The organism is Streptomyces glaucus (genome assembly GCF_039533365.1).
Lineage (GTDB): Bacteria > Actinomycetota > Actinomycetes > Streptomycetales > Streptomycetaceae > Streptomyces > Streptomyces glaucus.
The window spans coordinates 56,377-149,155 of sequence record NZ_BAAATK010000014.1 but is presented as its reverse complement, the minus strand read 5'-3'; the positions used below and the strand labels follow the sequence as shown (position 1 = coordinate 149,155).

Sequence of the window (92,779 nt, the reverse complement as noted above, 5' to 3'; positions counted from 1 at the left end):
CCGCCGGTCGCGCCGGGCAGACCGGCGCCGTTGGTGGCACGGCCGGCGCCGGGAACGCGCCGGGCGGTGCCCGGCCCGGTGCCACCAACGGCGCCGGTCTGCCCGGCGCGACCGGCGGACCCGTGGCGCCCGGGCACGGCGGCGGCACCGGCTCCTTCGACGTGACCGAGGCCCTGGCGGCGGGCCCGCTGGGCAACGGCTCCCGCGCGGACTCCGGCGGCGGCACGGGACCGGGCCACGACGACCTGCCGTACTTCGCGGAGGGCGGCCGGAGCGGCCCGGGCGACCGCGACACGCGCAACGGCCAGGGCGGCCACGGCGGCCCGGGCGGCTTCGACGAGCCGGCCCGCCGGCCGGGACCGCAGGCCCCCGCGGGCCCGACCACCGGCCCGGTCACCGGCGACGGGCCGATGGTGCCGCCGATGGGCGGCGGTGCCGACGGCGCCGGCCGGCCCGGCGGCCGGAGCGCTCCCGGCGCCCCCTCCGCGATGCGCGCCCCCGGCCAGAGCGGCACGGTGCCCGGCGGCGTTCCCGGCCCCGGGGGCGCCCCCGGCGTCGGCGGCGCCCCCGGTGTCGGCCGCGTTCCCGGTGGCGGCCTGAGCGACGACACCGCGGTCCTCACCCCGCAGAAGCCGGCCCCCGAACCGGGCGCCCCCGGCTACGGCACCCCCGCGGACAGCGTCTCCGGGAACACCGTCACCAGCGGCGTCCCGGTCGTGCCGCCCGCCGCCCGCACCGCGCCGTTCGGGCCGGGCACGCCCGCCGGCGGGCCGCTGCAGCACACGCCCCCGAAACTTCCCCAGCCGTCCCCGGCGGGCTCCGCGAAGCCGAAGAAGAAGGGGCGCAGCAAGCTGGTGCTGCTCGGCGGCGGCGTGATCGTCCTCGCCGGTGTCGCCTACGGCGCCGGACTGCTGATGAACCACTCCGACGTGCCCAAGGGCACCACCGTGCTCGGCGTCGACATCGGCGGCGGCACCCGCGACGACGCCGTCAAGAAGCTCGACGACGCCTTCGACGACCGGATGGGCAAGCCGCTGAAGCTGACGGTCGGCGGCAACAGCGTCTCCCTCGAACCGGACCAGGCCGGGCTGCAGTTCGACACCGACGCCACGGTCGACGCCGCCGCGAAGAGCGACTACAACCCGGTCTCCGTGATCGGCTCCCTGTTCGGCAACCACCGCGTCGTCGACCCGGTCATGCCCGTCGACGAGGAGAAGCTGCAGGCCGCCCTGGCGAACGTGGCCGGCGGCTCCGGCTCGGTCACCGAGGGCACGATCCGGTTCGAGTCCGGCAAGGCCGTCGCCGTGTACGGCAAGGCGGGCAAGGGCGTCGACGCGGACAAGTCCGCCGACGCGGTCCGGGAGGCGTACCGCACCCAGGTGGAGACCGGCACGTCCTCCCCGGTCAGCATCCCGACGACCACCCGGCAGCCGACCGTCCCGGACGCCGAGGTCGACCGGATGATGAAGGAGTTCGCCGAGCCGGCGATGTCGGGCCTGGTCACCGTCAAGACGGCCGACGGCGCCCACACCGTGGCGTTCAGCCCCGAGAAGTCGCTGTGGAAGTTCCTCGGCGTCAAGGCCCAGAACGGCAAGCTGGTCGAGTACTACGACCAGACCGCGCTGAAGGAGCTCTACGGCGACACCTTCGACGGCGTGCTGATCACCCGCGGCACCGGCCAGAAGACCCCGGTGACGGTCCAGGACGTCATCAGCGCCCTGCGCCCGGCGCTGAAGAGCACGACCGACCGCGTCGGCGTCATCGAGACCGACCCCAGCTGACCCGCGGCCGCACCACGGGGCACCCGGCGACCACCGGGTGCCCCGTGCCGTGTGGGGCCGCCCGGCCTCAGTTCAGCAGGGCCCGGGCGGCCCGGGCCTGCTGCCGCACCCGCTCGGCCGCCGGCGGGTCCACCGCCGCCACCACCTCGGCGTACGCCTCCAGCTCCGCCGCGCCCGCCGTGAACTCGCCCCGCTGCACCAGCAGCTGCGCCCGCTCGTGACGCAGCCGCGCCGGATGCGACGGCAGCAGCAGCGACAGGTCCACCGCCCACAGGGACACGTCCGACCGTTCGGGCCGCGCGGCGGCCCACGCCCGGATGTTGTTCAGGATCCGCGCCACCACGTCCAGCGGATCGGCCGGCGTCAGCATCGACGGACTCAGCGGCGCCCCCGTCGCCCCGGCCACCAGCAGCTCCGCGTCGGTCCCGGTGAGCACCCGGCCCCCGTCGAACGGGTCGGCGAGCACCTGCTCCTCCGGCGGCCCGAACCCGACCACGAAGTGCCCCGGCAGCGCCACCCCGTACACCGGCGCCCCCGCCCTGCGGGCCACCTCCAGCCACACCACCGACAGCAGGATGGGCAGCCCGCGCCGCCGCACCAGCACGTGCTGCAGCAGCGACGACTCCAGGCGCCGGTAGTCCGCCGCGGTGCCGTGGAACCCGTACCGCTCGCCGAGCAGCTCCCGCAGCGCCCCGGCCCAGGCCCGCGGCCCGCCCGGCCGGTACGGCAGCCGCCCGGCGAGCCGGTCCAGCTCGACCTGGGCGGCGTCGATGCCCGCCTCGTCCAGCGTGCCGTCCGCCTGCGCGCCCAGCAGCAGGCACAGCGCCGCCAGGTCGGGCCGCTCGGACCGCGCCTCCTCGGCGAACCGCCGGCGCAGCTCGGCGGACCGTTCGCAGGGCGGGGGGAAGGGGGAAGACGTCACCGGCTCGTGCCCTCTCACACCGACGGGGACGACGGGCCGGACCCGGCGCCCTCCGGCTCGCGGTAGTGGTGGTACGCGTGGTGCGCGGCGAAGCCCATCCCGGCGTACAGCGCCCGCGCGGCCGCGTTGTCCGTCTCCACCTGCAGCCAGGCGGCCGAGGCGCCCTCGTCCAGCGCCCGCCGGGCCAGCGCGGCCAGCACGGCGCCGGCCAGCCCCCGTCGGCGCAGCGCGGGGTCCACCTCGACGGCGGCGAACCCGGCCCACCGCCCGTCCACGACACACCGCCCGATCGCGGCCGGCGCGTCCTGCCCGGGCACGGTCGCGAACCACACCGAGGGCCCGCTGCCCAGCACCTTCAGCGCCACCTCGCCCGCCCCCTCGCGCTGGTAGCGCGCGAGCCACGCCGCGTCCGCCGTCCGCGACAGCACGACCCCCGCCGGATCGGCCCGGTCGGCGACCGCGGCCAGCCCCCCGGTCCACAGCTCGGCGGTCACCTCCCGGACCCAGCCCCGCCGCTCCAGTTCCGCGCAGAGCACCTCCTGCGTGCCCTCGGCCCCGGTCGCGGCCTGGACGTACGCGGGCAGGCCGCGCTCGCCGTACCAGCGCCGCACGGCGGTGAGCGCCTCGTCGAGCGGCACGCCCGGGTCGCCGAGCGGCAGCACCGAGTTGGCCCGCCGGGTGAAGCCCGTCCGCCGCCCGCCGGGCGGCCCCGCCTCGACGGCCGCCCGCAGCTCCCACTCGCCCAGCCGCTCGCTCTCCACCGGCCGCCAGGCCCGCGCGGCGACGCGCGCCAGCTCCTCGTACGAGGCGGCGGGCCCGCGCCGACGCGCCGGTGCGAACGGGACGACCTTGCCCGCGACCAGGGAAGTTTCCGGAATCCGGACGGTCTCGCCGTCCTTGCGTGTGATCAGCAGCACACCGTTGTCCCATGATGTGAGAACGCCCACCGTGTCGGTGAACTTCTCCCGTTCGGCACCGGGTTCGCTCAAGCGTCGTACGGAGACTCGTTTGCCCACGTCAGCAGCGGTGACACGGACCTCGAGGCGCCCGGCGGCAGAGATTTCCACAGGTCGGTTCACCCCTCCTGTTCGGATCATGCCCAAGAACGGAGATACTAGGGGCGGGCATCGACGACGCCGCGCTCCCGCGCGCCAGGCGGCGGAGCCTGTGGGAGGCCCGCCAGCGCCCTATCGAGGAGGAACGACAGCGTGACCTACGTCATCGCGCAGCCTTGTGTCGACGTCAAGGACAAGGCGTGCATCGAGGAGTGCCCGGTCGACTGCATCTACGAGGGCCAGCGGTCCTTGTACATCCACCCGGACGAATGCGTCGACTGCGGGGCCTGCGAACCGGTCTGCCCGGTGGAGGCCATCTTCTACGAGGACGACGTGCCGGAGGAGTGGAAGGACTACTACAAGGCGAATGTCGAGTTCTTCGACGAGCTCGGCTCGCCCGGCGGCGCCAGCAAGCTGGGGCTGATCGAGCGCGACCACCCGTTCGTCGCAGCGCTGCCGCCGCAGGGCGAGTAAGCCCCGGGCGGCCCGCGAGCGGCCCGCACCGTGCCGCCTCGGTCCCGTACGGCCTGATCGCCCCGATCGCGCCGCACGGGACCGAGGCGTTTGCCGTACGAGCCGGCCCCCGGCGGCCCGTACGTACGAGAAAGTGAGCCAGAAAGCCGTGTCCGCAGTTTCCCACCGTCTCCCGACCTTCCCCTGGGACAAGCTGGCGCCCTACAAGGCGACGGCCGCCGCCCACCCCGACGGCATCGTGGACCTGTCCGTCGGCACCCCGGTCGACCCGGTGCCCGAGCCGGTCCAGAAGGCGCTGGCCGCCGCGGCCGACTCGCCGGGCTACCCGACCGTCTGGGGCACCCCCGAACTGCGCGACGCGATCACCGGCTGGGCCGAGCGCCGCCTCGGCGCCCGGGACGTCACCCACCGCCACGTCCTGCCGGTCGTCGGCTCCAAGGAACTGGTCGCCTGGCTCCCCACCCAGCTGGGCCTGGGCCCCGGCGACAAGGTGGCGTACCCGCGCCTGGCCTACCCCACCTACGAGGTCGGCGCGCGCCTGGCCCGCGCCGACCACGAGGCCTACGACGACCCGACCGAGCTGGACCCGGCGAACCTGAGACTGCTGTGGCTGAACTCCCCGTCCAACCCGACGGGCCGGGTCCTGTCCCGGCAGGAGCTCACCCGGATCGTCGCCTGGGCCCGCGAGCACGGCGTGCTGGTCGTCTCCGACGAGTGCTACCTCGAACTGGGCTGGGAGACCGACCCGGTCTCGGTCCTGCACCCGGACGTCAACGGCGGCTCCCACGAGGGCATCGTCGCGGTCCACTCCCTGTCCAAGCGCTCGAACCTCGCGGGCTACCGGGCCGCCTTCCTCGTCGGCGACCCGGCGGTCCTCGGCCCCCTGCTGGAGATCCGCAAGCACGGCGGCATGATGACGTCGGCGCCGACGCAGGCGGCGGTCGTGGCGGCGCTGGGCGACGACGAGCACGTCCGCGTCCAGCGCGAGCGCTACGCGGCCCGGCGCACGGCCCTGCGCGAGGCCCTGCTGGCCCACGGCTTCCGCATCGAGCACAGCGAGGCCGGCCTGTACCTGTGGGCCACCCGCGACGAGTCCTGCTGGGACACCGTGGCCCGCCTCGCGGAGCGCGGCATCCTGGTCGCGCCGGGCGACTTCTACGGCCCGGCGGGCGAGCGGTTCGTGCGGGTCGCCCTGACGGCGACGGACGAGCGGGTACGGGCGGCGGTGGCCCGGCTGGCGTGAGCGCGCCGCACCGCCGGGCGCACACGGCGCGAGGCGGGGCCCGGGAAGCCTCTCCCGGACCCCGCCTCGCGCCGTGCGCCCGTGGGGACCGTCCCGGCGCCACCGGGCCCGGCCCGCGCGTCCGCGGTGTCGTGGTCACGCGCCGGCGCCCCGCGCCGGCTCCCTCCTCCGCCCCGCGGCCGCGGGCACCGGACCAGACCCGGAACGGGCCGGCCGGCGCCGCACCTCCCGGCCGGCCCGGTCCGGGCGGCCGGTCCTAGCCGAGCGGCAGCCCGCCCTTGGCCAGCGAGTCCGTGGGCAGCCCGCTCGCGGTCGCCGACTTCGCGGTCTCGCCCAGGACGCCCCGGGCGGAGCCGGCCGCGTCCCCGGCGGCCCGCTGCACGGTCGGCACGGCCTTCTTGACGGCCTTGCCGCCGGTCTTGCCCGCGTTCTTGACGGCCTTGCCGCCGACGTCGCCCGCGGCCTTGGTGACGCCGCGCGCCGTGCCGTCGACGGTGTTGCCGACGTTCGCCCCGTCCAGGGCGGTCAGCCCGCCGAGGTTCGGGGCGGCGGGCAGCTCGGGGGCCGCGCTGGCGGAGCCGGCCGCACCGACCCCGGCGGCCGCTCCCGCAGCGACGAGCAGCGCGGCACGGGCGATCCGGCGGGTCAGGGGGAGGGACATGATGCTCCTTCGACGGGAGAGGACGATGAGGTGTCCGGCCGCGCCCGGCGGATGACCGGCCGGGCTCGGACGCAGTGACTACCGCTCGAAACCCACGAAGGTTGCGGCGCGTCAACGTAAAGAGTTGGCAATGCGCCGCATCGCCACCGGTGGATCAAAACGGGCGAAAAACGCCCGTCGGGAAAGGCCGCCGAGTCCTCGCGGCCCTTTGTTCCCAAGGATTCCCGCGTATGCGCGCAAGACGGCGCGGAAACCCGCGCGCCCGGGCCCGCGCCCCGCCCGGGTAATCCGCGCGGGTGAGGGGGCGTACTACTGCGCAGTGACGATCCGCACCGCTGCGGCGTCCCGCTCCGCGCCCTGGGCGCCGTCCGGGCCGAGCGGCCGCCACCGGCTGTCGGTGTGCCCGGCGGTCCACTCGCGGCCGGCGTACGTCACCCGCTGGATGTGCAGCTCGGAGGCGTTGGCCACCGCCCAGTGGGCCAGCTGCCAGCCCCGCTGCCGCGGGCTCTGCCCCGTGTCGCCGTCCGGGCCGGCGGTCACCGGCAGCGTCACGGTCCGCCCGTCGCCCGCACCGCTCGCGGACGGCGACGGCGAGGGCGCCGCGTCCCCGCCCACCTCCGCGCCGGCCGGCTCCAGCACATCGCGCCCGAAGTCCCGCACGAGCGCGGAGCGCACCGCCTCCGGGCCCGCCGCCCGGGTCGCCGCCGGGCGGCCCTCGCAGGTCAGCGTGGCCGCGGAGCGGCCGGTGAGGGCGGCGGCGAGCAGCGTGGCGTCCGGCTCGTGCTTGGCGTACGCCTGCGGGTAGCCGCTGCGCTGCACCCGCTGGGCGGCGACGGTCAGGGGCAGCCGCGTGTAGCCCGGCACCTCGACCAGGTGGTCGTAGAACATGCCCGCCGCGTACGTCGGGTCCATGATCTCCTCCGGGGTGCCCCAGCCCTGCGAGGGCCGCTGCTGGAACAGGCCCAGCGAGTCCCGGTCGCCGTGGTCGATGTTGCGCAGGGCCGACTCCTGCAGCGCGGTCGCCAGCGCTATCGTCACGGCCCGCTCGGGCAGTCCGCGCGCGGTGCCCACGGCGGTGATCGTCGCCGCGTTCACCGCCTGCTCGGGGGTGAACTCGTAGACGGCCCCGTCGTCGCCGGCCGAGACGACCTTGCAGCCCGGCGCGCCCGTGCCCCCGGTGACGTACTGCACCGCGAGGTATCCGGCGACCGACAGGAGGACCGTGAAGGCCGCCCCGGTGCGGTAGAGGCGGCCACGGCGTTTGCGAGGGGGGGACGGCTGTAGCACGCGTAACAAGGTACTGGAGGGCGCGGCGGCCGCCGTGCCGGGTGCGGGCCGTGCGCGCGGGCGCGGAGCGTTAGGGTCGGGGCCATGGCCGACACCCCGCTTGACCTCACCCTGGACGCCGCGCGGCTGACCGCGCAGCTCGTCGACATCCCCTCCGTCAGCGGCTCCGAGAAGCCCCTCGCGGACGCGATCGAGAACGCCCTGCGCGCCCTGCCGCACCTGACCGTCGACCGGTACGGCAACAACGTCGTGGCCCGCACCGACCTCGGGCGGGCGGAGCGGGTGATCCTCGCCGGGCACATCGACACGGTCCCGATCGCGGACAACCTCCCCTCGCGGCTGGACGGGGACGGGACGCTGTGGGGCTGCGGCACCTGCGACATGAAGGCCGGGGTGGCGGTCCAGCTGCGCATCGCGGCCACGGTCCCCGCCCCGAACCGCGACCTGACCTTCGTCTTCTACGACAACGAGGAGGTCGCCGCCGACCTCAACGGCCTGCGGCACGTGGCCGAGGCCCACCCGGAGTGGCTGCGGGGCGACTTCGCGGTGCTGCTGGAGCCGTCGGACGGCCAGGTGGAGGGCGGCTGCCAGGGCACGCTGCGGGTGAAGCTGCGCACCAGGGGCGAGCGGGCCCACTCCGCGCGCGGCTGGATGGGCTCCAACGCCGTCCACGCGGCGGCGCCGATCCTGGCCCGGCTGGCGGCGTACGAGCCGCGCCACCCGGTGATCGACGGCCTGGAGTACCGGGAGGGCCTGAACGCGGTGGGCATCTCGGGCGGGGTGGCCGGGAACGTCATCCCGGACGCGTGCGAAGTGACCGTCAACTTCCGGTACGCGCCGGACCGCACCGAGCAGGAGGCGGTCGACCACGTCCGCGAGGTGTTCGCCGACTGCGGGGTGGACGAGTTCGTGGTGGACGACCACAGCCCCGGGGCCCTGCCCGGGCTGTCCCACCCGGCCGCCGCGGCCTTCGTCGAGGCGGTCGGCGGCACCCCGCAGCCCAAGTACGGCTGGACGGACGTCGCGCGCTTCTCGTCGCTCGGCATCCCGGCCGTCAACTACGGCCCCGGCAACCCGCACCTGGCGCACCGGCGGGACGAGCGGGTGGAGACGGCGAAGATCCTGGCGGGGGAGGAGCGCCTGCGGACCTGGCTGACGGCGTGATCCCGTCCGTGTTTACCGCGCTCCACGGCGGACATGCTGAGGTCCCTCGGACGTAACCGGAGCCGATCTACGCTGGGGCGGAACACCCCCTCCCCGAGCCGCAGGCTCCGCCCGGGCAGGGGAGACCCCAACACGGAGGGAGCGCACATGGCTACCGGCAACCCCGCGGGGAAGAAGCAGCCGCCGGAGGAGCAGCGCCTGGGGCCGGTCCTCCGCAGACGGCAGCAGGTCCAGGCGAGCACGACCGACCAGCGGCTGCTGGACGAGCGCGCCCCCACGGACTGGGTGCACACCGACCCCTGGCGCGTGCTGCGCATCCAGTCGGAGTTCATCGAGGGCTTCGGCACGCTCGCCGAACTGCCGCCCGCCATCAGCGTCTTCGGCTCCGCCCGTACGCCGGCGGACTCCCCGGAGTACGAGGCGGGGGTGCGGCTCGGACGGGGCCTGGTGGAGGCGGGGTTCGCGGTGATCACGGGCGGTGGCCCGGGCGCCATGGAGGCCGCCAACAAGGGCGCCTGCGAGGCGAAGGGCATCTCGGTCGGCCTCGGAATCGAGCTTCCGTTCGAGCAGGGGCTGAATCCCTACGTCGACATCGGCCTCAACTTCCGGTACTTCTTCGTCCGGAAGATGATGTTCGTCAAGTACGCGCAGGGCTTCGTGGTCCTGCCCGGCGGCCTCGGCACCCTCGACGAACTCTTCGAGGCGCTGACCCTGGTCCAGACCCAGAAGGTCACCCGCTTCCCCATCGTCCTGTTCGGCACCGGGTACTGGGGCGGCCTCGTCGACTGGCTCAGGAACACCGTGGTCGCCCAGGGCAAGGCGGCGGAGCACGACCTGCTGCTGTTCCACGTCACGGACGACGTGGACGAGGCCGTGGCGATGGTGTCGAAGGAGGCGGGCCGCTAGGCCCGGGCTCCGGGCTCCCGCCGTCCGTCTGCCGCGGGTTCTCGCCGCCGCCGGGACACCGGCCGTGGGGGCCGGTCCCGCCCGGGCCCACGGGGGCGCGGGCCGTCGCGGGTGCGCCGCGGCGGGCGGGTGCGCCGCGGCGGGGGAGAGGGGTCCCTACGCCAGCCCCCGGCGTGCCACCGCGGGCGGCCGGTGACCCGCGATCGACGCCACCATGTCCAGGACCTGCCGGGTCTCGGCGACCTCGTGCACCCGGTACACCTGCGCCCCCAGCCACGCCGACACCGCGGTCGTCGCCAGCGTCCCCAGCACCCGCTCCTTCACGGGCCGGTCCAGCGTCTCCCCCACGAAGTCCTTGTTGGACAGCGACACCAGCACCGGCCACCCGGTCTCCACCATCTCCCCCAGCCGCCGCGTCGCCTCCAGACTGTGCCGCGTGTTCTTCCCGAAGTCGTGCCCCGGATCGATCAGCACCGACTCCCGCGGCACCCCCAGCGACACCGCCCGCTCGGCCAGCCCCACGGTCACGTCGATGATGTCGGCCATGACGTCGTCGTACGCCACCCGGTGCGGCCGCGTCCGCGGCTGCGCGCCCCCGGCGTGCGTGCACACCAGCCCCACCCCGTACCGCCCGGCGACCTCCGCCAGCCGCGGATCGGCCCCGCCCCACGCGTCGTTCAGCAGGTCCGCCCCCGCCTCGCACACCGCTTCCCCGACCTCGGCCCGCCAGGTGTCCACGCTGATCACGACGTCCGGGAACCGCCGCCGCACCTGAGCGACGAACCCGACCGTGCGCCGCGCCTCCTCCTCGGCCGTGACCTCCTCGCCCGGCCCGGCCTTCACCCCGCCGATGTCGATGATCGCGGCCCCCTCGGCCACCGCCTGCTCCACGCGCGCGAGCGCCGGCTCGTCGTGGAAGGTCGCCCCCCGGTCGTAGAAGGAGTCCGGGGTCCGGTTCACGATCGCCATGATCACCGGCTCGTGCGGCTCGAACTCGCGCCTGCCCAGCCTGAGCATCCCCTGTGACCTCTCCTCGTACGTCCTGAGTACGGCCCGTTCTCCGGCCGCCTGCGACCCTAACGGTCGGACTCGCATGGCACGATCGGAGCCTGACACATCCGACTCCGACTCATCCGACCGTGGGGACCCCAAGCGATGGTTATGTTCTTGTTCCTGGTCGTCGCGCTCGCCGTCGTGGTCGCCGCGGTGACCCTCGCCGTGGTGGGCGGCGGCGAGAACAGCCCGCTGCCCGAGGCCGCGCCCGAGCGGCTGCGGGACCTCCTGCCCCCGGACCGCCCGGCGGGCCGCGCCGACGTGGAGTCCCTGCGCCTCCCGCTCGCCGTCCGCGGCTACCGCATGGCCGACGTGGACGACGTCCTCGACCGCCTCGGGGCCGAACTGGCCGAGCGCGACGCCCGCATCGCCGACCTGGAGGCGGCCCTGGCCGGGGCCCGCGCCGCCGCGCACCACGTCTCCACGGACAAGCCCGGCCAGGCGGAGCAGCGGTGACCCCGGGCGCCGCCCTCGCGGGCCCGGACGGCGTGCCGCGCTGCCCCTGGGCGCTGTCCACCGAGGACTACGTGGCCTACCACGACGAGGAGTGGGGCCGCCCGGTCCACGGCGACGACGCCCTGTTCGAACGCCTCAGCCTGGAGGCGTTCCAGTCCGGCCTGTCCTGGATCACCGTCCTGCGCCGCCGCCCCGGCTTCCGCGCCGCCTTCGCCGGCTTCCGGATCGCCGCGGTCGCGGCCTTCACCGACGAGGACCGCGAACGCCTGCTCGCCGACCCCGGCATCATCCGCAACCGGGCCAAGATCGACGCGACCCTCGCCAACGCGCGCGCCCTCGCCGAGTGGTCCCCCGGCGAACTGGACGCCCTGGTCTGGTCCCACGCCCCCGACCCGGCCGGCCGCCCGGTCCCGAAGACCCTGGCCGACGTCCCGGCGGTCACCCCCGAGTCGACGGCCCTGGCCAAGGCCCTGAAGAAGCGGGGCCTGCGGTTCGTGGGACCGACGACGGCGTACGCCCTGATGCAGGCGTGCGGCCTGGTGGACGACCACCTGGCGGACTGCGCGGCCAGAGGCCGCCGGCCGGGGGCCTGACGACGCCCGGGCCGCCCCGGCCCGAGCCGTCTTCGGGCGGGCCGGGGGCGTCGGGGGCCTGCGGCGCGGCCCTCCGGGGACGTGCGCCGCCGCGGCCCGCGGGGCCGGCTCACCGCCCCAGGTACTTCGGCTTCTCCTTGTTCACGAAGGCGCGCACCGCGATGGCGTGATCCTCCGAGGACCCCGCCCGGGTCTGCAGCTCGTCCTCCTTCTCCAGGGTCTCGGCCAGCGAGTGGCCCAGACCGAACGCCACGGACTCCTTGATCGCCGCGTACGCCACCGTCGGTCCCCCGGCCAGCGCCCGCGCCGTCTTCTCGGCCTCCGCGCGCAGCTCGGCCGCCGGCACGACCCGGTTCGCGATGCCCAGCTCGTACGCCTCCTGCGCGCCGATGTTCCGCGGGAACAGCAGCAGGTCCGTGGCGCGCCCGGGCCCGACGACCCGCGGCAGCGTCCAGGAGATCCCCGAGTCGGCGGTCAGCGCCACCCCGGCGAACGACGTGTTGAACGCCGCGGTGTCCGCCACCAGCCGGTAGTCCGCCGCGAGCGCGAACCCGAAGCCCGCCCCGGCCGCCACCCCGTTCACCGCGGCGACCACCGGCTTCGGCGCCTCCGCCAGCGCCCGCACGATCGGGTTGTAGTGCTCCCGCACCGTGCTCATCGTCTGCCCCGAACCCGACTCCCGGTCGGCGGCCAGCAGCCCGATGTGCTCCTTGAGGTCCTGGCCGACGCAGAACGCCCGCTCCCCGGCGGCGGTCAGCAGCACCGCCCGTACGGCGTCGTCCGCCGCCGCGGACCGGACCGCCTCCCGGAGGGCGACCTTGGTCTCGATGTTCAGCGCGTTCATCGCCTCCGGGCGGTTCAGCGTGATCGTCGCGAGCCCGTCGCTCACCTCGTAGAGCACGGTGTCGGCCATGGCGTATCCCCTCCGCGTCGCGGCTGACGGACGTACCGGCCGGTACGTCCGGTGTCTGCGGACAGCATGACGGAGATCACCGCCCGAGGACCGGACGCGATGTGTGACCTGCGTCAAAGAATTCCGCTCCACGTCTGTTCTACGGACATGTGTGCGGCGGCGCGGTATTGCAGTCACATCGCCGGATTGAGTGGTTTTGCTCGCGCGCGTTGCTCAAGCGATGCCCACCGATGTTGGTCATCGGGTCCTGAGATGCGGGATAATGGCCAGGAAGCAATGTGTTCGATGCCGGTGTCGCGTGTCCCACGGACCGCGCATGCCCCTCGGGGGCCGTCGGCTTTGACGCGATGAGCTGGTATCAGGAAGGGGAACGAGCATGGCGGCCATGAAGCCGCGGACGGGCGACGGCCCGCTCGAGGTGACCAAGGAGGGGCGGGGCATCGTCATGCGCGTTCCGCTCGAAGGCGGCGGTCGGCTCGTCGTCGAGCTGACCCCGGACGAGGCCGACGCGCTCGGCGACGCCCTCAAGAAGGTCGTCGGCTGACGCGCAAGCGACCATACCCTTTCAGCCGCCCCGGCGCCGCACGAGGTGCCGGGGCGGCTGTTTTGCCGGACCCGCCGACGGCTGTCCCCGCGCCGCCGGCGGCCGGTCGGAGGCCGGCCGCGGATCGGCGGCCGACCGGGGGGCGGCGGCCGGCGGAGCGGCGGTCGGCCGGGAGCGGTCGGCCGGGTACGGCAGGTGACCGGGGACGGCGGTGGAGCAGGGACGGCGGTCGACCGGGGATCAGCGTTTGACCGCGCACAGCAGCCCGTCGCCCACCGGCAGCAGCGACGGCACCAGCTCCTGGCTCTCGCGCACCGCCCGCAGCAGCTCCCGCAGCCGCAGCACCTCCGTGGGCTGCGGCCCGGAGTCCACCGTCCGGCCGTTGGCGAAGACTCCCTCGAAGACGACGAGCCCGCCGGGCCGCAGCAGACGCAACGATTCGGCGAGGTACTCCATGACCTCCAGGCGGTCGCCGTCGCAGAAGACCAGGTCGTACCCGGCGTCGGCGAGCCGGGGCAGGACGTCCAGGGCGCGGCCCGGGATGAAGCGGGCCCGGTTGCTGGCGAAGCCGCAGGCGCGGAAGGCCTGGCGGGCGAACTGCTGGTGCTCCGGCTCCGGGTCGACCGTGGTGAGCACCCCGTCCGGCCGCATGCCGTGCAGCAGATGGATCCCGGAGACGCCGCAGCCGGTCCCGATCTCCGCGACCGCCTTCGCGTCCACGGCGGCGGCGAGCAACCGCAGGGCCGCGCCCGTGCCGGGCGACACCGAGCGCAGCCCCGCCTCACGGGCCCGGTCGCGGGCCCAGTGCAGCGCTTCGTCCTCGGCGACATAGGCGTCGGCGAACGCCCAGCTCGTCTGCCGGTTGCCGGTAATGACCCTCTCCTGTTCCCGTGGTTGCCTCGGCGTGACTGTATCCGTTGGCGCCGGGAACCCGCAGATGGGACCGGTCGTTTGAAGGGATGACGAAACCGACCGGAGCCGTGACGGGGGCGATGGGTGGACAGGGACGCCGAGCAAGTGCTGACGCAGGCGTACGAGCCGTGCCGGCCCAGATCAAACTCTCGTAAAACCGCTTATCCGGAGCTAACGGGCGAGGTGGCTATGGTAGGGGCTCCACTGGACACCACCAGAGCCGACAGGGGAGGTGCGGCTGCGCCTGTGGATCGGGGAGGAGTGCTACGGCGCTTCCTCGGGCCGGCGGGCAGGCCGAAATCCGTGAACGACACCGCTGCTGACCACAGTCACGCCACCGGTTCCGCCGCAGGCCGTGCCCAGACCGCGACCTTCGCCACCGACGCGGACGGGCAGGCGTGGACTCCGCCCACGTGGGAGGAGATCGTCAGCATGCACAGCGGCCGTGTCTACCGCCTCGCCTACCGCCTCACCGGCAACCAGCACGACGCCGAGGACCTCACCCAGGAGGTCTTCGTCCGGGTCTTCCGGTCCCTGTCGACCTACACGCCGGGCACCTTCGAGGGCTGGCTGCACCGCATCACCACGAACCTCTTCCTGGACATGGTCCGCCGCAAGCAGCGCATCCGTTTCGACGCGCTCGGCGAGGACGCCGCCGAGCGGCTGGCCAGCAAGGAACCCACCCCCCAGCAGGTCTTCAACGACGCCCACTTCGACGCGGACGTCCAGCAGGCCCTCGACACCCTCGCCCCCGAGTTCCGCGCCGCGGTCGTCCTGTGCGACATCGAGGGACTGTCGTACGAGGAGATCGCCGCGACCCTCGGCGTCAAGCTCGGCACGGTCCGGTCCCGGATCCACCGCGGCCGCTCCCAGCTGCGCAAGGCCCTCGCGCACCGCTCCCCTCAGGCCCGGGCCGAGCGCCGCTCCTTCGTGCCCCGTGTTCCCGCACTGGGAGGAGGGGGCGCGAGCGCGTGAACGGGTCACGGCCGAAACCTGCCGAGGGACACCTCGCAGAGGAGCATCTGGGGGACCGGCTCTCCGCCCTGGTGGACGGAGAGCTCGGTCATGACGCGCGGGAGCGCGTGCTGGCGCACGTGGCGACCTGCGCCAAGTGCAAGGCGGAGGTCGACGCGCAGCGCCGGCTGAAGAACGTCTTCGCGGAGGCGGCCCCGCCGCCGCCCTCCGAGAGCTTCCTGGCCCGCCTCCAGGGACTCCCCGCGGGCGGTGACCTGGACGGCGCGGACCCGCCGCCGGACCGGGCCGGCCCCTTCGGGGGACCGTCCGGACGGTTCGGCGCCCTCGGATCCCCCGGCGCCTTCGGCACGAAGCGGGGCGAGCGCTTCGAGTTCGACTACGTCCCCGCGCGGTCGCACGCCCCCGCGCTGCCCTCCTCGGGCAGCAAGGGCTTCCGCATCCACGACGTCGGCCGGCACGAGGCCGAGCGGCCGGCCTCGCGCGGGCTGCGGTTCGCGTTCGCCGCCGCCGGGGCGGTGTCGCTGGCCGCGATCGCGCTGGGCGGCGTCGCGTCCGGCCCGCCCGACGGCACGGCGGCGGCGCGGGGCGGCTCCGGGACCGGCAGCAAGGTGACACCGGCGCGGACGGCCACGGGCTCCGCCGCGGCCCCCGACACCCAGCGCCGCCGCTCGGTCGGCCCGCTGCTCGGACAGGCCCAGGGCGGGCAGCAGTCGCTCGGGGAGAGCCCGGTGGCGTCGGCCGGGGTGTCCGCCCCGCTGCTGCCCGGGCTGCCGGCTCCCCTGGCGGGCCGGGGCCAGCGGGTGGAGCATCCGCTGACCGCGCCGGTGGTGGCCGGTGCCGCAGCCATGTCCCCGCTGATACGTCCGCTCGACGCCACCCCGCCGCCGGCCCTGACGGCATGGCCCGCGGTCCCCGCGGCCCCCGGAGTCACGGCCCCCGGCCTGCTCTCCGCACCCGTGCCCGACGCGTCCCCCTCCCCCTCTCCTTCCTCCCCCGGGCGCACTCCCTGAGGCGTCCTCTGCGCGCCGGCCCGCGAACCTGATTGAATCCGAGGTGGCGCCCCGGCGGGCAGCCGGCCGGGCACGGAGCCGCGGGGGACGCGCCTGCCGAGGCCCGGCACGGGCCGGGGCCCACGGCACCGGCCCCGGCGCACCCGAGGCGCACGGAGCCACCGAGACGACGATCTGCGGCCACCGCCGACGGGCCGTGCCGCGGCCAGCTGTGGGGAGAGCATGAACGAGGGGAAACCCGCGAGGGCGAAGTGGTGGAACCGGCCCCGCCCGCAGGTCCCCTCCGGCCCGACCGGGGGGACCGCACCGGCGTCCGGGGAGGAGACACCGGCCGGGACGGGTACCGGCCGGATGCGCGCGCACCCGGCCGACGGCGACTTCGAGCTGGAGCGGCCCGCCGCGTCCCCGGGCACCGGCGCGGACGGCCGGGACCACGGCCACGAGGGCGACTACGAGCTGGAACGGCCCGCGGCCGGCCCCGGCGCGCCCGCCGGACCCGCCGCCGGCGACACCGCGCAGGCCGCGCTCGCCGCCCCGGCCGCCGAACCGACCAGGCCCCTGCACGACCCCGACCCGTACGGCACCCCGCCGTACGGCGAACCGGGCCCCTGGGCCCCCGCCCCGCCGGTCCAGCACCCGGCGGCAGCACCGGCGCACGGCCCGGCGACCCCGGCGCACGGCACGACGGCGCCGCACGTCCCCGGCCCGGTGACGCCCGCCCCGGCGGCCCCGGCCCCCGGCCCCGGGGCCCCGCCGCCCCCCACCGCCTCCCACACCCGGCCCCCGGCCCCCGGGACCCCCACGCCCTCCACCCCCTGGCAGCGTTACGACCCCTGGGCGGCCCCCGCCCCCCTCGCCCCTCTCCAGCAGAACGGGGCCGCCGTGCCCAGCCGGGAGCAGCGGCAGCGGCGAGGCCGGAGGGCACTGGCCGCCGGAGCCGTGCTGCTCGCCGTCGTGTCCGGCGGCGTCGGCGGCGTCACCGGCGCGTACCTGGAGCGGAACGGCGGCGTGGGGGCCGTGGAGCTGCCGCAGGCCGGGAAGGAGCCGGCCGGCCGGGCTCCGGGCAGCGTGGCCGGGATCGCCGCCCGGGCCCTGCCCAGCGTCGTCACCCTGCACGTGAGCGGCGGCGAGGAGCAGGGCACCGGCACCGGCTTCGTGCTCGACACCCGCGGGCACATCCTCACCAACGACCACGTCGTCGAGCCGGCCGGGGACGACGGCGAGATCTCCGTGACCTTCACCAGCGGCGACACCGCCGAAGCCACCGTCGTCGGCCGGGACAGCGGATACGACCTCGCCGTCGTGAAGGTGACCGGCGTGCGCGGGCTCACCCCCCTGCCCCTGGGCAACTCCGACAACGTCCAGGTGGGCGACCCCGTCGTCGCCATCGGCGCGCCCTTCGAGCTGGACGGCACCGTCACCTCCGGCATCATCAGCGCCAAGGAGCGGCCCATCACCGCGGGCGGCGAGAAGGGCGACGGCAGCGACGTGTCGTACGTCGACGCGTTGCAGACCGACGCGCCCATCAACCCCGGCAACTCGGGCGGCCCCCTCCTGGACTCCCGGGGCCGCGTCATCGGCATCAACTCGGCCATCCGCTCCGCCGGCAGCGACACCGACCCCGACGGCGGCCAGGCCGGTTCGATAGGGCTCGGCTTCGCCATACCCGTCAACCAGGGCAGACGCGTCGCCGAGGAACTGATCAACAACGGCCGGGCGACCCACCCCGTCATCGGCATCACCCTCGACATGAACTACCCGGGCGACGGCGCCCGCGTCGGCACCAAGGGCAGCGACGGCGGCCCCCCGGTCACCGAGGGCGGCCCCGGCGACCGGGCCGGCATCCGGGCGGGCGACCTCATCACCGAGGTCGACGGACAGCGCATCCACTCCGGTGAGGAACTCATCGTCAAGACCCGCGCGCACCGCCCCGGCGAACGCCTGGAGCTGACCCTGGAGCGCGACGGCACGGAACGGACGGTCTCCCTGGTGCTCGGCTCCTCCGACGGCGGCTGAGACGGCACGGCCGAGCAGCCCCGCGGAGATCACGGCGAGAATCACAGCAACCCCGCAGCGGGCCCCGCGTCCCGGTGGCGTTCCGGCCGCGACGAGGCGAACAAGCCGGAAACCCGCCCACGCGGCCGTATTCCGAGCCCTCGGGACGGTACCGGTCGTACGGGATCGCCGGGTACCGTGGATCCGGCCCGGACCACGGAAGACCGCACGGACCACCGAGGGCCGAGGACCGAGGACATCGCTAGGAGCTTCAGGTGTTCAATGACATAGGACCGCTAGAGCTGGTGACGATCGTCGTCCTCGCCGTGCTCGTCTTCGGTCCGGACAAGCTCCCGAAGGTCATCCAGGACGTGATGCGCACGATCCGGAAGATCCGTGAGTTCTCGGAGAGCGCCAAGCAGGACATCCGGCAGGAGCTGGGCCCGGAGTTCAAGGACTTCGAGTTCGAGGACCTCAACCCCAAGACGTTCCTGCGCAAGCAGCTGGAGAACGACGACCTGGGGCTGAAGGAGATCCGCAACGGCTTCGACCTGAAGAAGGAGATGGCGGAGGTCACGGACGCGGTGCACGGCCGCGACCCCGAGCCGGCCTCCGGCGGCGGTGTCGACCTGGTGAAGAAGCCCGGGACCGCCGGCCGCGACGACCGCCCGCCCTTCGACGCCGACGCCACCTGAGCCGTACGCCCGCGCCGCCCCGGCGGTGGACCCGTGCCGCCCGGACCGCCGGGCGGCACCCGCGTCCCGCCGCCCCCCGCCCCCTCGCACGTGACGCGTCTCATACCCGCCACCGGGCGCGCACGGCCCGGACACGGCCTCCGGGCGCCCTGTGCGCCGGGCGTTCTCCCTGCTGCCCGGAGCGGTGTGGCTATGCTGCCAAGTTGTTGTGCGGGCCGTACGCGAACCAGCAACGCCGCCCGATGGGGGGCGGGCCGTTCCGGTCCGACGAGAGCGAGGAGGCGTCCGGGCACATGGAGACGACGAGTCAGGCAGTCGCGCAGGCGCCGGCCGCGGAGGACGGACAGCAGGTCCCCTCCGCCCGGCGTGCGGTCGACGGCTACCTGCGTGCGCCCTTCGCGTGGTACGGCCTCGACGAGGCCTTCACGGGACCACGCTGGCTGATGCAGGTCGGCACGGGGGCCGACGGGACCGTGGAGTACGGCTCGATCGGGCACGGCGACGAACCGTCGCCGCGCACCGAGTACGCGGCCGGGAACGACGAGGCCAAGGAGAAGTTCGCGGTCGTCGTGACCGTCGCCGCCAACCCCGTCCGGCGCAGCCCGGACGGCACGGGGCTGCTGGAGGCCACGTCGGTCTCCTCGGCGGCCTGGCTCGCGGGTGTGGGGCTGCTGTCGTTCGCCCGGCCGGGCCAGCTGGACCACTCCCTGCGGGACGACTGGCTGGAGCAGCAGACCGAGACGGCGTGGGAGCTGGCCGACGACCTCACGGGACCGGCGTGGTCGACGCTGTCCCTGCCGGTGGACGGCGCGCTGACGTCCTTCCACTACCGGGAGTCCGAGTTCGGGTGGGTGCTGGCGGGCTCCACGCAGGCGGGGGTGCACGTGGGGGCCTACGGCAGGGGCATGAGCGCGTACGGGCTCGGCTTCGCCGCGATCCAGGACATCACCGCCTACGCATGACGAAGGGGCGCCGCCGGTGGTGCGGCGCCCCCCGCCACGGGGCCCGGGGTCATCGCGCGGCCGCGCGCCCCTCCGGGCCGGCCGTCAGAACTTGTTCCTCGGGGTGATCCCCAGCGACAGCCCCGCGAGGCCCCGCTGCCGTCCCCCCAGCTTCCCCGCGATCGACCGCAGAGCGGCGCCCGCCGGGGACTCCGGGTCCGTCAGGACCACCGGCCTGCCCTCGTCGCCGCCCTCCCGGAGGCGGACGTCGATCGGGATGCTGCCGAGCACCGGCACCGCCGCCCCCGTCGTACGCGTCAGGCCGTCGGCCACCAGCTGGCCGCCGCCCGTGCCGAACACGTCGACCATCTCGCCGCAGTGCGGGCAGGGCAGGCCGGACATGTTCTCGACCACGCCGACGATCTTCTGGTGGGTCTGGACCGCGATGGCGCCCGCCCGCTCGGCCACCTCGGCCGCCGCCTGCTGGGGCGTGGTCACGACCAGGATCTCGGCGTTCGGGATCAGCTGCGCCACGGAGATGGCGATGTCGCCGGTGCCGGGCGGGAGGTCGAGGAGGAGGACGTCGAGGTCGCCCCAGTAGACGTCCGCCAGGAACTGCTGGAGCGCGCGGTGCAGCATCGGGCCGCGCCAGACGACCGGCGCGTTGCCCGGCGTGAACATGCCGATCGAGATGACCTTCACCCCGTTGGCGGACGGCGGCATGATCATGTTCTCGACCTGGGTCGGACGGCCGTCGGCGCCCAGCATGCGCGGCACGGAGTGGCCGTAGATGTCGGCGTCGACCACGCCCACCTTCAGGCCGTCGGCCGCCATCGCCGCCGCCAGGTTCACCGTCACCGAGGACTTGCCGACGCCGCCCTTGCCGGAGGCGACCGCGTAGACCCGGGTGAGGTTGCCCGGCTTGGCGAAGGGGACCTCGCGCTCGGCCTGGCCGCCGCGCAGCGCGGCCGCCAGCTCGCGGCGCTGCTCGTCGCTCATCACGTCGAGCGTGACGTCGACCCGGGTGACGCCCGCGACGCGGGAGACCGCGTCGGTGACGCGCTGCGTGATGGTGTCCCGCATGGGGCAGCCGGAGACCGTCAGGTACACGGTGACCGCGACCGTCCCGTCCGCGCCGATCTCCACCGACTTGACCATCCCGAGCTCCGTGATGGGCCGGTTGATCTCGGGGTCGTTCACCGTCGCCAGTGCCTCGCGCACCGCGTCTTCCGTAGCCATAAGGACGATGGTACGGCGCTGCGCGGGAACCCCGGAAAGCTTGTCAGCGGTCGTCCGCGTCACGTCCCCGCGTCCGGTCGGCCGGGACCGCCGGGACCGCGGACCGGTCGCGGTGGCCGTCCTGCCGGTCCTCCAGCTCCTTGACCAGGTCCTGCAGCTCCGAGCGGATCCAGTCGCGGGTGGCGACCTCGCCCAGGCCGATGCGCAGGGCGGCGACCTCGCGGGTCAGGTACTCGGTGTCCGCGATCGACCGCTCGTTCTGCCTGCGGTCCTGCTCCAGGTTGACCCGGTCGCGGTCGTCCTGCCGGTTCTGCGCGAGCAGGATCAGCGGGGCCGCGTAGGAGGCCTGCAGGGACAGGGCCAGCGTCAGGAAGATGAACGGGTACTCGTCGAACCTGAGGTGCCGGGGGGCGAACGTGTTCCAGCCGATCCAGACGATGACGATCACCGTCATCCAGACCAGGAACCGCCCGGTGCCGATGAAACGGGCGACCCGCTCCGACAGCCGCCCGAAGGCCTCCGGGTCGTACTCGGGCAGCAGCCTCAGCCGCCGCGGGCGCGGCTGGTCGAGCCGGAAGCGGTGGCGGTTCGCGGCCGTGGCCCCGGCCGGGACGCGCTCGCGGGCCGTCTCGCGCTCAGGAGCCATCGGCCGCCACCTCCTCGCTCTCCGCCGAGCTGAACTCCGTCTCGCGCCAGTCCTGCGGCAGCATGTGGTCCAGGATGTCGTCCACGGTCACCGCGCCCAGCAGCGAGCCGGCCTCGTCCACCACCGGCGCCGCCACCATGTCGTACGTGGCGAAGAACCCGGCGACGGCGGGCAGGTCCGCCTCGGGGTCGAGCGGCTGCAGGTCGGTGTCGAGGATGGAGCTGACCAGGGTGTAGGGGGGCTCGCGCAGCAGGCGCTGGAAGTGGACCGTGCCCAGGTACTTGCCGGTCGGCGTCTCGTCGGGCGGACGGCAGACGTAGACCTGGGCGGCGAGGGCCGGGGAGAGGTCGGGGTTGCGGACACGGGCGAGCGCGTCGGCGACGGTGGCGTCCGGGCGCAGCACGATCGGCTCCGTCGTCATCAGCCCGCCGGCCGTGTGCTCCGCGTACGCCATCAGGCGCCGCATGTCGGCCGCGTCGGACGGCTGCATCAGGCTCAGCAGCCGCTCCTTGTCGGCCTCGGGCAGTTCGCCGAGCAGGTCGGCCGCGTCGTCCGGGTCCATGGCCTCCAGCACGTCGGCGGCGCGTTCCTCCTTCAGCTTGCCGAGGATCTCGATCTGGTCGTCCTCCGGCAGCTCCTCCAGCACGTCGGCGAGGCGGTCGTCGTCGAGGGCGGCGGCGACCTCGGCGCGGCGCTTGGGGGACAGGTGGTGCAGGACGTTGGCCAGGTCGGCGGGGCGCAGCTGCTCGAAGGTGGCGAGCAGGTTCTCGGCGCCCTGCCCGTGCTCCTCCAGGGAGAAGCCCGTCACGGCGGACCACTCGACGGTCAGCGTCTCGCCCCTGCTGCGGCGGAAGGCGCCGCCCTTGCGCCCCTTGCGGACGAAGATCCGGTCGATCTCCCACTCCCGGCGGGCCGGCAGCTGATGCACCGACAGGTCGAGGACGGTGACCTCCTCGCCGGTCTCCACGAGCGTGACGCGCCGGTCCAGCAGCTCGCCGAAGACGAGGCGTTCGGTGGGCCGCTGCTCGAAGCGCCGGACGTTGAGCACGCCGGTGGTGATGACCTGGCCGGCCTGGACGCCGGTCACCCGGGTCATGGGCAGGAAGATGCGGCGGCGGGTGGCGAGCTCCACGACCAGCCCGAGCAGCCTCGGCGGTTTCCGGCCGACGCGGAGCACGACGACCAGATCGCGTACGCGTCCCACCTGGTCGCCGGCCGGGTCGAAGACGGCGACACCGGAGAGGTGCGAGACGAAGATCCGGGGGGCGCCCGAGGCCATGGCCGCGGCTCCTTTTCGTACGGCGGTTGCGTACCGGGGTCGATTCCTGGGTCTCTTTTCCGAATTGCCCGCTCGGGAGGGCTTCAGGCTAGCCCGTACCGATCGGGCACGTCCTGGCGAGGCCCACGGAAGGACTGGCTCCACGGGGTGCCCGGGGACCCCGGTACGCTGCCGTACGCCGTTGTGGGCCTGTGCCGGATCCGTCAGAAAGGCAGCCTCATCCGTGTCTGCGATTCCCCAGGGCCGTACCCGCCGGGCAGCGCTGGCGGGCGCGATGTGCGCGCTGGTCGTGGCCGGGACGGCGCTGACGGGCTGCAACGAGGACCCGGACGCGGGCACCAACGGCGTCGGCAAGCTGTCCCCGGACAAGATCCAGAGCCGGACCCGGTCCGCCGCCGAGTCCGCCGACGCGGTCCGGCTGTCCGGGACCGTGGTCACCAGCGGGCGGACGTACACGCTCGACATGCGGCTGAAGTCCGACGGCGGCACCGGGTCGGTCACCACCGAAGGGCTGTCGTTCGAGCTGCTGCGCCTCGGTGAACAGCTCTTCCTCAAGGCCGACGCCGGTTTCTGGAGCCACGGCGACGCCGACGCGGCCGCCGCCGAGAAGCTGGACGGCAAGTACGTGAAGGTGCCGCAGGGCGACCCCTCGTACCAGAAGTTCAGCGGATTCACGGACAAGGACGTCCTCCTCGACGGTCTGCTGACCCTGCACGGCACCCTGGAGACGAGCGGCCGCCACGAGCAGGCGGGCGTCCGCACCATCCGCATCACCGGCGACCGGGGCTCCGGCGGCACGCTGGACGTCTCCCTGGAGGGCACGCCCTACCCCCTGCGCCTGGTGCGCGGCGGCGACGCGGGCACGCTCCGCTTCTCGGACTGGGGCACGGACTTCGCCCTGGAGGAACCGGCGAAGGACGAGACGGTGGACTACGGGCAGCAACTGCCGACGTCGTGACCGCCGCGGGGCGGACCCGGGGCTACCCCCGCCGCCGCCACCTCTTCAGCAGCAGCCGGGGGACGGCCTCCGGGACCGGCCGGCGCGTCGTGGCCGGGGTCGGCACGGGGGCCTCGGCCAGGGAGCCGTCCGGGAGCGGGCTCGTCACCCCCGTCGGCTCCAGGCGCAGCACCCGGCACTCGCGCGCCCAGCGCCCGGTCATCGCCTCACCGTCGGGCGCGTTCAGCCGCTTGCCCTTCAGCTCGGCGACCGCCGCCTCCCACGCCTCGGACCCGGACGCCAGCTCCACGACCCGCGCCGTCCAGGAGACCAGCCGCCCCCCCTTGTCCTTGCTGCGCACCGTCACCTCGGCCTCGGCGCCGTCGGCCAGCCCCGGCAGCGGCTGCTCGCCGGGTCCGTCGCCGACCACGCACGCCGCGCCCTCGTGCCAGACGTGCCACAGCGCCCGGGCCGCGGCCCCCGGCGCCTTGACCCAGACGAGGCCGGACTTCTTCGTGGCCTCCTCGATGAGAGCCCGGTCGAGCAGCTCGCTTGTCATGCGCCCAGCCTAGGACCTGTCGTCCGGACCGGGCCGACGGGGCGGCGCGGCGTCCTCCGGCCGGCCCGCCGGGGGCCCGCGCCGGACGCCCCGCCGGCCCGGGCGCCGGCCGTGCCGGTCCCGGGCATCCTCACAGCCAGCCGTTGCGCTTGAGGGTGCGGTGGATCCCCAGGCAGATGGCCACCGTGATGCCCATGATCACCGGGTAGCCGTAGCGCCAGTGCAGCTCGGGCATGTGGTCGAAGTTCATGCCGTAGACCCCGCACACCATCGTCGGCACGGCGATGATCGCGGCCCACGAGGTGATCTTCCGCATGTCCTCGTTCTGCGCGACGGACGCCTGCGCGAGGTTGGCCTGGAGGATGGAGTTCAGCAGCTCGTCGAAGCCGAGGACCTGCTCCTGCACCCGGGCCAGGTGGTCGGCGACGTCCCGGAAGTACTTCTGGATGTCCGGGTCGATCAGCCGCATCGGCCGCTCGCTGAGCAGCTGCATGGGCCGCAGCAGCGGCGCCACCGCCCGCTTGAACTCCAGCACCTCGCGCTTGAGTTGGTAGATCCGGCCGGCGTCCGTGCCGCGCGGCGTGCCCTTGCGGCCCGGGGAGAACACCTCCGTCTCCACCTCGTCGATGTCGACCTGCACCGCGTCGGCGACCGCGATGTAGCCGTCGACGACGTGGTCGGCGATGGCGTGCAGCACGGCCGAGGGGCCCTTGGCCAGCAACTCCGGGTCGTCCTGCAGCCGGTGCCGCAGGCCCCGCAGAGAGCCCTGCCCGCCGTGCCGGACGGTGATGAAGAAGTCCCGCCCGGTGAAGCACATGACCTCGCCGGACTCCACGACCTCGCTGTTGGCGTCGAGCTGGTCGTGCTCGACGTAGTGGACGGTCTTGAAGACGGTGAACAGGGAGTCGTCGTAGCGCTCCAGCTTGGGCCGCTGGTGGGCCTGGACGGCGTCCTCCACGGCCAGCGGGTGCAGCCCGAACTCCCGGGCGATCCCGGCGAATTCGGCCTCGGTGGGCTCGTGCAGGCCGATCCACACGAAGCCGCCGTCGCGGCGCACCAGGCGCATCGCCTCGTGCGGGGTGAGGGGCGAGCCGGTCTGGACCCGCCTGCCCTCCCGGTAGACGGCGCAGTCGACGACGGCGGAGGCGGTCGAGGGGTCGCGGGTGGTGTCGTACGTGCCGCCGTCCTTGCGCAGCGAGGGACGGGACGGGCGGACCACGGCGCGCAGGTCGCGGATCATCGACATTGGCAGGCTCCTTCGCGTACGGCAACGAAAGGCGCCGGCGACGGCTGAAACTACCCGGAATGGGGACGTCCTTCGGGACCTTCCGCCCCGCGGGCAGGGGGAGGATGTTTGGCGCGTCCACAAAGCGGGGAGCACCGCACCGTCGCGGTGGCGAGCTTCGCTACTGATTCAGCTGCCGATGCGCACCACCGCACATCGGACATGACAGGCAGATCAGGTAGAACGAGACGAAGTGCTCTTCCGTAGGAAGGCCCGAATGCGAGAGGTGGCAGCCAGCTAGAACCGAGCGGCTACGTCAGCGGCCGGAAGAGCGGGTGGTACTGCACGGTCGACTTCGATCCATGACAGCCCCACCTCCTCCGGCCGGTCCCTCGTGAGGGACGTTCCATACCCCTGTAGGGGTTCCCCGTTGGGGAGATTTCATCAGCGCGTCGGGACCTGATGGCGACGCTTCTGCGTGCTGCCCCGAAACCACCGGGTAAGACTATCAGCCGCCCTCCGTGTCAAGGTGTCGCTTTGCCCGGTGCTGACGAGTTCTATGCTCGCCGCATGGCAGATGTTCTCCCTCTGGTCGAGGCCCGGCTGCGCACCGCCCTGGGCGAACCGGACGCCCGCGCCGCGGTCACCTTCCTCGGCGCGGACCGTATCGAGGTGCTGCGCTTCCACGGCGCCGGCCAGGAGGGGGACGTCGTGCGCTACGCCACCCTCGGCATGTCCGCGCAGCCCATGGCCGACCCCGCGGCGATGCTCGCCGACCCGGTCAGGGGGCCCCGCGCCGAACTGGTCCTCTCCGTGCGGGCCGGCCGCGCCGACACCGACAAGGTGCTCCGCCCGCTCGCCGTGCTCGCCGCGTCCCCGCAGGTCGAGGGCGTGGTCGTGGCCCCCGGCGCCTCGCTGGACGTGGGCGGGCCCCTGTGGCCGGGCGCCCCCTTCACCTCCGTCCTGGTCGCCGAGCCGGGCGGCCTGGTCGAGGACCTGGAACTGGACGCGCCGCTGGACCCCGTGCGGTTCCTGCCGCTGCTGCCGATGACGCCGAACGAGGCGGCCTGGAAGCGGGTGCACGGCGCCCAGGCGCTCCAGGAGCGCTGGCTGACGCACGGGACGGACCTGCGCGATCCCGCCCGCAGATCCGTCCCGCTGGAGTGAGGAATCTCACCAACCCCCGGCCGGGGGCCGTCAGTTGGCGAAGACGCCGACCCCGTCCCGCGTCGCGTGCCGCGGTCCCTGCTGCTGCGCCTCGTGGGTGAGCGCCCGGCGCCGTACGGCCACGACGAGCGCGCCCGCCACCGCGGTGACCGCCGCGACCACGAACGGGATGCGGGCGTCGGTCCACTCCTCGATCTTCGGCGCGAAGTACGGCGCGGCCGCCGCCGCGAACCACCGCACGAAGTTGTAGCCGGCGCTCGCCACCGGGCGCGGCGCGTCGGAGACGCCGAGGGCCAGTTCCGTGTACACGGTGTTGTTCACGCCGATGAAGGCGCCGGACAGGACCGTGCAGACGACGGCGGCGGTGTGGCCGCCGTAGCCGAGGACGAGCACGTCGGCCGCGAGCAGCACCAGCGAGCCGCCGAGCACCCGCAGCGAGCCGAACCGCTTCTGCAGACGGGGCGCCACGACGACCGAGAAGACGGCCAGCAGCACGCCCCAGGCGAAGAAGACCGCGCCGGACCTGTACGGGGTCATGTTCAGCACGAACGGCGTGAAGGCCAGCACCGTGAAGAACGTGTAGTTGTAGAAGAACGCCGACGCGGCCGCCGAGGCGAGGCCGCCGTGGCCCAGCGCCCTGACCGGGTCGAGCAGCGAGGTCCTGCGGGCCGGCTTCGGCTGCTCCTTCAGGAACGCCGTGATGCACAGGAAGCCCACCGCCATCAGGAAGGCGGTGCCGAAGAAGGGGTAGCGCCAGCTGGCGTCGCCGAGCAGCGCGCCCACCAGCGGGCCGCACGCCATGCCGAGGCCGAGGGCGGACTCGTACAGCAGGATCGCCGCCGCGCTGCCGCCCGCCGCGGCGCCGACGATCACCGCCAGGGCCGTCGAGACGAACAGGGCGTTGCCCAGGCCCCAGCCCGCCCGGTAGCCGACGAGCTGGCCGACCGAGCCGGAGGTGCCCGCCAGGCCCGCGAAGACCACGACGAGGGCGAGGCCGAGCAGCAGGGTGCGGCGGCCGCCGATCCGGCTGGAGGCGAAGCCGGTCACCAGCATCGCGACGGCGGTGATGAGGAAGTACGAGGTGAACAGCAGGGAGACCTGGCTGGGCGTGGCGTCCAGGCCCTGGGCGATGGACGGCAGGATCGGGTCGACCAGCCCGATGCCCATGAAGGCGACGACGGACGCGCCGGCGGTCGCCCACACGGCCTTGGGCTGGCGCAGGATGCCGCCGGTCCCCGCGTCGAAGGGGTCCATGCTCGCTCCAATCCCGACAGGGGAGTCGACTGCGGACGACAGGATGGTTGGTATATGCACATAGTAATTTAGGATTGCTAATTAGTGCAAGTTACATCTAGTTTTCGCCGGTCGGCGGTTCCGCCCGGACGGGTGATCGTCCTTGACGTGGCGGGGCGGGGGTAGGACCGTGGGGCCCTATGAAGGGCGAACCCAGTTGCCCGAAGTGTGGTGGCCGGGTCAGGGCTCCCGGTCTCTTCGCCGATTCCTGGCAGTGCGACGTGCACGGCGCCGTGTACCCGGTGCAGCCCGTGGTCCCGCCCAGCGTCGAGGCCCTCGGCGTCGTGGTGGGGCGCACGCAGGTGCCGGTGTGGATGCCGTGGCCGCTGCCGGTCGGCTGGCTGTTCACCGGTGTGGCCTGCGCGGGCGACGACCGCAGCGGCGGCCGCGCCACCGCCGTGGCCTGCTCGGGACCCGGGCCGCTCGGCGGCATGGGGGAGCTGATCCTGGTCGCCGAGGAGCTCGGCGTCGGCCTCGGCGCCCGGTACGCGGGCCTCGACGCCCCGGACCCGGGGCCGTACCTGGACGTCGAGAAGCCGCCCCAGGCCAAGGTCCTGGCCGCGGGCCGCCCCACCCCGCTCTGGCTCGTCGCCGGCACCCCCGACGACCGCGCCGTCTTCGCGGGCGAGGCGCTCGGCATGTGGCTGTGGGCCGTGGTCTGGCCCGAGCAGTCGGGGCTGCTCATGTACGACGAGCTGGTGCTGGCCGACCTGCGGGACGCCGGGGCCGAGGTGGAGCTGGTCCCGTGCGGGGCGCTGTCGCCGCGACTGCTCGAGCCGTAGCGCTCCGCCGGAAACCGGAAACCGGAAACCGGAAGCCGGAGCCGACGGGCGGGTGGTGCGGCGCGGCGCCGCGGACCGGCGGGAGCGGGCGCCCGCGTCACGGGAGGCGCGGCCCCGGGTCCCCGGCGGGGTGTGTAGGGGGCGCAGTGCGGCTGTGGGTGTGACAGAGGGTGGCGAAAATACGGTTATCCTTGAGCCTCGTCGTCCGTTCCGTCATCGCCAGGAGTCCGCGTCGTGCGCATCGACCTGCACACCCACTCCGCCGCCTCCGACGGCACGGACACCCCGGCCGAGCTGGTGCTCAAGGCCGCCGCGGCCGGCCTGGACGTCGTCGCGCTGACCGACCACGACACCACGCGCGGGCACGCCGAGGCCGTCGCCGCGCTGCCCGCGGGGCTCACGCTGGTCACCGGCGCCGAGCTGTCCTGCCGCGTCGACGGCATCAGCATGCACATGCTGGCCTACCTCTTCGACCCCGAGGAGCCGGCGCTGCTCGCCGAGCGGGAGCTGGTGCGCGACGACCGGGTGCCGCGGGCCAAGAGCATGGTCGCCAAGCTCAACGAGCTGGGCGTGCCGGTCACCTGGGAGCAGGTCGCCCGGATCGCCGGGGACGGCTCCGTCGGGCGGCCGCACGTCGCCTCCGCGCTCGTCGAGCTGGGCGTCGTGCCGACCGTCGGCGACGCGTTCACGCAGGACTGGCTGGCCGACGGCGGGCGGGCCTTCGTGGAGAAGCACGAGACCGACCCCTTCGAGGCGATCCGGCTGATCAAGGGCGCGGGCGGGGTGGCGGTGTTCGCGCACCCGGCCGCCGCCAAACGGGGCCGTACGGTGCCGGAGCCGGTGATCGCGGACATGGCCGCCGCCGGGCTCGACGGCATCGAGGTCGACCACATGGACCACGACGCCCGGACCCGGGACCGGCTGCGCGGGCTCGCCCGGGAGCTGGGGCTCCTGGTGACCGGATCCAGTGATTACCACGGCAGCCGCAAGACCTGCGTGCTCGGCGAGTACACGACGGACCCCGAGGTGTACGGGGAGATCACGCGGCGGGCGACCGGGGCGTTCCCCGTGCCGGGGACCGGCGGGGCCTGAGGCCCTCGTCCCCGTCCTGTCCCACGTACCCCGGCGTCGCGGGCCCCGCCCCGCGCGACGACCGCCCACGGCGGCCGGCGGCGCCCTCCTGCAAGGCTCACCATGTTCGACCCCGCCGTCTTCGGCTCCCTCTTCCTCACTCTCTTCGTCATCATGGACCCTCCCGGGGTCACCCCGATCTTCCTCGCGCTGACCGCCGGACGCCCCGGCAGGGCGCAGCGGCGGATGGCCTTCCAGGCCGTCTGCGTGGCCGGCGGCGTGATCGCCGTCTTCGGACTGCTCGGGCACCGGATCCTCGACTACCTGCACGTGTCCGTGCCCGCGCTGATGATCGCGGGTGGGCTGCTGCTCCTGCTGATCGCGCTCGACCTGCTCACCGGCAAGACCGACGAGCCGAAGCAGACCAAGGACGTCAACGTCGCGCTCGTGCCGCTGGGCATGCCGCTGCTGGCCGGGCCGGGTGCGATCGTGTCGGTCATCCTCGCCGTGCAGAAGGCCGACAGCGCCGCCGCGCAGCTGTCGGTGTGGTCGGCGATCCTCGCCATCCACGTCGTGCTGTGGCTGGTGATGCGGTACTCGCTGCTGATCATCCGGGTCATCAAGGACGGCGGCGTGGTCCTGGTGACCCGGCTCGCGGGCATGATGCTCTCCGCGATCGCCGTCCAGCAGATCATCAACGGGGTGACGCAGGTGATCAGGGGAGGCTGAGCGCCGGGCCGACGGGGGGCGGAACGAGCGGAGCCCCCGCCCGGCGTCGACGCCGGGCGGGGGCTCCGAAAGCGTGTGTGGGGCTCCGCGGATTACGAGGCCGGCGTGTCGGCCGGGCGGATCCACAGCCGCTGGCCGATGGCGGCGGCCTGCTGCACGATGTGGCTGACGGAGGCGGCGTCCACGACAGTGGTGTCCACGGGCGTGCCGTCGACGTCGTCGAGGCGCATGATTTCGAAGCGCATTCGCTTCTCCCTTCGTCTGGTCATCCTCCTGAGGAGAACTACTGAATGGTCGGCGCACGGTGCGCGGTGCCCCGTGTTCCGTCTGTAGTCAACGGGCTGCGTGTTACAAACATTCCCTACGCTAAATAAAATTTTCGAACGTCTAATTACTGACCGGTAAGTGATCGGAGATGTCCGGTCGCGGGACGGACCGGTACCAGTTGTGTTCGCAGCGTGACCGCCGGGACAATAGAGGTGATGAACGACAACCTCGCGGCCCTGAACGCCCGCCTCGACCGCACCAACGAGCTGCTGCAGCGCATGCTCGCCGAAGTGGCGAAGACGCCCTCGACCCACGCGATCTTCGTCGACGCCGGATATCTGTACGCGGCCGCGGGACGACTGGTCGCCGGGACCGAGGACCGCCGCGCCTTCGACCTGGACGCCGAAGGCCTGATCGACGCGCTCATCGACAAGGCCCGCACGATCTTCGCGGACAGCCGGCTGCTGCGGGTCTACTGGTACGACGGCGCCCGGCGCCGCATCCACACGGCCGAGCAGCAGTCCATCGCCGAGCTGCCGGACGTGAAGGTGCGGCTGGGCAACCTCAACGCCAACAACCAGCAGAAGGGCGTCGACTCCCTGATCCGCACCGACCTGGAGTCACTGGCCAGACACCGCGCCATCAGCGACGCGGCCCTGCTCGGCGGCGACGAGGACCTGGTCTCCGCGGTGGAGGCGGCCCAGGGCTACGGCGCGCGCGTCCACCTGTGGGGCATCGAGGCGCCCGAGGGCCGCAACCAGGCGGAGCCCCTGCTGTGGGAGGTGGACAGCCAGCGCACCTTCGACCTCGACTTCTTCAAGCCGTACGTCGCCCGGCGCACGACCCTCGCGTACGAGGCGGCGGGGACGGCCCGGCCGACGCGTGAGGACGTCCGCTTCGTGGGCGCGCAGGTCGCCGCGAAATGGCTGGTGGAACGGGGCCGGGAAGCGCTCGTGGAACTGCTGCCCGGCCACCCCTACCTGCCCGGCTCGGTCGACCAGGACCTGCTGGTGGAGGCCGAGGGCCTGCTGCAGTACTCCCTGCGCGGCCAGGCCGACCTGCGCCGGGCGCTGCGGGACGGCTTCTGGGACCACCTGCAGACCCAGTACTAGGACGCTTCCCGGCGGCCTGCGGGGCGGGCGGAGGGAGCGCCGTCCGGCGCGCGTGCCGGACGCCGCGACGCCGCGGAGCCGCCGGCAGGGCCTCAGCCGCCCGGCCGGCCCGCGGCGTCCCAGAAGTCGGCCAGGGCGCGGGCGGTCGGCAGCGGCTGGTCGACGTTCGGCGAGTGCTCGGCGCCGTCGACGAGGGTCCGGTGCGCGCCCAGCCGTACGGCCATGTCGTCGAGGAGGGGCACCGGCCAGGTGTCGTCCCGGACCCCCGACAGGACGTGGAACGGCAGCGGTACGGCGGCGAGCTCGGCGACGCGGTCCGGCTCGGTGCACAGCTGACGGCCGGTGGCGAGGAGCTGGGCGGGCTTGGTGCCCAGCCAGCGGCGGCGCAGCTGGTCCTGGTCGCCGGGGCCGCGGGCGGGGCCGCCGACCTCCTCCGGCGGGCCCATCACCTGGATGGCCGTCCACACCTGGGCCATGGTCATCACGGCGAGCGCGTCCCGCAGCAGCTTCACCCGCTGCTGCTGGGAGACGGAGATCTGGGCCGGGCCCGACGCCATGAGGGTCAGCGAGACGAAGGGGGAGTGGTCCAGGAGCACGGCCGCCCGGGCGATCTGCCCGCCGAGCGAGTGACCGACGAGGTGCACGGGCGTGCCGAGCGCCTCGGCCTGCGCGAGCACGTCCCGCGCCAGCTCCGGCTGGGCGTACGCCGACTCGTCGTCCTCGGGCCCGTCCGACTCGAACTGTCCCCGCCCGTCCACCGCGACGACCCGGTACCCGCGCTCCGCGAGCGGCTCGTGCAGCAGGGTGAAGTCCTCCTTGCTCCCGGTGAACCCCGGCAGCAGCAGCGCGACGCCCTTCGCCTCCGCACCCGCGGCCACGGCCGAGTCGACGACGGCGAACTCGCCCCGGCTGGTGCGCAGACGGTAGGCGCGGGCTCCGGGGGGCGGGGTGAAGGTGGCGTGCCAGGTCACGGAGTGAGGGTAGCGGGTGGGACGAGAGAGCCGACGAGTGGCGTACGGGACGGCTGGTGGCATGCGGCCCCCGCGGATACGCCGACGGCCCGGTCCCACGGGGGTGGGACCGGGCCGTCGGGGGAGATCAGCTCTCCGTGGGCTCCGCGGCGGCCGCGACCTTGCGGGTCCGGCGTGCCCGGGGCTTGGCCTCGGCCGCGTCGTCCGCGGTCCCGGCCGAGGCCGCGGCCTTGCGGGTCCGGCGCGGCTTGGTCTCCGGCTCCTGCGTGGCCTGCGCCGGGATCTCCGCACTGGCGGCGGGCTCGGCGGCCTTGCGGGTGCGGCGGCGGGGCTTGGTCTCCGTCGCCTCGGCCGGGTCGGCGGTGTCCGCCGCCGTGGCGGTGGCCTTGCGGGTGCGGCGGGGCTTGGTCTCCGTCGTCTCCGGGGCGGGTTCCGTCGCCCCCTCGGCCGTTTCCACCGCCGTCTCCGCGGCGGCCGCGGTCTTGCGGGTGCGGCGGCGCGGCTTCGCCGGGACCTCCGCGGCGGGCGCCTCGGGGGCCGGGGCGGTCCCGGCCTCCTCCGCGCTGGCGGCGGGCTCGGCGGCCTTGCGGGTGCGGCGGCGGGGCTTGGTCTCCGTCGCCTCGGCCGGGTCGGCGGTGTCCGCCGCCGTGGCGGTGGCCTTGCGGGTGCGGCGGGGCTTGGTCTCCGTCGTCTCCGGGGCGGGTTCCGTCGCCCCCTCGGCCGTTTCCACCGCCGTCTCCGCGGCGGCCGCGGTCTTGCGGGTGCGGCGGCGCGGCTTCGCCGGGACCTCCGCGGCGGGCGCCTCGGCAGCCGTGTCCACGGCGGCCTCGGCGGTCGTGGCCGCGACGGCTTCCGTGGCCGTACCCACGGCCGTCTGCGCGATCGCGCCCTCCGCCGTCGCCACCGCGGTCTCCGCGGCCTCCGGTGCCGGGGTCCCGGCCGGCGCCGCCGTCTTCGGCTGCTCCGCCGGCACCCCGCCGCGCATACGGCGACGGCGGCGCGGGGTGCGGGCCGTCCCGCCGTCCCCGGTCACGGCCTCCCCGGCCGCCTCGCCGGACGTCTCGGCCCGCGGTTCGCGCGCCCCGGAGGACGGCGCGTCCAGCGGCGCCCCGCCGCGCGTACGCCGGCGGCGGCGCGGGGTGCGGGCCGGGCGCTCGCGGTCGGCGGCGCGGGACTCGTCCCGGCCGCGTCCGCGGCGTCCGCCCGGCTCGCCCAGGTCCTCCAGCTCCTCCGCCGCCAGCCCGGCGCGCGTGCGCTCCGAGCGCGGCAGGACGCCCTTCGTGCCCTCGGGGATACCGAGGTCGGAGAAGAGGTGCGGGGACGTGGAGTACGTCTCCGGCGGGTCGTTGAAGTCCAGGTCCAGCGCCTTGTTGATGAGCTGCCAGCGCGGGACGTCGTCCCAGTCGACCAGCGTGATCGCCGTACCCTTCGCGCCCGCGCGGCCCGTGCGGCCGACCCGGTGCAGGTACGTCTTCTCGTCCTCCGGCGACTGGTAGTTGATGACGTGCGTCACACCCTCGACGTCGATGCCGCGGGCGGCGACGTCGGTGCAGACGAGCACGTCCACCTTGCCGTTGCGGAAGGCGCGCAGCGCCTGCTCGCGCGCCCCCTGGCCGAGGTCGCCGTGGACCGCGCCGGAGGCGAAGCCGCGGCGCTGGAGCTGCTCGGCGATGTCGGCGGCCGTCCGCTTGGTACGGCAGAAGATCATCGCCAGCCCGCGGCCCTCGGCCTGCAGGATGCGGGCGACCATCTCCGGCTTGTCCAGGGAGTGCGCGCGGTAGACGAACTGCTTGATGTTCGCGACCGTCGCGCCCTCGTCGTCCGGCGCGGTGGCGCGGATGTGCGTGGGCTGCGACATGTAACGGCGGGCCAGGCCGATGACCGCGCCCGGCATGGTGGCCGAGAACAACATGGTCTGGCGCTTGGCCGGCAGCATGCCGATGATCTTCTCGACGTCGGGCAGGAAGCCCAGGTCGAGCATCTCGTCGGCCTCGTCGAGGACCAGGCACTTGACGTGCTTCAGGTCCAGCTTCCGCTGCCCGGCCAGGTCGAGCAGCCGGCCCGGGGTGCCGACGACCACGTCGACGCCCTTCTTCAGGGCCTCGACCTGCGGCTCGTAGGCCCGGCCGCCGTAGATCGCGACGACGCGCACGTTGCGCACCTTGCCGGCGGTCAGCAGGTCGTTGGTGACCTGGACGCACAGCTCGCGCGTGGGGACGACGACCAGCGCCTGCGGGGCGTCGGTCAGGTCCTCGGGCCGCGCGCGTCCGGCCTCCACGTCGGCGGGGACGGTGACGCGCTCCAGGAGCGGGAGACCGAAGCCCAGCGTCTTGCCGGTGCCGGTCTTGGCCTGGCCGATGATGTCCGTGCCCGAGAGGGCCACGGGCAGCGTCATCTCCTGGATGGGGAAGGGGGTGGTGATGCCGACGGCTTCCAGGGCCTCGGCCGTCTCGGGGAGGATCCCGAGTTCTCGAAACGTCGTAGTCAGGGTGCTGCCTCTTCTGTGTGCGCGGTGCGAGGCGAGCGCGGGGGTCGTGTCGTGTGACCGTGCCGGGGACGTCGGCCGCCCACGCGGGCGGGCCGTGTGGCACGGGACCACTGCCGACGCTCTAGCGCTCGTACCGCTGAGGGTTCCCTCCGATCGTCGTACGCGCACTGCCGTACGGTCAGGGAGGGCTGTCGGGTCGGAGCCGATCGGGCCACCGACCGGGCATCCTCATACGTGTGGCCTGTCGAATACGTCGGAGTACTCAGCAGGCGCATTACCACCATACCCCGGATTCGCGCACATGCCATGGCCGATTTGGTCACGTAGGCGTCGTCACACCGATCGGCCGGGGCTTCCGCCGCGCGGCCGGCGGGCTATTGTGCGCTGCATGACGAGCTCTGACAAGCCTGACAAGCCCGGCAACGCCTCCGAAGCGCCGGCCGAACGCGGCGGCGTCGCCGCCCGGGACTGGGCAACGGCCTCCGCCGACCCGCAGTACCGCGCCGCGGTCGTCGACCTGCTCGGCGCGCTCGCGTACGGGGAGCTGGCGGCGTTCGAGCGGCTCGCCGAGGACGCCAAGCTGGCGCCGACGCTGGCGGACAAGGCGGAGCTGGCGAAGATGGCGTCGGCCGAGTTCCACCACTTCGAGCGGTTGAGCGACCGGCTCGCCGGGATCGGTGAGGAGCCCACGGCGGCGATGGAGCCGTTCGTGGCGGCCTACGACGGTTTCCACAAGCAGACGGCGCCCTCGGACTGGCTGGAGGGGCTCGTCAAGGCGTACGTCGGCGACTCCATCGCCAGCGACTTCTACCGCGAGGTGGCCGCGCGGCTCGACTCCGACACCCGTGAGCTGGTCCTCGCCGTGCTGGACGACACCGGGCACGCCGACTTCGCGGTGGAGAAGGTGCGCGCGGCGATCGACGCCGACCCGCGGGTGGGCGGGCGGCTCGCGCTGTGGGCGCGGCGGCTGATGGGCGAGGCGCTGTCGCAGTCCCAGCGGGTGGTCGCCGAGCGGGACGCGCTGTCGACGATGCTGGTGGGCGGGGTCGCGGACGGGTTCGACCTCGCCGAGGTCGGCCGGATGTTCTCCCGGATCACCGAGGCGCACACCAAGCGGATGGCGGCGCTGGGCCTGGCGGCCTGAGCCGGTCGCCGGCGGTCCGGCTCCGGTCGCCGGCGGCCCGGCGCCGGTCCGTCGCGGGCGCCGCGACCGGTGGCCGGATCAGGCGGTCGCCGAGCGGCTCCGCAGCCCTCCCGAGGGGCGCAGCAGCAGCGACAGCGAGGCCGCGGAGACGACCGCCGCGCCGAGGAGGATCAGCGGGAGGCCGCCCGCCTCCAGCGCGCTGTGCGTGACGAAGGCCCCGAAGAGCCCTCCGGCCACGCCCGTCGGCAGGACCAGGGCGCGGGCCGGGAGACGGTGCGGCAGGCGGTGGGCGGCCGCCCAGGCCAGAGCGAGGCCGAGGATCGCGGAGCTGAGCGCTTCCAGGAACATGTCGGGGTCCCTCCCACACGGCCGGCCTGCCCGTTACGGTCGTAGCCCGTCCTACCCCCGGCCCGTGGAGGACAATCCTCCCGCGTGGACGACCTGTGCTCCATCCGTGGAGCCCGTCCGCACTCCGCCCCCGGGATCCGCGCGCGGGCTCCACGACACGGGGAAGGGCCCGGCGGCCGAAGCCCGCCGGGCCCTTCCCCGTGCGCCCGCCGCGCGCCTACAGTGCGCCGAAGCCCACCTTGCGCGGGGCCGGCTCACCGATCTCGACGTACGCGAGACGGTCCGCCGGGACCAGGACCTTGCGGCCGTGCTCGTCCACGAGGGTCAGCAGCTGCGACTTCCCGGCCAGTGCCTCGGCCACGGCCCGCTCGACCTCCTCGGCGCTCTGACCGCTCTCCAGAACGATCTCGCGGGGCGCGTGCTGCACGCCGATCTTGACCTCCACGGCTATGTCCCTCCGACGGTCAGTGAAGTGCGCGACCTACCGCGCCGTACCCAGCACACATTAGCCCGGTGAGGGGACGGACACGCTCCGGCGGAGCACGCCGGTAGCGAACAGCCGGCGGGAACGAGCGCCGGCGGCCGACGGGAGCGGGTCCTCGGCGCGCCGCCCCTCAGCGCTGCTGCTGGTCGCTTCCCTGGTACTGGTCCGTGCCGTGCAGCGGGAAGCCCGCGATGCCCCGCCACGCCAGCGAGGTCAGCAGCTGGACCGCCTGGTCACGCGGCACGCTGCGGTCGCTGTGCAGCCAGGAGCGGGCCACCACCTGGGCGAGGCCGCCCAGGCCGGAGGCGAGCAGCATCGACTCCGCGCGCGACAGGCCGGTGTCCTCGGCGATGACGTCGCAGATCGCCTCCGCGCACTCGTTGGTGACCTTGTCGACGCGCTGGCGCACGGCGGGCTCGTTCGTCAGGTCGGACTCGAAGACCAGGCGGAAGGCGCCGCCGTCGTCCTCGACGTACGCGAAGTACGCGTCCATCGTCGCCCGGACCCGCTGCTTGTTGTCGGTCGTCGACGCGAGCGCGTTCCGTACGGCCTGGATGAGCGACTCGCAGTGCTGGTCCAGCAGGGCGAGGTAGAGGTCGAGCTTGCCCGGGAAGTGCTGGTAGAGCACCGGCTTGCTGACGCCGGCGCGCTCGGCGATGTCGTCCATCGCGGCCGCGTGGTAGCCCTGCGCCACGAAGACCTCCTGCGCGGCGCCCAGCAGCTGGTTCCGTCGGGCACGGCGCGGCAGGCGCGTGCCCCGCGGGCGTACCGCCTCTGTCTGCTCGATGGCTGTCACGCCGCCTCCCAAAGTCGTCCATGTGCGGTGTGCGCCGCGCCGCCATCGTACTTTTCGGTAACCGTGGTGTGCGCGGTGCGAGCGCAGAATTTCACGTACCGGACGGTGACGATAAGGGGACGGAAGGTTTCAAACCGGCTCGGGCCGGGCAGAAGTCAACTCCTTCACCGCCCGGGACGCCCTCCGCCGCCGTGTGTCACCGGTAGTCGTCCTCGTCCAGGGAGACGATCCGGGCCTGTTCCGCCAGGTCGGCCTCGCTGGCGCGGTCCGGGTCCACGCTGATCAGCGGGTCGTCGCGGTCCGGCGCGATGTCCGCGTGCTGCTCGGCCGCGTCGACCTCGGGCGCCTCGACGCCGAACTCCTGGTCCTGGGTCGCGTCGTCCTCGAAGGTCTCGGGGTCGGTGGGGTCTACGGCCATGCTGGGCTCCCTTCCTACGAACGTCCCTGACGGATGCAGGGGCCAGATGCGGGTGCCCTCGGTACGAGCCTAGGAGACACCCGATCCCGACGCTATGCGATCCGCCGCCGATCCGTGCCGGGGCGGTACCCGCGAAAACGCTCGCGACACCCGCGGCCCCACCCGCGGATACCCGGATCGGGCCGCGGCAACGGGGGTTGTGACGGCGAACACGCGAACCGCCGTGTGATCGTCTCGTAACATTGCCGCATGTCTTCGACCGAGCTGCCCTTCGTGCCGCCCGCCAACGTCCTTCCCCGGGTGGCCGCCGTCAGGGTCGCGGAGGGCGAGCGGCTCCGGTCGGTCCAACTGCCGGGCGTCACCCTGACGGTGCGGTCCAGGCCACCGGCCCGCGAAGGACTGCCGCCCGCCCTGTACGTCCACGGACTCGGCGGCTCCTCGCAGAACTGGTCCGCGCTGATGCCGCTGCTGACGGACGCCGTCGACAGCGAGGCCGTCGACCTGCCCGGCTTCGGCGACTCCCCGCCGCCGGACGACGGCGACTACTCGATCACCGGGCACGCGCGCGCGATCGTCCGCTACCTCGACGCCGCCGGCCGCGGCCCCGTGCACCTGTTCGGAAACTCGCTCGGCGGCGCGGTCGCGACGCGCGTCGCCGCGGTGCGGCCCGACCTCGTCCGTACGCTGACGCTCGTGTCGCCCGCCCTCCCGGAGATCCGCGTCCAGCGCACCGCCGTGCCGACGGGGCTGCTGGCCCTGCCCGGAGTGGCCTCGCTCTTCACCCGGCTCACCAAGGAGTGGACGGCCGAGCAGCGGGTCCGCGGGGTCATGGCGCTGTGCTACGGCGACCCCGGACGGGTGACCCCGGAGGGGTTCCGCAACGCCGTGGAGGAGATGGAGCGGCGGCTGCAACTGCCGTACTTCTGGGACGCGATGGCGCGCTCCGCGCGCGGGATCGTCAACGCGTACACGGTGGGCGGCCAGCACGGGCTGTGGCGCCAGGCCGAACGGGTCCTCGCGCCGACCCTGCTCATCTACGGCGGCCGGGACCAGCTCGTCGGATTCCGCATGGCCCAGAAGGCGGCCCGCGCCTTCCGGAACTCCCGGCTGCTGACCCTGCCGGAGGCGGGGCACGTGGCGATGATGGAGTACCCGGAGACGGTGGCCGGCGCGTTCCGCGAACTCCTCCGGGACACGGGGCAGCCGGCCGGCGGCGGGCGGGACGCGCGCAGCGCGCGTGGGACGGCCGAGGGAGCCGGCGGCGCGCGGGAGCGCGCCGTCGGGGCGGACGTGACCGGTGACGGCGGCGCCGGCGAGAGCACGGGAGGCTGAGGCGCGACATGGGACGCCACAGCCGACGGGGAGCGGCCCCCAAGGAGAACGCCGCGGACACGAGCACGGGGAGAGACGGCCGGCCGGCACCGGCGCCGGCGGGCGGACGGGGATGGATCCCGGGCACCGCGGTTCCCGGGCCGGGCGGCGGCGTGCCGCCGCTGCCCGACGCCACGCCCGCGTACGGCGTCCCGCAGGTCTTCGGCGACACGCCCGCGCGCGGCGTGCCGCGGCCGCCCGACGCCACGCCCGCCCACGGCGCCCCCGGGGTGCGCGGTGGCCACCCGGAGCTGCGTGAACCCGGAGGCGGCTGGGGCGAGCTGGGGAGCCGTGCCGGCGCCGGGCACGGCGTACCGGCGGACCCGGCCGCGCCCGGGGGACCGGCCGGGGCCGGCCTGCCCATACCGCGGCAGCGGTGGGAGGGGCCGCGGCAGGAGTACCTCGACGCCTTCGACGGGGACGACGGCGTCCTCGCGCCCCCGGCCCCCCACGGCCCCCGCACGGCCGGAACCCCCGCCGCCGGCGGGAACACCGGTCCCGGCACCGGGCGCGGTCCCGGCGGCGCGCCGCCCGCCGGCGCCCCCGTGCCGGGCAGGGGCGGCAGGGGCCGGACCTTCACCGGCATCGCGGCCGCCGCCGTCACCACCGTGCTGGCCGTCGTCGTGGCCGGCCAGGTCGCCGACGAGCGCGGCGACGGCGACGTACGGCCGCAGTCGGCCACCGGCCGGGCGCACGACGCCCGCGGCTCCGCCGCGCCCGCGGACGAGTGGTCCGCGCCCTCCGCGGCCTCCGGAACGGCGACGCCGACGTACGAGCAGAAGATGGACACCAAGTACCCGCTGAGCGCCACGCTCAAGGGCTCGGGGAAGTTCGACGCGGTGCCCGGCATCGCCAAGGCGCCGGGCCGGGGGCAGAAGTTCACCTACCGCGTGGACGTGGAGCAGGGCCTCGGCCTCGACGCCGAACTCTTCGCGCAGGCCGTGCAGAAGACGCTCAACGACGACCGCAGCTGGGCCCACGACGGAGCCCGGACCTTCGAGCGCATCCACTCCGGGCGGCCCGACTTCGTGATCACGCTCGCCAGTCCCGGCACCACCGCCCTCTGGTGCGCCAAGTCCGGCCTGGACACCACCGTGGACAACGTGTCCTGCGACTCCGCCGCCACCGAACGCGTGATGATCAACGCCTACCGGTGGGCGCAGGGTTCGAAGACGTACGGCGACGAGATCCACGCCTACCGGCAGATGCTGATCAACCACGAGGTCGGCCACCGCCTCGGCCACTCCCACGTGACCTGCGACAAGGACGGCGACCTCGCCCCGGTCATGCAGCAGCAGACCAAGTTCCTCGACCACGACGGCATCCACTGCAGGGCCAATCCCTGGCCCTATCCCGGAAGCTGACGGGCGACACCGGCGCCCCTTCGGCAGGCGTCGTCAGTCCGTTCACGTTTCCCGGCGTGTCGTCCCGTCAGGTGCCCGGCCCCGCCACGGACACCGGACGCCCCGACGAGGACGCGACCGTGCGGACGTCCACCCCGAGGAAGGGCCTCGAGTACGAGGGCGGCACCCCGAGGAACTCCTGGCCGCCGTGCCCGTGCTCGATCCCGGGGGCACGGCACGGCGCAGGGCGGCACGACGGCAGCGGGCCGCGGCGTGACGGTGCGTGATCGAGCCGCCCCCTAGCGCGACGGAACGCGATCCGCACGGGAAAGTTACGACCGTTCACCCCTTCCGGTGGCGCGACGGACAACCGTCCGTCGCGCCACCGCCCTGTCCGCATACGTTCGTCCCGCTGCGAGCCGCCGACAACGGCGGCTCCCCAGACGGGAGATCGGGGGTGCACGCATGCGCATCGGACTGCTTACGGAGAGCGGTATTCCGTATGTGGGTGGTGACGCCGGGTCCTGGTGCGACCGGCTCGTGCGCGGGCTCGGGCAGCACGAGTTCGACCTCTACCCGCTCAGCCGCGGCGAACGCCAGGAGGCCGAGGGCCGGCTTCCGCTGCCGTCGCAGGTCACCCGGGTGCGCACCGCGCCCCCGCGGAGTCCGGGGCGCGACGGGGTGGTGTACGGGCGCCGGGCGCGCCGGCGGTTCGCCGAGTGCTACGCGGACCTGGTGGCCGCCCTGTGCGCCCCCGCGTCCGGGGACGTCCCGGCCGAGGGACGCGCGGACGTCCCGGGGGAAGCGTCGACCGGTGAGGCGGACCGTTTCGCCGGCGCCCTGTACGCCCTCGCCGAACTCGCCCGCGACGAGGGCGGCCTGACGGGCGCGCTCCGCTCCGAGACCGCCGTGCACGTCCTGGAGCGCGCCTGCCGCGCGCCCGGCGCCCCGCGCCCGGCGCACGAGGCGCGCGTCCCCGAACTGCTCGCCATGGCCGCACACCTCGAACGCGCCCTGCGCCCCCTCTCGCTCGACTGGTACGAGGACGACCGGCTCGGCGCGGTCGACCTGTGCCACGCGGCCTCCGGCGGCGCGGCGGCCCTGGCCGGGCTGCTGGCCCGGCACTTCCTCGGCGTCCCCCTGCTGGTGACCGAGTACGGGGCGCGCCTGCGCGCGTACTACCTGACCGACGCGCGGACCTCGCCCCCGGTACGGTCCCTGCTCGCCGCCTTCCACGGCCGCCTCGCCGCCGAGACCTACCGGCAGGCCTCCGTGATCACCTCCGGCGACGCGCAGGTCCGCCGCTGGCAGGAGCGCTGCGGAGCCCCCCGGCACAAGATCCGCACCGTCCACCCGGGCCTGGCGGCGGCCCCCTTCGCCGAGGTGGGGGAGGCGCCGGAGCGCGGAGACCCGGACACCCTGGTCTGGGTCGGCCGGGTGGCCCCCGCCAAGGACCTGGTCTCGCTGCTGCACGCGTTCGCGCGGGTCCGCGCGCAGGAGCCGGGGACCCGCCTGCGGATCGTGGGGGGCCCGTCGGGCCCCGAGGGCGCGGCCTACCTCGCCCACTGCAAGACCCTCGCGGCCCGGCTCTTCCCCGCCGAGGCGGCGGGACCGCGCACCGCCGGCGGCAACCCGGTCTCCTTCGAGGAGACCGGCGGACCGGACCTCCCGTCCCCGGCCGACGCCTACGCCGCGGGCGCCGTGACCGTGCTGTCCAGCGTCGTGGAGGAGTTCCCGGTCAGCCTGGCCGAGGCCATGCTCTGCGGCCGGGCGACGGTGTCCACCGACGCCGGCGCGGTGCCGGAGGTCCTCGGCGGCACGGGACTCGTCGTGCCCCCGCGCGACCCGCGGGCGCTCGCCCGGGCGTGCGTGGCGCTGCTGCGCGACCCCGAGCGCCGCGCACGCCTGGGCGCCGCCGCACGCGCCCGCGCACTCGAACTGTTCACCGCCGAGCGGAACATCGCGGCGTTCCACGGCATCTACCTGGAGATCGTCTCGCACACCCCGGTCCGCCGCGTCGTCCTCGACGCCGCCGGAGCACCCCTGCCGTTCGGCGCCCCCGCCGAAGCCCACGTCCCCGGCCGCTGGGCCCACGCGGCGGCCCGCGGCCGGGGCACACCCGGCTGGGCGGCGGACGCACCGGCACGGGCCGCCGCCCCCGCACCCGCCGCCGAGGGGGCCCGATGAACGGCCCCGACGAACCCGCCCGCCCCGGCGCGCCGGACGGTCCCAGGACGTGGGACGAGCGTCCGCACGCGCACCCCGCGGCCGGTACGCCCGCCGGCGACGCCCGGCCGGACTCCCCCCGCCGTACCGCCGGGGACCCGGTGAAGGAGCTGATGCACCGCCACCGCGACCTGTGCGAACGGGCCGTGGACCCGCTGGAGATCGCGGCCGGCCTGGAGGCCCACGGCGTCACCGACCGGACCGCGGCCCGCTTCCGGCACCGCGACGTCTTCTCCCTCGCCGAGGAGATGTACGCCCGCGCGCCCCGCGCGGACACCCCGCTCCGGCACCCCGCCCCCGCCGAACCCGCCCGCCCGCCCGCCGGCCTGCTCCTGCTCCCGCTGCTGCCGGGCGCGCTCTGCGCCGCGACCGTGGCGGGGGCGCGCCTCACCCACGGCCAGCCGCGGCTGGCCGTGGCCGCCGGAGGCGCCCTCGCCGTCGTCCTGGCCCTGCGCGCCGTATGCCGCCGAAGCCCGCTGAGCGCCCCCGGCCGTCCCGCACCGGCCAGGCACACCGCCGGCTTGTGGACCTGCGCCCTGCTGGGCTACGCCCTCCTCGGCGACGGCCTGCTCGACGCGGCCGTCGCCGGGGGCCCCGACACCCTGCCCACCGGAACCGCCGACGGGCCCTGGCCCCTCGCCGTCGCCCCCGTCCTGGCCCTGGTCCTGGCCTGCGCCCCCGCGGCCTGGAGCGCCCACCTGTTCACCGCGGGCGCCCGCCGCAGGCTCGCGGCCAGCCGCGGCCCGGCGGACTTCACCGCCTCCGTACGGCCCCTGCTGCTCGGGACGTTCGCCCTGTTCACGGGCGCCCTCGCGGCCCTGCTCGCCCTCAGCGCGACGGTCCTCGGCGCATCCGCCGCCCACCCCCAGGGCCTCACCCTGGGAGCCCTCCTGCTGCTCGCCCGCCTCCTCGTCGCACACGGCCTCACCCATGCCCCGTCACTCGTCCTCGCCGCCACAGCCGCCGCCGAGGCCACCGCCCCGGCCACCGTCTTCGCGGCCCGCCTCCCCGGCTGCGACTTCCTGGCCGTCCCGGTGGAGACCCTCGTCACGGCCTGGGGCCCGGGCAGCGTTCCCACGCTGGCCTGCGGCATCGCGGCCCTGACGCTGCTGATCCACGCGACCCGCCGACTCACGAGAGCCTCGGTCCACGCGCCGGGACAGCCATGCTGAGCGCCCGTCCGGGACGGGACCCGGCAGGGCTCGCGCGGCCCACCCGCTCGCGGGCGGTTCCGAGGGGATCCGTGCGGTCCGTTCGCCCGTGGCCGGTCCGGACAGGGTCCGCGCGGCCCGGCAGCCCGGTCCCGACCGGGCTCGCACCACCCACCCGCACCCGGCAGGGTCCGCACCGTCCGTCTGCCCGCACCCGGCAGGGCCCCGGCCCCTCCGTCCGCCACAGGGCGAACGCGTGCCCCCGCACGCCCCTCCCACGGGCCCCTGGCCCGCTCCCCGGGCCGCCGCAGGCACCGGCCCGGCCCGGCCACCGCAGGCATCCGCACCCGCGACACTCCGAAGGAGACCCCGAAATGATCACCTCCCGACCCGACACCTCGGCCCCGGGAGCCGCCCGATGAGAGTCCTGCTGATCGGAGCCAACGGCTACATCGGCCGCTTCGTCGCCGACCGCCTGCTCGCCGACCCGGCCGTCCAGCTGACCGCCCTCGGCCGCGGCGACGACGCCGACGTCCGCTTCGACCTCGCCACCGGCAGCCCCGGCGCCCTCACCCGCTTCCTCGACGCCGTCCACCCCGGCGTCGTCATCAACTGCGCGGGCACCACCCGGGGCGGCGCCCGCGAACTCACCCGCCACAACACCGTCGCCGTCGCCACCGTCTGCGAGGCCCTGCGCCGCAGCGGCTGCGGAGCCCGCCTGGTGCAGGTCGGCTGCAGCGCGGAGTACGGGCCCAGCCAGCCCGGCTCCTCCACGGCGGAGGACGCCGTCCCCCGCCCCGGCGGCCCCTACGGCGTCAGCAAACTCGCCGCCACCGAACTGGTCCTCAGCTCCGGACTGGACGCCGTGGTCCTCCGCGTCTTCTCACCCGCCGGCCCCGGCACCCCCGCCGGCTCCCCGCTCGGCCGGCTCGCCGAGGCCATGCGCCGCGCCATGCAGTCCGGCGACGGCGAACTCAAGCTCGGCGGCCTCGGCACCCAGCGCGACTTCGTCGATGTCCGCGACGTGGCCCGCGCCGTCCACGCCGCGTCCCTCTCCGCCGCGCAGGGCATCATCAACATCGGCTCGGGCCGGGCCGTCCGCCTCCGCGACGCCGCCGCCACCCTCGCCCGCGTGGCCGGCTACGCCGGTGCGCTCCACGAGCTCGACGGCCCCCCCGGCGCCCTGCGGCCGGCCATCGGCCACCCCCGCCCCGACCCGGACCACGCGCCTCCGCTCGCGTATCCGTACCCCGACGGCTGCGGCAGCTGGCAGCAGGCCGACGTGCGCACCGCCCGCGACCGGCTCGGCTGGCGGCCCCGGATCACTCTGGAGGAGTCCCTCGCCGACATCTGGATGGAGGCGGCATGCCGTATCTGACGCATCCGGGAGCGGCATCCGGCGCATCCGGGAGCGAACGCCACGTGCACCGACGTCCCGCCGGCCGCCGCCCGAACGCTTCCGCCGCTTCGCGCACGGTGTGCCCGGCCCGCGCCTCCACGAGGCGCTGCGCACCGCCCGTCGGCAGGGCACTGCGGCGATCCGCTTCACCGAGCGCACCGGCCAGGACGGCCGCACCGGCCGTCGGGAGGCCGTGCCCGGCTACTGGGACGACATCGTCTCGCGTGTCGGAACAGGTGTCTCGGAATGAAAAAGGCCATGGCACTGTTTACGGGAAGAACAACCGTAATGATTGACCGACCAACGGAGTCCCCGTGTCGTTGCCACCCCTGGTCGAGCCGGCTCCCGAGCTCACCGTAGACGAGGTCCGCAGGTACTCCCGCCACCTGATCATCCCCGACGTGGGGATGGACGGGCAGAAGCGGCTGAAGAACGCCAAGGTGCTCTGCGTGGGCGCCGGCGGCCTGGGCTCGCCGGCGCTGATGTACCTGGCCGCCGCGGGCGTCGGCACGCTCGGCATCGTGGAGTTCGACGAGGTCGACGAGTCGAACCTGCAGCGCCAGATCATCCACAGCCAGTCCGACATCGGCCGTTCCAAGGCCGAGTCCGCCCGTGACTCGGTCAAGGGCATCAACCCGTACGTGAACGTGATCCTTCACGAGGAGCGGCTCGAGGCCGACAACGTGATGGACATCTTCAGCCAGTACGACCTGATCATCGACGGCACGGACAACTTCGCCACCCGCTACCTGGTCAACGACGCCTGCGTCCTGCTCAACAAGCCGTACGTATGGGGCTCGATCTACCGCTTCGACGGCCAGGCCTCCGTGTTCTGGTCCGAGCACGGCCCGTGCTACCGCTGCCTCTACCCGGAGCCCCCGCCCCCCGGCATGGTCCCCTCCTGCGCCGAGGGCGGCGTGCTGGGCGTGCTGTGCGCGTCCATCGGCTCCATCCAGGTCACCGAGGCGATCAAGGTCCTCACCGGCACCGGTGAGCCCCTGGTCGGCCGCCTGATGATCTACGACGCCCTGGAGATGCAGTACCGCCAGGTCAAGGTGCGCAAGGACCCGAACTGCGCGGTCTGCGGCGAGAACCCGACCGTCACCGAACTCATCGACTACGAGGCCTTCTGCGGCGTCGTCTCCGAGGAGGCCCAGGCGGCGGCCGCCGACTCGACGATCACTCCCAAGCAGCTCAAGGAGTGGATCGACGACGGCGAGAACATCGAGATCATCGACGTCCGCGAGCCGAACGAGTACGAGATCGTCTCCATCCCGGGCGCCCGGCTGATCCCGAAGAACGAGTTCCTCATGGGCACCGCCCTGGAGAGCCTCCCGCAGGACAAGAAGATCGTCTTGCATTGCAAGACGGGTGTCCGCAGTGCGGAAGTCCTCGCGGTCCTGAAGTCCGCCGGCTTCGCCGACGCCGTCCACGTCGGCGGCGGCGTGATCGGCTGGGTCAACCAGATCGAGCCGCACAAGCCGGTCTACTGATCGACCCTTCCGCTGACCAGCGGGCATGAGGAAGCCCACGGCTCTGACCAGTTCAGATGCCGTGGGCTTCTGTCGTTGTCGGTCGGCGTTGGGCGGCCTCGCACGGCCCAGAGACGGCCCGGGCGGCCTCAACCGCCAAGCGCTTAGAAGACGCGGGAACCGCCCCGCGGTGCTTCCCACTCGGCCGGCCCCACCGCCGTGGCCGACCGCTGACGGCCACCATCGTTCGCCGCCGTTGCCGTCAGCGGTGCTGCCTTGTGACCACTGTTTTAGGAGTTCGGTCTGACCGCCTGTCCACCCATGCTGCGCGGGGCGGCCGTGGCCGTGTCAGACCGCACCGCGCCGCCGCTGTCCGCTGTCGTTGATGTCAGCCGTGGATGTCACCTCACACAGGCTGGGGTCACTTACGACGCTTGCGTGCCTTCGCCTTGCGTTCGGCTTCCTTGCGTTTCTCGATGGTGTACGACGACCACTCGCCACGGTGCAGGTCGCATCGCGACGCACCGACCATCGCCAGCCGCCGGCACCGAGTGCCCTTCTCCGTGAGCGCTCCACACCTGGACTGCGTACGAGCCATGTCTCCCACCCCCGGTCTCGACCGTCGTGCGGACCAGTGCAGCATTGCCGGGCACATATCCTCTCTGGAAGGCGCACTGCTCCGCGCAGCGGTGCACGGCGACCCAAGGAAGTTGCTCTGGGGCGCACGCTTTCCAACTGTGGTGGAGTGTTGGGCTGGGTTCAGGAACCTTCACCTGCGTTCATGAACGGCTGGCCGTCGGTGCGGGGACGGCTTCGGATCTCGCCTGAACGTCCGTGTACGACGCTGAATGAGACGAGAACTGAGACGGGCGTAGGCGTCCAGCCGGTACAGGTGTCGTCGGCTAGAGGCCGCGAAGTGCCTCGTAGAGGTCGCCGTACGCGCTCCAGCAGGTGATGCTGCCGTCGTCGTTCAGACTGCCCATGTACCAGTCGTCATCATTCACGGCTTTCACCAGGCAGAGCCTGTGGAACCCCAAGACGATCTCCGGATGGAGCCGCTCGCCCTGTGCCGGCCAACCGGTCACGACTCGATCGGTGTCGAGAGATGTGGCCTCCCGGTCGCCGGAGACCTTACGGATCTCCTCTAGAGTCCAACCTGCTGGGAGCTGCCTGCCTGTCATCCAACGATGATGACAGCCACGGCACGCGCCGAGGGCAGCACGGCTTCTCAGAGCACCGCTTTAGGAGTTCGATCCGGTAACCGCGGTGAAGCTTTCAGGCTTCTTCCGCCACGGTCCGGGGATTGCCCAAGACTGCCTATGTCCGTCGTCGTTGATGTCAGCTGGTGATGTCACGCGGGCATAGCCGATACGAGGGGGCGACCGGCTTGCCGCCGTGCCTGCGGTGGATCACCGGTGACTCGACCATGGCCGTTGTTCAGCACCATTGGGAGTTCGCCCGGTCCGCGACGATCTCCACCTGGACAAGGCCGTCGTGCGGTCCCCCTGCGTCGAGGTAGGCGGTCGTGCCTCCCATCAACTTGGTGAAACAGCCGGGCACCGTCTCGCCTCCGGCCGTGATCCGCGGCCGCCAACCGTCGGCCCGGGTGACCTCCTCGTAGTGCTGCAAGGCGTTCTCCGGCGAACCGTCGTACCGGTACTGCGTCCCCACGACCACGAAGCGGTCATCGTCATCGCATTCTTGGTAGCGGTCTTTCGGGCCCGCCCCTTCCGGAACCGCGTCCAGCACCGTCTCGCCGGCCATCACCTCGGCAAGCTGGTCCTCCTGCTCGCCGCAGCCGTAGAAGGCCAGGAAGTACAGCGCGGGCAACCCCAACAGCAGTAACCCCGAAACGGCCACGGCAGCGGTCAACCGGACTCCCGCTCCGATTCTCTTCATGTCGCCAGACGTTAACGCACCACCGCGAAGGCACACCGCGCCGTCCAGCCCTGCCACCGCACCCCCTCGGGCCGTGACCAGCTTGGGGCATGCAACGACAGCAGCTCCGATAGGGGACCGACCTCCACTCCTGCTTTAGCGGAGTGGCTGGGAAGTACGGCAGGTGACCTGTGGCTTCGTTAGCCGAGCCAGCAGGCGCGGATGTATCCGCCAGCCACCTTTGTTGACCGCTGCTGACTCCTGCTTCTGGCGCGGCTATGGCACGGCGACCTCTTCGTCCCGAAGCAACTTCGGCAGGGCTACTGACTTGGTAGGGCGTGCTCGTCACCTGCGGGGCCTGTCTCGAAGTCGGATGTGAGCTTGTGACAAGATCCCGGGATGCTGCGACTCACCGACTTCATTATCGACTGCCCGGACACGATGAGGCTGGCGGCCTTCTACTCCGAGATGACGGGCCGTCCGATCAAGGAAGGCAGCTCTGAGGACTGGGCTGGCATCCAGTTCGGCGAGATCGAGCTGGCATTCATCCGGGTGGACGACTACCGCGCTCCGCGGTGGCCCGACAGCGAGCACCCCAAGCAGTTCCACCTCGACTTCGAAGTGGACGAGATCGAGTCCGAGCAGCGCCGTGTCCTCAACCTCGGCGCGACGCTAAGGCGGGACTTCATCGGCCCCAACGGCTACGGCTGGCAGGTGTACACCGACCCGATCGGCCACCCCTTCTGCCTGTGCCGCAACAAGGGCGTCGTTTGGACCGACCAGGGCCCGATCTGGCCCAAGCGCGACTAATTAGCCGTCCGCTTCCTCACCCACCGCTCTCCCTAGTTCCCATCCCGCCCGCCGTCGACCCACACGCATGTGATGCGGCGCGCGCGTTCCCGTAACCGGAGCAGGGCCAGGCGTGGACTCGCCGGTCGGCTGACGCGGCTTCCCCGCCCGCGCGGCGGAGGCCAGGGCGGCGGGAGTTCGGACAAGGGAAGCCCCGTCGGTGGGGGCTACGGGCGCGGTGAGTGCCCGTAGCCCCCACCGGCGTCATGAGCAGACCTTGCCCTCCGGCGGCACCGTCCCGTGCAGCAGGTACGCGTCGACCGTGGTGTCGACACAGTCGCTCCCGCTCCCGTACGCGCCGTGCCCCTCGCCCTTCCAGGTGAGCAGCACGCCGACGTCCTCGCCCAGTTCGTCCGCCATCCGCCGGGCGCCCTCGTAGGGCGTGGCCGGGTCGCCGGTGTTGCCGATCACCAGGATCGGAGCGGCGCCCGGTGCGCTCACCTCCGGTGTGTCGTGCCGGCCGGCCACCGGCCAGTCGTGGCACCAGCCGGCCATGTCCCAGCCGAGGAAGGCCCCGAAGACGGGGGAGATCTTCTCGAACCTCGGCAGCAGCTTCTTCGTCTCCTCGACGGTCGGCCGTTGCCGGTCGTCCAGGCACGATATGACCCGCTGCGAGTGGGTCGTCGTGCCGTAGCGGCCCGACGGGTCGCGTTCGGTGTAGCCGTCGGCGAGCGCCAGCAGTTCCGAACCGTCGCCCTGCTCCGCCGCGTCCAGGGCGCTGGTCAACGCCGGCCAGCTGTCCTTGCTGTACAGCGGCAGGACGAGGCCGGTGAGCGCGAGCGTCTGCGTCAGCCTCCGCCCGGGTGAGGAGGTCGGCAGGGGACGCGCGTCGATCCGCCGCAGCAGGTCGGCTGTCTTCCGTGTGCCCCGCTCGGGGTCCTGCCCGGTGGACGCCAGGTAGTTGTTCAGCGCGCGCTGGAAACCCCTGGCCTGGTTCTCGGCGTGCCCCACCGTGTCGGCGCTCGGGTCGACGACCGCGTCGAGGACCACCCGCCCCACGTTCTTCGGGAACAGGTGCGCGTAGACGCCGCCGAGTTCGGTGCCGTAGGAGATGCCGAAGTAGTGCAGCTTGTCGTCGCCGAGGACCTGCCGCATCAGGTCCAGGTCGCGGGCGGTGTCGGTGGTCGAGACGTGCTCCAGCAGCTTTCCGGCGGCCTTGGCGCAGCCCTTGCCGAAGTCGGCGGCGTCCGCGAGGTACGCCTTCTCCTCGGCCGGGGTGTCCGGGGTGGCGTCCACCGCCGCCTCGGCGGCCTCGGTCTCCTCGTCGCCGCGGCAGCGGACGCCCCCGCTGGCGCCCACGCCGCGCGGGTCCCAGCTGACCAGGTCGTAGCGCTCGCGCAGGTGCGAGACCGTGGCGGCGTACGACGGCATCATGGACACGCCGGAGCCGCCGGGACCGCCGAAGTTGAACAGCAGCGAGCCGAGGCGATCGTCCCCGCGGGCCTTGGCACGGATCAGCGCGAGGCCGATCGTCTCGCCGTCCGGCTTCGACCAGTCGAGCGGCACCTTCAGCGTGGCGCACTGCCAGTCGTCGCCGGGCGCGGGGGAGTCCCCGGTGGCCTTGCAGCGGCCCCAGTCGAGCCGCTGCGCGGCCGGTTCGCCGTCGTCGGACGACCCGCTGCCGCAGCCGGTCGCCAGCAGTGCGGCGGCGGCCGTGACAGCCGCCCACCGGAACCAGCGCCTCATGTTCGTCTCCCCCCTCGCCCGCCCCTCCGCGCCGCCCGCGGAAGGCGGTCGTGCCATCGTAGGCGGATCGCGCGAAACCCGAGCAGCCCTGTGGAAAACTCCCTGACCTGCTGCTTCATGAGGCTGGGGAGGTGAGATCGCCAGGGGAGGGGGCCGCCCGGCGCACGCTCGCCGCCCGGCGCGCGCGGGCGGATGCCCCACCCTGCGGCTCCCGCGCCGCACACGAGCGCACGCGAACGCACGCGCCGAGTGCGCTGCCTCCTGACGGAGATCCCCAGAAGGGCGCTAAAGCGCTTCCTTCCGGGTCAGATGGGTGAAGGCCAGCCAGCCGGGCAGCACCGGAAGCCACAGCGTCAGCAGCCGGAACAACAGCACCGCCGGCGCGGCGACCTCGCTGGGCAGCCCGACGGCGATCAGGCCGACCGTCAGGGTCGCCTCGACCGCGCCCACGCCGCCCGGTGTCGGCGCTGCGGACCCCAGCGCGTTGCCGGCGAGGAAGACGACGGCGACGCTGGCGATGCTGATCGAGGTCGTCTCGTCGCCGAACGCCCGGACCGAGGCGTCCAGGCACATCACGAAGCAGGCGGTCAGCAGCAGCATGCCGCCGATGCCGGTGACCAGCTTCTGCGGCCGTTGCAGCACGTCGAGCATGCGCGGCACGACACCCGCGAAGAGCGACCGCACGCGGGTGACGACGAATTTCCGCAGGAACGGCACCGAGGTGACCACCAGCACGAGCACCGCCACCGTCAGCAGGCCCGCGATGACCGTCCGGGACGGCGACAGCGAGGGAGTCTTCTCGGTGCCGGTCAGATAGCCGAAGGACAGCAGCATCAGGATGTGGCAGCCGAGCCCGAACAGCTGCGACGCGCCCACGCTCGCCACCGCGAGCCCCGGCCGCACCCCCGCGCGCTGCAGGAAGCGCGTGTTCAGGGCGACGCCGCCGACCGCCGCCGGAGCGACGATCTTCACGAACGACCCGGCGACCTGCGCCGCCACCGTCCGCAGGAACGGCACCCGCTCGGGCACGAACCCCAGCAGGGCCATGGCCGCCGCGAAGTAGCTCGCCGCCGAGAACAGCACGGCCGCGGCCACCCATCCCCACTCGGCGTTGGCGATCAGCGGCCCGAACTCGATGTGGGTGAGCTGGGTCAGCAGGAAGTACGCGCCGATCGCGCCGGCGATGAAGCTGATCAGCGTGCGCGGCCGCACCCGCTCCAGCCGGGCCGGCTCGACCGGCGCCTGCGGCCTGATCCGCAGCACCTCGTACCGGATCTGGGTGAGCAGATCCTCCTCGCGCGCCTCCTCCAGGGCCTCGTCGATGGCCCGCTTCTGCGCCCTGGCCTCGGCCCGCACGGCCTTCTTGTCGGGTTTCCCGGGGGCGGGACGGTCGTGCTCCCCGGCCGCCTCCAGCCGGGCCTGCTTGGCCTGCCGGGAGGCCTCCAGAACCGCCTCGCGTTCCCGCTGGGCGCGTTCCCGGGCCAGTCTGCGCAGCGTCGCGCGGGTGGAGCGGCTCAGCGCGATGGGCTGCAGCATCGGCAGGCAGTCGGCCACGGCGTCCGGCCCGAGGACGCTCACCGCCGAGGCCACCGCGCGCTCGGCGCCCACCCGCAGGCCCAGCGTGACCAGCAGCTGGGAGACGTCCATGCGCAGCAGCAGGTCGCCGGCGGCGATCTCGCCGATGCGCAGGTCGGTGAGGATCACCGTGCCGGAACGATCCACCAGGATGGCGTCGCCGACCAGCCTGCGGTGCGCGATGCGCCGGGACTGCAGCGCCTTCACCTGGTGCCAGGTGCCGCGCAGCAGCTCGTCGGTGATCTCCTCGTCCGGCAGCGAGTCGAGGGTGCGTCCGCCGGTGTGCTCGTAGACGAGCATCACCGCGTCGGGGCCCAGCTCGGAGGTGGCGATCAGCTTGGGCGCGTTGGCGCCGGCCGCGATGGCCGCGTAGGCGAGCAGCGCCTCCTGCTCCAGGGCCTGGCGCAGCGACTGGAGGCTGCTGCGGGTGGCGAAACCGCGGAGGGTCAGATTGCGCCACGCCCGGTAGAAGAAGCCCTGCGCCTGCTGTTCGCGGTCCACCACGGTGACGTCCAGGGGCGGTCCGTCCTCCAGGGTGACGAAGTAGCGCCGGCCGCGGTCGCCGGTCTCCGCGGTGTCCGGGACCTCCTCGCGGGACGCGGTGACCGGGCGGAAGCCGACGGTCCGCAGGCCCGCCATGAGCGTCCGTCCGGTGGGGCGGACATTGGGCGAGCCGACGGCGTACAGCGTTCCGTAGGCCACGGTCCAGCCGATGAGCACCGTCAGGATGATCGAGAACGGCGTCGTGTAGCCGGTGACGAGCATCGAGAAGGCGTCGAGGAGCAGCACGATCCACAGCACCGCCCGCCACCGCGGGCGGCGCGACATGCCGACGGCCGTCATGTAGGCGATGACCGGCGCCAGGTATCCGTGCACGGGATCGGTGAGGGCGTGGACGTCGCCGGGCGAGGGCTGGGTGAGCGCCTCCTGGATGGAGTCGGGCGCGGCCTTGGCGACCCACAGGTCGGTGGCGAGGGTCACCCCGTGCGCGAGGACCGCCGCGAGCACGCCGTCGGCGATCCGCAGCCCGTCCCGTTTGATCAGCCGCTCGATCGCGAACGCGACCGGCACCAGGAGGATGGCGATGCTGGAGGCCAGGCCCGCGATCTTGATCAGCAGGTCGGGCGCCTGCCCGGTGCCCTTGTTGATGTCCTGTTCCAGGCCCGAGGTCGTGCCGTGCGCGAACGCGGCGATCGCGAGCAGCACGGCGACGGCGAGCACGCCCACCAGGAGGCGCATCAGGTCGGAGGGACGGTGCACGCGCGCGGGGAGCAGCGGCTCGTCGCCCTCCACCTCGTCGATGTGCACCTCGTCGACGTGGTCGGCGCCCGGCGCCCGCCTGCCCCGGCCGCGCCTGTCCCCGGCGCCCGGGCGCGACGAAGCGGCAGAGGCGCTCCGAGCGTCCTCGGGGGGCACACCCTGCTGCTTCATCGTCTCTTCTCGGTCTCGTATCACCGGTCACCGCCCGCACGATGGTGGCATGCCGCACCGGCACACCGGGGCATCAGGGTGCACATGCGGGGGCGCACAGTCTGCCGGAAGCCCGGTTCCCGGGCGAGGGATCCGCACGGGCGGAGCGCGCCCCGCTGTCGGTGGGATGGGGCAGGATGAGCCGGATGAGCCAGGAGAGTCTCCCGGACGGCGCCCGCCCGGGACACGCGGACGCGCTGCCGGAGTACGCCGAGCGGGTCCTCGACCTCACCGAGCGGATCCCGCCGGGGCGGGTCATGACCTACGGCGACGTGGCCGAGTGGCTGGGCGAGGGCGGCCCCCGCCAGGTCGGCCGGGTGATGGCCCTCTACGGGGGAGCGGTCCCGTGGTGGCGGGTCGTACGCGCGGACGGGGTGCTGCTCCCCGGACACGAGCGGGAGGCGCTCGGCCGCTACCGCGCGGAGGGCACGCCCCTGAAGGAGGCGGGCCGGGCCGCGGAGGGCCGTCTGCCGCGCCTCGATCTGCGACGGGCGCGGTGGGACGGCGACGAACGTGCGCGGGGTCACACCTGACAGCTTCCGCCATCCGGCGGACCGGTGTGCGACCTGTGTTCCGTAGGGGGGAAACAGGACATGTCCGTGGCATGACGTACGTTCGTGAGGCGAGGGACGCAGGTGCCGCGAGTGACGGGAGGGAAAAGATGGAAGCTCTGCTTCCGCCCTGTCGCCCGGCGTAGCGTCGGCTCCACGCGCCCCCCTCACCCCGCGACCTCCCGCCGCCCGCCCGCGGCACGAGCCCCACCCGCACACCCACCAGGACCGGCGAACCACGTGAGCTCCTCTTCCTCCTCCACCAGGCACCCGTCGCACCCGCAGGTGCGACGGGGGACCCCCGGGGCCTACCGACTGGTGCGTACCCCGCCGGCCCGTGTGGATCCCCCTCGTCTGGACGCCGCGCAGCGCTCCGTGGTTGACCACCGCAGCGGGCCGCTGCTCGTCCTCGCGGGCCCGGGCACCGGCAAGACCACCACGCTCGTCGAGTCCGTCGCCGAGCGGATCGCCCGGGGCGCGGACCCCGAGCGGATCCTGGTGCTGACCTTCAGCCGCAAGGCCGCCGTCGAGCTGCGGGACCGCATGGCGCTGCGCATCGGGGCGGCGCGCGCCCCCCAGGCGACCACGTTCCACTCGTTCAGCTACGCCCTGGTCCGCGCCCACCAGGACAGCGACCTGTTCGTGGAGCCGCTGCGGCTGCTGTCCGGCCCCGAGCAGGACGTCACCGTCCGCGAGCTGCTCACGGGCCAGACGGACCTGGAACGGCTCGGTCTGGCGCACGTGCGCTGGCCGGACGAGCTGCGCGCCTGCCTGACCACCCGCGGCTTCGCCGACGAGGTCCGCGCGGTCCTGGCCCGCAGCCGCGAGCTGGGCCTCGGACCGGACGCCCTGGACGCCTTCGCCCGGCGCATCGGCCGCCCCGACTGGCGCGCCGCGGCGGCCTTCCTCGCCGAGTACCTCGACGTGCTCGACCTGCAGGGCGTGCTCGACTACGCGGAACTGGTGCACCGCGCGGTGCTCCTCGCCCGCCGCCCCGAGGCCGCCGAGCGGCTCGCCGCCCGGTACGACGCCGTCTACGTCGACGAGTACCAGGACACCGACCCGGCGCAGGTGCGGCTGTTGCGCGCCCTGGCCGGCGGCGGGCGCACCCTCGTCGCGTTCGGCGACCCCGACCAGTCGATCTACACGTTCCGCGGCGCCGACGTGAACGGCATCCTGGACTTCCCGCACGCCTTCCCGCGGGCGGACGGCCGCCCGGCGCCCGTCGAGGTCCTGCGCACCTCCCGCCGCTCCGGCGCCGCCCTGCTGGCCGCCACCCGGCTGCTGACCCGGCGCATGCCGCTGCCCCGCCTGCCCGCCGACAAGGCGCGCGCCCACCGGGAGCTCGCCCCGGTGCGGGACGGGGGCCGGGTGGAGGTGTACACGTACCCGACGCCCGGCACGGAACTGGACAACATCGCCGACATCCTGCGCCGGGCGCACCTGGAGGACGGCCTGCCCTGGAGCGAGATGGCCGTCCTGGTGCGCGCCGGGTCCCGCACCATCCCGACGGTCCGCCGCGCCCTCACCGCGGCCGGAGTGCCCCTGGACGTCGACGGCGACGACCTGCCGCTGCGTCACGAACCGGCGGTGGCGCCGCTGCTGACGGCCCTGCGGGCGGTGGCGACGGCGGAGGCGCGGCGGACCGAGGAGGCCCCCGGGAAGCAGGACGCCTGCTGGCTCGACACCGAGACCGCCCTGACCCTGCTCGCCTCGCCCCTCGCGGGCATGGACGCCGCCGACCTGCGCCGCCTGGGCCGGGCCCTGCGGGAGGAGGAGCGGGCCGCGGGCAACCCGCTGCCGCCCCCGTCCGACGAACTGCTGGCCCGGGCGCTGGCCGAGCCGGAGCGCCTCACCGTGCACGACCCCGCCTACGCGCGGGGCGCCCAGCGCCTGGGCGCCCTGCTCCGCAAGGCCCGCGAGCGTCTCGCGGGCGGCGGTACGGCCGAGGAGGCGCTGTGGGACCTGTGGGAGGGCACGCCCTGGCCGGCGCGCCTGGAGCGGGCCGCCCGGCGCGGCGGCGCGGCCGGCCGCAACGCCGACCGCGACCTGGACGCCGTGTGCGCCCTCTTCGCGACCGCCGCGCGCGCGGAGGAGCGCACCGGCGGCCGGGGCGCCCTGAACTTCCTGGAGGAGATCGAGGCCGAGGACATCGCCGCCGACACCCTCACCCGGCGCGCCGTGCGCCCCGACGCCGTCCGCCTGATGACCGCGCACCGTTCCAAGGGGCTGGAGTGGCGCCTCGTCGTCGTCGCGGGCGTCCAGGAAGGACTGTGGCCGGACCTGCGCCGCCGCGGCTCCCTCCTGGAGGCCGACCGCATCGGCCGCGACGGGCTCGCCGAACCGCTCACTCCCGGAGCGCTGCTCGCCGAGGAGCGCCGCCTGTTCTACGTGGCCGCCACCCGCGCCCGCGAACGCCTGGTCGTCACCGCCGTGAAGGCCCCCGCGGACGACGGCGACCAGCCCTCCCGCTTCCTGACCGAACTCGGCGTCGAACCCAGGGACGTCACCGGCCGCCCGCGCCGCCCGCTGAACGTCGCCGCGCTCGTCGCCGAACTGCGCGCCACCACGGTCGACCCGCGCGTCTCCGACGCCCTGCGCGAGGCCGCCGCCCGCCGGCTGGCCCGGCTCGCCGCGCTCGCCGACGAGGACGGCCGTCCCCTGGTGCCGTCCGCGCACCCCTACCGCTGGTGGGGCATGTTCGAGCCGACCGAGTCCAAGGTGCCGCTGCGCGACCGCGACCAGCCCGTCGTGCTCTCCGGCAGCGCCCTCGACCAGCTCGCCAACACCTGCGCCCTGCAGTGGTTCCTGGGCCGCGAGGTGAAGGCCGACGCGCCCGCGACCGCCGCCCAGGGCTTCGGCAACGTGGTGCACGTCCTCGCCGACGAGGTCGCCTCCGGACACACCCCGGCCGATCTCGACGTGCTCATGGAGCGCCTGGACTCCGTGTGGAACGCGCTCGCCTTCGACGCGCCGTGGAAGTCCGCCCAGGAGAAGGAGAACGCGCGCGCGGCGCTGGAGCGCTTCCTGAAGTGGCATGTCATGGACCGCGCGGGGCGTACGCCGGTCGCCAGCGAGCACGACTTCGACGTCACCCTGGAGGCCGGCGACTACGAGGTGCGCATCCGCGGCCAGATGGACCGCGTCGAGACCGACGGCGAGGGCCGCGCCTACGTCGTCGACTTCAAGACCGGCAAACAGGCCCCCAGCGCCGCCGAGGTGGCCCGCCACCCGCAGCTCGCCGTCTACCAGCTCGCCGTCCGCGAGGGCGCCGTCGACGAGGTCTTCGGCGGGACGCGCCCCGAGCCGGGCGGCGCCGAACTCGTGCAGCTGCGCCAGGGCGCGGCCCGGCGGGACGGCGGCGCGGACCTGCCCAGGGTGCAGGCGCAGGAGGCCCTGGCGGGAACGGCGGGGGAGTGGGTCGGCGAGCTGCTGGCGACGGCCGCCGGCAAGGTCCTCGACGAGCGGTTCGCACCGACCGCCGGCCAGCACTGCGCGCACTGCGCGTTCCGGGCGTCGTGCAGCGCGCGGCCCGAGGGGCGGCACGTGGTGGAGTGACCGGTGTGACATATAGCACCACACGTGTTCACCTACGCTTTTTCCGCAGCACGGACCAATCCGGCACCCCTGGTCGGTGATCGCCGCTAGTCTCTCTGGGATGCCCGCCCGTATCACCGACCCCGAACAGCTCAAAGAGCTCCTCGGCATCCCGTTCACCCCGGAACAGATCGCCTGCATCACCGCGCCGCCCGCCCCGCAGGTGATCGTGGCCGGCGCCGGGTCGGGCAAGACGACGGTGATGGCGGCCCGCGTGGTGTGGCTGGTCGGCACCGGCCAGGTCGCCCCCGAGCAGGTGCTCGGCCTCACGTTCACCAACAAGGCCGCCGGCGAACTCGCCGAACGCGTCCGCGCGGCCCTGGCCAAGGCCGGCGTCACCGACCCGGACCCCCTCCCGCCACCCGGCCCCCCCTCGGCGGCGCCCCGCTCCGGCCCCTTCGGACCGGACCCGGACGACCCGCCGGGCGAGCCGGTGATCTCCACGTACCACGCCTTCGCGGGCCGCCTGCTCACCGACCACGGCCTGCGCATCGGCCTGGAGCCGGCGTCCCGCCTGCTGGCCGACGCCACCCGCTACCAGCTCGCCGCACGCGTGCTGCGCGAAGCGCCGGGACCCTACCCGGCGCTCACCCGCTCCTTCGCGGACCTGGTCGGCGACCTCCTGGCCCTCGACGCCGAACTCGCCGAGCACCTCGTGCGGCCGGAGGACCTGCGCGCGTGGGACGCCGGACTGCTGCGCACGCTGGAGGGCGCCGAACTCACCAACGCCGACCTGCGCAAGGTCCCCGAGGCGGCCGCCGCCCGCCGCGAACTCGCCGACCTGGTGATCCGCTACCGGGCCGCCAAACGGGAACGGGACCTGCTCGACTTCGGCGACCAGATCGCCCTGTCGGCCGAGCTCGCCGCACTCCCCGAGGTGGGCCGCCTGCTGCGCGAGGAGTTCCGCGTGGTCCTCCTCGACGAGTACCAGGACACCTCGGTCGCCCAGCGCGTCCTGCTCGCGGGCCTGTTCGGCGGCGGCACCGGCCACCCGGTCACCGCCGTCGGCGACCCCTGCCAGGCGATCTACGGCTGGCGCGGCGCCTCCGTCGCCAACCTCGACGACTTCCCCCGGCACTTCCCGCACGCCGACGGCCGCCCCGCCACCCGGCGGGCGCTCAGCGAGAACCGCCGCAGCGGCGGCCGCCTCCTCGACCTCGCCAACGGCCTCGCCGAGCCGCTGCGCGCCCTGCACGCGGGGGTGGAGGCCCTCCGCCCGGCCCCCGGCGCCGAACGCGACGGCCTGGTCCGCTGCGCCCTGCTGCGCACCCACGCGGAGGAGATCGAGTGGGTCGCCGACTCCATCGCCCACCTCGTGCGCACCGGGAAGGCGCCCGGCGAGATCGCCGTCCTGTGCCGCACCGCGACCGACTTCGCCGAGATCCAGGGCGCGCTGGTCGCCCGGGACGTCCCGGTGGAGGTCGTGGGCCTGTCCGGGCTGCTGCACCTGCCCGAGGTGGCCGACCTCGTCGCCGTCTGCGAGGTCCTCCAGGACCCCGGCGCCAACGCCTCCCTCGTCCGCCTGCTGACCGGCCCGCGCTGGCGGATCGGCCCGCGCGACCTCGCCCTCCTGGGACGGCGCGCCCGGCTGCTCGTGGCGCACGCGCGCGTGGCGGGCGACGACGACCCCGACCGCCGGCTCGCCGAAGCCGTCGAGGGCGTCGACCCGTCCGAGACGATCTCCCTCGCGGACGCCCTCGACACGTTCCTGGAGACCCCGCTGGACGGCCGCGGGGACGACGACGGACTGCCCTTCTCCCCGGAGGCGCGCGTGCGGTTCGCCCGCCTCGCCGCCGAACTGCGCGACCTGCGCCGCTTCCTGTCCGACCCGCTCATGGACGTCCTGCACCGCGTCCTCGCCGTCACCGGCCTGGAGGTCGAGCTGTCGGCGTCCCCGCACGCGCTGGCCGCCCGCCGCCGGGAGACCCTGTCCAACTTCCTCGACGTCGCCGCCTCCTTCGCGGCCGGCGACAACGAGGCCACCCTGCTCGCCTTCCTCGGCTTCCTGCGCACCGCCGCCCAGTACGAGAAGGGCCTCGACAACGCCCTCCCCGGCGGCGAGAACACCGTCAAGGTGCTGACCGCCCACCGGTCCAAGGGCCTGGAGTGGGACGTCGTCGCCGTGCCCGGCCTGGTCACCGGCACCTTCCCCAGCAGCCAGGGCCGCGAGAAGTGGACCGCCCAGGGCAAGGTCCTGCCGCACGCGCTGCGCGGCGACGCCGACACCCTCCCCGACGTGGAGTCCTGGGACTCCCGGGGCCTGAAGGCCTTCCACGAGGCCATGAAGGAGCACCAGCACACCGAGGAACTCCGCCTCGGCTACGTCACCTTCACCCGCCCCCGCTCCCTGCTCCTGGGCTCCGGCCACTGGTGGGGCCCCGCCCAGAAGAAGCCGCGCGGCCCCTCCGCGTTCCTGCGGGCCCTGTACGACCACTGCGCCGCCGGACACGGCGAGATCGAGGTCTGGGCGGACGAACCCGCCGAGGACGAGCAGAACCCGGCGCTGCACCGGGCCGGCGCCGACCGGGCGTGGCCCCTGCCCCTGGACGAGACCGCCCTCGCCCGGCGCCGCGCGGCCGCCGAGACGGTCCTGGCCCACCTGGAGGACCTCGCCGCCCGCGCGGACGGCCGCCCCGCGGCCGTGCACGACCCGGACGCCTACGACGACCCGGACTGGCCCCCGCCGCCGCAGGACGACGACCCGTACGCCGACGCCCCCTTCGAGGAGGCCCCCCACGAGGAGGACCCCTTCGCCGGGGAGGACCCCTTCGCCGGGGAGGACCCCTTCGCCGGGGAGGACCCGTCCCTCGAAGAGGCCCCGGCCGACCGGGACGCGTGGGCGGCGGACCGGCCCGCCATCCCCCACCAGGCGGGGCCCCCGGAGACCGCCGGGCACCCCGGCGCGGCGGAGGGCCCGGACGCCCGCCCCGCGGAACCCGCGCGTCCGCGCTCCGGGGAGCCGCAGCCGCCGGCCGCGCCCGCGCACCCGGCCGCCGAGCGCCCCGGCCCCTTCGAGGCCGCGCGGCTCACCCCGGAGGAGGCCCGCACCGTCGCCTCCTGGGACCGCGACCTCGACGCCCTCGCCGGCGAACTCCTGCGCGCGCGGCAGAGCGTCAGGGAGGTCCCCCTGCCGGCCTCGCTGACCGCCTCCCAGCTGCTGCGCCTGGCCGCCGACCCGGACGGCTTCGCGCAGGAGCTGGCCCGCCCGATGCCCCGCCCGCCGCAGCCCGCCGCCCGCCGCGGCACCCGCTTCCACGCCTGGGTCGAGGCCCGTTTCGAAGAGCTGACGCTGCCCATGCTGGAGCCGGAGGAGCTGCCCGGCAGCGAGGCCGAGATCGCCGACGAACGCGACCTGGAGACCCTCAAGGCGGCCTTCGAGCGCACCGAGTACGCCCGGCGCACGCCCCACCGCGTGGAGGCCCCCTTCCAGCTCGCGCTCGCCGGCCGCGTCGTACGGGGCCGTATCGACGCCGTCTACAAGGAGGGCGACGGGGACGGGGCGACGTACGAGATCGTCGACTGGAAGACCGGCCGCACCGCCACGGCCGACCCGCTCCAGCTCGCCGTGTACCGCCTGGCCTGGGCCGAACAGCAGGGCGTGCCCCTGGAGGCGGTGACGGCCGCGTTCCTGTACGTGCGCACCGGCGAGGTCGTACGGCCGGAGCACCTGCCCGGCCGCGCGGAGCTGGAGCGGCTGCTGCTGGGGGAGCCGGCCGGTGACGAACCGCACGACGAGGACGCCGCCGTCGGCCGATAGGCTCGTGACCATGAGCCACACCCCGGACGGCGCCGTCCGCGCGTACATCGAGCAGCACCGTGCCGCCTTCCTCGACGACCTTGCCGAATGGCTGCGCATACCCTCGGTGTCGGCCCAGCCCGACCACGCGCCCGACGTCCGGCGCAGCGCCGACTGGCTCGCCGCCAAGCTCAGGGAGACGGGATTCCCCACGGCCGAGGTCTGGGAGACCCCCGGCGCCCCGGCCGTCTTCGCCGAGTGGCCCTCCGACGACCCCGGGGCGCCCACGGTCCTCGTCTACGGCCACCACGACGTGCAGCCCGCCGCCCGCGAGGACGGCTGGGACACCGAGCCCTTCGAGCCCGTCGTCCGCGGGGGCCGCCTCCACGCGCGCGGGGCGGCCGACGACAAGGGGCAGGTGTTCTTCCACACGCTCGGCGTCCGCGCGCACCTCGCCACCACCGGCCGCACCGCCCCGGCCGTGCACCTGAAGCTGCTGGTCGAGGGCGAGGAGGAGTCCGGCTCCCCGCACTTCCGCGCCCTCGTCGAGGGCCACGCGGACCGGCTCGCCGCCGACGCCGTGATCGTCTCCGACACCGGCATGTGGTCCGAGGACACCCCCACGGTGTGCACCGGCATGCGCGGCCTCGCCGAGTGCGAGATCCGGCTGCACGGCCCCGACCAGGACATCCACTCCGGTTCCTTCGGCGGCGCCGTGCCCAACCCGGTCACGGCCGCCGCGCGCCTGGTCGCCGCCCTCCACGACGAGCACGGGCGCGTGGCGATCCCCGGCTTCTACGACGGCGTGATCGAGCTCACCGACCGCGAGCGCGCCCTCTTCGCCGAACTCCCCTTCGACGAGGAGCGGTGGCTGCGCACGGCCAGGTCGTACGCCGCCCACGGCGAGGCCGGGTACACCACCCTGGAGCGCGTCTGGGCCCGCCCCACCGCCGAGGTCAACGGCATCGGCGGCGGCTACCAGGGCCCCGGCAGCAAGACGATCATCCCGTCCTCCGCCCTGGTGAAGCTGTCCTTCCGGCTGGTCGCGGGCCAGGACCCCGGCCACGTCGAGAAGGCCGTCCGCGCCTGGGCCGAGGGGCGGGTGCCCGCCGGGATCCGCTGCGAGATCACGTTCGGCTCGGCCACCCGTCCGTGCCTGACGCCGCTGGACCACCCGGCGCTGCGGTCCCTGGTCCGCGCCATGGGCCGCGCCTTCGAGGGACCGGTCCGCTTCACGCGCGAGGGCGGCTCCGGGCCCGCCGCCGACCTCCAGGAGGTGCTGGACGCACCGGTGCTCTTCCTCGGCATCTCCGTCCCGTCCGACGGCTGGCACGCGCCGAACGAGAAGGTCGAGCTCGACCTCCTCCTCAAGGGCGTCGAGACCACCGCGTACCTGTGGGACGACCTCGCGGCGCACTGGCGCCACGCGCCCTGAGCCCCCCGCGCCGTCCGGACCGGCATCCCGCGCGGGGCACACTGGAAGGGCCGCCCCGCACCGCCGAGCCTCCCGGACCCGGTCGCCGCCCGCCGCCCGTCCCGCCGAACCGCCCGCCGACCCACATCCGTTCCACCGGGGGAGTTGGAAGCACCCGTGACCACCTGGACCGACCACACCGCCGACCGTCCCATCTCGCTCACCGCCCCGAGCGGCATCGACCGTGCCGCGCACCACCGGCTCGACGAGGCCTGGCTCGCGGCGGCGTGGAGCCACCCCTCGACGCGCTGTTTCGTGGTCTCCGGCGGTCAGGTCCTCATCGACGAGACGCCGGACGGACGGACCGAGCTCGTCATGACCCCCTCCTTCGAGGCCCCGCTCACCGAGGCGCACCGCTATTTCCTCGGCATCGACGAGGACGGCGTGAGCTACTTCGCCCTCCAGAAGGACTCCCTGCCCGGCCGCATGGACCAGTCCGCGCGGCCGGCGGGCCTGCGCGAGGCGGGCCTGCTGCTGTCCCCCCGGGACGCGGGTCTCATGGTGCACGCGGTCGGCCTGGAGAACTGGCAGCGCACCCACCGCTTCTGCTCCCGCTGCGGCGAACGCACGGTGATCGCGGCGGCCGGTCACATCCGGCGCTGCCCGGCCTGCGGCGCCGAGCACTACCCGCGCACCGACCCCGCCGTGATCATGGCCGTCACCGACGGCGACGACCGCATCCTGCTCGGCCGCCAGGTCCACTGGCCCGAGGGCCGCTTCTCGACGCTCGCCGGCTTCGTCGAGCCCGGCGAGTCCGTCGAGCAGGCGGTGCGCCGCGAGGTCCACGAAGAGGCCGGCATCACCATCGGCCGGGTCGAGTACGTCGCCAGCCAGCCCTGGCCCTTCCCGTCCAGCCTCATGCTCGGCTTCATGGCCCGCGCCACCTCCACCGACATCGACGTCGACGGCGACGAGATCCACGAGGCCCGCTGGTTCTCCCGCGACGAACTGGGCGCCGCCTTCGAGTCCGGCGAGGTCCTCCCGCCGTACGGGATCTCGATCGCGGCCCGCCTGATCGAGCTCTGGTACGGCAAGCCGCTGCCGACGAGGAACTTCTTCTGAGGCCGGGCCGCCCGGCCCGGCACGTCCGGTACGGCACGGCGAAGGGGCCGCCCCCCGATCGGGGGGCGGCCCCTTCGCCGTGCCGTACCGGACCGCTTACGCGCCGATCTTCTGCTTCACCTGCGCCAGCGACGGGTTGGTGAGCGTCGTGCCGTCCGGGAAGAGCACGGTCGGCACCGTCTGGTTTCCGCCATTGGCCTTCTCCACGAACGCGGCGGACTCCGGGTCCTGCTCGATGTTGATCTCGGTGTACTCGATGCCCTCGCGGTCCAGCTGGCTCTTCAGCCGACGGCAGTAACCGCACCACGTGGTGCTGTACATCGTCACAGTGCCCGGCATGTCTCTCGCGCTCCTTCGGCGGCTCGGGGATGTGTGTGCTCGCAGGGTGGAACGTGCTTGAAAGCGCCACCATTCCCGCGGACGGCGCCGAGCGCACGTGACGCCTGCCGCATCCGTACGACTATCGGCGCCTGCCTGTGGACGACCGTCTCACCCGTCTCCGGCGACCTGGCAGCATGGCCGTGTGACAGCAGCAACGCACTCCACTCTCTTCTCACAGGGCCCCAGCGGCTCCTCCGCGCCGGCCTCACCGAGCGGGGCCGACGAGGTGCTCGAAGGGCTCGACCCCGAGCAGCGCGAGGTGGCCACCGCCCTGCACGGCCCGGTGTGCGTGCTGGCGGGCGCCGGCACGGGCAAGACCCGGGCCATCACCCACCGGATCGCCTACGGGGTGCGCGCCGGCATCCTCCAGCCCTCCAGCGTGCTCGCCGTCACCTTCACCAACCGCGCCGCCGGAGAGATGCGCGGCCGGCTCCGCCAGCTCGGCGCCCACGGCGTCCAGGCCCGTACGTTCCACTCGGCGGCGCTCCGCCAGCTCCAGTACTTCTGGCCGAAAGCGATCGGCGGCTCCATGCCCCGGCTCGTCGACCGCAAGATCCAGCTCGTGGCGGACGCGGCCGCCGCCTGCCGCATCCGCCTCGACCGGGGCGAGCTGCGGGACGTCACGGCCGAGATCGAGTGGTCCAAGGTCACCCAGACCGTCCCCGCCGACTACCCGCTCGCGGCCGCCCGGGCCGGCCGGGAGGCCCCCCGCGCCCCGGCCGAGATCGCCCAGCTGTACTCCGCCTACGAGGACCTCAAGCGGGAGCGTGCCGTCATCGACTTCGAGGACGTGCTGCTGCTGACCGTGGCCATCCTCCAGGACCGGCACGACATCGCCGAACAGGTCCGCGCCCAGTACCAGCACTTCGTCGTCGACGAGTACCAGGACGTCAGCCCCCTGCAGCAGCGCCTGCTGGAGCTGTGGCTCGGCGACCGCGACAACCTGTGCGTGGTCGGCGACGCCAGCCAGACGATCTACTCGTTCACGGGAGCGACCCCCGACCACCTGCTCGACTTCCGCGCCCGCCACCCCGGCGCCACCGTCGTCAAGCTGGTCCGCGACTACCGCTCCACCCCCCAGATCGTGCACCTCGCCAACGGCCTGCTCGCCCAGGCCCGGGGCCGCGCCGCCGACCACCGCCTGGAACTGGTCTCCCAGCGGCCCCCGGGCCCCGAACCCGTCTACACCGAGTACCCCGACGAGCCCGCCGAGGCCGAGGGCGCCGCCCGGCGCATCCGCGAACTCGTCGACGCCGGAGTCCCGGCCGGCGAGATCGCCGTCCTGTTCCGCACGAACTCCCAGTCGGAGACCTACGAGCAGGCTCTCGCCGACGCCGGGGTCCCCTACCAGCTGCGGGGCGCCGAGCGGTTCTTCGACCGCCCCGAGGTGCGCAAGGCCGGCATCGCCCTGCGCGGCGCGGCCCGCTTCGGCGGCAACGACTCCCTCCTCGACGACGCCGTCGACCTGCCCTCCCAGGTGCGCGCCGTGCTGTCGGGGGAGGGCTGGACACCCCGGCCCCCGGCCGGCTCCGGCGCCGTGCGGGAGCGCTGGGAGTCCCTGGCCGCCCTCGTGAACCTCGCCCAGGACTTCGCCGCCGCCAGACCCGGCGCCACCCTGGCCGATCTCGTCGCCGAACTCGACGAGCGGGCGAACGCCCAGCACGCCCCGACCGTGCAGGGCGTCACCCTCGCCTCCCTGCACTCGGCCAAGGGCCTGGAGTGGGACGTCGTCTTCCTGGTCGGTGTCGCCGAGGGCATGATGCCGATCACCTACGCAAAGACCGACGAGCAGATCGAGGAGGAGCGCCGCCTCCTCTACGTCGGCGTCACCCGCGCGCGCGAACGCCTGCACATCTCCTGGGCGCTCGCCCGCTCGCCCGGCGGCCGTCCCGGCCCCCGCCCCAGCCGCTTCCTCGACGGGCTGCGCCCCGGCACCGCGGCCACCGGCGGCCGCGGTGCCGCGGGCGGCACCGCAGGCGTGGAGCGGGGCTCCGCGGGCGGGCCCGCGGGCACCGCCCCGCGACGGACGCGGCGCACCCCGGCCCGCTGCCGGGTCTGCGGACGCACGCTGACCGACGCCGGCGAGATGAAACTGATGCGCTGCGAGGACTGCCCCTCCGACATGGACGAGGGCCTGTACGAGAGGCTGCGCGAGTGGCGCGCGGTCCAGGCACGGCGCAGCGGGCAGCCCGACTGGTGCGTCTTCACCGACAAGACGCTGATCGCCATCGCGGAGACCGCACCCGAGGACGAGCGCGAACTGGTGCGGATCCCGGGCGTGGGCATGCGCAAGTTCAACCGCTACGGAGCCGACGTTCTGGCCATCTGCGCAGGCCGGGGAGGTGACGGGCTTGACGAGGAGAGCTGATGCCAACTCGTCGAAAAAATAGTTTGCGCATGCCCCAGCAATCCCCATAGGTTCTTGGACACGGGAACGGCGGCCTTCTCGGAGGCCCTGATTCCGTGTTGTACTTGCATATCCGTCGGACTGGTTCATCCGGTCCCCCGAGACGCCGAGAGGAGGCGAGTCCAGTGATCAGCATCAACACCGGCTTCATCAGCACCGTGAAAATGACCGATCGCTCGGCCGTCTCCCTGTGCATGCTCGGCGTTTCCCACCTGGGCACCGGTCTGTCCGGCGTTTCCGCCGTGCGTCCGGCGTCCTCCGTCGCTCCCGCGGGCCTCGTCGTCCGTGAGCGCGATGAGCGACCGACCAAGGCACCGGAAGCGGTAGCGGCACAGGCGCAGGCCTATGCCTTTGCGGCGACCGGTGCCGGATTCCGGAAGCAGACGACGCAGCACCACCTGATGTGGGCCTTCCGTGGGCCAGATCCCTGGAGTGATCCAGCCTGATCGATGATCAGGCCGGCGCCTTCAGGGCCGCGGAACCCCATCCGGGATCCGCGGCCCTTCTGTTTTCCCCGAACGGGGACGGCAGAACGAAGGGACCTCGGGACAAGAAAAGAACCCGGTACCAAGCCGCCCCCGGCCAACAGGCCGGAACGACCAGACGAGGAAGACGAACCGTGCAACTCGAAGCGCACGCCCCGTCCGTACCGCCTTCCGGCACGATTCCCAAGCCCGGCCCCACGGAGGATCCCACCTTGACCCCGCTGACCGCGCTCACCGCGCTCGACGACGCCATCGAGAGCCTCGGCGTACCCGTCCCCTGCCGTTCCAACGACCCGGAGGTCTTCTTCGCCGAGTCGCCGGCGGACGTCGAGTACGCCAAGTCCCTCTGCCGCACCTGCCCGCTGATCGAGGCCTGCCTCGCCGGTGCCAAGGAGCGGCGCGAGCCCTGGGGTGTCTGGGGCGGCGAGCTGTTCGTCCAAGGTGTCGTCGTCGCCCGGAAGCGGCCGCGTGGCCGCCCGCGCAAGAACCCGGTCACGGCATGAACACCGCAGGAACGATCGACCGTCCCCTCACGCACGACCCCCAGAAGCAGGCCCCGATGAAGCCGTCCACCCACGAGCCCGCAGGCTCCGCGACCGAAGACTTCACCACCAGCGGCGCGAACGACTCGCGTCAGAACAGGACCCGAGAGATGCAACTCATCCCAGAAGCCATGGCCCGAGTGCATATGCACGAGCGACTGCGTGAGGCGGAGCGGGAACGCCAGGCGCTGCGCCTGGCGGCCGCCCGCCGGATGCAGCGCCGGGCGGAGCGCGCCTCGATGCGCGCCCGGCGTGCGCTCGCCATGGCGGTCATGCAGTAACCGGCCCACCCGAAGCGGTGGCCTCCCGGCCCGGGAGGCGGAGCTCTCCGACGCGGGGGCCGGTCCGTGCCGAACGGACCGGCCTCCGCGGTGCGTTCCGCCCGCCGGCGCCCCGCCGCGGGAAAACCGTCACCGGACGACGAGTCCCGCCGGCGGCCGTGGCGACGGCGACTCCACCACGGAGCCCCGGCTCCGCGGGCGCGCCCGCCGCGGCACCGCGGGCGAGGCCCCGCGACCCGTCCGGGCCCGCTCCGCGGAAAGCGGCGTCCGCCGCTTCTCCCGCGCCCGCTGTTCCCGGGAGACCCCGGGCCGTCGGGGGACGGCTGGACCCGGCCCGGCGGTGGCGGGGGCTCATGCCTCCGCCGCCGGCTCCTCCTCCAGCGGCTCCTGGAGGACGAACCCGGGCAGCCACTCCTCCAGCTCCTCACGCAGCCGCACCGTCGCGCCCAGTTGGCAGAGCACACCGATCGTGCTCAGCGTCACCCGGTGGATCAGCAGGTACGCCGGGGGCAGGTTGAGCTGCCTGCCCAACTGGTGGGCGGGGGAGCGGGGATCGGCGATCCGGGCCGCCTGACTGCGCATCCAGCCGCGGGTGAAGGTGAACTCGTCGACCTGGGCCGGCTCGATGATCGGCAGGAGGTAGTCGAGGACGGCGTCCGGATCGAGGTCTATGGACTCCTTGACGAAGCCCTCCGTGCACAGGAGTTCGTAGACGGCGCCCGCCTCGCCGTCGAGGGTCATGCGCAGGGACTCGCCGATCGGCGCCGGCAGGCCGCCGGGGAGCCGGTCGACCGTGCCGAAGTCCAGCACGCCCAGGCGCCAGTCGTCCTCACCGCCCGGACCGCCGGGCAGCAGGCGGAAGTTGCCGGGATGCGGATCGGCGTGCAGGAGACCGGTGCGGGCAGGGCCGGAGAAGAGGAAACGGGCCAGGAGCTGGCCGGCCCGGTCACGCTGCTTCCGGGTGCCGTCCGCGATGATCTCCGACAGCGGGACGCCGTCGATCCACTCGGTGATCAGCACCTGCTCGCACTGGTGGACCACGTCCGGCACCACGACGTCCGGGTCGTTCGCGAACTCCTCGGCGTGGGCCCGCTGGGCCTGGGCCTCCAGGCCGTAGTCCAGTTCCTCCGAGACCCGGTCCTTCAGCTCCGCGATCAGCGGCTTGATGTCCATGCCGGGAACCAGGGGGCCCAGCAGACGGGCGAATCGGCTCAGCTGGTTCAGGTCCGACAGGAGGGCCTCGCCCGCGCCCGGGTACTGCACCTTGACCGCGACCTCGCGGCCGTCGTGCCACACCCCCCGGTGCACCTGGCCGATCGATGCCGCGGCGGCCGGCTTGTCCTCGAACTCCAGGAACAGGTCCTGCCAGTCCTCGCCGAGCCGCTCCCCGAGCACGGCGTGCACGGTGCGCGTCGGCATCGGCGGCGCGGCCTCCTGAAGCTTCGTCAGGGCGGCCCGGTAGGGGCCGGCGACCTCCTCGGGCAGCGCCGACTCGAAGACGGACAGCGCCTGGCCGAACTTCATCGCGCCGCCCTTGAGCTCGCCGAGCACCTTGAACAGCTGCTCGGCCGTGCGCTGCTGCAGTTCACGGCCGACGATCTCCGCGGACTCGCCGACGATCCGCTTGCCGAGCCCCCAGGTCGCCCGGCCGGCGAAGCCGAGCGGGAGCGCGGCGAGCTTGGCGGTACGGGTGACCGCCTTCCGGGGAAGATCAGACATGCGCCCTCCAGGTCCCAGCCAGCCGCGCCGCCCCTGCCGTACGGCGTGCTTCCGACGGCCGTTGCCCCGCCATTGTCTCGCGGGGCCGCCCGTCCTCGGCGAGGTGTTCTCCCTCACCTTTCTCCGCGGCCCCGCACGGACATGCGGGGTGCGCCGGGACCGGTCGCGCATGCCAGTGGAGGCCGGGCAGCGACACCTCCCAGCGGGCACCGGCACTCGACGGCGCCCGGCCGTCCAGGAAGGCGAGCGCGTGGGCGGCGGCGAGGCCGGCGACGGCCGTGGCCAGCGTCAGATCGCAGGGCCGTGCCTGCCGCGGTTTCCCGGAGCGCCACTGAGCGACCAGGCGCGGCCAGGCCGGATCCCGATCGGTGCGGTCCTCGTGCAGACAGCCCGCGCAGCCCGTCTCGCCGGGCAGCACGAGGGGACCGACGACGCCCGTGCCCTCCACGACACCGGCGTACAGATGGGGCATGCCCGAGGCCATGAGGGGGTCGGCGGTGGACGGGGAGGGCGCGTGGACGGCGACGTCGTCCCGCGGGGCGAGGATCACCAGGGAGAACCCCGGGCCGTCGTCGGGCGGGGCGGCGGGGCCGCGGCGCGGCGGCCGGTCCGGCGCCGCCCGGCGCACGGCACGGCGGGCCGCCTCGTCCCGGCGGTCGCCGACGGCCTCCGCGGGCAGTCCGCCCGGCGCGAGGTCCCACGGTTCGACCCGGCCGCCGTCGCGCACGTCGACCTCGCCGACCCCCGCGCCCGACAGCAGGCAGGCCAGCACCGCGCCCACCCGGCCCGCACCCCTGACCTGCACGCGCAGCGAGCGGCGGGCGGCCAGGCGGCTGATCGCGTCACCCGGTTCGGAGGCGGTCAGGGACAGCGAGGCCAGGTCGGGGCGCAGCCGGTCGAGGACCTCCTTCTTCCCGCGCAGGGCGTCGGCCGCGGGCCCGCCGCCCCTGGCGTCGTCGAGGAGTCCCGACTCCGCCAGCCGCTCCACCAGTGCGTCCACATGGCCGTCGGGCAGGTCCATGCGGCGTCCCTCCTCGCGCAGGAGCGCCAGCCCGCGGGTGCCGTTGAGCAACTCCAGGAAACTGCCGGTCGCCGTGTCCATCGGGCCGAGCGTCATCGCGTGCGCCGGCGTCATCCCGAACTGCACGGTGTTGAGATCGCGCCAGCCGCGCCGCAGCGCGGGCTTCACCATCGGATGCATGACAGGCCCCCGTAGCCCTCGTGGAAAGTCCCTCTGCCCCATGTGCCGGCGGAGGCCGGTCACGGCTCCGCCGGTGGAAGCCAGCATGCCCGGGTGCGCGGCGGAGTGCCGAAAGTTGTCCACAGGCGGCAGGTGTTAGTCGTACGAATCGAGCGCGGCGGAGAGGGGACCGGCACCGAACCGTCCCGGAGCCGGGACTTCCCCGCGTGCAGCGGGTAACGTCGGGGCGTGTCCGCCGACCCACTGCACCGCGCCGGAACGCCGCAGCGCGAGCCGGCGACCCCGCCGCCGAGCGGCCCGGAGGCGAGCGTGATCGAGGTCCGCAGGAGCGCCCGCCGACGCAGGACGGTCTCCGCGTACCGCGAGGGCGACCGCGTGGTCGTGCTCATCCCCGCCCGGATGTCCGAGGCGGAGGAGCGGCGCTGGGTGGGCGTCATGCTCGACAAGCTGGCCGCCCAGGAGAGCAAGCGGATCCTCGGCGACGCCGAGCTGGCCGAGCGCGCCGAGCGGCTGTCGGCCCAGCACCTCGACGGGCGTGCCCGGCCCGCCTCCATCCGCTGGGTCACCAACCAGAACACGCGCTGGGGCTCGTGCACCCCGGCCGAGGGCAGCATCCGTCTGTCGCACCGCCTGCAGGGCATGCCCGAGTACGTCGTCGACTACGTCCTCCTGCACGAACTGGCGCATCTGCTCGTGCCCGGGCACGGGCCCGATTTCTGGCGGCTGCTGGAGGCGTATCCCCGCACCGAACGCGCCCGGGGCTATCTGGAGGGCGTGGCCGCCGCCGGCCGGCTGCCCCATGCGCCCGGCGCACGGGATGAGTGACCGCCTCCGGCCGCGGAGCGGCCGATACGGCTGAGCGAGGGTTGTGTACCGGGTCTGTACCGACTGCCGCCGGTGTCCGATTCTGCCGTTAGCCTGGCGCGACGCACTCACATTCGGGATGGGGGACGGTCGTTACGCATGGCCAGGGAATTCCAACGCGGCCACAAGGCCAGGATCAGTGACCTCACCGCGGGCACGGATCTGTACGTGGGCGTGCAGATCTCCGGTCCCGGTCTGACCTTCGACATCAGCTGCTTCGGCCTCGACGCCGACGAACGGCTCTCGGACGACCGGTACTTCGTGTTCTACAACCAGCCGAAGTCCCCCGAGGAGGCGGTCCAGCTCCTGGGGCCCCAGGCGGGCGACACGGAGTCCTTCCGGGTCACCCTGGACCGGATCCCGTCGCAGATCCACAGGCTGTCCTTCACGGCGACGATCGACGGAGCCGGACAGATGTCGCAGATCGCCCCCGGATACCTCCGTATCGTCGCCGGCGGCGAGGAGGTGGCCCGGTACCCCTTCGACGGCTCGGAGTTCTCCACCGAGCGGGCCGTGATGCTGGGCGACTTCTACCGCAAGGACGTCTGGCGCTTCGCCGCGGTCGGCCAGGGTTTCGACGGCGGCCTGGAGGCGCTGCTGAAGAACTTCGGCGGCGAGGTCGCCGAGGAGGAGACCCCCGCCCCGCAGCAGCCCCGGGCGGACGCCGTCCCGGGATTCGCCCCGCCCGCCCAGGCCGCAGCCCCGCCGGCGTTCGGCGTTCCCGGCACCCCGGCGTCCGCCCCCGCCGTTCCCCGGCCCGCCGCACCGGGCGCCGTACCCCCGCCGGGCGCGACCCCGCCCCCGGCCCCCGCGCCCGGGGTGCACGCCGCGCCGACCGTCGTCGCGCCCCTGCACACCCCGCCCGGCGGGACCGTCCCGCCCCCGGGCCCGGCACCGGCCGCGCCCCACGGCGGGCCGCAGACTCCGTACGGCGCGGCCCCGGGCCGGCCCGCACCGCCCCCGCCCGGCCACGCCCAGCCCCAGGCGCCCCAGGCCCCGCACGTTCCCGCACCGCCGCCCGGCTACGGACAGCAGCCGCCCCCGCCGCCGGGCTACAGTCACCAGCCGCCCCCGCCGCCCGGCTACGGCCAGCAGCCGCCGTTCGGCCAGGCTCCGGACCCGCAGGCGCCCTACGGAGCCCCCCGGGCCGCGGCGCCGCAGGGTCCCGGCGTGGCCGCCGCGCTGCAGCAGTTCCGGGAGACGCCCACCGGGCAGCGCTGGACGCAGCAGAACAACAGGCTCGTCCGCGTCGACCTCGGCATCGGCGACCAGCCCGTGCTGGCCCGGCAGGGCAGCATGGTCCTCTACCAGGGCAAGGTCGACTTCGGCTACAAGGGCGCCGGGTTCGCCGGCCGGGTCGTGGGCAACGCCACCGGTCAGGAGATGCAGCTGATGCGCTGCTCGGGCAAGGGGCAGGTGTTCCTCGCCGAGAACTCCGCCATGCTGCACCCCGTCGAGCTCCAGGGCGACGCCGTGTGCGTCTCCGCCGAGAACGTCCTCGCCTTCGACGAGAGCCTGGCGTACGAGGTCCGCCGCATCGAGGGGCACGGCATCCCCGGCGGCGCGCTGTTCACGATGCAGTTCCAGGGCACCGGCACGATCGTCGTCAAGACCCACGGCACGCCCGTCGTCCTGCCGGTCACGCCCACCACGTTCGCCGACTGCAACGCCGTCGTCGCCTGGTCGGCCGCCGCCCAGGTGGTCGTCTCCAGCCAGGTGCGGATGCGCCGCGGCGCCCACCCCGGCGACACCGGGGAGAGCGTCAACCTCCAGTTCCGGGGCGCGCCCGGCAACTTCATCGTCGTCCAGCCGTACGAGGTCTAGAGGGAGCCCGTCATGAACCAGCCGCTCGCGGGCTTCGCCCCCGCACCCGTCACCGCCCGCATGGAGAACCACGGCAACCACATGCTGAAGGTGGCCATGCAGACCGGGAACGACCTCCTCGCGCGCGTGGGGTCCATGGTCGCCTACGAGGGTTTCATCCAGTACGAGCCCAACCCGCCGGCCGTGCGCCAGGTCGCCCGGGACTGGATCACCGGCGAGGGCGCGCCCCTGATGAAGTGCTCCGGCGACGGCCTGCTCTACCTCGCCGACTACGGCGCGAACGTCGTCGTGATCGACCTGAACGGCGACGGCATCTCCGTCAACGCCACCAACCTGCTCGCCTTCGACGCCCACCTCACCTGGGGCGTGGAGCGGGTCAAGGGCCTGGCGAAGTTCGCCGGGCAGGGCCTGTGGAACACCAGGATCTCCGGGCAGGGCTGGGTCGCGCTGACCTCCCGGGGCAAGCCCGTCGTCGTCGACTGCGGCGGCGGCGAGGACGAGACGTACGTCGACCCGGACGCGCTCGTCGCCTGGTCCCCGAACCTGAAAGTGAAGGGCAAGCGCAGTTTCCGGGCGCAGTCGCTGATCGGCCGCGGCAGCGGCGAGGCCTACCAGATGGCCTTCTCCGGTCAGGGCATCGTCGTCGTCCAGCCCAGCGAGGACAGCACCGACCGCCTCCGCGTCCGGGGCTGAAGGGGAGCAACCACACCATGCAGAGCCCGCTTTTCGCCTACCACGACCAGCAGACCCAGCAGCGCTGGAGCCTGCAGAACAAGCAGATGCTCCGCGTCACCCTGGAGGGCCACGACGACATCCTCGCCCGCAAGGGCACGATGGTCGCCTACCAGGGAATGGTCGAGTTCGACGCCGAGCACCGAAGCCGCGGCCAGGCACGCGCGCGGGCGCGCACCGGCGAGGGCCTGGACCTGATGCGCTGCCACGGACAGGGCACCGTCTACCTCGCCAACCTCGCGCAGCACGTGCACGTCATGGAGGTCGAGCAGGACGGCCTCACCGTCGACAGCGGCTACGTGCTGGCGATGGACTCCTCCCTGCACCACGAGGTCGTCGCCGTCGACAGCCTCCACGGCATCTCCGGCTCGGGGAAGTACCAGCTCAACATCACCGGCCGCGGCAAGGTCGCCCTGACGACCTCCGGCGCGCCGCTGCTGCTGCGGGTGACGCCCGACCGGTACGTCAACTGCGACGCCGACGCGATCGTCGCCTGGTCCACCGGCCTGCGGGTGCAGATGCAGGCCCAGACGCACTCCTCCGGGGTGTGGCGGCGCCGCGGCACCACCGGTGAGGGCTGGGAGCTCGGCTTCATGGGCACCGGTTTCGCACTCGTGCAGCCCAGCGAGCTGCTGCCGCCGCAGAACGCCCGGATCGGCTCGGGCCCGGCCGCCCAGTACGGCCTGGGGCAGCAGGGCGCGCGCGGCCAGAACCAGGGCAACGTCTGGAGCTGACCGTCCGGGGAGCGGGCGGGAGGGGCGGCCGTCTCGACGGCCGCCCCGCGCGCGTCCTGCGCGCGGCGACAACTCACAGCCGCGCGCGCGTCGCCTCCAGCAGGCGCACGACCGAGTCGTCGGCCACGTCCGCCACCTCGGCGTACGGGAACCAGCGCAGGTCGAGCGACTCGTCGCTGATCGCGTGCACGGCGGCCGGCGGGGCCAGGACCGCGTACTGCACGTCGTAGTGGCGGTGACAGGGCGGCGGGATCGGATGCCGGTCCAGCCGCACCGGGCCGCCCGGCAGCGGCGTCAGCCCCGCAATGCCCGACTCCTCCGTGGCCTCCCGCAGCGCCGCCGCCGCCAGGGAGGAGTCCCCGGGCTCGCAGTGGCCGCCCATCTGCAGCCACATCCGCAGCTTCCGGTGCAGGGTGAGCAGGACCCGGCCGCCCGTGGGATCGATCACCAGGGCACTCGCCGTGATGTGACCGGCGGAGCAGGACTTCCACATGCCGTCCGGGTGCGCCGCCAGGTGGTCCAGATACGCCTGGCGCAGCTCCCGCTGGTCCTCGTACCCCTTGAGCACGAGGACCGCGTCGTCGTACAGGCTCACCCGGCGTCGTCGCCCTCGTGGTCGTCGTCCCGGCCCGCGTCGTCCTTCTTCTTCAGGTCGGGCTTGCCGGCCGCCTCGCCGAGCATCTTGTCCAGCTCGGAGAAGTCGATCTGCTCGCGGTGCACGAAGCCGTCCGGGTCGTCCAGGTCGGTCGCGGTCGGCAGCATGTCTGGGTGGGCCCACAGGGCGTCCCGGCCGTCGACACCGCGCGCGTCCGTGAGCGAGGCCCACAGGCGGGAGGCGTCGCGCAGGCGGCGCGGGCGCAGCTCCAGGCCGATCAGCGTGGCGAACGTCTGCTCCGCCGGGCCGCCCGAGGCGCGGCGGCGGCGCAGCGTCTCGCGCAGCGCGTCCGCCGACGACAGGCGCGGCTTGGCCGCGGCGTGCACCACCGCGTCCACCCAGCCCTCGACGAGCGCCAGGGCCGTCTCCAGACGGGCCAGGGCCGCCTTCTGCTCCGGGGTGTCCTCCGGCTGGAACATGCCCTGCTGAAGGGCTTCCTGCAGCTGCTCGGGGTTCTGCGGGTCGAACTGGCCGACCACGTCCTCCAGCCGGGCGGTGTCGACCTTGATCCCGCGCGCGTAGCCGTCGACCGCGCCGAACAGGTGCGAGCGCAGCCACGGCACGTGCGCGAAGAGGCGCTGGTGGGCGGCCTCGCGCAGGGCGAGGTACAGCCGCACCTCCTCCTTCGGCACGCCCAGGTCCTTGCCGAACGTCTCGATGTTCACCGGCAGCAGCGCGGCCCGGCCGGCCGGGCCGAGCGGGAGGCCGATGTCGGACGACCCGACGACCTCGCCGGCCAGCACGCCGACGGCCTGCCCGATCTGCGTGCCGAACATGGCGCCGCCCATCGAGCGCATCATGCCGATCAGCGGGCCGGCCATGGCCTGCATCTCCTCCGGCAGGACGTCCCCCATGGCCGTGCCGACGCGCTCGGCGACCGGGTCGACGAGCTCCCGCCACGCGGGCAGGGTCGCCTCGACCCACTCCGCGCGGCTCCAGGCCACCGCGGAGGCGGCGCCGGAGGGCAGGGCGGTCACGTCGTCCAGCCACAGGTCGGCCAGGCGGACGGCCTCCTGGACGGCGTTGCGCTCGGCGGGGCCGACGCTGGCGTCCTTGGTGCCGCCGGGGGCGCCCTGGGAGACCGTCTGGCGGGCGATCTGCTTGGCCATGTCCCAGTTCACCGGGCCGCCCTCGTAGGAGAGCATCTGGCCCAGCTGCTGGAAGGCGGCGCCCAGGTCGGTGGGGTTCAGCGAACCGAACATGGCGGCGAACGGGTTGTCCGGCCCGCCCCCCGTGCCTCCGGCTCCGGGCAGCCCGAAACCGAACGGGTTGGCCGGTCCCTGACCACCACCGCTCTGCTGGTCCTTCTTCTTGCCCTCGTCGCCGTCGTCCGGCTCCTCCGGCGGAAGGCCGAATCCGAATGGGGTGTCACTCACGGGGTTCCTCGGCTGGTAGGGCCGCCGGTTCTCTCCGGCGGCACGGGCTGCCCGACAACACCACCCAGCGTAGACACCCGAAGCCGTTCGAGCCTCGGTGCTTCGCCGACTGACGGCCTGCGGCAGGATGGATGCCACCTGGTACGTACGCGTCACTCGCGCCCGTACTGAAGACAACCGCTGGAGACGCCCGGTGAGTTCCCCAGATCCGCAGGTTCGCGCAGCGCGAAACCAGTCAGCCCACCCGTCGCCCGACCACCGCCCTTCGACGGCGCCGCTCCGCGCCGGCGGGACGGCCGCGGCGCGCGGGCCCGTCGTCGCGGTCACCGGCGCCGCCTCCGGGGTGGGCGCGCTGCTCACCGAGCGGCTCGCCGCCTCGGCCGAGGTCAGGCAGGTCGTCGCCATCGACGAGCGGCGCGGCGCGTGCGCGTCCGCCCGGTGGCACATCCTGGACGTGCGGGATCCGGCCATCGCCGACAAGCTGCGCGGGGCGGACGTGGTGGTGCACCTGGCGCTCGACCTCGACCTGGAGAGCGACGCCGCCGCCCGGACGGCCTACAACGTACGGGGGACGCAGACCGTGCTGACCGCCGCCGCGGCGGCCGGGGTGCACCGGGTGGTGCTGTGCACCTCGGCGATGGTCTACGGGGCGCTGCCGGACAACGAGCTGCCGCTGTCGGAGGACGCCGAACTGCGGGCGACGGCGGAGGCGACCGGGGTCGGGGACCTGCTGGAGATCGAGCGGCTGGCGCGCAGGGCGCCGCGGGCGCATCCGGGACTCAATGTGACCGTCGTCCGGCCGGCCGTACTGGTCGGGGGCACGGACACCGCGCTGACCCGGTACTTCGAGTCGCCTCGGCTGCTGGTCGTCGCCGGGTCGCGGCCCGCCTGGCAGTTCTGCCACGTCGAGGACCTGTGCAGTGCGCTGGAGTACGCCGTCCTGGAGAAGGTGGACGGCGAGCTGGCGGTGGGGTGCGACGGGTGGCTGGAGCAGGAGGAGATCGAGGAGCTGAGCGGGATCCGGCGGATGGAGCTGCCGTCGGCGGTCGCGCTCGGGGCGGCGGCCCGGCTGCACCGGATCGGGCTCACGCCCTCGCCGGCCGGGGACCTGGCGTACACGATGTACCCCTGGGTGGTGAGCGGGAGCCGGCTGCACGAGGCGGGGTGGCGGCCGAAGTACACCAACGAGGAGGTGCTGGCCGAGCTCCTGGAGGAGGTCTCCGGGCGGCACACGGTGGCCGGCCGGCGGCTGGGCCGGAAGGACGCGACGGCGGCCGGGGCCGCGGGGGCCACGGTGGCGCTGCTCGGCGCGGCCGCGGTGGTACGGCGCGCCCGCAAGGCCCGGCGGCGGATCTGAGGGTCTTAGGCGCCGTCCCCGGACGCCCGGCGGGAGAAGAGCCCGCTCTCCTCGCCGCAAGCCCCCGGGCGCCCCTGAAAGCCCTGAAGGGCCCCGGGCAGGCCCCCGGAACGTCCCGGGGAAGCCCGCCGTTCCGCGCGGGCCCACCCCCCACGGGATTCCGCGGGTCGCCGGCGTGCGGCACGATGGAGGCATGGCATCCACGAACGATCATCCCGGTGAGCAGGCCGCGCGGGACCCCGTCAAGCTGATCGCCGTCCGCGACACCGCGCTCTCGGTGGACGAGGTCCTCCGGGCCGTCGGGGACGACGCGGCCGGCGGGACCGCGCTGTTCGTCGGGACGGTGCGGAACCACGACGGGGGTGCCGACGTGGCCGCGCTGGCGTACTCCTGCCACCCCAGCGCCGAGGCCGAGATGCGGCGCATCGCCGAGAAGGTCGTCGCGGAGTACCCCGTGCGGGCCCTGGCGGCCGTCCACCGGGTGGGAGACCTCGCGGTGGGGGACCTCGCCGTCGTGGTCGGCGTGTCGTGCCCGCACCGGGGCGAGGCCTTCGAGGCCTGCCGGAAGCTGATCGACGACCTCAAGCACGAGGTGCCCATCTGGAAGCACCAGAAGTTCTCCGACGGAACCGAGGAGTGGGTCGGCGCCTGCTGATCTCCGGCACCCGGCACCCCGCGCGCCCCGCCCGATCGGTGCTCAACTCTTCCGCCGGTCCTCCGGTTGCGTAACCGCACCCCTGACGTGAGCGTTGTCACTGCGGATGGTTAATCTGCTGATCAGTCGGTTGCGGACGCTCATTGGGGTTGGGAGGTCGGCATGGCGGCGCTCGCCTGGTTGCTGATTCCGCTGGTGGCCGCGATCGGCGCGGCCCTGTGGGGCAGTTGGGCCAATCGGACCCGCAAGGTGCGGAGCGACGGCCCCGAGCTGATCGGTTACGCCCGTTTCCGGGACGCCATGGAGAAGAGCCGCTCGGGCCGTTGACGACCGGGAAACAGCAGGTCACAGACGCTGGAGACAGCAGGGCCGCCCCGGACGGGCGGCCCTGACGGTGTGCTGACAGGAGCGTCCCGTACTGTCGAGGCATGCCACGCCGCACTGCGACGATGCTCGCCTCCACCCTGATGCTGATCGCGCTCCTGTGCGCGGGAGTGTTCATCCCCGTGCCGTACGCGGAGATGTCCCCGGGGCCGACGGTGAACACCCTCGGCGAGCACGACGGCGAGCCGGTGCTGCGCATCTCCGGGCGCAAGACGTACGCCACCAGCGGGCACCTGAACATGACCACGGTGCGGGTCACCAGCGCCGAGTACCGGATGAACCTCGTCGAGGCCGTCTACGGCTGGCTCGCGCACGACAACAAGGTCGTGCCGCACGACACGCTCTACCCCGACGGCAAGACCGAGGAGGAGTCCACCCAGGAGAACGCCGAGGAGTTCAGCCAGTCCCAGGAGAGCGCCAAGGTCGCCGCCCTGAGGCAGCTCGGCATCCCGGTGAGGTCATGGGTGATCGTCTCCACGGTCGTCAAGGGGTCCCCCGCGGAGGGCGAGCTGCACGCCGGTGACGTGATCAAGGCCGTCGACGGCACGGCCGTGGAGCGGCCCGCCGACGTCGCCGAGCTGGTGACCAGGCACAAGCCCGGCGAGGACGTCGTCTTCACGATCGTGCCCGCCAAGGAGCAGGCGGCCGCCGAGAAGGAGAACCGGACGGCCACCGCGACCGAGCAGGTCACGATCACCACCGCGGCCTCCGACGACGGCGGCGAGCGGCGCGCCGTCGTCGGGATCTCCGCGGGGACCGACCACACGTTCCCCTTCACCATCGACATCGAGCTCGCCGACGTCGGCGGGCCGAGCGCCGGACTGATGTTCGCGCTCGGCATCTACGACAAGCTCACCCCGGGCAGCCTGACCGGCGGCAAGTTCGTGGCCGGCACCGGGACCATCGACGACGAGGGCGAGGTCGGCCCGATCGGCGGCGTCGAGATGAAGACCGTCGGCGCGCGCAGCAAGGGCGCCCGGTTCTTCCTGACGCCCGCCGACAACTGCGCGGCCGCCGCCAGGGACACCCCCGAGGGGCTCACCCTCGTCAAGGTGAGCACCATGGACGACGCCCTCGACGCCCTCGAGGACATCCGCTCCGGGCGGACGGACGACCTGCCGAGGTGCGCGGCCGGGTAGCACCGCGGACCCCGAGGGGCCCGCGGACTACTCGGCGAACGTCGCCGCCAGCGCCTCCGCCAGACCCGGCACCAGGTCGGAGCCCGTGAGGACCTCGGTCGGGGAGTCCTTCTCGCGCAGCCTGAGGGCCGACTCGCGGGCGCCCTCGCGCAGCACCGCGACCGTCATGCGGACCTCCTGCCGCTCGGGGTGGTCGGCCACCCACCGGGCCAGCGCGGCCTCGTCCAGGTCCTGCGGGACCTGGGCCTCCGCGGACGGCGGCAGCATCAGCCGCTCCACCGTGAGCGCGCAGCCGGCCACGGCGTCGGGCCAGGCGATGGTGCCCAGGAACTCGTCCAGCGGCCGGTCCGCCGGGATCTCGTCCTGCTCGATCGGGGTGAGACCGGAGGTCTCGGACTCGCCCTGAAGACCGAGCCGGTCCGCGAGCGAGGGCTGCTCGGCCCGCAGCCGCGCGGTGTCTACGAGGGCGAAGAGGCGGGCGGGCTGGTCCCAGCCGAGGCCGGAGACGTACTCGTCGATCTCGAGCACGGCCCGGGTCAGCGGGCTCGCCGCCATGGGAGTGTTGGACATGGTCACAATCCTGCCTCGTTCCCGGCCGAAATCGGGAACCGAGTAAACGGTGAGTAAGTTGCATAGGTGTGGGCCCGCGAACAGGGGGGACCACGGAGGGGCCGCGAACACGCGGGCCTGACGGATCAACAGCGACTTCGAGGTGCGCACCTTGGCTTTCCAGATGCCGGACCGCGGCGGAGGCCCGACGGGGCCACGGATGAGAGTGGGCCGCCCCTCCCGGCGGGTCCGGACCCTGCTCATGACGCTGGGCGTCCTGGCCGTCCTCGGCATGGCGTTCACCATGTTCGCGGGCTTCTGGACGGACTGGCTCTGGTACCGGTCGGTGAGGTACTCGTCCGTCTTCACCACCACGCTGTGGACGAAGATCGGGCTCTTCCTCGTCTTCGGTCTGCTGATGGCCCTCGCCGTCGGCCTCAACATCTGGCTGGCGCACCGGCTGCGGCCCCCGCTGAGCGCCATGTCGATGGAGCAGCAGAACCTCGACCGCTACCGGATGGGCATCGCCCCGTACAAGAAGTGGCTGCTGCTCGGGATCACCGCCCTGGTCGGCCTGATCGCCGGGGCCTCGGCCTCCGGTCAGTGGCGGACCTGGCTGATGTGGGTCAACGGCGTGCCGTTCGGCGAGAAGGACCCGCAGTTCCGGCTCGACGTCTCCTTCTACGCCTTCGACCTGCCCTGGTACCGGTTCCTGCTGGGCTTCGGCTTCGCCGCCGTCATCCTCTCCGTGATCGCCGCCGCGCTCACCCACTACCTGTACGGCGGTCTGCGCGTCACCAGCCCCGGCGCGCGCGCCACGGCCGCGGCCACCGGGCACCTGTCGGTGCTCATCGGCGTCTTCGTCGCGCTCAAGGCCGTCGCGTACTGGCTCGACCGGTACGGACTGGCGGTGAAGTCCAGCGACTTCAAGGCGACCGACAACTGGACCGGCCTGCGGTACGTCGACGCCAACGCCTACCTGCCGGCCAAGACGATCCTGTTCTGCATCGCGGTCATCTGCGCACTGCTGTTCTTCGCCACCCTGTGGCGGCGCACCTGGCAGCTGCCCGTGATCGGTTTCGGCCTGATGGTGCTCTCCGCGATCCTGATCGGCGGCCTGTACCCGGCGATCGTGCAGAAGTTCCAGGTGCAGCCCAACGAGCAGGCCAAGGAAGCGCCGTACGTCCAGAAGAACCTCAAGGCGACCCGTGAGGCGTACGGCATCGACGACGCCAAGGTCACCGACTACCCGGGCACGGGCAGGACGACGGACAAGGCCGCGCTGCGGGACGACGTCGAGGCCACGGCGAGCATCCGGATCATGGACCCGAACATCGTCTCGCCGACGTTCCAGCAGCTCCAGCAGATCAGGAACTACTACGCGTTCCCGACCAACCTGGACGTCGACCGCTACTCCAAGGACGGCAAGGACCAGGACACGGTCATCGGTCTGCGCGAGCTGAACCTCAACGGCATCCCGAAGAACAACTGGATCAACGACCACTTCCGTTACACCCACGGATACGGGGTCGTCGCCGCCGAGGGCACCAGCGCCGACTCCCAGGGCCGCCCGGTCTTCACGGAGTCCGACCTGCCGTCCAAGGGTGACCTGCCGACGTACGAGCAGCGGATCTACTACGGCGAGAAGACCACCACGTACTCGATCGTCGGCGGTCCCCAGAAGGAGATCGACTACTCCGACGACAAGGGCGAGAAGACCACCAGCTACCGGGGCAAGAGCGGGGTCGACCTCTCCAACCCGGTCAACCGGGCCGCGTACGCGCTGGCGTTCAACGAGCCGCAGATCCTGTACTCCGGTGCGATCGGCGACGGTTCGCGGGTCCTGTACAACCGCACGCCGAAGGAGCGCGTCGAGGCGGTCGCCCCGTGGCTGACCATCGACGGCGACGCCTACCCCGCGGTGGTGGACGGCCGTATCCAGTGGATCGTCGACGCGTACACGACGACCAACGGATACCCGTACTCCTCCCGTACGACCCTCGGCGACACCACGGCCGACTCGCTGACCGCGACCAACGACAACCGCGCGGTGGTGGCCCAGCAGAACCAGGTCAACTACATCCGCAACTCGGTGAAGGCGACCGTCGACGCGTACACCGGCGAGGTCGAGCTCTACCAGTGGGACACCCAGGACCCGGTCCTGAAGACCTGGATGAAGGCGTTCCCGGGCACGGTGGAGCCGAAGGCCGAGATCTCCGACTCCCTGATGGCCCACCTGCGCTACCCGCAGGACCTGTTCAAGGTCCAGCGGGAGCTGCTCACCCGCTACCACGTGGAGGACGCGACCACGTTCCTCAGCGGCAGCGAGGTGTGGCAGGTGCCGGACGACCCGACCAACAAGACGGGCGACGCGGTGCCGCCGTACTACCTGAGCATGAAGATGCCCGACCAGCAGTCCCAGGTCTTCTCGCTGACGACGACGTTCACGCCGAACGGCCGGGACAACCTCAGCGCCTTCATGGCGGTCGACGCCGAGGCGGGCACCGAAGGGTACGGCACGATCAGGATCCTGAAACTGCCGACGAACACCACCGTCAACGGGCCCAAGCAGGTGCAGAGCCAGTTCAACTCCGAGCAGGACATCGCCGAGACGATCAACCTGCTGACCCGTGGCGACTCGAACGTCGAGTACGGCAACCTGCTGGCGGTGCCGCTGGACGGCGGACTGCTGTACGTGGAGCCGGTCTACGTACGCGGTGGTGGACTGAAGTACCCCTTGCTGCGGAAGGTGTTGGTCACCTACGGAGGCGCCACCGCCTTCGAGAACACCCTCGACGAGGCGCTCGACAAGGTCTTCGGGGCGGAGGGCCCGGCCACCGAGCCGCCGGACGAGGGCGACACCACGACACCGCCGCCGCCGACGTCCGACAACCCGACGGTCCAGGAGGCGCTGGACGACGCCCAGGAGGCCTTCGAGGCCGGCCAGGAAGCCCTCAAGGAAAGCGACTGGGAGGCGTACGGCAGGGCCCAGCAGGACCTGGAGGACGCCCTGCGGCGGGCCGAGGAGGCGCAGTCCCGGGCCGACCGGACCCAGGGAGGCGGGGGCGGAGGCCCCGGAGCGAGCAGCTAGGACGCAGGCCGGTCACAGGCCCGCCCCGCGCCGTGATACGGTAGGTGACACAACGGCGCGGGGTGGAGCAGCTCGGTAGCTCGCTGGGCTCATAACCCAGAGGTCGCAGGTTCAAATCCTGTCCCCGCTACTGAAGTCGCCGCCATGACAGGCGGCGTCGACGAAGGCCCGGGTCCCGGAAGGGATCCGGGCCTTCGTGTTGTGCGAACGCATGTGCCGGTGTCCGTGACGGCCGCGCCGGTGAGGGGAGTTGGGCGATCTGTGTTTGACTTGTCTCTCTGTGGGCATGTCGACAAAACGCTGAAGTGACCTCACGGGCTGCGGTATACCGGGTGTACCCAGGTTGCAGGTGGTGCGACGATGGACGTTATGGGGGACAAGGCAACTCTGTTCGAGACAGGGCGATTTGCGCAGCCGTCCGGTCGGGGGGAGACGGGGGACGAGGTCGAAGAGGCCGCCGAGATCGCGGAAGAGGTACGCCGGCGGCTCGCCGCCGAGGCCGGCGACGTCGAGGCGATGAGCGTGCTCGGGGCCATGCTGCTGCGCCGTGGTGATCTCGACGGAGCCGAACCCCATCTGCGCGCCGCCACCGCCGCGGGAGACCGTGCCGCCGCCAACAACCTGGGAGTCCTGCTGCACCAGCGGGGGTACGCCGAGGAGGCCGCCGGATGGTGGCGGATCGCCGCCGTCGCCGGATCGGCCGCGGCCGCGCACGCGCTGGGCCGGTACCACCGCGAACGCGGCGACGAGCCGGCCGCCGAGTACTGGCTGCGCCAGTCCGCCGAACAGGGGCACGTCCTCGGCGCGTACGCGCTCGCCGACCTCCTGGAGCACCGCGGCGACGACGGCGCCGAGCGATGGCTGCGGGCCGCGGCGGAGCGGGGGCACCGGGAAGCCGCGTACCGGCTGGCGCGGGCGCTGGACCGGCGGGCCGCGCGGGAGTCCGGCGGCGACAGGGAGGCCGGGCCGCGGCTCATGGCCGAGGCCGAGCAGTGGTACCGGCAGGCCGCCGCGCGCGGACACCGGCGGGCCGCGCTGCACCTCGGGACGATCCTGGAGAAGCGGGGCGAACTGAAGGAGGCCGGGCGCTGGTACCTGACGTCCGCCAAGGACGGGGAGGCGCGGGCCGCCCGCGCGCTCGGGTTCCTGCTGCGGGACGCCGGTGACACCGAGAGCGCCGCCGTGTGGTGGCTGCGGGCCGCGCAGGACGGGGACGGCAACGCCGCCAACGCGCTGGGCGCGCTGCACGCCGAGCGCGGGCAGCCGCAGACCGCCGAGCGGTGGTACCGGGCCGCGATGGACGCCGGCGACGTCAACGGCGCGTACAACCTCGGACTGCTCTGCGCCGAGCAGGGGCGGACCGCGCAGGCCGAGCAGTGGTACCGGCGCGCGGCCTACGCCGGGCACCGGGAGGCGGCGAACGCACTGGCGATCCTGCTCCTCCGCGGCGGCGACGAGACCGGGGCCGAGCCGTGGTTCTCCAAGGCCGCGGAGTCCGGGAGCGTGGACGCCGCCTTCAACCTGGGCATCCTCTACGCCGGCCGCGGCGAGGAGCAGGCCGCCCTGCGCTGGTACGAGCGTGCCGCGGCCGCCGGGCACACGGAGGCGGCGCTGCAGGTCGGGATCGCGCGGCTGAGGGAGGGGGACGAGCAGGAGGCCGAGCGGTATCTGCGGTGCGCGGCCGGAGGCGGCAGCGCCGAGGCCGCGTACCGGCTGGCGACCGTGCTGGACGCGCGCCGGCCGCCGGAGCCCGCGCACGAGCTGGGGGAGTCCGTGCACGCGCGGACCGAGTGCGAGGAGTGGTACGAGCGGGCGGCCTCCCAGGGGCACCGGCGGGCGCAGGTGCGGGTGGGGATGCTGGCCGCCGCGCGGGGTGACGTGGTCGGGGCCGCGCGGTGGTACCGGGAGGCGGCCGAGGCCGGGTCCCGCAACGGCGCGTTCAACCTCGGGCTGCTGCTGGCCCGGGAGGGCAGCGAGCCGGAGGCCGCCGCGTGGTGGACCCGTGCGGCGAACGCCGGTCACGGACGGGCGGCGCTGCGGCTGGCCCTGTTCTACGCGCGTCGGGGCGAGCTGGCGGAGGGGCAGGGGTGGGCCGACCGGGCGGTGTCCCTGGGGCCGGCGGAGGTCGCGGAGCGGGCGGCCCGGCTGCGCGACGCCCTGCGCCAGGAGCTGACGGCGTGAGCGCGGAGCCGGGGGCTGCGGCCACAGGAGCGGTCCGCCGGCGCCGCCGCCCCGGAGCCGGACGACCGGGACGCGGCCGGGGCGCGCGGCCCGGCGGAGGCGCGGCCCCGGCGCCGGGCGCGCGGCCCGGGCCGGACCCGGCGGTTCCGGCGTCCGGCAGGCGATTTGCTTCTGCCGGAGTCCTTGACGTAACGTTGCATTCATCGACGCGGGGTGGAGCAGCTCGGTAGCTCGCTGGGCTCATAACCCAGAGGTCGCAGGTTCAAATCCTGTCCCCGCTACTGAAGGCCGAGGGCCGGAATCCGAGAGGGTTCCGGCCCTCGGTGCGTTCGGGGGCATCCGGTGTCTCCGGGGCCTCCGGCCGTGTGAGCGGACCGCGGACGTACGGCGAAGCCCCGGTGCCGTGGGGCACCGGGGCTTCGCCGTACGTCCGTTTACGCCGACATGCAGTTCGGGCACAGGCCGCGGTACGTCACCTCGACGTCCGAGACCGTGAAGCCGAAGCGCTCCGAGTCGGGGAGGTCGGCCAGTGGGTTGCCCCTCGGGTGCACGTCCCGGATCGCACCGCACCGGGCGCAGACCAGGTGGTGGTGCGGCCGGTGGGCGTTCGGGTCGTACCGCTTGGCGCGCTTGTCGGTGGTGACCTCGATCACCTCGCCGAGCGAGACCAGTTCGCCCAGTGTGTTGTAGACGGTCGCCCGGGAGATCTCGGGCAGTTTGGCGACGGCCCGCGCGTGGACCTCGTCGGCCGTCAGGTGGACGTGCTCGCCGTCGAGGACCTCGGCCACCACACGCCGCTGCGCGGTCATCCGCCATCCGCGTCCGCGCAGCCGCTCCAGAAGGTCACTCATACAGACCAGCCTAACAGCAGGGGGACCAGGTCCCGAACGGGTGTGATTTTGGAGCTCTACTTGACTTAGACATTGTCCATTGTAGGATCAGGGTCGGCTTTGGCCAAGGGAGAGGAACGCAAGTGATGGCGCAGGAGGCCCACGTGACTCAGGGACCGCTTACCACGGAGGCCGGTGCTCCGGTAGCCGACAACCAGAACAGCGAGACCGCGGGCGTCGGCGGCCCGGTGCTCGTCCAGGACCAGCTCCTGCTGGAGAAGCTGGCCCACTTCAACCGTGAGCGCATCCCGGAGCGTGTCGTGCACGCCCGTGGCGCCGGCGCCTACGGCACCTTCAAGGTGACCGCGGACGTCACCAAGTACACCCGGGCCAAGTTCCTCTCCGAGGTCGGCAAGGAGACGGAGGTCTTCCTCCGCTTCTCGACGGTGGCCGGCAACCTGGGTGCGGCGGACGCCGTGCGCGACCCGCGCGGTTTCGCGGTGAAGTTCTACACCGAGGAGGGCAACTACGACCTCGTCGGCAACAACACTCCGGTGTTCTTCATCAAGGACGCCATCAAGTTCCCCGACTTCATCCACACCCAGAAGCGCGACCCGTACACCGGTTCGCAGGAGGCGGACAACGTCTGGGACTTCTGGAGCCTGTCGCCCGAGTCGACGCACCAGGTGACCTGGCTGTTCGGCGACCGCGGCATCCCCGCCTCGTACCGCCACATGGACGGCTTCGGCTCGCACACCTTCCAGTGGAACAACGAGGCCGGCGAGGTCTTCTGGGTCAAGTACCACTTCAAGACCGACCAGGGGATCAAGTGCCTCACCCAGGAGGAGGCCGACGTCCTGGCGGGCAAGGACCCCGACTCGCACCAGCGCGACCTGCGTGAGGCGATCGAGCGCGGCGAGTACCCGTCCTGGACCGTCTACGTCCAGATCATGCCCGCGGCCGAGGCGGCGACCTACCGCTTCAACCCGTTCGACCTGACCAAGGTGTGGCCGCACGGCGACTACCCGCTGGTGGAGATCGGCAAGCTGGAGCTCAACCGCAACCCGCAGAACATCTTCGCCGAGGTCGAGCAGTCGATCTTCTCCCCGGCGCACTTCGTGCCCGGCATCGGCCCGTCCCCGGACAAGATGCTCCAGGGCCGCCTCTTCGCCTACGGCGACGCCCACCGCTACCGCGTCGGCATCAACGCCGACCACCTGCCGGTGAACCGTCCGCACGCCACCGAGGCGCGCACCCACGGCCGCGACGGCTTCATGTACGACGGCCGCCACGGCGGTGCGAAGAACTACGAGCCGAACAGCTTCGGCGGCCCGTTCCAGACGGACCGTCCGCTGTGGCAGGCGGTCTCCCTCACCGGTGTGACGGGTAACCACCAGGCTCCGGTCCATGCCGAGGACAACGACTTCGTCCAGGCCGGCAACCTGTACCGCCTGATGACCGAGGAGGAGAAGGAGCGCCTGATCAACAACCTGGCCGGCTCCATCTCCAAGGTCTCGCGCGAGGACATCGCCGAGCGCGCGATCAACAACTTCCGTCAGGCCGACGCCGACTTCGGCAAGCGGCTGGAGGTCGCGGTCCAGGCCCTGCGCGGCTGAGTCCACCAGCACTGGACCGCTTGCCGGAGCAACGGGCCGGACTCCCTGGTCAAGGGGGGTCCGGCCCGTTTCGCTTGCTCGGGCCCGCGCAGGCGGGCAGGTGCCGGGCCCGCCGCCGCAGGGACACCCGGCAGCGGCTGAGGGCGCGGACCGGGACGATGCCGGCGGGCTCGCCGCGCTCCGGGACGACCGGATGGCGGAAGCCGCCGTGCGGCATCGCCCGGGCCGTCTCCTCCACGGAACCGCCTCCTGGAGTGCTCCCCGTTCCGCTCACTGCTGCACGGATCCACGAGCGGGGGCTGCCGGAGCGGCGGGCGCGGGAGGCGGCAAGGGGTGCTCAGCCGCGCCGGCCGAGGTGTTCCAGCAGCTCGTCGTGGAGCAGGCCGTTCGACGCCGCTCCGTTGCCGCTGTGCGGGCCGGGACGGCCGTCGAGCCCGGTGAAGGTGCCGCCGGCCTCCGTCACGATGATCGCGTTGGCGGCCATGTCCCACAGCGACAGCTCCGGCTCCGCGCACATGTCCACCGAGCCCTCGGCGACCATCATGTACGGCCAGAAGTCCCCGTAGGCGCGCGTGCGCCACACCGCGCGGGTCAGGTCCAGGAACCCGTCCAGCCGGCCCTGCTCCTCCCAGCCGCTGAGCGAGGAGTACGCGAAGGAGGCGTCGGCGAGCCGGGAGACGCGGGAGACGTGCAGCCGCGACGCCGACGCCAGGCTCCGGCCGCTGAAGGCCCCGTGCCCCTTCGCGGCCCACCAGCGGCGGCCCAGCGCGGGGGCGGAGACCACGCCGACGACGGGCTGGTAACCGCCCTCCCCGGCCTCCATCAGCGCGATCAGCGTGGCCCACACGGGGACGCCGCGCACGTAGTTCTTGGTGCCGTCGATGGGGTCGATCACCCAGCGGCGGGGCCCGGTGCCCTCGAGGCCGTACTCCTCGCCGAGGATCGCGTCGCGGGGCCGGGCGCGCTGGAGGTGGCCGCGGATGAGCTCCTCCGCCGCCTTGTCCGCCTCGCTCACCGGGGTCATGTCCGGCTTGGTCTCGACCTTGAGGTCGAGTGCCTTGAAGCGGTCCGTCGTCGCCGCGTCGGCCGCGTCCGCGAGGACATGGGCGAAGCGGAGGTCGTCGAGGTAGTCGGGCATGTGATGAACGGTATCCGCCGCGGCCGGGGTGGGGCCACGGGGGGCCGGCCCCGGCGCCCCCGGCCGGACGCCGCCGACCCGTCCGCAGCTGTGAACCGGCCGTCCGCCTCGCCCTGTCCCGCGTCGTGGCCCCGCCCGGCGAGGGCGGCGTCGCGGACCTCCTGCGCGGCCCGCTCCGGGGCCAGCCGGCATGACGGTCCCGGCGGGTGCGCCCGCCGGGACCGGAGCTCAGTGCGCCGACCCCGACAGCTGCAGCCCGATCACCCCGACGATCACCAGCGTGATCGACACGATCTTCAGCGTGGACACCAGGTCGCCCAGGAAGACCATGCCGTAGATCGCCGTGCCCGCCGCCCCGATCCCGGTCCACACCGCGTACGCGGGACCGACGTCGAGCTTCTTCAGCGACAGGGTCAGCAGGCCGAAACTCCCCAGCGCGAAGACGCAGAAGGCGATCGTCGGCCACAGCCGCGTGAAACCGTGCGACAGCTTCAGGCACACGGCGAAGCCGGTTTCGAGCAACCCGGCCACGATGACCAGCAGCCACGCCATGTGTCGTCCTCCTGTGTCCCCGTGTTCCGCGACCGCTTCGTCGGGCGACGTCCGAGCTGGACGGGGCCCGGTCGGGCCTGGAACCGGCAACGGCGATTATGCACTTGCCGATCCCCCGCCCACCCAAACAACGCGGAGGTCAGTCGCCTTCCCGGGCCTCCCGGGTGGCCAGCAGCCGCCGCAGCGAGTACAGCCGCGCCGGATCGGCGTGCCCCTCGGCCACCCACGCGTCCAGCGCGCAGTCCGGCTCGTCGTGACTGCACGCGCGCGGGCAGCCCTGCGTGCCCGGTTCCAGGTCGGGGAAGGCGTGGATGACCCGGGACGGGTCGATGTGGGCCAGCCCGAAGGACCGCACGCCCGGGGTGTCGATCACCCAGCCGTCCGCTCCCGTCAGCGGGAGCGCCAGGGCCGACGTCGTGGTGTGGCGGCCACGGCCGGTCACCGCGTTCACCCGGCCCGTCGTACGGCGGCGTTCCTCCGGCACCAGCGCGTTCACCAGCGTGGTCTTGCCCACTCCCGAGTGGCCCACGAACGCCGTGATCTTGCCGTCCAGGTGCGCGCGCACCCGGTCCGCCGCGTCGCCGTTCTCCAGCTCCTCGCGGCTGGTGACGACGTACGGGATGTCCAGGGCGCCGTACAGCTCCAGGAGTCCGTCCGGCGGGGCGAGGTCCGACTTCGTCATCACCAGCAGCGGGTCGAGGCCGCCGTCGT

Annotated in this window: 83 protein-coding genes, 2 tRNA genes and 1 pseudogene (1 of these 86 cut by a window edge); 51 read left to right on the top strand and 35 right to left on the bottom strand. The window is 73.7% G+C overall.

Features of this window, described 5'->3' with window-relative positions; translation table 11 throughout:
* On the top strand, positions 1-1,781 hold a 1,781-nt coding region (locus ABD363_RS13580; RefSeq protein WP_344602999.1), incomplete at its 5' end, for a peptidoglycan binding domain-containing protein.
* 67 nt (positions 1,782-1,848) lie between these two features.
* On the opposite strand, the gene ABD363_RS13575 is transcribed toward ABD363_RS13580, so the two are convergent.
* Together ABD363_RS13575 and ABD363_RS13570 are read right to left on the bottom strand one after the other, a co-directional pair.
* Complete coding sequence (locus tag ABD363_RS13575) at positions 1,849-2,721, bottom strand: transglutaminase family protein (RefSeq protein WP_344602997.1); 873 nt, start codon at positions 2,719-2,721, stop codon at positions 1,849-1,851.
* Positions 2,718-3,770 (bottom strand): GNAT family N-acetyltransferase, encoded by a 1,053-nt coding sequence (locus ABD363_RS13570; protein ID WP_344602995.1) that lies wholly within the window; start codon positions 3,768-3,770, stop codon positions 2,718-2,720. Before ABD363_RS13570 ends, ABD363_RS13575 begins: the two co-directional genes overlap by 4 nt.
* A gap of 141 nt (positions 3,771-3,911) precedes the next feature.
* On the opposite strand from ABD363_RS13570, the gene fdxA reads away from it, so the two are divergent.
* Together fdxA and ABD363_RS13560 are read left to right on the top strand one after the other, a co-directional pair.
* Positions 3,912-4,232 (top strand): ferredoxin, encoded by a 321-nt coding sequence (fdxA, locus tag ABD363_RS13565; RefSeq protein WP_014674796.1) that lies wholly within the window; start codon positions 3,912-3,914, stop codon positions 4,230-4,232.
* Positions 4,233-4,380: 148 nt separating this feature from the next.
* The gene (locus tag ABD363_RS13560) at positions 4,381-5,475 is read left to right on the top strand and encodes a bifunctional succinyldiaminopimelate transaminase/glutamate-prephenate aminotransferase (protein ID WP_344602991.1); all 1,095 of its coding nucleotides are present in this window, start codon (positions 4,381-4,383) and stop codon (positions 5,473-5,475) included.
* 256 nt (positions 5,476-5,731) lie between these two features.
* Here the strand turns inward: ABD363_RS13560 and ABD363_RS13555 are convergent, their stop codons facing one another.
* On the bottom strand, positions 5,732-6,136 hold the full coding sequence (locus ABD363_RS13555) for an ATP-binding protein (RefSeq protein ID WP_344602989.1): 405 nt from the start codon (positions 6,134-6,136) through the stop codon (positions 5,732-5,734).
* 309 nt (positions 6,137-6,445) lie between these two features.
* Positions 6,446-7,423 (bottom strand): VldE C-terminal domain-containing protein, encoded by a 978-nt coding sequence (locus ABD363_RS13550; RefSeq protein WP_344602987.1) that lies wholly within the window; start codon positions 7,421-7,423, stop codon positions 6,446-6,448.
* An 84-nt stretch (positions 7,424-7,507) separates the two neighbouring features.
* Between ABD363_RS13550 and dapE the strand changes: the two genes are divergently transcribed.
* Complete coding sequence (gene dapE, locus ABD363_RS13545) at positions 7,508-8,587, top strand: succinyl-diaminopimelate desuccinylase (protein ID WP_344602985.1); 1,080 nt, start codon at positions 7,508-7,510, stop codon at positions 8,585-8,587.
* 147 nt (positions 8,588-8,734) lie between these two features.
* Complete coding sequence (locus ABD363_RS13540; RefSeq protein ID WP_344602983.1) at positions 8,735-9,493, top strand: LOG family protein; 759 nt, start codon at positions 8,735-8,737, stop codon at positions 9,491-9,493.
* A gap of 156 nt (positions 9,494-9,649) precedes the next feature.
* Here the strand turns inward: ABD363_RS13540 and folP are convergent, their stop codons facing one another.
* On the bottom strand, positions 9,650-10,510 hold the full coding sequence (gene folP, locus ABD363_RS13535; protein WP_344602981.1) for a dihydropteroate synthase: 861 nt from the start codon (positions 10,508-10,510) through the stop codon (positions 9,650-9,652).
* 138 nt (positions 10,511-10,648) lie between these two features.
* Between folP and ABD363_RS13530 the strand changes: the two genes are divergently transcribed.
* Positions 10,649-11,002: a DivIVA domain-containing protein gene (locus ABD363_RS13530; RefSeq protein WP_344602979.1), complete on the top strand. Its 354-nt coding sequence runs from the start codon at positions 10,649-10,651 to the stop codon at positions 11,000-11,002.
* On the top strand, positions 10,999-11,595 hold the full coding sequence (locus tag ABD363_RS13525; RefSeq protein ID WP_344602977.1) for a DNA-3-methyladenine glycosylase I: 597 nt from the start codon (positions 10,999-11,001) through the stop codon (positions 11,593-11,595). The genes ABD363_RS13530 and ABD363_RS13525 overlap by 4 nt, the downstream gene beginning before the upstream one ends.
* Before the next feature lie 109 nt (positions 11,596-11,704).
* Here ABD363_RS13525 and chcB read toward each other — a convergent pair whose 3' ends face one another.
* Positions 11,705-12,508 carry a 2-cyclohexenylcarbonyl CoA isomerase gene (gene chcB / locus ABD363_RS13520; RefSeq protein WP_344602976.1) on the bottom strand — a complete coding sequence of 268 codons (804 nt, stop codon included), beginning with the start codon at positions 12,506-12,508 and terminating at the stop codon, positions 11,705-11,707.
* A gap of 376 nt (positions 12,509-12,884) precedes the next feature.
* Between chcB and ABD363_RS13515 the strand changes: the two genes are divergently transcribed.
* Positions 12,885-13,052 carry a DUF3117 domain-containing protein gene (locus tag ABD363_RS13515; RefSeq protein ID WP_003966491.1) on the top strand — a complete coding sequence of 56 codons (168 nt, stop codon included), beginning with the start codon at positions 12,885-12,887 and terminating at the stop codon, positions 13,050-13,052.
* Positions 13,053-13,292: 240 nt separating this feature from the next.
* On the opposite strand, the gene ABD363_RS13510 is transcribed toward ABD363_RS13515, so the two are convergent.
* Positions 13,293-13,991, bottom strand: coding sequence for an O-methyltransferase (locus ABD363_RS13510; protein WP_344603007.1), 699 nt, complete (start codon positions 13,989-13,991; stop codon positions 13,293-13,295).
* A 162-nt stretch (positions 13,992-14,153) separates the two neighbouring features.
* Here ABD363_RS13510 and sigE point away from each other — a divergent pair, with 162 nt between their 5' ends.
* The 5 genes from sigE to ABD363_RS13485 all read left to right on the top strand — a co-directional run bounded on the left by sigE (position 14,154) and on the right by ABD363_RS13485 (position 19,601).
* Positions 14,154-14,939 (top strand): RNA polymerase sigma factor SigE, encoded by a 786-nt coding sequence (sigE, locus tag ABD363_RS13505; protein ID WP_344602974.1) that lies wholly within the window; start codon positions 14,154-14,156, stop codon positions 14,937-14,939.
* A complete protein-coding gene (locus ABD363_RS13500; protein ID WP_344602972.1) occupies positions 14,936-15,949 on the top strand; it encodes an anti-sigma factor family protein in 1,014 nt (337 codons plus the stop codon). Before sigE ends, ABD363_RS13500 begins: the two co-directional genes overlap by 4 nt.
* A gap of 222 nt (positions 15,950-16,171) precedes the next feature.
* Positions 16,172-17,965: a S1C family serine protease gene (locus ABD363_RS13495; RefSeq protein WP_344602970.1), complete on the top strand. Its 1,794-nt coding sequence runs from the start codon at positions 16,172-16,174 to the stop codon at positions 17,963-17,965.
* Between the two features lie 254 nt (positions 17,966-18,219).
* Entirely contained in the window at positions 18,220-18,639 is a 420-nt protein-coding gene (locus ABD363_RS13490; RefSeq protein WP_344602968.1) for a sec-independent translocase, read from the top strand.
* Positions 18,640-18,932: 293 nt separating this feature from the next.
* The gene (locus tag ABD363_RS13485) at positions 18,933-19,601 is read left to right on the top strand and encodes a hypothetical protein (RefSeq protein WP_344602966.1); all 669 of its coding nucleotides are present in this window, start codon (positions 18,933-18,935) and stop codon (positions 19,599-19,601) included.
* An 84-nt stretch (positions 19,602-19,685) separates the two neighbouring features.
* Here ABD363_RS13485 and ABD363_RS13480 read toward each other — a convergent pair whose 3' ends face one another.
* From ABD363_RS13480 to ABD363_RS13470, 3 genes are read right to left on the bottom strand one after another with little or no spacing between them, the layout of a single operon-like run.
* Positions 19,686-20,819: an Mrp/NBP35 family ATP-binding protein gene (locus tag ABD363_RS13480; protein ID WP_344602964.1), complete on the bottom strand. Its 1,134-nt coding sequence runs from the start codon at positions 20,817-20,819 to the stop codon at positions 19,686-19,688.
* Between the two features lie 43 nt (positions 20,820-20,862).
* Complete coding sequence (locus tag ABD363_RS13475; RefSeq protein WP_344602962.1) at positions 20,863-21,465, bottom strand: DUF1003 domain-containing protein; 603 nt, start codon at positions 21,463-21,465, stop codon at positions 20,863-20,865.
* Positions 21,455-22,744, bottom strand: a complete 1,290-nt coding sequence (locus ABD363_RS13470) for a magnesium transporter MgtE N-terminal domain-containing protein (protein ID WP_344602960.1) — start codon at positions 22,742-22,744, stop codon at positions 21,455-21,457. The genes ABD363_RS13475 and ABD363_RS13470 overlap by 11 nt, the downstream gene beginning before the upstream one ends.
* Before the next feature lie 223 nt (positions 22,745-22,967).
* Between ABD363_RS13470 and ABD363_RS13465 the strand changes: the two genes are divergently transcribed.
* Positions 22,968-23,702, top strand: coding sequence for a hypothetical protein (locus ABD363_RS13465; RefSeq protein ID WP_344602958.1), 735 nt, complete (start codon positions 22,968-22,970; stop codon positions 23,700-23,702).
* A gap of 22 nt (positions 23,703-23,724) precedes the next feature.
* Here ABD363_RS13465 and ABD363_RS13460 read toward each other — a convergent pair whose 3' ends face one another.
* Positions 23,725-24,240 carry a hypothetical protein gene (locus ABD363_RS13460; RefSeq protein WP_344602956.1) on the bottom strand — a complete coding sequence of 172 codons (516 nt, stop codon included), beginning with the start codon at positions 24,238-24,240 and terminating at the stop codon, positions 23,725-23,727.
* A 130-nt stretch (positions 24,241-24,370) separates the two neighbouring features.
* Positions 24,371-25,486 carry a magnesium and cobalt transport protein CorA gene (locus ABD363_RS13455; protein ID WP_344602954.1) on the bottom strand — a complete coding sequence of 372 codons (1,116 nt, stop codon included), beginning with the start codon at positions 25,484-25,486 and terminating at the stop codon, positions 24,371-24,373.
* A 549-nt stretch (positions 25,487-26,035) separates the two neighbouring features.
* On the opposite strand from ABD363_RS13455, the gene ABD363_RS13450 reads away from it, so the two are divergent.
* Positions 26,036-26,632 (top strand): suppressor of fused domain protein, encoded by a 597-nt coding sequence (locus tag ABD363_RS13450; protein ID WP_344602952.1) that lies wholly within the window; start codon positions 26,036-26,038, stop codon positions 26,630-26,632.
* Positions 26,633-26,662: 30 nt separating this feature from the next.
* Here the strand turns inward: ABD363_RS13450 and ABD363_RS13445 are convergent, their stop codons facing one another.
* Positions 26,663-27,886, bottom strand: coding sequence for an MFS transporter (locus ABD363_RS13445; RefSeq protein WP_344602950.1), 1,224 nt, complete (start codon positions 27,884-27,886; stop codon positions 26,663-26,665).
* 179 nt (positions 27,887-28,065) lie between these two features.
* On the opposite strand from ABD363_RS13445, the gene ABD363_RS13440 reads away from it, so the two are divergent.
* The 3 genes from ABD363_RS13440 (at position 28,066) to ABD363_RS13430 (ending at position 30,507) form a co-directional block, all read left to right on the top strand.
* Positions 28,066-28,707, top strand: coding sequence for a DUF6758 family protein (locus ABD363_RS13440; RefSeq protein ID WP_344602948.1), 642 nt, complete (start codon positions 28,066-28,068; stop codon positions 28,705-28,707).
* A 234-nt stretch (positions 28,708-28,941) separates the two neighbouring features.
* Complete coding sequence (locus tag ABD363_RS13435) at positions 28,942-29,799, top strand: PHP domain-containing protein (protein ID WP_344602946.1); 858 nt, start codon at positions 28,942-28,944, stop codon at positions 29,797-29,799.
* A 102-nt stretch (positions 29,800-29,901) separates the two neighbouring features.
* Positions 29,902-30,507, top strand: a complete 606-nt coding sequence (locus ABD363_RS13430; protein WP_344602944.1) for a MarC family protein — start codon at positions 29,902-29,904, stop codon at positions 30,505-30,507.
* 92 nt (positions 30,508-30,599) lie between these two features.
* Here the strand turns inward: ABD363_RS13430 and ABD363_RS13425 are convergent, their stop codons facing one another.
* Positions 30,600-30,752, bottom strand: a complete 153-nt coding sequence (locus ABD363_RS13425; protein ID WP_344602942.1) for a hypothetical protein — start codon at positions 30,750-30,752, stop codon at positions 30,600-30,602.
* A gap of 237 nt (positions 30,753-30,989) precedes the next feature.
* On the opposite strand from ABD363_RS13425, the gene ABD363_RS13420 reads away from it, so the two are divergent.
* On the top strand, positions 30,990-31,886 hold the full coding sequence (locus tag ABD363_RS13420) for an NYN domain-containing protein (RefSeq protein WP_344602940.1): 897 nt from the start codon (positions 30,990-30,992) through the stop codon (positions 31,884-31,886).
* A 92-nt stretch (positions 31,887-31,978) separates the two neighbouring features.
* On the opposite strand, the gene ABD363_RS13415 is transcribed toward ABD363_RS13420, so the two are convergent.
* Both ABD363_RS13415 and ABD363_RS13410 read right to left on the bottom strand, forming a co-directional pair.
* A complete protein-coding gene (locus ABD363_RS13415) occupies positions 31,979-32,857 on the bottom strand; it encodes an alpha/beta fold hydrolase (protein ID WP_344602938.1) in 879 nt (292 codons plus the stop codon).
* A 127-nt stretch (positions 32,858-32,984) separates the two neighbouring features.
* Positions 32,985-35,252, bottom strand: coding sequence for a DEAD/DEAH box helicase (locus ABD363_RS13410; RefSeq protein ID WP_344602936.1), 2,268 nt, complete (start codon positions 35,250-35,252; stop codon positions 32,985-32,987).
* A gap of 481 nt (positions 35,253-35,733) precedes the next feature.
* Between ABD363_RS13410 and ABD363_RS13405 the strand changes: the two genes are divergently transcribed.
* Complete coding sequence (locus ABD363_RS13405) at positions 35,734-36,489, top strand: ferritin-like fold-containing protein (protein WP_344602934.1); 756 nt, start codon at positions 35,734-35,736, stop codon at positions 36,487-36,489.
* 78 nt (positions 36,490-36,567) lie between these two features.
* Here the strand turns inward: ABD363_RS13405 and ABD363_RS13400 are convergent, their stop codons facing one another.
* From ABD363_RS13400 to ABD363_RS13385, 4 genes are all read right to left on the bottom strand, one after another.
* Positions 36,568-36,837, bottom strand: coding sequence for a hypothetical protein (locus tag ABD363_RS13400; protein WP_344602932.1), 270 nt, complete (start codon positions 36,835-36,837; stop codon positions 36,568-36,570).
* 217 nt (positions 36,838-37,054) lie between these two features.
* Entirely contained in the window at positions 37,055-37,282 is a 228-nt protein-coding gene (locus ABD363_RS13395; RefSeq protein WP_344602930.1) for a DUF3107 domain-containing protein, read from the bottom strand.
* Positions 37,283-37,451: 169 nt separating this feature from the next.
* Positions 37,452-38,117 (bottom strand): TetR/AcrR family transcriptional regulator, encoded by a 666-nt coding sequence (locus ABD363_RS13390; RefSeq protein WP_344602928.1) that lies wholly within the window; start codon positions 38,115-38,117, stop codon positions 37,452-37,454.
* A 196-nt stretch (positions 38,118-38,313) separates the two neighbouring features.
* Positions 38,314-38,535: a hypothetical protein gene (locus ABD363_RS13385; protein ID WP_344602927.1), complete on the bottom strand. Its 222-nt coding sequence runs from the start codon at positions 38,533-38,535 to the stop codon at positions 38,314-38,316.
* A 249-nt stretch (positions 38,536-38,784) separates the two neighbouring features.
* Between ABD363_RS13385 and ABD363_RS13380 the strand changes: the two genes are divergently transcribed.
* From ABD363_RS13380 to moeZ, 7 genes are all read left to right on the top strand, one after another.
* A complete protein-coding gene (locus ABD363_RS13380; protein WP_344602926.1) occupies positions 38,785-39,867 on the top strand; it encodes an alpha/beta fold hydrolase in 1,083 nt (360 codons plus the stop codon).
* Between the two features lie 8 nt (positions 39,868-39,875).
* On the top strand, positions 39,876-41,270 hold the full coding sequence (locus ABD363_RS13375; RefSeq protein ID WP_344602925.1) for a DUF3152 domain-containing protein: 1,395 nt from the start codon (positions 39,876-39,878) through the stop codon (positions 41,268-41,270).
* Positions 41,271-41,714: 444 nt separating this feature from the next.
* A complete protein-coding gene (locus tag ABD363_RS13370) occupies positions 41,715-43,436 on the top strand; it encodes a glycosyltransferase (RefSeq protein ID WP_344602923.1) in 1,722 nt (573 codons plus the stop codon).
* On the top strand, positions 43,433-44,647 hold the full coding sequence (locus ABD363_RS13365; protein ID WP_344602921.1) for a hypothetical protein: 1,215 nt from the start codon (positions 43,433-43,435) through the stop codon (positions 44,645-44,647). The genes ABD363_RS13370 and ABD363_RS13365 overlap by 4 nt, the downstream gene beginning before the upstream one ends.
* A 397-nt stretch (positions 44,648-45,044) precedes the next feature.
* The gene (locus tag ABD363_RS13360) at positions 45,045-46,004 is read left to right on the top strand and encodes an NAD-dependent epimerase/dehydratase family protein (protein WP_344602919.1); all 960 of its coding nucleotides are present in this window, start codon (positions 45,045-45,047) and stop codon (positions 46,002-46,004) included.
* Positions 46,005-46,104: 100 nt separating this feature from the next.
* Positions 46,105-46,275 (top strand): hypothetical protein, encoded by a 171-nt coding sequence (locus ABD363_RS13355; RefSeq protein WP_344602917.1) that lies wholly within the window; start codon positions 46,105-46,107, stop codon positions 46,273-46,275.
* Between the two features lie 64 nt (positions 46,276-46,339).
* Entirely contained in the window at positions 46,340-47,518 is a 1,179-nt protein-coding gene (moeZ, locus tag ABD363_RS13350) for an adenylyltransferase/sulfurtransferase MoeZ (RefSeq protein ID WP_344602914.1), read from the top strand.
* 881 nt (positions 47,519-48,399) lie between these two features.
* Here moeZ and ABD363_RS13345 read toward each other — a convergent pair.
* Both ABD363_RS13345 and ABD363_RS13340 read right to left on the bottom strand, forming a co-directional pair.
* The gene (locus tag ABD363_RS13345) at positions 48,400-48,678 is read right to left on the bottom strand and encodes a hypothetical protein (RefSeq protein WP_344602912.1); all 279 of its coding nucleotides are present in this window, start codon (positions 48,676-48,678) and stop codon (positions 48,400-48,402) included.
* A 256-nt stretch (positions 48,679-48,934) separates the two neighbouring features.
* Positions 48,935-49,396, bottom strand: a complete 462-nt coding sequence (locus ABD363_RS13340) for a hypothetical protein (RefSeq protein WP_344602910.1) — start codon at positions 49,394-49,396, stop codon at positions 48,935-48,937.
* Positions 49,397-49,774: 378 nt separating this feature from the next.
* Here ABD363_RS13340 and ABD363_RS13335 point away from each other — a divergent pair, with 378 nt between their 5' ends.
* A complete protein-coding gene (locus ABD363_RS13335) occupies positions 49,775-50,185 on the top strand; it encodes a VOC family protein (RefSeq protein WP_344602908.1) in 411 nt (136 codons plus the stop codon).
* 243 nt (positions 50,186-50,428) lie between these two features.
* On the opposite strand, the gene ABD363_RS13330 is transcribed toward ABD363_RS13335, so the two are convergent.
* Together ABD363_RS13330 and ABD363_RS13325 are read right to left on the bottom strand one after the other, a co-directional pair.
* On the bottom strand, positions 50,429-51,910 hold the full coding sequence (locus ABD363_RS13330; protein ID WP_344602906.1) for an alpha/beta hydrolase: 1,482 nt from the start codon (positions 51,908-51,910) through the stop codon (positions 50,429-50,431).
* Between the two features lie 285 nt (positions 51,911-52,195).
* Positions 52,196-54,916, bottom strand: a complete 2,721-nt coding sequence (locus ABD363_RS13325) for a lysylphosphatidylglycerol synthase domain-containing protein (RefSeq protein WP_344602904.1) — start codon at positions 54,914-54,916, stop codon at positions 52,196-52,198.
* Positions 54,917-55,101: 185 nt separating this feature from the next.
* Between ABD363_RS13325 and ABD363_RS13320 the strand changes: the two genes are divergently transcribed.
* From ABD363_RS13320 to nudC, 5 genes are all read left to right on the top strand, one after another.
* Complete coding sequence (locus tag ABD363_RS13320) at positions 55,102-55,488, top strand: MGMT family protein (RefSeq protein WP_344602902.1); 387 nt, start codon at positions 55,102-55,104, stop codon at positions 55,486-55,488.
* Positions 55,489-55,791: 303 nt separating this feature from the next.
* Positions 55,792-59,064, top strand: coding sequence for an ATP-dependent helicase (locus ABD363_RS13315; protein WP_344603005.1), 3,273 nt, complete (start codon positions 55,792-55,794; stop codon positions 59,062-59,064).
* A 100-nt stretch (positions 59,065-59,164) separates the two neighbouring features.
* Entirely contained in the window at positions 59,165-62,860 is a 3,696-nt protein-coding gene (locus ABD363_RS13310) for an ATP-dependent helicase (RefSeq protein ID WP_344602900.1), read from the top strand.
* A gap of 10 nt (positions 62,861-62,870) precedes the next feature.
* Positions 62,871-64,274, top strand: coding sequence for a dipeptidase (locus ABD363_RS13305; RefSeq protein WP_344602898.1), 1,404 nt, complete (start codon positions 62,871-62,873; stop codon positions 64,272-64,274).
* A 156-nt stretch (positions 64,275-64,430) separates the two neighbouring features.
* A complete protein-coding gene (gene nudC / locus ABD363_RS13300) occupies positions 64,431-65,375 on the top strand; it encodes an NAD(+) diphosphatase (RefSeq protein ID WP_344602896.1) in 945 nt (314 codons plus the stop codon).
* A gap of 96 nt (positions 65,376-65,471) precedes the next feature.
* Here the strand turns inward: nudC and ABD363_RS13295 are convergent, their stop codons facing one another.
* Positions 65,472-65,714, bottom strand: coding sequence for a mycoredoxin (locus ABD363_RS13295; RefSeq protein WP_344602894.1), 243 nt, complete (start codon positions 65,712-65,714; stop codon positions 65,472-65,474).
* A 184-nt stretch (positions 65,715-65,898) separates the two neighbouring features.
* Here ABD363_RS13295 and ABD363_RS13290 point away from each other — a divergent pair, with 184 nt between their 5' ends.
* From ABD363_RS13290 to ABD363_RS13275, 4 genes are all read left to right on the top strand, one after another.
* A complete protein-coding gene (locus ABD363_RS13290; RefSeq protein ID WP_425577981.1) occupies positions 65,899-68,124 on the top strand; it encodes an ATP-dependent DNA helicase UvrD2 in 2,226 nt (741 codons plus the stop codon).
* A 164-nt stretch (positions 68,125-68,288) separates the two neighbouring features.
* Complete coding sequence (locus ABD363_RS13285) at positions 68,289-68,609, top strand: hypothetical protein (protein ID WP_344602890.1); 321 nt, start codon at positions 68,289-68,291, stop codon at positions 68,607-68,609.
* Between the two features lie 173 nt (positions 68,610-68,782).
* The gene (locus ABD363_RS13280) at positions 68,783-69,151 is read left to right on the top strand and encodes a WhiB family transcriptional regulator (RefSeq protein ID WP_344602888.1); all 369 of its coding nucleotides are present in this window, start codon (positions 68,783-68,785) and stop codon (positions 69,149-69,151) included.
* Positions 69,148-69,471, top strand: a complete 324-nt coding sequence (locus ABD363_RS13275; RefSeq protein WP_344602886.1) for a hypothetical protein — start codon at positions 69,148-69,150, stop codon at positions 69,469-69,471. Before ABD363_RS13280 ends, ABD363_RS13275 begins: the two co-directional genes overlap by 4 nt.
* Positions 69,472-69,822: 351 nt before the next feature.
* Here ABD363_RS13275 and ABD363_RS13270 read toward each other — a convergent pair whose 3' ends face one another.
* Both ABD363_RS13270 and ABD363_RS13265 read right to left on the bottom strand, forming a co-directional pair.
* The gene (locus ABD363_RS13270) at positions 69,823-71,190 is read right to left on the bottom strand and encodes an ABC1 kinase family protein (protein WP_344602884.1); all 1,368 of its coding nucleotides are present in this window, start codon (positions 71,188-71,190) and stop codon (positions 69,823-69,825) included.
* Positions 71,183-72,391: a TOMM precursor leader peptide-binding protein gene (locus ABD363_RS13265; RefSeq protein ID WP_344602882.1), complete on the bottom strand. Its 1,209-nt coding sequence runs from the start codon at positions 72,389-72,391 to the stop codon at positions 71,183-71,185. The genes ABD363_RS13270 and ABD363_RS13265 overlap by 8 nt, the downstream gene beginning before the upstream one ends.
* A 228-nt stretch (positions 72,392-72,619) precedes the next feature.
* Between ABD363_RS13265 and ABD363_RS13260 the strand changes: the two genes are divergently transcribed.
* The 4 genes from ABD363_RS13260 (at position 72,620) to ABD363_RS13245 (ending at position 76,545) form a co-directional block, all read left to right on the top strand.
* Entirely contained in the window at positions 72,620-73,216 is a 597-nt protein-coding gene (locus ABD363_RS13260; protein ID WP_344602880.1) for a M48 metallopeptidase family protein, read from the top strand.
* 138 nt (positions 73,217-73,354) lie between these two features.
* Entirely contained in the window at positions 73,355-75,079 is a 1,725-nt protein-coding gene (locus ABD363_RS13255; RefSeq protein WP_344602878.1) for a TerD family protein, read from the top strand.
* A gap of 12 nt (positions 75,080-75,091) precedes the next feature.
* The gene (locus ABD363_RS13250; protein WP_344602876.1) at positions 75,092-75,772 is read left to right on the top strand and encodes an AIM24 family protein; all 681 of its coding nucleotides are present in this window, start codon (positions 75,092-75,094) and stop codon (positions 75,770-75,772) included.
* Positions 75,773-75,789: 17 nt separating this feature from the next.
* A complete protein-coding gene (locus ABD363_RS13245; RefSeq protein ID WP_344602874.1) occupies positions 75,790-76,545 on the top strand; it encodes an AIM24 family protein in 756 nt (251 codons plus the stop codon).
* Between the two features lie 73 nt (positions 76,546-76,618).
* Here ABD363_RS13245 and ABD363_RS13240 read toward each other — a convergent pair whose 3' ends face one another.
* Entirely contained in the window at positions 76,619-77,140 is a 522-nt protein-coding gene (locus tag ABD363_RS13240; RefSeq protein WP_344602872.1) for an NUDIX hydrolase, read from the bottom strand.
* On the bottom strand, positions 77,137-78,576 hold the full coding sequence (locus ABD363_RS13235) for a zinc-dependent metalloprotease (RefSeq protein WP_344602870.1): 1,440 nt from the start codon (positions 78,574-78,576) through the stop codon (positions 77,137-77,139). The genes ABD363_RS13240 and ABD363_RS13235 overlap by 4 nt, the downstream gene beginning before the upstream one ends.
* Positions 78,577-78,769: 193 nt before the next feature.
* Between ABD363_RS13235 and ABD363_RS13230 the strand changes: the two genes are divergently transcribed.
* The 4 genes from ABD363_RS13230 (at position 78,770) to ABD363_RS13215 (ending at position 82,111) form a co-directional block, all read left to right on the top strand.
* The gene (locus ABD363_RS13230; protein WP_344602868.1) at positions 78,770-79,933 is read left to right on the top strand and encodes an SDR family oxidoreductase; all 1,164 of its coding nucleotides are present in this window, start codon (positions 78,770-78,772) and stop codon (positions 79,931-79,933) included.
* Positions 79,934-80,126: 193 nt separating this feature from the next.
* Positions 80,127-80,588: a molybdenum cofactor biosynthesis protein MoaE gene (locus ABD363_RS13225; protein ID WP_344602866.1), complete on the top strand. Its 462-nt coding sequence runs from the start codon at positions 80,127-80,129 to the stop codon at positions 80,586-80,588.
* Positions 80,589-80,750: 162 nt separating this feature from the next.
* Positions 80,751-80,915: a hypothetical protein gene (locus ABD363_RS13220; RefSeq protein WP_344602864.1), complete on the top strand. Its 165-nt coding sequence runs from the start codon at positions 80,751-80,753 to the stop codon at positions 80,913-80,915.
* Positions 80,916-81,016: 101 nt separating this feature from the next.
* Positions 81,017-82,111 carry a YlbL family protein gene (locus tag ABD363_RS13215; protein ID WP_344602862.1) on the top strand — a complete coding sequence of 365 codons (1,095 nt, stop codon included), beginning with the start codon at positions 81,017-81,019 and terminating at the stop codon, positions 82,109-82,111.
* A gap of 27 nt (positions 82,112-82,138) precedes the next feature.
* Here ABD363_RS13215 and ABD363_RS13210 read toward each other — a convergent pair whose 3' ends face one another.
* Positions 82,139-82,681 (bottom strand): PPA1309 family protein, encoded by a 543-nt coding sequence (locus ABD363_RS13210; RefSeq protein WP_344602860.1) that lies wholly within the window; start codon positions 82,679-82,681, stop codon positions 82,139-82,141.
* A gap of 163 nt (positions 82,682-82,844) precedes the next feature.
* Between ABD363_RS13210 and ABD363_RS13205 the strand changes: the two genes are divergently transcribed.
* The 4 genes from ABD363_RS13205 to ABD363_RS13190 all read left to right on the top strand — a co-directional run bounded on the left by ABD363_RS13205 (position 82,845) and on the right by ABD363_RS13190 (position 88,213).
* The gene (locus ABD363_RS13205) at positions 82,845-85,751 is read left to right on the top strand and encodes a UPF0182 family membrane protein (RefSeq protein ID WP_344603003.1); all 2,907 of its coding nucleotides are present in this window, start codon (positions 82,845-82,847) and stop codon (positions 85,749-85,751) included.
* Between the two features lie 56 nt (positions 85,752-85,807).
* Positions 85,808-85,881: transfer RNA gene (locus ABD363_RS13200), tRNA-Met, on the top strand.
* Positions 85,882-86,111: 230 nt separating this feature from the next.
* Positions 86,112-87,932 (top strand): tetratricopeptide repeat protein, encoded by a 1,821-nt coding sequence (locus ABD363_RS13195; protein ID WP_344602858.1) that lies wholly within the window; start codon positions 86,112-86,114, stop codon positions 87,930-87,932.
* Between the two features lie 207 nt (positions 87,933-88,139).
* Positions 88,140-88,213 (top strand) — tRNA-Met (locus ABD363_RS13190).
* Between the two features lie 153 nt (positions 88,214-88,366).
* Here the strand turns inward: ABD363_RS13190 and ABD363_RS13185 are convergent.
* On the bottom strand, positions 88,367-88,783 hold the full coding sequence (locus ABD363_RS13185; RefSeq protein WP_344602856.1) for a Fur family transcriptional regulator: 417 nt from the start codon (positions 88,781-88,783) through the stop codon (positions 88,367-88,369).
* A 143-nt stretch (positions 88,784-88,926) separates the two neighbouring features.
* Between ABD363_RS13185 and ABD363_RS13180 the strand changes: the two genes are divergently transcribed.
* Positions 88,927-90,378 carry a catalase gene (locus ABD363_RS13180; protein WP_344602854.1) on the top strand — a complete coding sequence of 484 codons (1,452 nt, stop codon included), beginning with the start codon at positions 88,927-88,929 and terminating at the stop codon, positions 90,376-90,378.
* A gap of 49 nt (positions 90,379-90,427) precedes the next feature.
* Here ABD363_RS13180 and ABD363_RS13175 read toward each other — a convergent pair whose 3' ends face one another.
* Together ABD363_RS13175 and hisN are read right to left on the bottom strand one after the other, a co-directional pair.
* On the bottom strand, positions 90,428-90,616 hold the full coding sequence (locus ABD363_RS13175) for a hypothetical protein (RefSeq protein ID WP_344602852.1): 189 nt from the start codon (positions 90,614-90,616) through the stop codon (positions 90,428-90,430).
* A 99-nt stretch (positions 90,617-90,715) separates the two neighbouring features.
* Positions 90,716-91,516, bottom strand: coding sequence for a histidinol-phosphatase (hisN, locus tag ABD363_RS13170; protein WP_344602850.1), 801 nt, complete (start codon positions 91,514-91,516; stop codon positions 90,716-90,718).
* Between the two features lie 83 nt (positions 91,517-91,599).
* On the opposite strand from hisN, the pseudogene ABD363_RS13165 reads away from it, so the two are divergent.
* A pseudogene (locus ABD363_RS13165) lies at positions 91,600-91,710 on the top strand (TetR/AcrR family transcriptional regulator); the annotation flags it as partial.
* 34 nt (positions 91,711-91,744) lie between these two features.
* On the opposite strand, the gene ABD363_RS13160 reads toward ABD363_RS13165, so the two are convergent.
* Together ABD363_RS13160 and rsgA are read right to left on the bottom strand one after the other, a co-directional pair.
* A complete protein-coding gene (locus tag ABD363_RS13160; RefSeq protein WP_344602848.1) occupies positions 91,745-92,068 on the bottom strand; it encodes a DMT family transporter in 324 nt (107 codons plus the stop codon).
* A 139-nt stretch (positions 92,069-92,207) separates the two neighbouring features.
* Positions 92,208-92,779: the 3' portion of a ribosome small subunit-dependent GTPase A gene (gene rsgA, locus ABD363_RS13155; protein ID WP_344602846.1), read on the bottom strand. 439 nt of this gene lie beyond the right edge of the window; 572 of the gene's 1,011 nt are visible here — the last part of the coding sequence; its start codon lies off the right edge, out of view; its stop codon occupies positions 92,208-92,210.

What these genes read in the sequence shown, in the direction of transcription:
- ABD363_RS13555 (WP_344602989.1), bottom strand. Translation starts at nt 6,136, where the DNA reads ATGTCCCTCCCCCTGACCCGCCGGATCGCCCGTGCCGCGCTGCTCGTC.
- dapE (WP_344602985.1), top strand. Translation starts at nt 7,508, where the DNA reads ATGGCCGACACCCCGCTTGACCTCACCCTGGACGCCGCGCGGCTGACC.
- ABD363_RS13540 (WP_344602983.1), top strand. Translation starts at nt 8,735, where the DNA reads ATGGCTACCGGCAACCCCGCGGGGAAGAAGCAGCCGCCGGAGGAGCAG.
- folP (WP_344602981.1), bottom strand. Translation starts at nt 10,510, where the DNA reads ATGCTCAGGCTGGGCAGGCGCGAGTTCGAGCCGCACGAGCCGGTGATC.
- ABD363_RS13530 (WP_344602979.1), top strand. Translation starts at nt 10,649, where the DNA reads ATGGTTATGTTCTTGTTCCTGGTCGTCGCGCTCGCCGTCGTGGTCGCC.
- chcB (WP_344602976.1), bottom strand. Translation starts at nt 12,508, where the DNA reads ATGGCCGACACCGTGCTCTACGAGGTGAGCGACGGGCTCGCGACGATC.
- ABD363_RS13515 (WP_003966491.1), top strand. Translation starts at nt 12,885, where the DNA reads ATGGCGGCCATGAAGCCGCGGACGGGCGACGGCCCGCTCGAGGTGACC.
- sigE (WP_344602974.1), top strand. Translation starts at nt 14,154, where the DNA reads ATGGTAGGGGCTCCACTGGACACCACCAGAGCCGACAGGGGAGGTGCG.
- ABD363_RS13495 (WP_344602970.1), top strand. Translation starts at nt 16,172, where the DNA reads ATGAACGAGGGGAAACCCGCGAGGGCGAAGTGGTGGAACCGGCCCCGC.
- ABD363_RS13485 (WP_344602966.1), top strand. Translation starts at nt 18,933, where the DNA reads ATGGAGACGACGAGTCAGGCAGTCGCGCAGGCGCCGGCCGCGGAGGAC.
- ABD363_RS13480 (WP_344602964.1), bottom strand. Translation starts at nt 20,819, where the DNA reads ATGGCTACGGAAGACGCGGTGCGCGAGGCACTGGCGACGGTGAACGAC.
- ABD363_RS13475 (WP_344602962.1), bottom strand. Translation starts at nt 21,465, where the DNA reads ATGGCTCCTGAGCGCGAGACGGCCCGCGAGCGCGTCCCGGCCGGGGCC.
- ABD363_RS13470 (WP_344602960.1), bottom strand. Translation starts at nt 22,744, where the DNA reads ATGGCCTCGGGCGCCCCCCGGATCTTCGTCTCGCACCTCTCCGGTGTC.
- ABD363_RS13460 (WP_344602956.1), bottom strand. Translation starts at nt 24,240, where the DNA reads ATGACAAGCGAGCTGCTCGACCGGGCTCTCATCGAGGAGGCCACGAAG.
- ABD363_RS13455 (WP_344602954.1), bottom strand. Translation starts at nt 25,486, where the DNA reads ATGTCGATGATCCGCGACCTGCGCGCCGTGGTCCGCCCGTCCCGTCCC.
- ABD363_RS13450 (WP_344602952.1), top strand. Translation starts at nt 26,036, where the DNA reads ATGGCAGATGTTCTCCCTCTGGTCGAGGCCCGGCTGCGCACCGCCCTG.
- ABD363_RS13445 (WP_344602950.1), bottom strand. Translation starts at nt 27,886, where the DNA reads ATGGACCCCTTCGACGCGGGGACCGGCGGCATCCTGCGCCAGCCCAAG.
- ABD363_RS13440 (WP_344602948.1), top strand. Translation starts at nt 28,066, where the DNA reads ATGAAGGGCGAACCCAGTTGCCCGAAGTGTGGTGGCCGGGTCAGGGCT.
- ABD363_RS13430 (WP_344602944.1), top strand. Translation starts at nt 29,902, where the DNA reads ATGTTCGACCCCGCCGTCTTCGGCTCCCTCTTCCTCACTCTCTTCGTC.
- ABD363_RS13425 (WP_344602942.1), bottom strand. Translation starts at nt 30,752, where the DNA reads ATGCGCTTCGAAATCATGCGCCTCGACGACGTCGACGGCACGCCCGTG.
- ABD363_RS13420 (WP_344602940.1), top strand. Translation starts at nt 30,990, where the DNA reads ATGAACGACAACCTCGCGGCCCTGAACGCCCGCCTCGACCGCACCAAC.
- ABD363_RS13410 (WP_344602936.1), bottom strand. Translation starts at nt 35,252, where the DNA reads ATGACGCTGCCCGTGGCCCTCTCGGGCACGGACATCATCGGCCAGGCC.
- ABD363_RS13405 (WP_344602934.1), top strand. Translation starts at nt 35,734, where the DNA reads ATGACGAGCTCTGACAAGCCTGACAAGCCCGGCAACGCCTCCGAAGCG.
- ABD363_RS13400 (WP_344602932.1), bottom strand. Translation starts at nt 36,837, where the DNA reads ATGTTCCTGGAAGCGCTCAGCTCCGCGATCCTCGGCCTCGCTCTGGCC.
- ABD363_RS13385 (WP_344602927.1), bottom strand. Translation starts at nt 38,535, where the DNA reads ATGGCCGTAGACCCCACCGACCCCGAGACCTTCGAGGACGACGCGACC.
- ABD363_RS13380 (WP_344602926.1), top strand. Translation starts at nt 38,785, where the DNA reads ATGTCTTCGACCGAGCTGCCCTTCGTGCCGCCCGCCAACGTCCTTCCC.
- ABD363_RS13375 (WP_344602925.1), top strand. Translation starts at nt 39,876, where the DNA reads ATGGGACGCCACAGCCGACGGGGAGCGGCCCCCAAGGAGAACGCCGCG.
- ABD363_RS13370 (WP_344602923.1), top strand. Translation starts at nt 41,715, where the DNA reads ATGCGCATCGGACTGCTTACGGAGAGCGGTATTCCGTATGTGGGTGGT.
- ABD363_RS13365 (WP_344602921.1), top strand. Translation starts at nt 43,433, where the DNA reads ATGAACGGCCCCGACGAACCCGCCCGCCCCGGCGCGCCGGACGGTCCC.
- ABD363_RS13360 (WP_344602919.1), top strand. Translation starts at nt 45,045, where the DNA reads ATGAGAGTCCTGCTGATCGGAGCCAACGGCTACATCGGCCGCTTCGTC.
- ABD363_RS13345 (WP_344602912.1), bottom strand. Translation starts at nt 48,678, where the DNA reads ATGACAGGCAGGCAGCTCCCAGCAGGTTGGACTCTAGAGGAGATCCGT.
- ABD363_RS13340 (WP_344602910.1), bottom strand. Translation starts at nt 49,396, where the DNA reads ATGAAGAGAATCGGAGCGGGAGTCCGGTTGACCGCTGCCGTGGCCGTT.
- ABD363_RS13335 (WP_344602908.1), top strand. Translation starts at nt 49,775, where the DNA reads ATGCTGCGACTCACCGACTTCATTATCGACTGCCCGGACACGATGAGG.
- ABD363_RS13330 (WP_344602906.1), bottom strand. Translation starts at nt 51,910, where the DNA reads ATGAGGCGCTGGTTCCGGTGGGCGGCTGTCACGGCCGCCGCCGCACTG.
- ABD363_RS13325 (WP_344602904.1), bottom strand. Translation starts at nt 54,916, where the DNA reads ATGAAGCAGCAGGGTGTGCCCCCCGAGGACGCTCGGAGCGCCTCTGCC.
- ABD363_RS13320 (WP_344602902.1), top strand. Translation starts at nt 55,102, where the DNA reads ATGAGCCAGGAGAGTCTCCCGGACGGCGCCCGCCCGGGACACGCGGAC.
- ABD363_RS13310 (WP_344602900.1), top strand. Translation starts at nt 59,165, where the DNA reads ATGCCCGCCCGTATCACCGACCCCGAACAGCTCAAAGAGCTCCTCGGC.
- ABD363_RS13305 (WP_344602898.1), top strand. Translation starts at nt 62,871, where the DNA reads ATGAGCCACACCCCGGACGGCGCCGTCCGCGCGTACATCGAGCAGCAC.
- ABD363_RS13295 (WP_344602894.1), bottom strand. Translation starts at nt 65,714, where the DNA reads ATGCCGGGCACTGTGACGATGTACAGCACCACGTGGTGCGGTTACTGC.
- ABD363_RS13275 (WP_344602886.1), top strand. Translation starts at nt 69,148, where the DNA reads ATGAACACCGCAGGAACGATCGACCGTCCCCTCACGCACGACCCCCAG.
- ABD363_RS13270 (WP_344602884.1), bottom strand. Translation starts at nt 71,190, where the DNA reads ATGTCTGATCTTCCCCGGAAGGCGGTCACCCGTACCGCCAAGCTCGCC.
- ABD363_RS13265 (WP_344602882.1), bottom strand. Translation starts at nt 72,391, where the DNA reads ATGCATCCGATGGTGAAGCCCGCGCTGCGGCGCGGCTGGCGCGATCTC.
- ABD363_RS13255 (WP_344602878.1), top strand. Translation starts at nt 73,355, where the DNA reads ATGGCCAGGGAATTCCAACGCGGCCACAAGGCCAGGATCAGTGACCTC.
- ABD363_RS13250 (WP_344602876.1), top strand. Translation starts at nt 75,092, where the DNA reads ATGAACCAGCCGCTCGCGGGCTTCGCCCCCGCACCCGTCACCGCCCGC.
- ABD363_RS13245 (WP_344602874.1), top strand. Translation starts at nt 75,790, where the DNA reads ATGCAGAGCCCGCTTTTCGCCTACCACGACCAGCAGACCCAGCAGCGC.
- ABD363_RS13225 (WP_344602866.1), top strand. Translation starts at nt 80,127, where the DNA reads ATGGCATCCACGAACGATCATCCCGGTGAGCAGGCCGCGCGGGACCCC.
- ABD363_RS13220 (WP_344602864.1), top strand. Translation starts at nt 80,751, where the DNA reads ATGGCGGCGCTCGCCTGGTTGCTGATTCCGCTGGTGGCCGCGATCGGC.
- ABD363_RS13215 (WP_344602862.1), top strand. Translation starts at nt 81,017, where the DNA reads ATGCCACGCCGCACTGCGACGATGCTCGCCTCCACCCTGATGCTGATC.
- ABD363_RS13210 (WP_344602860.1), bottom strand. Translation starts at nt 82,681, where the DNA reads ATGTCCAACACTCCCATGGCGGCGAGCCCGCTGACCCGGGCCGTGCTC.
- ABD363_RS13205 (WP_344603003.1), top strand. Translation starts at nt 82,845, where the DNA reads ATGCCGGACCGCGGCGGAGGCCCGACGGGGCCACGGATGAGAGTGGGC.
- ABD363_RS13195 (WP_344602858.1), top strand. Translation starts at nt 86,112, where the DNA reads ATGGACGTTATGGGGGACAAGGCAACTCTGTTCGAGACAGGGCGATTT.
- ABD363_RS13185 (WP_344602856.1), bottom strand. Translation starts at nt 88,783, where the DNA reads ATGAGTGACCTTCTGGAGCGGCTGCGCGGACGCGGATGGCGGATGACC.
- hisN (WP_344602850.1), bottom strand. Translation starts at nt 91,516, where the DNA reads ATGCCCGACTACCTCGACGACCTCCGCTTCGCCCATGTCCTCGCGGAC.
- ABD363_RS13160 (WP_344602848.1), bottom strand. Translation starts at nt 92,068, where the DNA reads ATGGCGTGGCTGCTGGTCATCGTGGCCGGGTTGCTCGAAACCGGCTTC.